Source organism: Nocardia grenadensis, assembly GCF_050942415.1.
GTDB classification, from domain to species: domain Bacteria; phylum Actinomycetota; class Actinomycetes; order Mycobacteriales; family Mycobacteriaceae; genus Nocardia; species Nocardia grenadensis.
Genome location: NZ_CP192054.1, coordinates 1,201,264 through 1,316,606 on the forward strand (window position 1 = coordinate 1,201,264; position 115,343 = coordinate 1,316,606).

Consider the following 115,343-nt stretch of genomic DNA (forward strand, 5'->3'; position numbering starts at 1 on the left):
TCGTCGATGTCAGACTGCCGTAGCGCACCCAGACAGCACGACAAACAGGTAAGAACCATGGACCGTGGCCACCACCGCGGCGAAAGCGAGGAGCTGTACGGCCAGCGTCGACGCCGGGAGCACCGCCGAACGGGCTCGGGTGGGTGATACCAGATGGCCGATCCGGTCAGGCCCTGCCGCGTGGAGCAGGAGACCCGTGAGCGGTTTGCCCGGAGCCGCAGTGAGGTGATTGTCGGGTGCACCGAGTTTGAGTAGTGCGCTCGCCAATGCCGGTGTGCCCGCATGGCTGCGGGCCGCGTTGTCTGCCGCGATCTCGAGATAGTGCGGGATCGCATCGGCGATCGCCGCCACCAACGGCACCCAGCGCAACGACCAAGTCAGTCCACCGACGAGCGTCAGCATCACGTGGTGGTGCTGACGTAGATGAGCGCGTTCATGTTCGAGGACCGCCGCGAGTTCGCTGGGCTCCAGCGAGACGCACAGTCCGTCGGATACGACGATCCCGCCGTACCGTCGCGGCAAGGAGAACGCCACCGGCCGTGGATCATCGATCACCAGGACGCGATGCCCGGCGACGCGCGCAGTCCGGGCTCGGACAGCCAGCGCCTGCGCGGCCCACCGCGTGGCGCGGTGACGGCGCACCCACCGGGGAACCCCGAGACCGACCAGGGTGGAGAGCGTGACCGCAGGTAGCAGCAGAAGCAATACGACGGGAATGTCGGTGCTCACTGTGGTCGGAGCGAACGGGCTGGCGTCGTCCAGGCATTGTCGGCAAGCCTCAGCGACCGGCGCGGGAAGCACCCTCGGACCGGTGACCATCCACGCCGCCATCAGGCTCAGCGAGGCCACCGCGAGGAGCCACAGCAGCAGACTGCCGGTGAGGACGAGTACGGCCGTACGGGGGATCCGCATCAGTGTGGGTGCGGCGGTACGGACGAGCGCCGGCCCGCCTATCGCGGATGCGGCCAGAACGAACGCCAGAACGGCCGGGATGACCAGTGCGCTCATTCGCTGCGCCCGCTCCTGTCGAGGTAGTCGCGGAGCAACTGCAGGTCACGCTGATTGATCTCGTCGATGAAATGCAGGATCGACGCCATAGGGTCGTTGCTGGTGGACAGCGCCTGTTTCATGAGCTGGGCAGCGTGTTTCTCCCGCGTGTGGCGCGGCGCGTAGCGCACGGACCGCCCGTTGCGTTCGGGGGCGACGAGTTCTTTGCGTTCGAGATTGGTCAGCACGGTGGCGATCGTGGTGTAGGCCAGGTCACCGCCCAGCCGGGTGATCACCTGTCGGATCGTGGAAGCTCCGTGGTCCCACAGCACGTCCATCACCTGTTGTTCGAGTGCCCCCAGCCGCACCGGCTCAGACTGCTGATCTCGTCTTTTTCCGGACATCATGACCTCCCTACCGTACTGCAGGCACCGGGCATACGACCTGGCCCTGGAGCCGCCGGACGACGGCGACCGCGGACAGTACGAGCGCGGTCGCGGCCAGCACCGGCTGTGCGGGTGCGAACCACGTGAGCGCACCGGAGTAGCCGAGGGCCAGCAGCGCGATCTTGTTGCAGACCGGGCAACCGACCGCGAACCAGGCCAGCACCGCGGCGAAACCGCCGAGCCGGGCACTGCGGCGGTCCGAACCGTCGCCGGATTCTGCCGATTCGCCAGGACGGGAAGTGACTGCGGTGTTCGGGCGAACATAGGTTGCGAACAAGATCCCGGTGAGAACGGATGCGACGATCCACACCGGGTAGTTCCACGGCTCCGGCGGTATCTCACGCCCGAAGACCGGGTTCGGAATCAAGACGGTGCCGAGGCCGACCAGCACAGCCACCACCACGGCTGCCGTGGCAGCGAGGCCCAGCTGCCGGGGACCCCACGCGTTCAACGCCTGCGCCGCGAGGCTCAGCGACGTTCTCCGGCGGCTCACCCGCTGTTCGATACGACTCACGGTTTTACTATGCCGGATAGTCGACTACCTTGCATAGTCGACTATCTGAGATAGTTGACGCGCCCACCGCCCCGACAACCCGCGTCGGTGCAGTGCCCTGGGCGGACGCGCGTCTCCCGGCCAGTAAGGAGCACGACGATTTCCTCGCAGGACACCCCCACCCGCTCGCTCCCATGGAAGGCCATTGCCTTCGGCGCGATAGTCGTCGCGCTCCTGTCCATTGGTGTCGCGATCAGCACGAACACCCAGAACGATCGATCTCACGCCGCGCCGTCGGCCGCCGAGGGGGGCAGCGGCCTGCCCGACCTGGCGCGCCGTGACGGCAACGACCCGTTCGCCATCGGCGCTGTCGACGCGCCGGTCGTCGTCATCGAGTACGCCGATTTCACCTGCCCGTACTGCAGCGCCTTCGCCGTCAACACCCTCCCGGCGCTGCTCGACGAGTATGTCGGGCCCGGGCACGTTCGTATCGAGTGGCGTGATACGCCCATCCTGACCGGCCACTCCGTAGAAACGGCGATCGCCGGCCGAGCGGCAGCGGAACTAGACCTGTTCTGGGAGTTCTCGCGAGAAATGTTCGCGCACACCTATTCCGGCTCCAAGGACTACCGGCGTGAAATCCTGGTCGAGATCGCGAGCAGGGTCGAAGGTCTCGATACCGCGGCGTTCACCGCCGCATTGGACGATCCGGAGCTGGCGGCAGCCGTGGACCGGGAGGGCAACGAGTCCCGGACACTCGGCGTGACCGGGACCCCCACCTTCATCGTGGGCGACCGAGTGCTGCAAGGCGCACAGCCCATCGATGCGTTCCGTCGGGTCATCGACGCGCAGCTCGAGGAGATCGGCTGATGGATATCGGCTACCTCGGCGCCTTACTCGGCGGCATACTCAGCCTTCTGTCTCCGTGTTCGGTCATGTTGCTTCCCGCATTCTTCGCCTACGCGTTCTCCGACCCTGCCACTCTCGTTGCCCGTACCGGCGTGTTCTACCTCGGACTGGTCACGACGCTCGTGCCGCTGGGCGTCTTCGCCGGCACTGTCGGGGCATTTCTCAACCAGAACCGCGGCTTGCTGCTCACTGTCGTCGCCGGCGTGGTGATCCTGTTCGGTGTCGTCCAGCTGGCGGGGATCCCGATTCCGGGTTTGTCTCGCACTTCCCAGCCGGGTGAGGCCGGCCGCGCCTGGACCGTCTACGTTCTCGGCACGGCATACGGAGTTGCGGGCGTCTGCACGGGCCCGATTCTCGGGTCCGTACTGATGATCGCCGCGGTCGGAGCGAACCCGGCCTACGGCGCCATCCTGCTCGCGGTCTACGCGGCCGGAATGGCCTTACCGCTACTGATCCTCGCCCTCGCATGGAAACGGTGGTCGGCCGGGATTCGCGCCGCCCTCGCACCACGGGAATTCACCATCGGGCGTTGGACGAACAGTTGGCATGCGATCATCTCCGGCGTGCTGTCCGGTGCCCTCGGCATCTTGCTCCTGTTCCTGGCACGCGACCCGGAAGTCGGCGGGATCCTCTCCATCGCAGACCAATACCGGATCGAAACAGGCGTGGCCGAACTCGGCGGGCAGGTGTCCAACATCCTTGTGCTGATCCTGTGCGTCGGGATCGGAGCAGTGGTGTGGTGGCTCCGGCGTCGCGCAAACCGCGCAGAGAGCCCACCCTGTTGACAGGGCGCTGACCAAAACGATCGCCCAAGCCACGAACGGTACGACACACAGAATAAGGAGTGTCGGTTACTTTTCTTTCGGGACCAGGATCTCCCCGCTCACTACCGCTGCGCGGGCGCAGACGATAGCTTGCGACCATCCGGGCTGCTTTCTGTGGCCGAGCCGGCTTTCCGGCGCGCATCCTTGCAATCAGCGCCGTCAGCTTCGGCCGGGCGTTTGCCGCTCCGGAGCGGATCCGCGGCTCGGTGATCGCCACCCTTCATGTCAGAAGTTCACCAAGCCCGGTTCGCTCGGCCGGCCGCATCACCGGCACCAACCCGGCCGGCGATACAAGACTCTGATCATCGAACGCCGCTGGCTCCGCGGCGAATCTATGCAAAACTCGCACCCGAAGTGCCCTTCTGAACCGGACCGATCACTGCCTGGACAACAGCGATCTTCTCAGTTCAAAGGGCGTCTCTATTCACTTCACCCAACCCGGCAGTAACTGATCGTGGATCGAGGCCGAGTGAGCAGCAGCCGGGCCGCGGCCAAGGTATCGGCTGGGGAGTTGTGGCCTGGCGGGTTGATGCCATCGGGTCACTGCCTACGAGTTCGATACGAGCGCCGATCAGGTTGTCCGGTGCCGCGGAGGATTCAGGAGTAGACGCCCGCTACCGCGGCGGCCGATCAGCCATACGGCACGCAAACCCAGCAGATTTGCTGGGTATTTGTGCGCGAGGGGGGACTTGAACCCCCACGTCCGTGGACACCAGAACCTAAATCTGGCGCGTCTGCCAATTTCGCCACTCGCGCTTGATGGTACGACCGTCCAAACTCTACCGGTCCGTCGGCGGATCGCGAAGACGCGGGCCGGTGTTTTGTACTCGCCGGTAACCCCACCTGGGATTATAACGATTCGATAACCGGCAATATGAGGAGTACTCACGTTTCGCGCCGGTAAGGACCGGTCCTCACCAGCGGGTTCAAACATGAGGGAGGTTCATGTTTCCGCCCATTCTGGTACATCGGTGCACGAATACTCATCGGTAGGCGACGCACGGGCAGGCAAACGTGAGGATTCCCTCATGATTTTGTGCCATTCTCGCTGAGAGCAGGCCGACGGGTGTGGACCACCCGTGCGTGGACTGGGAGCCGGGGAAGTCTCCGAAGACATGTCGCCACGAGAGAAAGTCGAAACGTCTTGACGATCAACGAGAGCACTGCGTCCGGGGCCGGACACCGGGTGGACGCCGCCGCAGGCAGGACCGTGACCGAGACGAATCGCACGCCGCTGCTGGACCGGTTGCGGGAAGGAACCCCGTACGCGCTCGCCTTCGGTGGGCAGGGCGCCAGCTGGCTGGGCGAACTGGCCGAGATCGGCCGTGACGCCGCCCTGGAACCCGAACTCACTGCTCTGGTCAACGAGGCGGCCGCGCTGCTGGGTCCCGTCGCGGACCAGCTGCTGGTGGTGCGCCCGGTGGGATTCGATCCCGTCGCCTGGATGCTGGAGGACGACCTCGCCGACGAGGACACCGACACCTCGGACGCGCCGCCGGAGCGGGTGCTGCGTTCGGCCGCGGTATCGATGCCGGGTGTACTGCTGACCCAGCTCGCCGCGCTGCGGGCACTGCGGCTGCAGGGACTGGACCCGGTCGAGATCGCGCCGGTCGCGGTGATCGGTCACTCGCAGGGGCTGCTGGCGGCCGCCGCGGTGCGGGCCGCCGGGGAGCGGGACGCGGAGATCCTCGCCATCGCCCAGTTGGTCGGCGCGGCGGCCGGACTGGTCGCGCGGCGGCGCGGTCTGATGCCGGTGGGTGAGCGGTCCTCGATGGTCGCGGTCTCCAATGTCGACCCCGACGAACTGCGGGCCGTGCTCGCCGAGGTCTCGGTGGGTGTGGACCCGATGGCCGCCGCGGTGCTGTCGATCCGCAACGGCCGGCGCCGGGTGGTGCTCTCCGGTACCCCCGATCAGCTGCGCCGGGTGCAGCAGCGCTGCGAGCAACTGCACGCCGAACAGGACCGTGAACGGTCGGCCAAACAGCGCGGCGGCGCGGTGTTCGCGCCGGTCTTCGAGGACCTCGACGTCGATGTCGCGTTCCACCATCCGGCCCTCGGCGACACCGTCGAACTGGTCGCAGGGTGGGCCGGGCAGTGCGGGCTCGATACCGAACTCGCCGGCGAACTGGCCCGCGACATCCTCGTCGAGCCGGTCGACTGGGTCGGGACCGTGGACGAAGTGGTCGGCACCGGCGCCGAATGGATTCTGGACCTCGGCCCCGGCGATCTGCTCTCTCGCGTCAGCGGTGGTTCGCTCAAGGGCAGCGGTGTCGGCATGATCGCCGCGGCCACCCGAGCCGGCCAGCGCAACCTGCTGACCCCGGGCGCCACGCCCGAGGTCGCGCAGCCCTGGACCGCGTTCGCGCCGCGCCCGGTGCGCCTGCCGAACGGGCGCATCGTGGTGGAGACCGCGTTCACCAAGCTCACCGGACGTTCGCCCATCCTGCTGGCGGGGATGACCCCGACCACGGTGGACGCGAAGATCGTCGCGGCCGCGGCCAATGCCGGGCACTGGGCCGAACTGGCCGGCGGCGGCCAGGTGACCGAGCAGATCTTCGCCGACCGAGTCACGGAGCTGCAGGAACTGCTGCATCCGGGCCGGCAGGTGCAGTTCAACTCGCTGTTCCTGGATCCGTACCTGTGGAAACTGCAGCTGGGCGGCAAGCGGCTCGTTCAGCGGTCCCGCGCGGCGGGCGCTCCGTTCGACGGTGTGATCGTCACCGCCGGTATTCCGGAGCTCGAGGAAGCCGTCGCGCTCATCGAAGAACTGACCGAGGCCGGGATCAGCCACGTGGCCTTCAAACCGGGCACGGTCGCGCAGATCCGCGCGGTGCTCCGCATCGCCGACGCGGTGCCGGACTACCCGGTGATCATGCACATCGAGGGCGGTAAGGCCGGTGGGCACCACTCCTGGGAAGACCTGGACGATCTCCTGCTGGAGACCTACGCCGAACTGCGCACCCACGGAAATGTCGTGGTCTGCGTCGGCGGCGGAATCGGGACCCCGGAGCGAGCCACCGAATACCTGACCGGTGCCTGGTCGGCGCCGCACGGTTACCCGGCCATGCCGCTGGACGGTGTGCTGGTGGGGACCGCGGCGATGGCGACGCTGGAGGCCACCACCGCGCCCGAGGTGAAGCAGCTGCTGGTCGACACCCCCGGCACCCCGGACTGGGTGGGCGCGGGCACCGCGAGTGGCGGCATGGCCTCGGGCCGCAGCCAGCTGGGCGCCGATATCCACGAGATCGACAATGCCGCCTCACGTACCGGTCGCCTGCTCGACGAGGTGGCCGGGGACGCCGAGGCGGTGGCCGCCCGCCGCGCCGAGATCATCGACGCGCTCAACGCGACCGCCAAGCCCTATTTCGGCGATATCGCGGCCATGACCTACCTCGCCTGGCTCGAACGTTACGTGGACCTGGCGATCGGGCAGGAGCGCCGCCAGAACTTCGACTGCGGCACCGACCTCGGTGACGCGATCACCGCGGCGACCCGGTCGGTGTGGCTGGACATCAGCTGGCGCGACCGGTTCGGCGAGATGCTGCGCCGCGCCGAGGCCCGGCTCGCCCCGGCCGACCGTGGCGAGATCGATTCCCTGTTCCGTGACGAGGACCTGGAAGACCCCGCCGCCGCGCTCGCGACACTGCGCGAGCACTACCCGGCGGCGGCGCAGAGCCTGCTGCATCCGGCGGATGTGCCGTTCTTCATCACCCTGTGCAAGACGCCGGGCAAACCGGTCAACTTCGTCCCGGTGGTCGACCAGGACGTGCGGCGCTGGTGGCGCTCGGATTCGCTGTGGCAGGCCCATGATCCGCGCTACTCCGCCGATCAGGTCTGCGTGATCCCGGGCACCGTCGCCGTCGCCGGGATCACCCGGGTCGACGAGCCTGTGGGTGAACTGCTGGACCGGTTCGAGCAGGACACCGCCTACAAGTTGGTCCGCGACGGTCTGACCCCGGCCGCGGTCGACGCCCGCCGGGTCGCCGCGGTGACCAGCGGACCGATCGATGTGGTGCTGGCCGCGCCGGACGTGAACTGGTCGGGCCGGGCCACCGTGAACCCGGTGCACCGGCTCGGTGACCTGCACGAGTGGACCGTGGACGAGAAGGGTGCGGTGCACCCGCCGACCGGAGCCATCCTGGTCGAGACCGAGGGTCCCGAGGCCGAACACGGCTACGTGGAGCTGACCGTCCCCCTGTACGCCGGACATGAGGTGCGTATCCGCATCACGGTGCCGGTGACCGTGTACAACGGCGGCGCGCCGGTGGTGACCGAAGCCGATGCCGACGCGGCCATGTCCGCGCTGCTCGGGGTGGCCGCCGGCCAGGCCCTGCCGGAGGTGAAGGGCAGTGTCGCGCACCTGAATCTGGCCTGGTCGCCGGATCTGGTCGCCGATCACGCCGGTGTCACCGGCGCCGGGCTGCCGGCGGAGCTGAGCACGCTGGGCCGCACCGTGCCGGACGTGCTGGTGGGTGCCTGCTGGCCGGCGGTGTTCGGGGTACTGGGCGCGGCGCGGACCGCGGCCGATGCCAGCGTCATCGAGGGCATGCTGGATCTGGTGCACCTGGATCACCGGATCGAGCTGCTGCGCGAACTGCCCGGCGAGACCAGCATTCTCGTGGTGCGGGCCGAATCCGGGACGGTCGTCGACACCGATCTCGGCCGGGTGGTCGAGGTGGACGTCACCGTCGGCGAGATGCGGGACCAGGGCCTGGACGTGGTACCGCTGGCCCGCCTGACCGAACGTTTCGCCATCCGCGGACGCACCGGCGCGGGCGAACTGACCGATCCGCCCCGGGCCGCGGGCACCGTGGGCGCCGATGCCACCGAGACCCCGCGTCGCCGGCGCCGGGACGTCACCATGGTGGCGCCCCGGAGCATGGCCGCGTTCGCCGCGGTCTCCGGTGACCACAACCCCATCCACACCAGCGATGCCGCCGCGAAACTCGCCGGCCTGGGCAGCCCGATCGTGCACGGTATGTGGCTGTCGGCCGCGGCGCAGCACGCGGTATCGGCGGTGGACCCGCAGGCCTCGGTGCCGGCGCGGACGCTGACCGCGTGGACCACCCGGTTCCTGGGCATGGTCCGGCCGGGCGCCGATATCGATGTGCGGGTGGAACGGGTCGCGGTCGACGGCGGCGACGAGATCGTCGAGGTCTCCTGCCGCGCCGCCGGCGATCTGGTGATGACCGCGACCGGTCGTACCGCCGCGCCGAAAACCGTCTACGCGTTCCCGGGCCAGGGCATCCAGCGCAAGGGGATGGGCCTGGACGCGCGGTCGCGCTCCAAGGCCGCCAAGGCCATCTGGGACCGGGCGGACAAGCACACCCGGGAAGCGCTGGGCTTCTCGATCCTGGCCGTGGTGCGGGACAACCCGACCTATCTGAAGGCCCGCGGGGTCGAGCACCGGCACCCGGACGGTGTCCTGCACCTGACCCAGTTCACTCAGGTCGCCATGGCCACCCTCGGTGTCGCCCAGGTCGCGGAACTCCGCGAGGCCGGTGCGTTCGTGGAGGGCGCGCTGCTGGCCGGGCATTCGGTCGGTGAGTACAACGCCCTGGCCGCCGTGGCCGGTGTACTGCCGCTCGAGGCCGTCCTCGAGGTGGTGTTCCAGCGTGGTTCGGCCATGCACGAGCTGGTGCCGCGGGATGCGCAGGGCCGCAGCGACTACCGGATGGCCGCCATCCGGCCCTCACAGATCGGACTGCCCGACGACGAGGTCATCGGCTTCGTCTCCGGTGTCGGCGAGCAGGTCGGGGAATTCCTCGAAGTGGTGAACCTGAACCTGCGCGGTTCGCAGTACGCCATCGCGGGTACCGTCGCCGGTCTCGACGCCCTGGAGGCCGAGATCGAGCGTCGCCGGGCGGAATTCGGCGGGAAGCGCGCCTTCATCCTGGTCCCCGGTATCGATGTGCCGTTCCACTCCACGGTGCTGCGCAAGGGGGTGCCGGAGTTCCGGGGCAAGCTCGAGCAGCTGCTGCCCGAGGAACTGCAGCCGGAGGTGCTGGTCGGGCGCTATATCCCGAACCTGGTGCCGAAGCCGTTCTCGCTGGAGCGGGAGTTCGTCGCCGAGATCGCCGATCTGGTGCCCTCGGAACCGCTCGCCGCCGTCCTCGCCGATTTCGACTCCTGGGCGCAACGCCCGAGCGAACTGTGCCGCGTGGTGCTCATCGAACTGCTGGCCTGGCAGTTCGCCAGCCCGGTGCGCTGGATCGAGACCCAGGACCTGCTGTTCGGCGAGCTGGGTGTGGAGCGCTTCGTGGAGGTCGGCCTGGGCGCCACCCCGACCGTGGCGAACCTGGCGAGCCAGACCCTGAAGCTGCCCGATTTCGCCACCACCACGGTGGAGGTGCTCAATATCGAGCGCGAGGCGGCGGTGGTGTACTCCACCGATACCGACCCGGCTCCGGTGGACGAGCCCGTGGAGGAGACCGCCGAGGCGCCCGCTGCCGCGGCCGCTCCGGCCGCCGCGCCCGCCGCACCCGCGGCCGCGACCGGTGGTCCGCGGCCCGACGACATCGCCTTCACTGCCGCCGACGCCACCCGCGTGCTGATCGCGCTGTGGACCAAGCTCCGGATCGACCAGATCGGCCCGGTCGACACCATCGAGGGCCTCTGCGACGGGGTGTCCTCGCGCCGTAACCAGCTGCTGGTCGACCTCGGGTCGGAACTGTCGCTGGGCGCGATCGACGGTGCCGCCGATGCCGATATGGGCGCGCTGTCGGCGACCGTGGAACGTCTCGCCCGCACCTACAAGCCGTTTGGCTCGGTCCTCAGCGACGCGATCAACGACCATCTGCGCAAGGTGTTCGGACCGTCCGGCAAGCGGCCGGCCGCGATCGCCGAACGCGTGAAGAAAGTCTGGGAACTGGGGGAGGGCTGGGCCAGCCACATCACCGCCGAGGTTTCGCTCGGTACCCGCGAGGGCACCAGCGTGCGCGGCGGCGACCTGGGCGGTCTCGTCTCCGGTGCGCTCTCCGACGGCGCGTCCGTGGATGCCGCGATCGACGCCGCCGTCCAGGCGGTGGCGGCGCGGCGCGGTGTGGCGGTCTCGCTGCCCGCGGCCGGTGGGTCCGGCGGCGGCACCGTGGACGCGGCGGCCCTGGGCGAGTTCACCGAGCAGATCACCGGCAAGGACGGTGTGCTGGCCTCGGCGGCCCGTCTGGTCCTCGAACAGCTCGGCCTGAGCGAGCGGACCTCCGCGGCCGAGGCCACCGACGACGGACTCGTCGACCTGGTGTCGGCGGAACTGGGTTCGGACTGGCCGCGGCTGGTCGCCCCGGCGTTCGACGCCCGCAAGGCGGTGCTCATCGACGACCGGTGGGCCACCGCGCGTGAAGATCTGGCCCGGCTGTGGCTGGGCGAGGATTCCGTCACCGCGCAGCTGCCGGTCGCCGGGTTCACCGGTGCCGGTGAAGCGGTTGCCGCGCAGGCCGATTGGTGGCGGCAGCGGGCCGTGGGCGAGGCACGTTCGGTGCTGGCGGGTCACTACGAGCGGATCGCCGAGGCGGCGCGGAACACCACCGAAATCGGTGTGTGGTCCGACGAGGTCGCGGTGGTCACCGGTGCGAGCAAGGGCTCCATCGCCGCCGCGCTCGCCGGGCGCCTGCTCGGTGGCGGGGCGACCGTGGTGGTCACCACCTCGCGTCTGGACGACAACCGGCTCGGCTTCTACCGTGACCTCTACCGCGCCAACGCCCGCCACGGTGCGGCGCTGTGGGTGGTCCCGGCGAATATGGCCTCCTATACCGATATCGACGCCCTCATCGAGTGGGTCGGTACCGAGCAGGTCGACAATGCCGGTGGCGCCAAGATCAAGACCAAGGACGCGCTGACCCCCACCCTGCTGCTGCCGTTCGCGGCGCCGCGGGTCTCCGGCTACCTCTCCGACGCGGGTGCCCGCGCCGAAATGGAGATGCGGGTGCTGCTGTGGTCGGTCGAGCGGCTCATCGGTGGTCTGTCCACGCTGGGCGCCGACCATGATGTCGACGCGAAACTGCATGTGGTGCTGCCGGGTTCGCCCAACCGTGGCCTGTTCGGCGGTGACGGCGCCTACGGCGAGGCCAAGGCCGCGCTCGACGCCGTGGTCGCCAGGTGGCGGGCCGAGAAGACGTGGGCGGCCCGGGTCACCCTGGTGCACGCGCTGATCGGCTGGGTCCGGGGTACCGGGCTCATGGGTCACAACGACCCGATGGTGGACGCCGTCGAACAGGCCGGGGTGCAGACCTGGTCGACCGACGAGATCGCCGACGAACTGCTGAAGTGGGCGACCGAGCAGGCCCGTGCGGCCGCCGCGGCCGACCCGCAGCAGATCGACCTGACCGGCGGGCTGGCCGGTGCCGATCTGGACCTGGCGGCGCTCGCCAAGCAGGCGCAGGAAGCCGCGGACGCGGAGGAGGCCGACGAGGTACCCGCCTCGGACGCGCCGCGAGTCTCAGCGCTGCCCGCGCCGCCGGCACTGACCTCCGCGCTGCCCGTCCCCGAATGGGGCGCGGTAACCGCTGATCTCACGGATATGGTCGTCATCGTCGGGGCCGGTGAGCTCGGCCCCTACGGTTCGGCACGGACCCGGTTCGAGATGGAGGTCTCCGACGAGCTGTCGGCCGGCGGTGTGCTGGAGCTGGCCTGGACCACCGGCATGGTGGCCTGGGAGAACGATCCCAAACCGGGCTGGTACGACACCGAATCCGGTGACTACGTGCCGGAACACGAACTGGCCGAGCGGTATCACGACGCCGTGGTGCAGCGGTGCGGTATCCGCCGCTACGCCGACGACGGTGCCATGGTCGACAACAGCAGCCCGCTGATGACCTCGGTGTTCCTGGATCAGGACCTGTCGTTCACGGTCGGCGGCGAAGCCGAGGCGCGTGCCTTCTACGCGGCCGATCCCGAGCACACGGTCATCACCCCGGTCGCCGATTCCGGCGACTGGACCGTGACCCGTAAGGCCGGCACCGAGATCCGGGTGCCGCGCCGGGCGAACCTGTCGCGGACCGTGGGCGGCCAGATCCCGACCGGCTGGGATCCCACCGTCTGGGGTATCTCCGCGGATATGGCGTCCTCGATCGACCGGGTGGCGCTGTGGAACATCGCCTGCACCGTCGACGCGTTCGTCGGGTCCGGGTTCAGCCCGTCGGAACTGATGAGCTGGGTGCACCCGAGCCTGGTGGCCAACACCCAGGGCACCGGTATGGGCGGTATGTCGTCGATGCGGTCGCTCTATGTCGACAACCTGCTCGGCGAGCCGCGCCCCAACGACATTCTGCAGGAGGCGCTGCCCAATGTGGCCCTGGCGCATGTCGTGCAGTCCTACGTCGGCAGCTACGGCGCCATGGTGCATCCGGTCGCGGCCTGCGCCACCGCCGCGGTGTCGGTGGAGGAAGGTGTCGACAAGATCAAGCTCGGTAAGGCCGAGGTGGTCGTGGCCGGTGGCTTCGACGATCTGGGTATCGAGGGCATTGTCGGCTTCGGCGATATGTCGGCCACCGCGGATTCGGCGGCCATGAGCGCCAAGGGCATCAGCGACCGCTACTTCTCCCGGGCCAACGACCGGCGTCGCGGCGGGTTCGTGGAATCGCAGGGCGGCGGCACCGTGCTGCTGGCCGGCGGTGACGTGGCGCTGGAACTGGGCCTGCCGGTCCTCGGTGTCGTCGCCTACGCCCAGTCCTACGCCGACGGTGTGCACACCTCGATCCCGGCGCCCGGCCTGGGCGCCCTCGGTGCGGGCCGGGGCGGCCGGGAATCCCGGTTCGCCGCCGAACTGCGCAAACTCGGTGTGGGCCCGGACGATATCGCGGTGGTGTCCAAGCACGACACCTCCACCGCGGCCAACGATCCGAACGAGTCCGAACTGCACGAGCGGCTGGCGGCGGCCATCGGCCGGTCCGCCGGGGCGCCGTTGTTCGTGGTCTCGCAGAAGAGCCTCACCGGGCACGCCAAGGGTGGCGCGGCCGCGTTCCAGCTGATCGGCCTGTGCCAGGTGCTGGAAAACGGTGTGGTGCCGCCGAACCGGAGCCTGGACTGCGTCGACGACAAGATGGCGGAGTACCCGCATCTGGTCTGGGTGCGCGAAGCGCTGCGCTTCGGTGACCGGTTCCCGCTCAAGGCGGGCCTGGTGACCTCGCTCGGATTCGGGCATGTGTCCGGTCTGCTGGCGGTCGTCCATCCGGAGGCGTTCGTCCAGGCGATCGAACCGGCTCGGCGGGCGGAGTACCAGCGCCGGGCGCAGGAACGCCTGCTGGCGGGCCGGCAGCGGATCGTCGAGGCGATGTGCGGTGGGGCGGCGCTCTACGAGCGTCCGGCCGATCGGCGTCTCGGCGGCGACGGCACCCCGGCGGCGAAGATCCGCGGTCTCGAGGCCGAGGTGCTGCTGTCCGAGGACGCGCGTCTCGGTACCGGCGGGGTCTACCAGGTCGATGGAGCCGGTTGCGAGACCGGGCGATTCGTCGGTGGCGGTTCCGATGCCGGCGTCGCCGGTACTGCGTAGGCTGCGCCACTGTGACCATCCTCGGAATCGGCTTGGACCTGGTGACCATCTCCGAGTTCGCCGAACAGTTGGACCGTGCCGGAACGACCATGCTCAGGGAGAGTTTCACCGCCGGTGAGCGGCGCTACTGCCAGAGCAAGGCCACCGATCCGGCCCGTAGTTACGCGGCGCGGTGGGCGGCGAAGGAGGCGGTGCTCAAGGCCTGGGCCGCGTCGCGCTTCGCCCGCCGCCCGCAGATCGGGGACAACCCGTACCCGTTGATCGAGGTCGTCAATGACGCCTGGGGCCGGCCGAGCATCAAACTGCACGGCCTGGCCGCGGAATTCCTGCCGCGGGTGCGGGTGCACCTGTCGCTCACCCACGACGGTGACACGGCGGCCGCGATGGTGGTACTGGAGGACCCGGGTGAACTGGCCGACCTGATCGAAGGCCGGTCAACGGAGAACTGAACGTATCGGCAACGGCCCGGAGCACTGGCGACTGCACGCGATCGCCGCAACACTCTCGATGAGAGGTTGCGGCGATCGTGTCATTTTCAGAGGCTGCTCTCCACCCTCCGCAGCGGAACAGCAGCGGCATGCTAGGTTCGATGCCAATTTCGCGTCGGACAGGGGAGTTATGGGCGTCACACGCGTACAGGTCGCACCGGTGAAACCGCGGACTGCGAGTGCCTTACGCGACGCCGGACCGGGTGAGGAGTTCGCCGACGAGTTGACGGTCAGCGGTATCCGGTACACGGGGACCGATGCAGGTCTCGACGGCGGAGAAGCTGTCGCGGTGAGCGCGTCGGAATTCTCCGGCGCGAGGATCATCGGCACGCTCGCTCGGGCCACGTTCGACAACTGCATGTTCGCCTCGTGTGACCTGTCGAACCTGCGCACGGACGAGACGTCGTTCCTGGAATCGGAGATTACCCAGTCCAGATTGACGGGGCTTTCACTGAGCGACGGTGTACTGCGAGATGTGTCCGTAGAGGACACCCGCGCGGATTTGGCATCGTTTCGCGGCAGCAAATTGCAGAAGGTTGTGTTCACCGGCTGCAACCTGGCGGGCGCGGACTTCCAAAGGGTCAGGTTCCGCAGCGTCCGGTTCGAGGGATGCGACCTCACCGGCGCGCAGTTCTCGCAGGCGAATATCGAGCACAACACCACATTCGTGGACTGCCGACTGATCGACGTGCGCGGAGTGCGCGGACTGAAGGGTGCTCAGGTTCGCGGTGACGACCTGCTCGGGCTGGCGGGAAGCCTGGCCCGAGAGGTCGGCATCGACGTGAACTGGTGACTCAGGCCGCGACCGCGTAGGTAGAGAATCTGTCGCCAGAAATCGACTCCTCGACGTAATCCCAATCGAGGGTGAACGCGAACTCGGCGAGCTGGTGCACGAGCAGCTGCCCGTAAGGCGTGAACAGATCCCGCTTATTGTTCAAACCGTCGCAGCACTCCCGCAGCGAGCCCGTGAACTTATCGACCAACTCCGTCTCGCCACGCTGATGCTGCATCCACATCAGCGGCACCGCGACAACAGCCGAATGGAAGGCACGATCGAGGGGCCGGAGCTGACCGAACTTCACCGCAGACAGAACGCGATACCGGTCGGCGGAGAGTTCGGCCACAGGCTTCGTGTAGAGCCCGTGCACCATATCGCCGACGAACAAGTTCAGATGAGTTGCCTCATGGACAAGAGATTCGGCGAAGTCGTACACGCTCCATTCCGGCCCCGGGCTCAGGGCCACCAGGCCGGGCATGTGCGCAGCCGATCCGCCACCGGTGCTGTCGGAGGGCAGCAGGATGATATCGGTGACCAGGAGGTCGACGAGACGCCCGAGATCTGTGTTCAAGTCGCGGACATATTCGGCGGCTTGCGAGACACGGCCGGGCCACATGTCGCGCTCCTCTGCCGTCGATGGCCGCAGGCCCTTGAAAATCCCGTCGAAGACGTCGGCTTCGTTCAGGTAATCACCCCAACCGCTGTCCTCGTTGTGGATTGCCGAACCGTGCAGCGGCGCGTCGATCGGCCGGTGCCGACTGACGGCCTCCCGGTAGGACGAGGGCAGCACCGCGAGGTCGGGAGCTTCCCCGATCACCGCTCGTGTGTACCTGGCAACGTTCTCGTAGGCGTGGCCGACATTCAGGAAATGCATTGCGAAAGTCCAATCAGAAAGTGTGTGAAACGAAACGGGCGGGCGACGGAGTACCCGCCGCCCGCCCTCAGACTTCGGTCAGCGGACCTATCAGGTCCAGCCGCCCATCATCGCCGCGTTGTCGTCGCCGCGGAACCGGGCGATGCGCTCTCGCACGGCCGCATCGGCCGCTTCAGAGTCCTCCGCCGCCCGCTGCACGGCGTCGCCGACGATCGAATCGTTCTTGAGATTGCTCATGGCATTCCCTCCGCTTTCGGTTTCTTGATCCCTGGCCAGGGCTTGACGACGGGCTATATGCCCGCCAGCTCTTCTCGCGCAATACGAGAGTTGTTTGTGGCGGAAAGTTCTCGCTGCCACAGATCTATCCGCGTCGCCGCTCACGGGTGAGTGACACCGGCGTCGCCGCCCAATATCACGCCATCGGCGCCGATGATGTCGACGAGCTCGGCCAGCGCGCGCCACTCCCGGTCAGCCCATGCGTCTTTGGCGGTGAGGTGCGGCACAACCACCACCTCTGCGCGATGGTCGAGCGCATGCTCGACCGCGATCATCACGGCCAGCCGCGGCACTGCCGTATCAGCGACGGCGGTGTACACAACATCGAGGCGGTACTGCCGAGTCAGTTCCTCGATATCCTGACGGTCGGCGTCGGCATGGCGTAGTACGATTGCGCGCTTCGGTTCAGCGGACATGCCGCACCTCCTCGATCGGCGCGGACCGCAGGGTCTCGATCGTGGTGGCGAATTCGTGCCGCAGCCGCGCTATCCGCTCGTTGTCTCTGTGCAGCTTCCCGGCGATGCGTCGGAGCATCGTAAGGTTAGTCGGCATGTTGTACCTCGCTGTGCACCAGGGTTTTTGGTTCGACAGTCAACGGCGCACAGAACGCACGTAACCCCTTCACAACTTCTTCGACAGTGGCACGGTCGTAGCATTCGCTCTCGCGCCACAGCCGTAGGGTGGCGGACATGGCCCGGTTGGTCGGAGCCCTGACCGGCAGCGTCGGGATCTCTGTCATGCAATTCAGATTGCTGGTTGCGGACCGGGGAATAACAGCCCTGTAATGGGTAAAAGCGGGTAATTTCGGTTCAAACCGTCTGGGGTGCAAGGAGCGGGGCTATGGTGGGGATCGAGTGGACAGCGCAGGACATACGCGCCCTCCGTGAGTCTTTGCGGCTGAGTCCGACAGAGTTCGCCCGCGTAGTGGGCGTAACGAAGCGAACTATCCTCCTTTGGGAGCAGGGACGAACGAAAACGCTTCACGCTTCCAGCCGCCGACTGTTGGACGAGGTACTGACATAAGCCGAGTCCCGCGCTATCGAGCGGTTCGAAGACGCGACAGGTAGAGGCCAGCATCTGGATTCAGCTGAGCCGGAGGTTGAGGAAAATATGAGGCGGCGGGATCTTCTCGCGTACATCGGGGTCGGGGTGGCCGGCCAGATGGCGGATTCGCTGACGCACGAGCCTGGCCGGATGACCGCAGCACTCGATGTGACCTCGGTCAGTGAACGGCGACTCGACTACTTCGACACCCTGACATCAGACCTCGGGAGACGGGTTGTGCAGGTTCCGCCGCGGACACTCCTTGCGTCGGCAGCAGACAATTTCCGCGCTGTACGGACGTGTCTGTCGGAGCGGCAAGCCACATACAACCAGATACGGCTGGTGCGTGTGGCAGGCCGGCTGTCCAACGTGGTGGGCGAGATCCTGTTCAACGAGGGTTATTTCGACGAGGCACGTCACTGGTACATGACAGCGATACATGCCTTCCAAGACATCGGCGACCGCTACTCGGAGGACATCGCCCTGGCTGGGCTGTCCTATCTGCCGACCTACAGCGCCGACCCGATTGGGGCTCTGGCTGTGCTATCGCCTCGGCTGGATCAGAAGCCGACGTCAGGCGCTGCTGTGGCGTGGTTGTGGGGTATGGCTGCCCGAGCACATGCAGTGATGGGTGACGAGGACGAGTTCCGGCGGTGCATTGCCACTGCTGCGACAGCTCTCGATAGCGCGAGTCCTGACGAGATCGAGTTCGGGATCTTCTCTTTCCGGCCGGAGAAGTTGGCGTTTTACGAGGCGATCGGCCATTCCCGTTTTGGACGCTCCGATCAGACGTCCGTTGCAGCGCACCGAGCGCTGTCCATGTACGACCCTACGGAGACCACCGAACCTTGCCTGGTCCGCCTGGAATACGCGTCCGCCCTGCTCACTGCAGGTGAAGTGGACGAGGCATGCGCGGTCGCGACGCAAGCTGTCGCCAGCGACCGAACCTATCTGGCGACCAGCGTCACCGGTCGAGCGCGACGGTTCGACGCGGACCTACGGGGGGTGAACAGTCGGGCTGTTGCCGCGTGGCGGGAGCAGGCGCGGCCAGCGTTGGAAGCGGTGAAGGCGTAGTGAACGAACGGGAGCTACTGGAGGAGTATGTTGCCGGTGGAAAGCTCATGCAGCTCTCCACTGTCGACGAAGACAGTACGCCTCGCATGTGCAGCGTCTGGTATCTCGCTGGATTCCGCCCGGACAGGTTGTGGTTTCTATCGCGCAGGGACCGCGAACACTCCCGGAATATCCGCCGCAACGCCCATGTGGCCGGTGCCATCGTCGATATTCCGCTGCACGAACTCGGGCAGACCGCGCGCGGTGTGTCGTTTTCGGGGCGTGCGCAGGAGCTACCCGGCGCAGGGATCGATGACCGGATGCGGGCATTCGGGGTTCGCTGGCCGAATGCAGCTCCCGTCCTCGAGGCTATGCCGGATGGCGCGTCGCGCTTGTACGAGATCGCTGTTACTGAATGGGTGTTGTTCGACGAGGAGAACTACCGGGGCGACCCGCGCCGGGTTATTCTCGGACGATGATCGGGTGGCGGTAGCCTCGTCGGCCGTCGGCCCGCCCCTGGCTCCGGACGGAATCGCGACAACGCCGGCCCCGGCGGTGCGGATGCTACGGGTCGGGACTCGGCTCAGCGCTGGCTGGCGGTACGGGATTCTTTCTCCGCGACCAGGAGATAGGCGACCATGAGCCGTTTGAGCTCGGCGACCGCGTCGGCGTGGCTCTGCTCGTCCTGCACCGAGAAGTTCATCATCGAATAGACCACATGCACCAGCACCTCGGCCATCATGGTGCGCCGGGCCCGCGGTGTGCGCGGAGTGAGCGGGCGCAGCATCTGCGAGACGACCTCGGCGAATTCCTTCTCGTGGATGGCGCCGGTAGCCCGGGTGGACGGCGTGGACTGCATGGCCAGCCACACTTCGCGCCGGGACGGGTCGGTCATCCACAGGTTGGCCAGATGATCGACGAACTGGTTCATATGCCGCAGCCAGTCCAGTGACGGGATCTCGCCGTGGAAATCGGCGAGCTCCTGCGATACCGCCACCAGGTCCTGCCGGTTCAATTCGCAGACGATCACATACTTGTTGGCGAAGAACTGGTAGAGCGTGCCGATGGGCACTTCGGCGCGGGCCGCGACTTCTTCGCAGGTGAACGATTCGAAACCGACTTCCACCAGCAGTTCGCGCGAGGCCTGCAGCAGTGCGTCGAATTTCCGCTTGCTGCGTTCCTGGGTCGGACGCCGGCGTGGCATCAGCTCTTGCGGGTCGTCCTGGAGCTCCAGCGCAGGGTCCGGACGCCGTTTGGCCCTGGCCTCCGTCCGTACGTTCACCTGTCCCAGGCTAGCGGTAGCGGGAACGCCGTGGTGCGGAGTATGGAACTGTCACGGCGAGTCTGTCATGTCTCACACTCGCGATACCGCCGATCCGGGCCGGGCAACACTCGCTCCGGCGGCCCGGATCGGCGGGACGCGGATCAATTCCGGGTGCGCCCGCGGTACAGGACCAGGGCCGCGAGGTAGGACATCGCCGCGATGGCACCCCACCAGGCGAGTGCGAGTACCGCGCTGTTGCCGATGGGGGCGCCGACGAGGAGCCCGCGCAGGGTTTCGATGACCGGTGTGACCGGCTGGTGTTCGGCGAAGCCGCGCAGCCAGCCCGGCATGGTCTCCGGCGGCACGAACGCACTGCTGATGTAGGGGATGAACATCGCGAAGATGGTGAACCCGTTGGCGGCCTCCGGGCTACTGGCGATCAATCCGAAGCAGGCCGACATCCAGGACAGCGCCAGTACCACGAGGGCGAGGAGCCCGGCCGCGGCGAGCCAGCGCAGCGGGTCGGCGGTGGGCCGGAAACCGATGGTCAGTGCGACGCCGACCACGACCGTGGTGGCGGCCATATTGCGCAGCAGGCTCTCGGCGATGTGCCCGGTGAGGAACGCGGACCGGCTGACGGCCATGGTGGAGAACCGGTCCACGATGCCCTCGGTGATATCGACCGAGACACCGACCGCGGTGGTGGAGGCGCCGAAACTGGCGCACAGCAGGATGATTCCGGGGACCACGTAGTCGACGAAGGTGCTGTCGCCGACGTTCATGGCACCACCGAAGACGTAGACGAACATCAGCAGGATCATGATCGGCAACGCGAGCGTGCTGATGAGCGAGTCCGGGCTGCGTAGTGTATGGCGCATATTGCGGGCGGTCATGGTCACCGCGTCCTGCGCGGAGTGGGCGAGAGTGGTCACGAGCGTGGCTTTCTGTGCGGGACGGCGGCGGTCAGGAGGCAGCCGGAAGCGGGGCGGCGGGCCGGCTGGTGAGTGCGAAGAACACATCGTCGAGGTCGGGCGTGTGCACGCTGAGTTCTTCGACGGTGAGGTCGAGTTCGGTGAACCGGTCGAGTAGATGTTTGAGATGGGCGACCGAGCCGTCGGAGGGGATCTGCAGGGTCAGCTCGGCGGGGTCGATCTCGGGGTGGCCGGAGGTCCGGGCGGCGGCCGTCAGATCCGTGAGGTCGGCGAAGCGGAAGCGGATATGGCCGCCGGGGGTGAGCCGCTTGAGTTCGGCCGGGGTGCCGTCCGCGACGATGCGGCCCTCGTGCAGGACCGCGATCCGGTCGGCCAGCCGGTCGGCTTCCTCGAGGTACTGGGTGGTGAGGAAAACGGTGACGCCGTCGTCCACCAGTTCCCGGATCACCGTCCACAGTTCACGGCGGCTGCGCGGGTCGAGTCCGGTGGTGGGCTCGTCCAGGAAGACCACCTCCGGACGTCCCATCAGGCTCATGGCCAGGTCGAGGCGGCGGCCCATACCGCCGGAGTAGGTGTTCGCCGGACGGTTCGCGGCGTCGGTGAGGTCGAAGCGCTCGAGTAGTTCGGCCGTGCGCTGCCGGGTGGCGGATCTGCCCAGGTGCAGCAGGTGCCCGACCATGTGCAGGTTCTCGGCCCCGGTGAGCACCTTGTCGAGCGCGGCGTACTGGCCGGTGACTCCGATGGTCGCGCGGACGCGGTCGGGTTCACGGACCACATCGTGGCCGGCCACCCGGATCGTTCCGCTGTCCGGGGCGGTCAGGGTGGCGAGGATGCGCACCATGGTGGTTTTCCCGGCGCCGTTGGGGCCGAGCAGGGAGAACACCGATCCGGTCGCGATATCGAGGTCGATACCGGCGAGGACGTGATGGTCGCCGAAGGTCTTGGTGAGGCCGGCCAGGGAGATGGCGGGTGGTGCGGTCATGTATCGGCTCCGTCCCGAAACTGCGTGTTAAGTAAACTGTATATGACATAAATTCTGTGTGAACAGTACACAGTTCGGGGTGGAGCGCAAGACGTGTACTCCGGGTGGTGTAGTAGGTGCTCGAGTACGACGCCACCGGCCGGACCGGCCGGAGCCGGCGCGTGGGTGACGGTGCCCGCCGCCGCGGACCGCAACGGGAAGGAAGTCGATGGCGAGAGCCGGCGCAGGTGCGGACGGGCCCGGCCCGGAAACGGATCCACCAGGCGAGAAGAACACCGGTCCGTGGGCCGCGGGCCCGGACAGCCCGCCGCTGTCCAAGGCCGTAGAACTGATGTGGGGGCTCGCGCCGACCGGCACCCGAGGTCCGCGGCGCGGACTGAGCCTGGAACAGATCGTCGACACCGCCATCGAACTCGCTGACGAAGAAGGGTTCGAAGCCCTCTCGATGAACAAGGTCGCCGAGCGGCTGGGCTTCACGGCGATGTCGCTGTACCGCTATGTGGACAGCAAGGCGACACTGCTCGAGGTCGCATTGGACCGAGTGGTCGGCATGCCCCCGGAGATTCCGCCGGGTACGCCGTGGCGCGAGGCGCTGGAACTGTGGGCACGGGCGGAATACCAGGTCATCAGCCGGCATACCGGCTGGCTGAATGTGCGGATGAGCGCGCCGCCGCTGGGACCCAACAATATGGCCTGGCTGGAGGCGGGCCTGGCCGCGCTGGGCGGAACCCGGATACCCGAGGCACTGAAACTACAGCTGGTGATGAACCTGTCGCTGTACATCATCGGCCGGGCCCGACTGGCCGCGGAGATCAAGGCGGAAGAAGAAGGATCGGAGGGAGATTGGGGCATCATCGACCGGCTGGACCCCGGCCGGTTCCCCGCCCTCACCGCGGCCGTGCGGGCCCAGGCCTTCGAACAGGACGACCAGCAGTGGGCGACCCTGTTCTTCGATACCGGACTGGGGCTGCTGCTCGACGGCTACGAGCGGCTGATCGCCTCCTATGAATGACCACCCGGGCCGCACCGGGTGGCCACGGATCAGATCGAGAGATCGCGGCGCAGCTTGGCGACGTGCCCGGTCGCGCGGACGTTGTACTGCGCCACCTCGATCTTCCCCGCCTCGTCGACAAGGAAGGTCGAGCGGATGACGCCCGTCACCTTCTTTCCGTACATGGTCTTCTCGCCGAAGGCCCCCCATTCGGTGAGCACCGTGCGGTCGGGGTTGGACAGCAGCGGGAAGTTCAGCTTCTCGGCGTCCCGGAACTTGGCGAGCTTGGCCGGTTTGTCGGGGGAGATACCGATCACCTCGAGGCCGGCGGAGTTCAGTTCGCCGAGATTGTCCCGGAAATCACAGGCCTGTTTCGTGCATCCGGGGGTGCTCGCTGCGGGGTAGAAGTACACCACGACCTTGCGGCCGCGGTAGTCGGCGAGCGATACCTCGTTGCCGTCGGCATCGGGGAGGGTGAAATCGGGTGCCGGGTCGCCGGGGGAGAGTCGCTGGTTGTCGGTCACCCTCGCTACCGTAATCGACCCGCCGTGTTCCCGGCCGCGTACTCGTCGCGGCGGTCCGACCGGGAAGGGGCTGCCCCTGCGGTGTGCCGCCCGGCCCGGTCTCCGGGACCACGCATCGTGCGGATCGCGGGCGGGGATGAACAACCGGCGGGCGCGGCGGGCGCGGATACACTCGAGCGCGGGCCCGGCCCCGGCCGATCCGCGGACGACAGTGGCCCAGGGGTGGAACATCGCCGCCTACGAGCGCGGCAGACCAGTTACAGGAGGCGTGAAGGTGGCAAAGGATACCGAGCGGATCGAGCAGGAGATCGAGGCCGCGCGGGAGCGGTTGGCCAGCACTCTCGACGAGATCGCCGTGCGGGCCGATCCGCAGCGGATCGCGGAGGGGACCAAGCAGCTGGCGCTGGCGAAGGTGAACGAGCCGAAGGTGAAGTACACCCTGATCGGTATCGGCGCGCTGGTGGCCGGTGCGCTGCTGTTCAAGATCCTGCGCTGATCCGGGTATCGGCCCGGAATGCAGAACACCCGGTGACAGAAGCTCTGTCACCGGGTGTTCGTGCGCAGTACCCGCGGATCAGACGGTGGGGCAAGCGAACCCGTCGCCGTCCGGATCCAGGTGGGGAGCGAAACCGGGCTCACCGCGGAAGATCGGCGCCCGGCCCGCGGCGCGTGCTTCGTCACAGTTCTTGAAGGCACCGCCGGCCGAACCGGTCTGCGTCAGCTGAGCCGAACCTGTCGCGCCCAGCACGGCGTCGGCCGCGGAGGAACCGGTGCCTGCCAGGGAGGGCAGTCCGATCGGGCCGGCGGCGCTCGCGGCGGGAGCGGCCAGAAGAGTCAGCCCCGCGGCGGCGGCGCTGACATAGAGCTGGCGTACGTTCATGAATTCCTCTATGTCTGCTGGGGAGTGGATCTGCGTTCGACGAGAACGCGCGGCTTCCACTGTTGTGAGGGGCGGGTCGATTGTCAACTCGTATGGCCTGGATAAGACAGGGGAAAATGGATGCGGAGTTGGGTACTCCCCGGATGCTGTGGCGCACCGCGCCGGAGTGGCGAAGTTCTCGCGCCGTCAGGGGAGGTTTCGCCGTGGACAAGACACTGTGATAGGGATTCTGCTATGTCCGAGGCTCGTACTCCGCTGCTGTTACTCGACTCGTCCCGGGTCGGCCGGAGAAAGAGATAGGTCGGAGAAAGCAGTTGTTGCGAATCAAGGACAGTGACGTCACCGGTGGCCCGTCCGCGCCGCCTCCCGCGGCCGCGGCCCGCCCGGCCGATTACCGGCTGGATCTGGACGGCCTGCGCGGGATAGCGATCGCCCTGGTCGTCGCGTTCCACGTGTGGTACGGCAAGGTCTCCGGCGGAGTCGATATCTTCCTGGTCCTGTCGGGCTTCTTCTACACCGGCATGCTGCTGCGTCAGGTGGAACGGACCGGCGCGGTGGGACTGCGGCAGACGGCGGTGCGGACCGCCCGCAGGCTGCTGCCGGCCCTGATGGTGGTGCTTGCTCTGGTGGCGGTCGTCACTGTGCTGTACCGGCCGTATTCGACCTGGGCCAATATGTCCGGTCAGACCATCGCCACCGCCTTCTACTACCAGAACTGGTACCTGGCGCAGGCCTCCGAAAGCTATCTGGCCGCCGACCCCTCGGTGAGCCCGCTGCAGCATATGTGGTCGATGGCGGTACAGGGCCAGTTCTACCTCGCCATCGCGATACTGCTGGCGGTGCTCGGCTGGGTGTGCGTCCGGCTGGGCCGCGTCTCGGCGGTGCGGCCGGCGATCGCGGTACTGGCGCTGGTCCTGGGCACCGGCTCCTTCGTCTATGCCGCCGTGTGGTCGACCGTGTCCCAGGAATGGACCTACTACGACAGCGCCGCCCGCGCCTGGGAGTTGCTGACCGGTGCGCTGCTGGCCGCCGTGCTGCCCTGGCTGCGGATCACCGCGGGCCGGGCCGCGCGCGTCCTGCTGACGCTGCTCGCCGCCGCCGGACTCACAGCGGTGCTCGTATGCGGAATGCTCTTCGACGGCGCCCGCCAGTTCCCGGGGCCGGCCGCGTTGTTCCCGGTGGGCGCGGCGGTGGCGCTGATCGTCGCCGGTGTCCGCACCGAGAACGGCTGGCGGTCGGTCGTCTCGCGACTGCTCGCGTCCCGCCCGATGGTCGAATTGGGGTCCATCGCCTATTCGCTGTACCTGTGGCACTGGCCGCTGCTCATCTACTACCTGGTGGAGACCGGGAAACCGCATGCCGGCCTCAGCGGCGGCCTGCTGGTCATCTCGGCGTCGCTGGTGCTGGCGGTGCTGACCAACAAGTTCGTCGAGGAGCCGCTGCGGTTGCGTTCCGGACGGGCCACGGTGACCCCGGTCTGGCAGCGTCGCATCCCGGCCGTGGCGGTGAGCCTGGTAGGGGCGCTCGTTCTCGGCTCCTGCATCTCATGGCAGGTGGTGATGGCCCGCACACCCTCCGAACCGGTGGAGGCGCTACCGGTGAACGATTACCCGGGTGCGGAGGCGCTGTTCGCCGGGGCGGCCGTCCCGGTGGCGAAACTGCGTCCGTCCATCCTGGAGGCGTCCAACGATCTGCCGGCCCCCACCCGCGACGGCTGTATCTCCGACTGGTTCAACAAAGAGGTCGTGACCTGCACCTACGGCGACCCCAACGGGTCGCGGACCATCGCCATGGTCGGTAACTCGCACGCCGAGCACTGGATGCCCGCCATGGACGCGTTGGCCCAGGTGCACGACATCAAGGTCGTCGTCTATCTGAAGATGGGTTGTTCACTGAACATCCGCGACGACGCCCAGTACCGCGGCCTGGATATCTCCGATTGCCGCGACTGGTCCCGGCAGGTGATCGACCTGCTCGCGTCCGACCCGCCGGATTGGGTGTTCACCACCGCCACCGCGCCCATCTGGCCCAGCGGCGGCGACGTGGTCCCGGCCGAGTACCTGGATGTGTGGGCGGCGCTGGCCGAACGCCATCTGAATGTGCTCGCCATCCGCGACACCCCGTGGCTGCGCAGCCCGACCGGTGTTCGCTACAGCGCCGTGGATTGCCTGGCCGCCGGTGGTGACAGCGCCACCTGCGGTATGCAGCGTGCGACCGCGCTGGCACCGGTGAACCCGGCGCTGGTGCATGCCGCGGCGTTCCCGAACATGCGGCTGCTGGATCTCACCGATTCGGTGTGCGGACCGGAGATCTGCCGGGTGGTGGAAGGCAATGTGCTCGTCTATCACGACGAGCACCATCTCAGCGCGAGCTACGCCCGGACCCTCGCTCCGGAGCTGGAGCGGCAGGTCGGGGCGGCCACCGGCTGGTGGTGAGACCCGGACGCCGGTGTACTGCTCCCACCAGCTCGTCCGGTATGCGGCCTACGTGACCTGCTCGGTCACATAGGCCGCGAGGTCGGTGGGGGAGTGGAGCGATTGTCACCACGGGGCGACCGGTGGTTTCACCCAGAGCAGCTTCTCGTCGGTATGGTGCCGCGCGGCCGCCGGATGGTCGGGATGCCGCGCCGCCCATGCCGCTTTTTCGTCCAGCAGACGTGCCACCGAACGCCAGGTCTCCTCGGTGCCCGGTGGGTTGGCGCCGGCCGCCCGGGCGAGTTTGCGCCGCACCGCGGCGGCGATGCCGAGCAGTTCGGATCCCGAGATGTCCCGGTCCCACAGATAGCCGGCCAGCTGCCGCGCCTTGGCGGCCCGGCCGGCCTCCGCGGCCGGGGAGTGCGCGTAATCGGCCATGAGCAAGTGTAAAAGGTTCGCGGAATCCGGAATCAGGAGAACGGTATCCGCCTCCGCCGCCCGACGCGTGGCGGTCCGAGACGAAAATGCGCGATGCCGCCCGGATCGGACGGCATCGCGCACCCACCTCATTGTGGTTTCCCGCCGGTTCGGCGGGCTGCCGCGATCGTGCGTCGTTGCACGGCGCGGACGATCTGCGGGGGTAGCGGCCGTGGCCTGGGACGACGTTGTCCCGGGCCGGGATGTCCGGGACCCTCACCACTGGTCCCGTCATCCGGGGTTCCGCCGCGGCCGGCGCACCGTTGCGCCACCCCGCCGATCATGAAATTTTCCCGGGGTCACGTACCGGACCCATCTCCGCCGGCCGCTTCTCCCGAGAGTCGGCCTTGTCGGCCGGGGCCCGCCCCCGGTTCTGGAGCGACTGAGCGGCGGCGTTGAAGAACCGGGGTCACAGGGCCCCGGCCCGCCCCGCCGAAGGCGGGGCAGACAACTCAGTACGCGCCGTTGACGTTGTCCATGGAGCCGTAACGGTGGGCGGCGTAGTTGCAGGCCGCCGCGATATTGGAGACCGGGTTCCACACATCGAACGGGGTGCCGGGCACGTGGTACGCGGCGAAGGTGGGGTCGATCACCTGGAGCAGGCCCTTGGAGGGGATGCCCATCATGGCGTTGGAGTCCCACAGGTTGATGGCGCCCGGGTCACCCGAGGATTCCCGCAGGATGTTGCGCTTGATGCCGTCGAAACTGCCGGGGATCCCGTTCGCGGCCATGATGTCCATGGCTTCTTGAATCCAGCCGTCCAGGTTGTTGGGGTACACCGGAGCGGGCGCCGGCACGGGTGCCGCTTCGGGGGCGGGGGCCGGAGCCGGAACAGCCAGCGCTTCGGGGACCGGCGCCGGAGCCGGGATGATCTCGGCCTGCGCGGCGGGCGCGGCGATAGCGGTCGCTTCGTTGGTCACGGGGGCGGGCGCCTGCTCGGCGACCATGGCAACCCGGTTGGCGGAGCTGTCGTCGGCCATGGAGGCCGCGGAGGATGCGGTGACGGCGACGATGCCGGCCGAGGCGAGGGCGAAGCCGAAGACTTCACGTTTGGTACGACGGCGCAGGCTGGTGAAACTGTGGGAAGGCATGATCGGATTCGGTTCCTTGTCGGTCTCGGGATCCGGCCCGGTTCGGGCAGCACGGATCTTCGGTGCGGACAGGTGGCCCGCGACCGGAAAACATGACTGTGCTGTTGTCGGGTTCTTTTGTGTGACACCGAACGCAGGCCGGTCCGGGTCCGGATGGCGCATATCGCGGCTACCGAGTGGTTTCCCGGTCCGTAGCGCCCGCAGGAACTCCACACTGTGGTGAAGTCGAGTGGACTCGAGTTCGACTATCGCGATACCGTTTGTGGTTGTCGCGCCGGCGAGTTTTCGCGGTTGTTTCCAACCCTGTGTCCACAACTTCGCGGACTAGCCGAACTTCAGGTCGTTTATGACCGGATCTCAGAATGGTCACAGCAGGTGAACAGCGGGTAAACGGAGCCTGAGAAAATAATAAGTGCGATCTTGAAGCGGGAAATGAACACGTTGTATCGTCGCGACGACCTGGGGAAATGGTTCTAAACGTCTTGTGGTGCAGACCACAAAATTTCTGGTCGGTAACGGTGGATTCAGGTGCTCGTGACGGGTCCGTGATAGAAAACGGGGTGGTCGCGCCGGTGTAGGCGGGGGCGCGCGGCCCCGGCGCCGACCGGCTTTCCGATGGCGGCGTGCTCCGGGGGTGGAACGGCGCCGCGGCGAAATGGTGTGATGAGGTCCTGCAGGCCCGGCGGCCGGGTCGCCGCCGAGCCGGACCGATATCGGAAAGAGGGCCCGCGATGTACTCGACGCCGAGTTATCCGCAGCTGTTCACCCCGCTCCAGGTCGGACACACCACACTGCGCAACAGGGTGGTCATGGGATCCATGCACACCGGCCTGGAGGACCGGGCCTGGGATACGAACCGGCTGGCCGCCTACTTCGCCGAACGCGCCCGAGGTGGCGTCGGCCTGATCATCACCGGTGGTTACGCCCCCGATCGCACCGGATGGTTGTTGCCGTTCGGGGCGAAACTGACCAACCGCACCGAGGCCTACCGTCATCGGACGATCACGCGCGCGGTGCACGAGGCCGGCGGCAAGATCGCGCTGCAGATCCTGCACGCCGGGCGCTATGCCTATGTTCCCGGCAGCGTGTCCGCCTCTTCGATCAAGGCGCCGATCAATCCGTTCCGGCCCCGCGCTCTTTCCGCCCGTGGAATTCGGCGGACGATCGACGATTACGTCCGGTGCGCAGAACTGGCCCGTTTCGCAGGATACGACGGGGTCGAAATAATGGGTGGGGAGGGTTATTTCATAAATCAATTCCTCGCCCCGCGTACGAATAAACGAACCGATCGCTGGGGCGGTTCCGCCGAGAATCGCCGGCGGCTCGCGGTGGAGATCGTCCGGCGCACTCGAGCGGCGGTCGGGACAGATTTTCTGATCGTGTTCCGTTTGTCGATGGCGGAATTGGTGGAGGACGGGCAGACATTCGACGAGATCCGCGCGCTCGCCCGGGAATTGGAGAGTGCGGGCGTCGATATTCTCAATACGGATATCGGCTGGCACGAAGCGCGAGTGCCCACGATCGTGACATCGGTGCCGCGCGCGGCCTTCGTCGACTTCACCGCGAAGATCACCGCGGCGGTGGGGATCCCGGTATGCGCGTCGAACCGCATCAATATGCCCGAGATCGCCGAGGAGATCCTGACCCGCGGCGACGCCCAGCTCATCTCCATGGCCAGGCCACTGCTGGCCGACCCGGAATGGGCCGACAAGGCCGCGACCGGCCGCACCGATGAGATCAATACCTGTATCGCCTGCAACCAGGCATGTCTCGATCACGCCTTCCGGCACCGTACGGTGTCATGCCTGCTGAACCCACGGGCCGGGCGGGAAACCGAGCTCATCCTGCTGCCCACCCGGCGCGCCAAGAGCATCGCGGTGGTCGGGGCCGGGCCGGCCGGACTCTCGGCGGCGGTGAACCTGGCCGAGCGTGGCCACCGGGTGGACCTGTTCGAGGCACTCGACCGGATCGGCGGCCAGTTCGATATCGCGCGCCGGATTCCGGGCAAGGAGGAGTTCGACGAGTCCATCCGCTATTTCACCCGGAAACTGAAACTCACCGGTGTGCAGGTGCATTTGAACACCCGGGTCACCGCGGCCGCACTGATCGACCGACGATACGACGAGATCGTGCTGGCGACGGGGGTCCGGCCCCGCATCCCCGATATCCCGGGGATCGACCATCCGATGGTGCTCTCCTACGCGGAACTGGTGCGGGACGGCAGACCGGTGGGCGAGCGGGTCGCGGTGATCGGGGCGGGCGGAATCGGTTTCGATGTGAGCGAATACCTGGTCGTGGACGGGCATCCCACGCTGAAACCGGACGAGTGGCGCGCGGAGTGGGGGGTCGATACCGACGACGAACAGCTACCCGGGCAGCTGCGTGCCGCGCGCCCGGCGACCGCGGCCCGCGAGGTCGTGCTGTTGCAGCGCAAGGACACGGCCTTCGGAAAAGGGCTCGGTAAGACGAGCGGCTGGGTCCATCGGGCGGCGCTGAGAGCCAAAGGGGTCGAGCAGATCGGCGGGGTGAACTACGAGCGTATCGACGACGAGGGGCTGCACATCAGTTTCGGTCCGAAGCGCGAGCGGCCCCGGGTGATCCCGGTCGACAATGTGATTGTCTGCGCCGGCCAGGAATCGGTGCGTGAGCTCGAATCGGAACTCACCGCCGCGGGGGTGCCGACACATCTGATCGGCGGTGCGGAACTGGCCGCCGAGCTCGACGCGAAGCGGGCGATCGAGCAGGGCACCCGGCTGGCCGCGCGGTTGTGAGGGCCACTCGATAATCGCTTCTCCGGCCCGGGGTGCGGCGGTAGGGTGGCGGCTTTGTGTCCGCGCCAAGCAGGGGGGTGACCGTGTCGGCCACTGTGGGCGATCTCCGGGGCACCGCCGGTGTCTACCGGCGGCTCCTGGTGGCGGGGTTCCGCCGACAGTGGCGGTACAAACTGGCCATGCTCGGTGGGCTGTTCACCAACTGTGTGTTCGGTTTCGTCCGCGCCTCGGTGATGATCGCCGCCATCGACGCCACCGGTGGGTTCGCCGGATACGACGCGGGCACGATCGGCGCCTACGTCTGGATCTCCCAGGGGCTGCTCGGCGCGCTGCAGTTCATGGCCGCCGAACTGGAACTGGCCGAACGGATCCGCAACGGTGATATCGCCATCGACTTCCTGCGGCCGGTCGATGTGCAGCTGGGTAATCTCGCCGCCGACCTCGGCCGGGCGCTGTGCACATTGCTTCCGCGGGGGATACCGAGCCTGCTGGTCGGCGCGCTCACCTTCGGGCTGGTGTTACCCCGCACCCCCGAGTCCTATCTTCTCGGGCTGCTCAGTGTCGTTCTCGCCGCGGCCATCTCGTTCCTGTCCCTGTTCGTGCTCACCACCGCCGGATTCTGGGTCGTGGAGACCCGGGGACTGCGGACGCTTTATCAGGTCGGCGGCCCGTTCCTCGCCGGACTGTTCGTCCCGGTGCATGTCTTCCCGGACTGGCTGCGCGGTATCGCCGAGTGCACGCCGTTCCCCTCGATGTTGCAGGTGCCGGTGGATGTGCTGTCCGGCCGGGTGGTGGGCTGGGACGCGGCGCAACTGGTGGGCACACAGGTCTGCTGGCTGCTGGTCGTCCTGGCGGCGGGCCGGATGCTGCTGGCCGCGGGCCGGCGGAAACTGGAGGTGCAGGGTGGTTGAGACCGCCGTCCACCCACCGGCGAATCGGCGCGTGCCCGCCGGCGACCGATTCGCCCCCTACGCGGCGGTGTTGCGGTCCCGGATCCGGGCACAGCGCACCTACCGTCTGTCCTTCGCCGGCGATATGGCCGGGGCGACCATGGTCGGGCTGGCCGAATTCGCCGAGGTATGGCTGATCTTCCATCAGGCCAAGGTGCTGGGCGGTCTGGACCTGGACGCCGCGCTGCTGCTGTTCGGGCTGAGCAATCTGGCCTTCGCGCTGGCCCAGCTGGTGTTCGGGCACCTGGACAAACTGCCGAATCTCATCCGCCTCGGCCAACTCGACATCTACCACCTGCGCCCTCAGCCGGTACTGCTGCAATTGATCACCAGCGATTTCTCCTTACGCCGTCTGGCCCGGGCCACGGTCGCGCTGGTGGTGCTGATCGTCGGACTGGTACGCAACGAGATCGATTGGTCGGCGGCCTCCGTGGCGCTGATCGCACTGACGGTGGTGAGCGGTACCGTCCTGTTCGGCGGGCTGTTCGTGGTGGCCGCGGGCTGTCAGTTCTTTCTCATCGACGGGGCGGAGATGACCAACAGCTTCACCTACGGTGGATCCTTCGCGGCGACGCAGCCCGCGTCGATCTTTCCCACACCGTTGAAACTGCTGTTCTGCGTCGCGATACCGGTGGCGTTCACCGCCTACTTCCCGACCCTGGCACTACTGGATCTCCCCGGCCCCGCCGGAATACCGGCCTGGCTCGCCTGGTGCGCGCCGCTCGCGGCGGCATGGGCGTGGGTGCTGGCGTGGGTGATGTGGCGGATCGGGACGAGGCACTATCAGAGCGGCGGTGGCTGAGATGGGATACGGCGGCACAAAGAGCGATACGATCATTGAGGTCGACCGGCTGACCCGGTGTTTCACTCGCCGGATCGGGAAGGGGCTGCGCGCACGGCGCGAGGTGGTCACCGCGGTCGATGCCATGACCTTCCGGGTCGAGCGGGGCGCGGCGGTCGGCTATATCGGCGCCAACGGCGCCGGCAAGTCGACCACGATCAAAATGCTCACCGGCATCCTGGTGCCGACCTCCGGTTCGGTGCGCACCTGCGGGCTGGAACCCATTCGGCAGCGCCGGGAACTGGCGAGCCGGATCGGCGTCGTATTCGGGCAGCGTTCCCAGTTGTGGTGGGATCTGCCGCTGCGAGAATCGTTCACGATCCTGGCCGCGATCCACCGGCTCGAGCCCGCGGCCGGGCAGGCGCGCACCGCGGAGCTGGTCGACCAGCTGGAAATGGCCGATACGCTCGATACGCCGGTCCGGCAGTTGTCGCTGGGACAGCGGATGCGTGCCGAGGTCGCCGCGGCACTGTTGCACAGTCCGGAATTGATCATTCTCGACGAGCCCACCATCGGGCTGGATGTGCTCTCCAAACAGCGCCTGCGTGAATTTCTGCGGGCCGAACGCGCCCAACGCGGCACCAGCCTCATGCTGACCACCCACGATATGGGCGATATCGAGCGGCTCTGCGACCGGGTGCTGGTGGTGGATCACGGGCGATTGGCCTACGACGGCTCGCTACCCGGACTCGGGGCGACGGTGGGCGCGCAACGGGTGCTGGTTGTCGACCTCGCCGTACCCGCACCGGCCCTCGACGGCCTCGCGGGCGCCGACCTGGTCTCGCTCGAGGCGGAGGGTATGCGGCAGCGGCTGGCCTTCGACGCCGAGACGACCACCGCCGCGCAGTTGCTGGCCGAGGTGTCGGCTCGGGCCGAGGTGCGCGACCTCTCGATCGAGGAACCCGATATCGAGGATATCGTGCGGCGGCTCTACGAAACTGCCCGCTGAAAAGCGAGGTGCCGGGCCCCGACGGGACCCGGCACCGGCATGTCACCTACGAGCGTCACATCGCGGCATTGCCCGTTTTCCATTCCGCCCACGGGATGTTCCAGTCACCCAACCCGTCCGTACCGGGCAGGACCGGGCCGACCGTATTCGTCACGATGGCGATATCACCACGTTTGGCGGTGTTGTAGACCCATCGGGCGTCCTCGGGGCTGAGGTTGAGGCACCCGTGGCTGGTGTTGGTATTGCCCTGTGCGCCCAACGACCACGGCGCCGAGTGGAAGAAGATCCCGCTGTAGGACATCCGGGTGGCCCAGTCGACATCGGTGCGGTACCCGTCGGGCGAGTTCACCGCGACGCCGTAGGTGGAGGAGTCCATGACGATATGCTCATGCCGGTCGGCCAGGATGTACACCCCGTTGTTGGTGGGCGTGTCGTCCTTACCCATCGAGGTCGGCATGGTGCGGATGACCTGGCCGTTCTTCTCGACGGTGACCATCTTCGTATTGTCGTCGGCCTTGAAGACCACCGCGTCGCCGATGACGAAGTTCGAGTGGATGTCGTCCTGGCCGTAGAGCCCGTTGCCCAGATCCTTGCCGTAGACGTTCACATCGATCGTCACCTTGGTGCCCGCATTCCAGAAATGCTCGGGCCGCCACCGGACCTCACGATTGTTCACCCAGTAGAAGGCGCCCTCGACCGGCGGATCGGTCTTGATGGTGATGGCGTCCTGCGCGGCCTTGCGGTCGGGGATGTTCTCGTCGAACTGGACCGCCACCGGCTGACCTATACCGACCACTTCGCCCTCGCCGGGCACCAGGTACGGCTTGGTGACATTGCCGGGCGCGGTTGTGGTGAAACTCATACCGGCGGTGGACGCGCCACCCAGGCCGTTGGCCCGGGCCTGCAGGCGGTATGTCTTGCTGTAGCCGAGGGGCTCGGTGGTGGACCAGCTGCGGCCGTCGGCGGCCAGCTGCCCGGCCACCGGCTGATCGTCGGGGTTGAGCAGGGCTACTTCGGTGAACAGGCCGTCGGTGATCTCGAACTTCATCCCCTCGGCCGGTGAGACGCCGATATCCCCGTCCTTGACCGGGGCCACGAGCTTGGGTTTGATGAGCTCTGTGAGGGGGTTGCGATCGATGGCGACGGTCCCGTCCGACGCCCCCGACGAGGAACAACCGGTCAGCGCCAGTACGACGAGCGCGACGAGCGCCAGCGGTCCGAAGAGCCAGCGGACCGGCCTGCGCCGATCACCAATATGCATATCAACCCCGTTTCAAGTCTCGGCGCACCCGCTACGCGCCGACGGCTTCGGATCCGACCGATCACCTGCTCACCTCGACCCACGGCAGCGGGATCGGTCGAGACCACGTTCATCATTCTGCCAGCCGCGCCGAGGTGATCCCAACCGCCACGATCACTTCCGGCGTCACGGCCCAACTACACATAGAGTTCCGGGCGCCGATCGTTACGGTGTCGGCCGGCTCACACCCGCCCGACGGGATATCGATTTCACTTCTGCGGCCCGAGCCTGTTAATGTCTGTCCCGCACCGCACAGCGGAGCACGCGCCATTAGCTCAATTGGCAGAGCAGCTGACTCTTAATCAGCGGGTTCGGGGTTCGAGTCCCTGATGGCGCACTTCGAGTCGAAAGACATTCTCCGACTATAGGGTTTGCGCTCCGTGTCCGTACATTCGACGGACCCAGACGTGATCAACCCGCTACCTCACCGTATTTCGACCGTGGCTGCGGCCCGGTCACCGGCCCGTCGGCGGTACCCCGGCCGGTGCGCCGCGGATCCATTAGGGTGCGCGGTATGAGCGAGGCGGACGCGCGGGTGGGGCGCGGGCAGGTGGTCGCATGGGGGCTGTGGGACTGGGGGTCGGCCGCGTTCAACGCCGTGATCACCACCTTCGTTTTCGCGGTGTACCTCACCGACAGTGTCGGGGAGGATCTGCCGGGTGATGTCTCCGCCAGCGCCTGGCTGGGGTGGGCGCTGGGACTCGCCGGACTGGTCGTCGCACTGACCGCACCGGTCACCGGTCAGCGTTTCGATGCGACCGCGAATCGTAAACGTTCGCTCGGCATCATGACCGCTGTCGTCGTGGTCCTGACAGCGGCGATGTTCTTCGTCCGGGATCAGTACTCCTACCTGTGGCTCGGCCTGGTGTTGCTCGCCCTGGGGTCGGTGTTCCTCGAACTCGCGACCGTGCCCTACAACGCGATGCTGCGTCAGGTCTCGACTCCGGCCATGCTGGGCCGGGTGTCCGGATTCGGCTGGGCCATGGGCTACTTCGGCGGCATCTTCCTGCTGTTGATCTGTTATTTCGGGTTCATCGTCGGCGACGGCCCGGAACGGGGGCTGCTGGGGGTGAGCACCGAGGGCGGGCTGAACATCCGGCTGGTCGTGCTCCTGGCCGCCGTCTGGTTCGGTGTGTTCGCGCTGCCGGTGCTGTTCGCGGTGCCGGAGGTGCCGCGCACCCGGGCCGATCCCGGGGCGGCGAGCGCGGGACTGCTCGGCTCCTACCGGGTGCTGTGGCGCGATCTGAAAGAACTGTGGGCGCTCGATCGCACCGTTATCTGGTTCCTGCTGGCCAGCGCGATCTTCCGGGACGGCCTGGCCGGTGTCTTCGCGTTCGGCGCGGTGCTGGCCGTGCAGGTGTACGGGATCAGCGAATCCGATGTGCTGCTCTTCGGTATCGCGGCCAATGTGGTCGCCGCGCTCGGGGCGGTCGTGGCCGGCCGGTTCGACGATAGGGTCGGGCCGAAGCGGGTGATCGCGGTATCGCTGCTGTCGGCTGTGGTGTGCGGCGCGGTGCTGCTGGTGGTGTCGGGCGTCGTGATGTTCTGGATCTTCGGCCTGGCGCTGACTTTGTTCGTCGGCCCGGCGCAGGCGTCGGCGCGGTCCTTCCTCACCCGGCTGACACCGCCCGGGCGGGAGGGTCAGTTGTTCGGTCTCTACACCACGACCGGGCGGGCCGCCTCGTTCCTCGCACCCACCCTGTTCGGCCTGTTCGTCTGGGGTTTCGGGACGGACCGGGCCGGTATCGGCGGGCTGCTGGTGGTGCTGGGAGCGGGGCTCGTGGCCCTGCTGTTCGTACCGTCACCGAACGCTTCGGGCAGTAAGGAGCCGGTGCAGGCACCGGCGGCCTGACGCGGGCCCGGCGGCGCGCGCTCAGGGTTTCCAGGCGCCCATACCGAGGGCGATGAGCCGGATCTGCTGGATGGTGCGGTCGATCACCGGTTGTTCCGCGCGCGCGGTGGCGCCCACATAGTCGGCGATCCCGTCGATCACGGTGGATACCAGCAGGTCGGCGGCGACCTCCAGATCGCCCGGTGACCAGTCGTCCAGGGCCGGGACGCGGGATAGATCCGCCACCAGCTCGCGCACGATCAGTTGTAGTTCGAGCGCGATGGCCGAACGCAGCGCCGGGCTCCCGCCGCGCTGCTCCCGGATCAGGAAGCCGTACAGCTCCCGCTTCTGGGCGACTTCACCGAAGACGAACCGCACCGTTTCCGAGAGCCGGGCATCGGGGGTGCGGCGCAGCTGCCGCAGAGCCAGCCGTAATGCCTGAACGCCCTCGTCCACCAGGGTGGCGCCCAGGTCGTCCAGGGAGTCGAAATGCCGGTAGAAGGCGGTGGGGACGATTCCGGCGGAGCGGGCGATCTCGCGCAGGCTCAGCGCACCGAAACCGCGTTCGGCGGCCAGTGCCAGCGTGCCGGCGAGCAGGGCCTGCCGGGTGCGCTCTTTGCGTTCGACGCGGCTTGCTCCCTGATCGGTCATTTCAGTGAGCATACAGCCGTTCACCATTCCCTCATCTCCCTCTTGTCGCCCGCGTCACACCTATTACTGGTTGACAGTTCCCGCGGGGTATCCGGCACACTGGTTGAGTGTACAGGCGTACACCGAAACAAGTTCGAACTCGTGACACGACCGACAGACAGGGATGGAGAACTCCCATGGTGGCCCTCCTCGATCTGGTGCAGACCCTGACCACGCCACATCCGGTGGACCGGTATCTGGAACTGGTACGCCCGATGCTGACCGTCCGCGATATGCGGGCCCGCGTCGTCGACGTGGACCGCTCGGTTCCCGGAACGATCTCGCTGGGTCTGCGCCCGACCCGGCAGTGGGACGGGCTGCGCGCGGGCCAGTTCCTGCAGCTGGGTGTGGTGATCGACGGAGTCCGCCACCTGCGCTGCTATTCGCCGGTGAACTCCCAGCACGATCGCCGCCGCCGCCTCGACCTGACCCTCCGGGTGCATCCACACGGTCTGGTGTCGCGGTACCTGCACGAACACGCGCGCCCCGGCATGATCGTGGATCTCGAACCGGCCTCCGGCGTCTTCCATCTGCCGGACCAGCGGCCCGAGCGGGTCCTGCTGATCAGCGGCGGGAGCGGGATCACGCCGGTGCTGTCCATGCTGCGCACCCTCGTCGACGAGAAATACCCCGGTGAGGTCGTCTTCCTGCACTACGCGCGCTCGCCGGAGCTGGTGCCCCACCGCGCGGAACTGGCCGAAATCGCTGCCGCTCACCCGAATATCGCGGTCGAGTTGCATTATCCGGAACGCGACGGCCGGGGTTTCGATCACGACGAACTCGCGCGGGTGGCACCGTGGTTCGCCGACGCGCAGACCTACCTGTGTGGTCCGCCGCCGCTGATGGACTCGGTGCGTGCGGTCTACACGGACGCGGACCTGAGTGAACGTCTGCACACCGAAGAGTTCGTCGCCACCGCCGCGCCCGTGGACGACGCGGACGTGGAAGGGGCCACGACCTTCTCCGCCAGCGGCGTCACCGCGGAGAACACCGGGTCGTCCCTGCTGGAGCAGGCCGAGGGCGCCGGCCTCAGCCCGGAATTCGGCTGCCGGATGGGCATCTGCTTCTCCTGCACCTCGGTCCGGCGCAGCGGCTGCACCCGCAACCTGCGCACCGGGGAGCTGGAATCCGACCCCGACCAGCCGATCCAACTCTGCGTCCAGGCCGCCGTCGGCGACGTGGACATCGAAATCTGACATCGAGAAGGGGAGAAACAGATGACCATCCTCACCGAGACCAAAGACGGACCGCTGGTCCTCTCGCCCGATCAGGTCGAGGAGATCGGCCGCACTCTCGACGAACTGCGCGACCGTATCGTCGCCGATCTGGGCGAGCGCGACCGCGGGTACATCTACGACATCATCAGGGCTCAGCGCGGATTCGAGATCGCCGGGCGCGGCCTGATGTACCTGGGGTTCCTGCCCCCGTTCTGGCTGGCCGCCGTGGCCGCGCTCAGTGTGTCGAAGATCCTCGACAATATGGAGATCGGCCACAACGTGATGCACGGCCAGTACGACTGGATGCGTGAGCCGGGCCTGAACTCGCGGGTCTTCGAATGGGATACCGTCTGCCCGGCGGACCAGTGGAAGCATTCGCACAACTACATGCACCACACCTATACGAACATCCACGGCCGGGACCGCGATATCGGCTACGGCGTGCTGCGGATCGACGAGGGGCAGGACTGGAACCCGTACTACCTGGGCAACCCGCTCTACGCGTTCCTGCTGATGGTCTTCTTCGAGTGGGGCGTGATGCTGCACGACCTCGAAGCGGACAACATCGTCAAGGGCAAGCGCAGCTGGTCCGACCTGAAACCGCTGATCAAAGGGCAGCTTCGTAAATCGGGCCGGCAGGTCCTCAAGGACTACGTGGCCTTCCCACTGCTGACCGGTCCGCTGTTCCTGTCCACGCTCGCCGGGAATGCGACGGCGAACCTGGTGCGCAACCTGTGGGCGTACTCGATCATCTTCTGCGGGCATTTCCCCTCCGGTGTGCAGACATTCACCGAAGAGGAGACCGCCGAGGAGACCCGCGGCGAATGGTACGTGCGGCAGATGCTCGGCTCGGCCAATATCTCCGGCAGTCCGCTCTTCCATATCATGTCCGGCAATCTGTCCCACCAGATCGAGCACCACCTTTTCCCGGATCTGCCGGCCAACCGGTATCCCGAGATCGCCCCGGAGGTGCGCGCGCTGTGCGAGAAATTCGGGCTCCCCTACAACACGGGGCCGCTGGGCAAGCAGATCGGTTCGGTGTGGGCCAAAATCTTCCAACTGGCGCTGCCGCCGCGGTTGACGGAGTCCCGGATCGCCCGCTTCCTGCCCGCTGCGCTGCGGAAACAGCCCACTTCCGGTGTTATCGTGATGCGTCAGCAGAGTCCTACCGAAGCGGGCGTGTGATGATCGGCAAATTCGAGTCCAACAAGGATCTCATCCAGGAACTCACCACGTCGGGGGCGCGCCGGGTCGGCAATATCGCGAGCATCATCACCGGCACCGTCTCGGAGGTGACCCGGGAGGTCGGGGAATGGATCACCGACGTCATCGAGATGAACGAGGCCGCCGCCGCGGCCAAACGCGACGCTGCCGCCGAGCATGCCGCCGCGGCCGAGGCGAGCAAGGACGCCGATGATACTCATGAGGCGGGGGTGGGCCGGGACTCGGCGGGCACCCCGCCGGTCCGGGAGACCGGCGTCGTCCTGGACGCCGATATCGTCGATGCCGAGACCGTCGATCCCGGCGCCTCCGGCAAACGACACTGATCCGATCCGGAAACCGCTCGGTGGGCCAGGTCACACCGAGCGGTTATCCATGGGCTAACCTCGGCTCGTGCCCGCCTATGTCTCCTCGCCGGAACTGACCTTCGGTTTCCTGTTCGCGCTGGAGGATCCCGAGCGGATCGCGGAGATGGTACGCGACCTGATGGAACGCAAAACCGTCTCGGTCTTCCGGCTGGCCAGGCTGTCCGACGACGACGGGCCGCCGGAACGATATGTCGTGAACTGGGCGGCCATTCCGCAGATCTCCATCACCACCACCGCGCCCGACCCGGCCGAATTGAGGGCAGACCAGGTGATGCTGGTCAACGCGTTCCTTGGTGACGCGGGCGAGATCCGGCTGTACTCGCAGGGGAGTGCGCCGCAGTAACCGTCCACCACTGCGTGAGATCCCCGTGACTGGTGGTGACCCGCCGTTATCGAACTGTAGCCTTGTCCGGGGGACCTGCACGAGCGATGGGTAACAAGGAGTGGGCGCGGTGGAGAACGTGATACGGCTGCTGATCGTATTCGGGGTCACACTGGCAGTGACGATCGTCCTCGGCTGGGCAATCGACCGCGGCCTTCGATACTGGTCGGCCCGGCATCCGAAGACCGCCATCCCGGGTCTGCTACGGCGGATCCAATTGCCGCTCCAGTTGTTCCTCGGCTTCGCCGCACTCCGGATCACCTACCCGCTGGCCGATCTGAATCTGCGCCAGGACACGGTGATCCTCAGTGTGCTGGCCTCCATGGTCACCATGTCGTCGGTCTGGCTGGTGGTGCGGATAGTCGACGCGGTGGCCGACGGGCTGTTGAACAGCTACTCCCGCCGGGCCCGTGATCCTCGCCGGGTACGGCAGCTGAACACCCAGTTCACGCTGATCCGCCGGATCACGACCGCGTTGCTCGCGGTGGCGACGGCGGCGATCGCCATGCTGGTCATGTTCCCCGGGCTGCGTGTGCTGGGCACCTCGCTGCTCGCCTCCGCCGGCATCATCGGCATCATCGCCGGTGTGGCAGCCCAATCCACGCTCAGCAACCTCATGGCGGGCCTGCAGATCGCCTTCGGTGATTCGGTGAAGATCGGCGATACGGTTGTCGTCGAGGGGGAGATGGGCACCGTCGAGGAGATCACCCTGTCCTTCCTCACCGTCCGGATCTGGGACGACCGCCGGCTCACCATGCCGGTCTCGTACTTCAACAGCAAGCCGTACGAGAACTGGTCGCGTGGCGGCCCGCAGATGACCGGCACCGTATTCCTCTACCTGGACCACAGCGCCCCCGTGGCCGAGCTGCGTGAGCATCTCTACGAATACCTGAGCGAGCACCCCGATTGGGACGGCCGCAGCTGGAACCTCCTGGTCACCGACAGCACCCCCACCGGTATCGAGGTCCGGGCATCGATGACCGGGCGTGATTCGGACGCGGTGTGGTCGTTGCGCTGTGCCGTCCGTGAGGAGCTGATCAGCTGGCTGAACGGTCAGCATCCGGGCGCACTGCCGCGCCTGGCCGCGCTGGACGGATTCGAGAAGACGCCGGTCAGGTAGGCCGCGTGGGGCCGACCGGGCCGAGTGGCCGATTGATCTCGATGCCATGTCGGTACGGCGGGGATTAAGACGAAAATGTGTGTGATAGCTCACAATCGAGAGACGGCCCGGCCGGTTGGGTCGGCCGGACCAGCACCCTCGAAGGAGCGTTGATCACAATGCCTGCTCCCGCCGGTTACCCGGTCCGAGTTCGCGGCGATCTGGACCCCGCGCTGTCGCGCTGGATGTGGATCGTGAAATGGCTTCTCGCCATTCCGCACTACATAGTTCTGTTCTTCCTGCACATCGGTTATGCCGTGGTCACGGTGATCGCGTTCTTCGCGATCCTGTTCACCGGTCGATACCCTCGGGCCCTGTTCGACTACAGCGTCGGGGTCATGCGGTGGTCGTGGCGGGTCAGCTTCTACGCCTGGACGCCTGCCGGTACCGACAGATATCCACCGTTCTCGCTGGCCCGTGACGACGACTACGCGGCGGATCTGGACATCGACTATCCGCCGACGCTGCATCGCGGGCTGGTACTGGTGAAATGGTGGCTGCTCGCCATTCCGCACTATCTGATCATCGGCGGTATGACCGGTGCCGCCTGGCTGGTCGATTTCGAGGACGCCGACACCACGGCCGGTGCCGCGGGTATTCCGCTGATCGGCGTACTGACCTTCGTCGCCCTGGTCGGGTTGCTGTTCGCGGCCCGCTACTCCCAGGGGCTGTTCGATTTTGTGATGGGAATCAACCGGTGGATGTTGCGGGTGCAGGCCTACGGCTCGCTGTTACGCGACGAGTACCCGCCCTTCCGCCTGGATCAGGGCGCCCGTGACGAGGCGGCGCCCCCACTGGTCGATACGAGCAAACCCGAGGCCTGAGACCATTACCGGCCGAACGAAAAAGCCCGAGGACCCAATGGGCCCTCGGGCTTTCCAGGGTGAGTGACGGGACTCGAACCCGCGACAGCCAGGATCACAACCTGGTGCTCTACCAACTGAACTACACTCACCATCACCGATTTGCACCGGCGGCCTAGATAGTAGCGCGTCTACCCCTCCGCAAGCCAATCGGTTATCGGTGCGCCGGTCGCCGGGCCTATACCGGGCCGGGCGTGCCGCCGCCGGTTCCACCCGGGGGACCGGCGCTGACCTCGGCGGCGATTGCGGAGATCTCCGCCGTTGAAGGGCCCGGCGCGGCGACAAAGGCCGTGCGCCGGTAGTACTCGAGCTCCCGGATGGATTCCTGGATATCGGCGAGCGCGCGGTGGGCCAGGCCCTTTTCGGGTTGGCCGAAATAGATCCGCGGGTACCAGCGACGGCATAGTTCCTTGATCGAGCTGACGTCGATCATCCGATAGTGCAGGTGCGCGTCGAGCTCCGGCATGTCCCGGGCGATGAAACCACGATCGGTGGCGATGGAGTTACCGGCCAGGGGTACCACCCGGGCGGCGGGCGCGTACTGCTTCACATAGTCGAGTACCTGCCGCTCGGCCTCGGCGAGGGTGACCGTGGAGCGCCGCACCTCTTCGGTGAGGCCGGACCGGGCGTGCATCTCGGCGACCACCTCGGGCATCGCCGCGAGCGCCTCGTCGTCGGCGTGGATGACGATATCCACCCCGTCACCGAGAACATTCAGATCGCTGTCGGTCACCAGGGCGGCCACCTCGATCAGTTTGTCGGTGACCAGGTCGAGCCCGGTCATCTCACAATCCATCCACACCACTAATTTGTCCGACACCCGCACCACCCTAATCAGCGCCGCCACCCGCCGAGCGCAATCAGTACCCGCTCCGTGTGGGAAGTCTCCGGGGAGGGCCCCGGTTCAGCCGCCGAGCTTCTTGTAGAACGCGCCCGCGATCGGGGCGGTGACCGCCCTGGGCCCATAGTTACCGGCGGCGCTCATACCCTTCCCGATCAGGCCGGGTACCACCCGCATCTTGTTCCGGGCCAGTGCGTCGATCGAGATCCGGGCCGTGTACTCCGAGGACACCCACAGAAAGTCCGGGACCATACGGTCGACCAGGGAGGCGTCGGCGGGATCGGGGGTCTCGGTACGCACCGGGCCGGGAGCGAGCAGGGTGATGTGCACCCCGGAACCCTTCAGCTCGCCCCGCAGGGATTCGGCGAAGGTATTGGCGAAGGCTTTGCTCGCCGCGTAGGTGGCGTTGTTCGGAATGGGCATGTTGCCGGCCGCCGAACCGCTCACCAGGATGCCACCGGCCCGCCGGGCCAGCATCGCCGGGAGCACGGCCAAGGTCAGGTCGTGCACGGCGACGGCGTTCAACTCCAGCTGATCGCGTTCGTAGGCGGGATCGAGGGCGGCGAGGGGGCCGAAGGTCGCGATGCCCGCGTTGTTGCACAGGATCGAGATGTCCCGGCCCGCGAGTTCCTCGGTGAGCGGAGCCCGCTGTGCCCGGTCGGCGAGATCGACGGCGCGGACTTCGGCGGTGACGCCGTGATCCCGGGTGAGCCGACCGGCCAGGTCGTCGAGGATGTCGCCGCGGCGCGCGACCAGGATGAGCGAATGACCCCGGCGGGCCAGTTCGGCGGCCAGTGCGGTTCCGATTCCGGACGAAGCGCCGGTCACCACGGCGCGGCTCTCGGCGGTAGGCGAAGGCAAACCCATTCCCGACACCCTAGAGGGCACCGCCGGTCACGGCCCGCCCGCAGCCCGCGCAGGACCGGAGTGGCGGGTCGGCCGTGGACGCGCACGGCCGGCGTGTAGGCGCAGGCTCGCCCACCGGGATTGTGTGTTTGACGCTCGCCGGGAGGGGTACACCCACTCCGACTGGCCCGAACAGCTCAGTCGGGTGGGTGGAGCGCCCCCGGCAGGAATCGAACCTGCGACCTAGGGATTAGAAGGCCCTTGCTCTATCCAACTGAGCTACGGAGGCAGTGGTTCCACCATGGCGGACAACGGCCGCGCTGTCCAGCTGAAAAGTGTAGCGATCGACCGGATCGTCTGATTTGGGCTGCCCCGAAACGGCCCCGGCGGGCCGAACTGTGCCCATCGAACTACTCTCGAACCTATGTCGTCAGCCCAGGCTCCCGCCGCCGAACCCGCTACAGAGGCCGGTCGGCCCAGTAGCCCGGCGGTCCTGCCGACGGTGCTGACCGTGTGTGCCGCGGCGCTGGCCGCACTGGTATCGATGCTGGTGGTGGGCCTGTCGGCCGCCCAGGCGCTGAGCCTGCTGGGGATTCCCGATCCGGGTCCGCTGACAACCTACGGCCTGCCCGCGCTCCGGGCACTGGCCGATCTCTTCGCGGCCTTCACAGTGGGGTCGCTGCTCTGCGCGGCCTTCCTGGTGCCGCCGCAGCGTGGCGGCCTGCTCGACACGGGGGGTTACCGCGCGGTGCGGCGGGCTTCGAATCTGGCGGTGGCCTGGGCGGTGAGCGCCGCGCTGCTGGTACCGCTGACCGTCTCCGACAGCACCGGCCGGCCGGTCACCGAAATCCTGGCACCCCGGGATCTGTGGCGGATCGCCGGTGGGATCGAGCTCGCCGGTACCTGGCGGTTGACCGCGATCGGTGCCCTGTTGCTGGCGATCGGCTGCCGGCTGGCTCTGCGCTGGGGCTGGACGCCGGTGTTGTTCGGCGCGTCGGTCGTGGTGATGATGCCGCTGGCGCTGACCGGACATTCGGCGTCCGGCGGCGCCCACGATGTGGCCACCAACAGTTTGATCCTGCACCTGATCGCCGCCGCGGTCTGGATCGGCGGCCTGGGCGCGCTGCTGGTCCATGCGCTGCGGGACGGCACCCATACGGCCCTGGCGGCCCGGCGCTTCTCCGCGGTGGCCCTGGTCTCCTTCGGGGTGCTGGCGGTCAGCGGCGTGGTCAACTCGTGGGTACGCGTGCCCTGGGACGAGCTCTTCAGCAGTACCTACGGCCGACTGGTACTGGCCAAGGCCGCGGCGCTGGTGATCCTCGGCGTCTTCGGCTGGTTCCAGCGGCGCGCGGCGCTGCCGGCGCTGGCCGCCGACCCGGACGACCGGCGCGCGCTCGCCCGTTTCGCGAGTGTGGAGCTGCTCGTCTTCGCCGCGACCATGGGCCTGGCGGTGGGACTGGGCCGGACCCCGCCACCGCCGCCGACGAGCGTGCCCACCCCGATGGAGGTCGAGCTCGGCTACAACCTCGACGGTCCGCCTACGGTGGCGCGGCTGCTCTTCGACTGGCGTTTCGACCTGATCTTCGGCACGCTCGCCATCGTGCTGGCGGTGCTCTATCTGCTGGGTGTCCGACGGTTACGGGCACGCGGTGACGCGTGGCCGGCCGGCCGGACCGTCGCGTGGCTGCTCGGTTGCGCGGTATTGCTGTTCACGACCTCGTCGGGAGTCGGCCGGTACGCGCCCGCCATGTTCAGCGTGCACATGGGCGCGCATATGGCGCTGTCGATGCTGACCCCGATCCTGCTGGCCTTGGGGGGCGTGGTGACGCTCGCGTTGCGTGCGCTGCCGCCGGCCGGCCGGGGCGGGGCCCCGGGCCCTCGAGAGTGGATCCTGGCCGCGGTACACAACCCGGTCTCCCGTTTCCTCACCCAGCCGATCGTGGCCTCGGTGCTGTTCGTGGCCGGTTTCTATGCGCTGTACCTGGGCGGGATCTTCGACACCTACGCCGATTCCCATACCGCGCACCTGCTGATGAACCTGCACTTCCTGCTCAGTGGTTATCTCTTCTACTGGGTGGTGATCGGGATCGACCCGAAACCGCGGCGGGTGGAGCCGCTGACCAGACTGGCCATGGTGTTCGGTTCGCTGCCCTTCCACGCTTTCTTCGGGGTGGTGTTGATGGGCACGAGCACGGTGCTGGCCGGCTGGTTCTATCGCAGCCTCGACCTCGGCTGGCCCATCGATCTGCTGGGCGATCAGCGCACCGGGGGCAGTCTGGCGTGGGCCACCGGTGAGGTCCCACTGGTAGTGGTCATGCTGGCGCTACTGGTCCAGTGGTCGCGCAGCGACGCGCGGCTGGCCCGGCGCACCGACCGCGCCGCGGAACGCGACGACGACGCGGAACTTGCCGCGCACAATGCCATGTTCGCCCAATTGGCCAAGCGAGATCGGGCAAGTAGGTAGATGACCGAGCAGAAAATCCCGCTGACACCGGTGCCACCCCTCCGGCGTATCTACCGGTCGGATGTGCGGGCGGCGCGTCGGCGACTGACCGGACGTATTCGCAAGACCCCGGTCTTCCACACCGCCGTACCGGGGCCCGGCGGTCCCGTCCCGGTCACCCTGAAGCTCGAGTATTTGCAGCACGGTGGCACCTTCAAGGTGCGGGGCAGCTACAACGCGCTGCTATCGGAGCGGGTGTGTCCCGAACATGTGGTGATCGCTTCGGGCGGCAACGCGGGGATCGCGGCGGCCCTGGCGGCCGCGGGGATGGGCAAGACCTGCACGGTGGTGGTCCCGGAATCCGCACCGCACACCAAGGTCGCCGCCATGTGGTCGCACGGCGCCGAGGTGCGCTGGCACGGAACCACCTATGCGGAAGCCTACGAGCACGCCTGCGAGCTCACCGCCGAACGCGGGGCGTTGCAGTTGCACGCCTACGATCTGCCCGCGGTGGTGGCCGGAGCCGGCGTGATCGAATTGGAGATCGAGGAGCAGGTCCGTGGCCGGCCGCCGATCCTGGTCGCGGTCGGCGGCGGCGGGTTGATCGGCGGGATCGCCGCCGCCGGCGGGCGCCGCCGCGAGATCGTCGGCGTGGAACCCGCGGGGATTCCGACACTGAACTCCGCGCTGGCCGCCGGGAAGCCGGTCGATGTGGAGGTGTCCAGTATCACCGCCGATGCCCTGGGCGCCTCGCGGATCGGCGAGATCGCGCTCGATGTGACCCGGCGCTACGGTGTACGGTCCGCGCTGGTGACCGATGACGCGATCACCGATGCGCGGGACTATCTGTGGCGGGAGTTCCGGATCGTCGTCGAACTCTCCGGCGCGGTGGCCCTGGCCGCCATTCTCAGCGGTGCCTATGTACCGCGTGCGGGTGAGCGGCCGGTGGTGGTGTTGTGCGGCGCGAACACCGAACTCCCGGTGCTCTGACACACTGATCGGCGTGTCGGTTCACCGCTCGACCCCCGGCGGGAGCAGTGTCGAGCCATCTTTCGGCCGCCGACCGTGACCATGGTCGCGTAAGCCGCGCCGGGCTTGTCGAATCCGACGGTGCCCGAACATTTTCGGTGCTCCGGACCCGCCGTCGTGGTGCGATACACGTGATTGTGAGGCGGGGGCCGTCGATCCCGGATTGTCTGTTTTCCGACGGAGTGGCGGTGGGAGATCACAGTTCCACCGGTGGTAGGTCCATGCGTGCGACGGTCCGGATGCTTAAACTGATGCGAGTGCAGCAATCTCTCGCGACAGTGTTCGTCGGTCGCGACGCCGAGGTCGCGGCCCTGGTCTCGGGTGGGCGTGCCGCGGTCGCGGGGCACGGCGCCGTGGTCGTGGTGGAAGGCGAAGCCGGTATCGGCAAGACCACGCTGCTCGGTGCAGCCGCCCGGCAGTTCGCCGAACTGGGGTTGCAGGTGCGGACGAGTCGCGCGAGAGAACTCCAGCAGGATGTCCCGTTCGCCGCGTTGGCCACCTGGCTTGTCACCGGAGACCCACACACCGATTCCGATCCGGTCCGGACCCTGCTCGATGGCGCGGACCAGGCCGGAGACGCCGCAGCCACCCACGAGTTCGCGCTCGCCGAGCTCCTGCTCGAACAGGTTCGCGCCTGGTGCGCCGAGCAACCCATCGCCTTGCTGCTCGACGATGTCCACTGGGCCGACCGCTCCAGTCTGGCCGTGCTGCACCGACTGTGCACCCTCGCCGATCGGCTGCCGCTGGTGCTGGTACTGGCGACCCGGCCTTTCACCACCGATCCGGCCTTCGCGGTACTGACCGCCACCTTGACCGCCTGCGCCGCCTCCACCATCCGGCTGGGCGCGCTGCCCGATGCGGCGACGACGACCATGGTCCGGGAGATGGTCGGTGCGGTGCCGCCGCCGTCGCTGCTGCGGCAGGTCGCCGGAGCGTACGGGCATCCGCTGCACATCACGGAGTTGGTGGCGGCCTCACTGCTGGAGGCCGAGGGCGCGAAACCCGCATCCGGTTCCGCTCCGCAACCGGTCGGCTCGCTGGCCGAGGCGATCTGGCGCCGAGCCGAATCGCTGTCGCGATCGACTCGCGACCTGTTGCCCATGGCCGCGGCACTGGGCCCGAAAGTCGATGTGGTGGAACTCGCCGCGGTGCTGGACGGCCACATCATGGAAGTGTGGAGCGCGGTCACCGAGGCAACGGATGCCGGACTGCTCACCATGGTCGATTCCGAGCTCGCCTTCCGGCACGATCTGATCCGTCACGTGCTGGTGGAGCGATTACCCGCCTCCCTGCGCTCGGATCTGCTGCGCCGGGCCGGGCGTGTGCTGCAGACCACCGGCGCACCGATCGAACGGGTCGCCTACTACCTCTCGATCGGCGGCCGGGAACTAGAGCCGGCGAGTCTGCAATGGCTGCTCTCCGTCTCGGACGCGCTGATCGTGCGCGCGCCGGAACTGGCCATGCGCCTGCTGACCCGCATAGTCGATACGGCCGGGCTCGATACGGCGACCCGCGCCGCCCTGATCCGGATGCGGACCCGCACGCTGCTGTGGAACGGCCGGACCGACCAGGCCGAGGCCACGTTGCGCGTGGCGTTACGGCACCGGCCCGAGCACGCCGACGACCCGGGTCTGCGCTGGTTGCTCGCCCATGTATGCCATGCCCAGGGCCGACTGGCCGAGGCCGTCGAAGTAGCCGAGACCGCACTGAACACGCTCGATCTCGACGACTCCGACGCGGCGCGTTTCCTGGGCCTGTGCGCGCTGGACAACTTCTTCCTCGAACGGTTCGTCGAGGCCGAAGCGGCCGGGCGGCGCGCGGTCGCGCTGGGACGGCAGTCGGGCAACTCCCTGGCCACCGGATACGGGCTGATGGCGTTCGGCGCCGTGCGCTACACCCAGGGATATGTCGACGAAGCCCTGGAGATCAGTACCGAGTCGCTCACGGTGTTACAGGACGGTGCCGGATCGGATCAGATCGATCCGTACGTGCTGTACGCGCACTGCCTGATCGAGCTCGATCGCCCGGTCGCGGCCCTGGAGGCCCTGCAGACCGCCATCGGCCACAATCGCCGGACGCGCGGGGTCTATCTGGCGGCCAACCTCCTGGCCAAGGCGCGCATGTTCCTGCTGAACGGGCGCTGGGACGAGGCGATCGCGGAGTGCCAGGCGGCTCTGGAGGCGTCCGATGTGTTCGGTTACGCGCCGGTCGCCCACAGTGTGATGGCGCTGATCGGGATGCACCGTGGGGCGCCGCCGTCCGGGGATGTGCTCGTTCCGGACGACCGGTTGGGCACCGCCGGGTACGGATATATGCAGCCGTGGGTCACCGCCCTGGTTCACGAGACCCGGGGGAACCCGGAACCGGCGCTGCGGTTGCTCGTCGAGACCCACGCGAAGCTCGACGGAGGTATGAGCGCCTCGACACTGCATTACATCCTGCCCGATATCGCCCGCCTGGCCTTCGATACCGGCGATACGGACGCGCTGCACAGCGCGCGTACGGCGGCCGACGATCTGGTGGCCAAGCAGTGGACCGCCGCCCGCGCGGGTATCGCGCAGCTGTGCGGCGGGCTGGCCGAGCGCGACCCCGAGGCGCTGTTCGCCGCCGCGCGGGAATTCTCGCGCTGTGAGTGGCCGCTCTACGAAGCCCAGGCCTACGAGGGCGCGGCGATCGTGCTGGCCGCGGGCGGCCGGGGGGCCGACGCGCGGGAGGCGCTCGAATCCGCCGTCCAGCTGTACACCCGGCTGGGCGCGTCGTGGGATACCGCCCGCGCGGTGGCCCGGATCCGGCGGTACGGAATCCGCCGGGGCGTACGGGGCCCGCGCAATCGCCCGAAAACGGGTTGGGCGTCGTTGACCGATACCGAACGATCCGTGGCGGTCCAGGTGGCCGACGGCTCCTCGAATGCCGATATCGCGGCGCAGATGTTTCTCTCGCGCCGCACCGTCCAATCGCATGTGTCGAGCATTCTGGCCAAACTCGGCGTGCGCTCCCGGCGGGATATCGCTGCCGCCATGGCGGCAGCCGGCCGCTGAATCGGGCGGTCCGTTCTTTCCACAAGTGCCCTGTCGCGGAGGAGTTGCCCACAGATCCGATTCGCGCCCGTCACCGGCCCGTCGTGCGGGCGACGATGAGTGCGTGCCCGGAAGCACGGGGCGAATGGAGGGGCGGACATGTACGAATCAGTGGCGACCGTGGTCGGTACGGTGGTGACCGAGCCGGTGCGACGAGAACTTCCCGGCGGCGAGCAGATGCTCAGCTTCCGGTTGGCGAGTACCGCGCGGCGGCTGGACCGCGAAACCGGTGAATGGGTGGACAACGGGACGCTCTTTCTCACGGTGAGCTGCTGGCGGCGGTTGGTGGCCGGGGTGGACGCGTCGATCCACCGGGGCGATCCGGTGATCGTGCAGGGGCAGCTACGGTCGAACGAGTACCGGACCCGGGAGGGTGCCCAGCGACGCGATCTCGAGATGCGAGCGCATACCCTGGGGCCGGACCTCACCCGCTGCACTGCCCGAGTGGAGCGCCGCCGGACCGGACAACCGGCCACGACCGGGAATATATCCGCCGGTCCCGGCGCTGCGTCTGCCGAAACCGGGGCGGCGGGGGAACTGAACGATCCAATGGTGGAGCAGGCGGCGCGCGCCGAGGAGGCCGTGAACGCCGACGTGTGAAACCGCACCGATGTTTGACGGATAGGGTGATCGCTATGGCTGAGTTCATCTACCAAATGAAGAAGGTTCGTAAGGCGCACGGCGATAAGGTCGTGCTCGACGATGTCACCTTGAACTTCCTTCCCGGCGCCAAGATCGGCGTTGTCGGTCCGAACGGCGCCGGTAAATCCAGCGTGCTGAAGATCATGGCCGGATTGGACCAGCCGAACAACGGCGAGGCCTTTCTCGCGCCCGGCGCCACGGTCGGGATCCTGCAGCAGGAACCGCCGTTGAACGAGGAGAAGACGGTCCGCGGCAATGTCGAGGAGGGGCTCGGCGAGATCAAGGTCAAACTCGACCGGTTCAACGAGATCGCCGAACTCATGGCCACCGATTACTCCGATGAGCTCATGGACGAGATGGGCAAACTGCAGGAGGAGCTCGACCACGCCGACGCCTGGGACCTGGACTCCCAGCTGGAGCAGGCGATGGACGCGCTGCGCTGCCCGCCGCCGGACGAGCCGGTGACCAACCTGTCCGGTGGTGAGCGCCGCCGGGTGGCCCTGTGCAAATTGCTGCTCAGCAAGCCCGACCTGCTGCTGCTCGACGAGCCCACCAACCATCTCGACGCCGAGAGTGTGCTCTGGCTCGAGCAGTTCCTCGCGCAGTATCCGGGCGCCGTCCTGGCGGTCACCCACGACCGGTACTTCCTGGACAATGTCGCCGGCTGGATTCTCGAGCTCGACCGTGGCCGGGCGATCGACTACGAGGGCAACTACTCCACCTATCTGGAGAAGAAGGCCGAGCGGCTCGCGGTTCAGGGCAAGAAGGATCAGAAACTGCAGAAGCGGCTCAAGGACGAGCTCGCCTGGGTCAGGTCGGGCGCCAAGGCACGTCAGGCGAAGAACAAGGCGCGTCTTGGCCGCTACGAGGAGATGGCCGCCGAAGCGGAGAAGATGCGGAAGCTGGACTTCGAGGAGATCCAGATCCCGGCCGGGCCGCGGCTGGGCAGCGTGGTGGTCGAGGTGGAGCACCTGGACAAGGGCTTCGGTGACCGCCAGCTGATCAAGGATCTGTCGTTCACCCTGCCCCGAAACGGCATCGTGGGTGTTATCGGGCCCAACGGTGTCGGTAAGACCACGCTCTTCAAGACCATCGTCGGCCTGGAACAGCCGGACAGCGGCACGGTGAAGGTCGGCGAGACCGTCAAGCTGAGCTATGTCGACCAGTCCCGCGCCGGTATCGATCCCAACAAAACCGTATGGCAGGTGGTTTCGGACGGGCTCGACTACATCGAGGTGGGCCAGCAGGAGATGCCCTCGCGCGCCTACGTGAGCGCCTTCGGCTTCAAGGGTCCGGATCAGCAGAAGCCGGCCGGGGTGCTCTCCGGTGGTGAACGCAACCGGTTGAACCTGGCGCTCACCCTGAAACAGGGCGGCAACCTGATCCTGCTCGACGAGCCCACCAACGACCTCGACGTCGAAACCCTGGGGTCGCTGGAGAACGCGTTGGAGCAGTTCCCGGGCTGTGCCGTGGTCATTTCCCACGACAGGTGGTTCCTGGACCGCACCTGTACGCATATCCTCGCTTGGGAAGGTGATGCCGACAACGAGGCCGAATGGTTCTGGTTCGAGGGCAACTTCGAAGCATACGAGGCCAACAAGATCGAACGCCTCGGCCCGGAAGCCGCACGGCCGCATCGAGTGACACATCGCAAGCTGACCCGCGGGTAACGCCGCGAGACTTTTCCCGCTGCCCGGCTTCGGGTCTACCCTCGGGGGCGGTGTCGGTGTGTCCGAGAAACAACCGGATTCAAGGGAGTGGGAAATGACGGTCTCGTCCGAATTGTCCAGTGAGGCATGGGCTGCCGAACTGCCGGACACGCTACGAGCCGACCTCGGCGCCTTGGAGGACGGCTATTTCCGGCACGTCGAGACCGACGACGCCGATTGTGAGATCACCGCACCCACCCTGACCTTCCGTGCCCATCTGACATTGGCCCTGACCCGGCAGCCGGGTCAGGGCCTGGTCCGGGTCCACCATCCCGACGACGGGTCCGGGCTGGGCGCCGCGGTGCAGATCGTCACCGACGATATGCCCATGCTGGTCGATTCGGTGACCGCGCTTTTCGGCCGGATGGGCGGCACCATCAGCGAGGTCATCCATCCCATCTTCACGGTGGAACGGGATTCCGGCGGCACCCTCACCGCAGCCCGCCTACACGAGGCCGACCTGCGGCGCAACGGCACCGGAGACGGTCGCGAATCCTGGATCCACCTGCAACTACACCCGGCGACGAGCGCCCAACTGCTCGACGAGATCGCCGCCGCCGTACCGGACGTCATCAAGGACGTTCGGCAGGTGAGCAGCGATACGCAGGCGATCCACGCCATTGTCGACGAACTGGCGACCCGGCTGGAACAGGCCGGCGATTCCGCGGCCGCGGTCGAAGCCGATATCGAACCCGCCGATTGCGCACGCCTGCTGCGATGGCTGGCCGACGACAACTTCACCATGCTCGGATACGCGTGCTACCGGCTCGAACCGGATGCGGAACTGCCGGTCCCGGTGGCCGATTCCGAACTGGGTGTGCTGCACCCGGGCACGGCGACCGGTTTCCAGGTCCCGATCACCGCGGGCGCCCGGCCGCTGCTGCGGATGACCCAGGGACTGATCCCGGTGACCATGCGGCGCGCGGTGTACCCGTACTACATCGGTGTCGCCGATCTGGACAGCGCGGGCGAGGTCCGAGGCGAGCACCTGTTCGTCGGTGTTTTCACGGTCACCGCGCTGCACGAGAACGTCCTGGACATACCGGTGGTGGGGCAGCGGGTCCGCGCCGCCATCACCGACAGCGGTTTCGACCTCGACTCGTTCTCCGGCCAGGCCATGCTCGAAGTGATGCAGGGCTTCCCGCGCACCGAACTGTTCTCCTCCGACGCCGCGACCCTGCGCCGAACGGCCACCGCGGTACTCAATGTCGGTTTGCGGCGGCAGGTGCGGTTGTTCCTCCGGGTCGACCCCTACGGCCGGTTCGTCGCCGCCATGGTGTACCTGCCCCGTGACCGCTACACCACCGCTGTCCGCCTGGAAATGCAGGACATCCTGGTCCGCGAGCTGGGCGGCGCTTCGATCGACTACTCCGCCCGGGTGAGCGAAAGCGAACTCGCCAGCGTCTACTTCACCATCCGGATGCCGGGCGCCGACACCACGGAGCCGGTGGGAGCGGCCGAGGAGATCTCCGAGGACGAGCGGCGCCGGATCCAGAACCTGCTCGCCGAGGCAAGCCGCACCTGGGACGACCACCTCAACGATGCCGTGAACGCGTCGACGGTGCTCGATCCGCGGATCGTGCGCCGCTACTGCGAAGCGTTCCCCGAGGGCTACAAACAGGATTTCAGCGCCCGGCGCGCGCTGGCCGATATCGATCGCCTGGAGCGGTTGCGTCCGGGACGCATCGATCAGCATCTGTACCGGGTGGCCGGCGCGCCCGCGGGCTCCTGGCGCTTCACCCTGTACATCGGCGGCTCCGGAATTTCGCTCAGCCAGGTGCTTCCCGTGCTGCAGAGCCTCGGGGTCGAGGTGCTCGACGAACGCCCGTACCGGATCAGGCGGGAACGCGACGGCCACGACGCCGAGGAACGCTGGATCTACGATTTCGGCCTGCTGGCGAGCCATGAACTGCTACACGGCGCGCTGGACCAGGATCTCGACGCCGAATTGCTGGAGGTGGCGCCCGATACGCTCGCGGCGCCCAAGGGCAAGGTCGCCGCCGCGGATCGGGTGCGCGACCGGTTCACCGCCGCCTTCGACGCGCTCTGGTACGGCCGGGCCGAAGCCGACGGCCTGAACGAGCTGGTGCTGCGGGCCGGACTGTCCTGGCGGGCGGTCGCCGTGCTGCGGACCTACGCGAAGTACCTGCAGCAGGCCGGATTCCCGTACAGCCAGGTCAATATCGCCCGGGTGCTGCACACCTATCCCGATGCGGCGAAACTGTTCGCGCAGTTGTTCACCGCCCGGTTCGATCCGGACAGCCACTCCACCGAACAGGCCGCCGAGCTCGAGGAGCGTCTGCACGAGCGGATCGATCAGGTCGTGAGCTTGGATGCGGACCGCATTCTGCGGGCCATTCTCGGTCTGATCCGCGCCACCCTGCGCACCAACTACTACGTCACCGATACCGATGGCGCTCCCCGGGATTTCATTTCGGTGAAAGTGGAACCGCAGGAGATCGCCGAACTGCCGCAGCCGCGGCCGAAGTACGAGATCTTCGTGTATTCGCCGCGGGTGGAGGGTGTGCATCTGCGGTTCGGTGCGGTGGCGCGTGGTGGTTTGCGGTGGTCGGATCGGTTGGAGGATTTCCGGACCGAGATCCTGGGTCTGGTGAAGGCGCAGGCGGTGAAGAACGCGGTGATCGTGCCGGTGGGGGCGAAGGGTGGTTTCGTGGTGAAACGCCCGCCGGCCACCACCGGCGACGCCGCGACCGACCGGCAGGCCCGGATGGCCGAGGGGATCGAGTGCTACCGCACCTTCATCTCGGGTCTGCTGGATATCACCGATAATGTCGATCTCGCCGGTGGACAGGTATTGCCGCCGGAGCGGGTGGTGCGTCGTGATGGTGATGACACGTATTTGGTGGTGGCGGCGGACAAGGGTACGGCGACGTTTTCCGATATCGCGAATGATGTTGCGGGTCGGTATGGGTTCTGGTTGGGGGATGCGTTCGCGTCGGGTGGTTCGGCGGGGTATGACCACAAGGCGATGGGGATTACCGCGCGGGGGGCGTGGGAGAGTGTGAAGCGGCATTTCGCGGAGATGGGGGTGGATACTCAGTCGCAGGATTTCACTGTGGTGGGTGTGGGGGATATGAGTGGGGATGTGTTCGGTAACGGGATGTTGTTGTCGGAGCATATTCGGTTGGTGGCGGCGTTCGATCATCGTCATATTTTTTTGGATCCGGATCCGGATGCGGGGTCGTCGTTCGGTGAGCGGTCGCGGTTGTTCGGGTTGGCTCGGTCGAGTTGGGCCGATTATGATCGTTCGTTGATCAGTGCCGGTGGTGGCGTCTACGACCGCACGGTGAAATCGGTGCCTATCAGCCCGCAGGCCCGGGCGGCGCTCGGTCTGCCCGACGACGTGGTGAAACTTTCCCCGCCGGAATTGATCCGCGCTATTCTGCTCGCCCCGGTGCAATTGCTCTGGAACGGCGGTATCGGTACCTATATCAAGTCGAGTACCGAAACCAATGCCGATGCCGGTGACAAATCCAATGACGCCGTCCGGGTGAACGCCGACCAACTCCGGGTGAAGGTTATCGGCGAAGGCGGTAATCTCGGCGTGACGGCGCTGGGGCGTATCGAGTTCTGCCGTAACGGCGGGAAGATGAACACCGACGCGCTGGACAATTCCGCGGGTGTGGATTGCTCCGATCACGAGGTGAACATCAAGGTTCTGCTCGATGGTGTGGTGTCGGCGGGTGAACTCGATATCGAGGACCGTAATCCACTGCTCGCGGAAATGACCGACGAAGTCGCGCAGATGGTGCTGCAGGACAATGTGTCCCAGAACTATGTGATGGGCATATCCCGGGCGGAGTCGACGCGGATGCTCAATGTGCACCGGCGTCTCATCGAAGAGCTCGAGACCGCGCGCGGACTCGACCGGGGCCTCGAAGCGCTGCCCACCGACGCCGTTCTCAAACGCCGGCTCGAGGAGGGCACCGGGCTCGCCTCGCCCGAACTCGCGAATCTGCTGGCCCACGTTAAATTGGCGCTCAAGGCGGATCTGCTGGCCGGCGATCTGCCCGACAGTGCCTTCTTCGCCACCAGGCTGCCGGAATACTTCCCGACTCCGCTGCGGGAACGGTTCGGTGCGGCGATCAAGAAACATCGCCTGCGCCGGGAGATCGTCACCACCATGATCGCCAACGAGGTGGTGGACTACGGCGGCGTCACCTACACGTTCCGGCTGGGCGAGGAGATCGGTGCCACCGCGACCGATACCGTCCGAGCCTTCGCCGCAGTGACCGATATCTTCGGCCTGCACGATATCTGGGACCGGATCCGGGCCGCCGATACGACGGTGGGTGTCCGCGACCAGCTCGAGCTGGAGACCAAACGGACCCTGGACCGGGCGTCGCGCTGGTTGCTCACCAACCGTCCACAGCCCATCGCCGTCGGCGCCGAGATCAACCGGTACCGGGTGGGGGTGCGCGAACTCGCGCCGAAGGTGCCGGGCTGGTTGCGTGGCCACCACGTCACCACGCTCACCGATCAGGCCGCCGACCTCGTCGCGCACGGGGCGCCGCTGGATCTCGCGACCGAGGTCTTCGCACTGCTGCATCTGTTCCCGCTGCTCGATGTCATCGATATCGCCGATATCACCGACCGCTCCGGTGAGGAGGTCGGTGCGCTGTACTACGCGCTGAACGAGCATCTGAAGATCGACTGGCTGCTGGAGGCGGTCAGCCATCTGGAACGCGGCGACCGCTGGCACGCGCTGGCCCGGCTCGCCCTGCGCGACGATATGTACAGTTCGCTGCGGTCGCTTACCCTCGATGTCCTCTCCGGCGGCGACCCCGAGGAGAGCGCGGACGAGAAGATTGCATACTGGGAGTCCAAGAATCAGTCCCGGCTCGGCCGTGCCCGCGCGGCGCTGGCGGAACTGTTCGAGTCCGGAACCCACGATCTCGCCACGCTGTCGGTCGCGGCGCGGCAGGTGCGCAGCATGGTGAGTGGGGTGGGCGCCCAATCGGAGGTACCACGGTGACGAACGCTGTTCCCCGCAACGGAGCGAGCCCGGATGTGGAGGTACCCGCTGCGGCATCGCCGCGGCGGTTCCATACCGCTGTGCACGTGCGCTGGTCCGATATGGACGTTTTCCAGCACGTCAACCACGCCCGGATGGTGACGTTGCTCGAGGAGGCGCGTATCCCCTGGCTGTTCGACGACGACCGGCCGACCGTCGGGTTGCGTAACGGTTGTGTGCTCGCGGATCTACGCGTGAAGTACCGGGGGCAGCTGCGGCACGAGGACACGCCGCTGGATATCGCCATGTGGATCGAACAGTTGCGGGCGGTCGATTTCACCGTTGCCTACGAGGTCCGGGCGGCGGGTGCCGCGCCCGACTCGCCCGCCGCGGTCACCGCGACCACCCAGCTGGCGGCGTTCGATATCCGGACCCAGCGGCTGCGCCGGCTCACCGGGCCCGAACGCGACTATCTCGCACAGTGGCTGGACGCATGAGCGGGTCGGGCCCGGAGGCGGTAGCGGAGCGTGACCACGCAGGGCCCTCGCATATGCCCGATGGACACGGCATGAGCGGGTCGGGCCCGGAGGCGGTAGCGGAGCGTGACCACGCAGGGCCCTCGCTTATGCCCGATGGACACGGCATGAGCGGGTCGGCGGTGTCGGTTCGATCGTGACGACCGATCAGCGGGTCCTGTCCGTAACGGACCCGGCAGAACGCGAGAACCTGGCCACATTCCTCACCCGGGCACAACGCCTGGATCCGGCGGTGGTGGTGCGGTTGCGGCGGCGCGGCACCGGGCTGGTGGCCGCCTGGGTCGCCACCGGCTTCGAGGTGTTGGCGACCCGGACGGTCGTCGCCGAGCTGGCCGCCGACGATGTGACGGTGGGGGCGGACACCGTGTTGACCGGGCTGTCCGCGCCGGGCCCGATCGATTTGGGCTACTCCCTCGATTCGGCGTGGCGGGGCGCCCTGCCACCGGACGCCGGCTTCGGGCATATCGACGATCTGCCCGCCCGCACCCTGGTCGAACTCTCCGAACGCGGGGCCGACCTGGCGAAGGAGCACGGTTCCGGTCACGGACCACCCGCATCCCTACTCGATCAGACGGTGCTGACCGTCTCGGCGGCGGAGGTACGCGTGCAGGTACCGATGCGGGTGGTCTTCGCCCTCACTGCCATGGACTTCATCCCACACTCGGGCGAGCGAGCGGATGCCGGGCGGATTCCGCCGGGTGAACTGGTCCGGGTGCGGGCGAGCAACACCTGGCTGCGCCTCGACGCCCGCTACGGTTCGGTCGCCCGCCGGAGAACCGGCGGGCTCTCGCTGACCCCGGCGCCGGGAGCCTGACGCCGCTTCGCCGGGCCGCGGTGCCGCCGCGGCGTCAGGCCGCGCCCTCGCCCAGGTATTGCAGCCAGATCGGGTCCAGTTCGTTGACCGTGGACAGCAGCCGCCAATGCGGCCCCTTCGGGGATATCAGGGGTGCGCGCAGCGTCCAGCCGAGTTCGCTGAGCAGTTTGTCGGCCTTGCGATGGTTACAGGGTGCGCAGCTGGCCACACAGTTCTCCCAGCTGTGTTGGCCGCCGCGGCTGCGCGGGATGACGTGGTCGATGGTTTCGGCCTTACCGCCGCAGTAGCCGCAGCGGTAGTGGTCCCGCTGCATGAGTGCCGCCCGGGTCATCGGGACGCGGGCGCGGTAGGGGACCCGGACGTAGGTGCGTAACCGGATGACCGACGGAATGGCGACGGCGGCGCCGGCCGAATGCAGGACGGGTCCGGTGGGATCGTGGTGGACCGCGTCGGCCTTGTCGCAGACCAGCAGCACGATCGCGCGGCGGGCGGTGAGCGCGGTGAGCGGTTCGTAGGTGGCGTTGAGGAGCAGGACGCGGCGCTTCGGCCAACTGATCGGTGGCGGCGTGGCGAGGTGTGGAGCGGAATCGCTCCCGGGAAGGGAATCGGAACGAGCGGTGGTATCGGCAGTGTGCCGGTCGACCGCGTGATCGGACAGCAGTTGCAGCGGAGGAGCCCCCGACCCACGAGCGTGGACGTCGGCGGGCTTCAGTTGTCGGTGGCGTATCGCCTCCGGTGATCGGGCGCCGGTCCGTTGCTTCATGTCGACCCCAAATTCTGCGTTTCAAGATCATGTGGTATCTCGGCGGAGACAGAACCCAGTTGACCATGGAAAGCCCCGTGACGCACGGTTATTTTGCACAATGGCCGGTTAACTGTCGCTGAAGCGACCCCCGGCGGCCACAGAGCCGGAAACACCAGGTGCGAGCGGTCACACCGGCCGGGTGCCCGGCGAATCTGCGAACCCGGGCCGGCGCGGGCACAATGGACGGCGCATCCGGCGAAACGAGAGGGTTCATGACTTCGGGTAATACGGCTTCGGGCACTCCGGCGGGCGATCAGGCCACACGCTCCTTCTACGAGGCCGTCGGCGGGGCGGACACCTTCCACCGGCTGGTCGCCGCCTTCTATCGCGAGGTCGCCGCCGACGAAGTACTACGCCCCATGTACCCGGAACAAGACCTGGGCCCGGCCGAACGCCGGCTGCGAATGTTCCTGGAGCAGTACTGGGGCGGCCCCCGCACGTATTCCGACGAACGCGGCCACCCGCGCCTGCGTATGCGGCATATGCCGTTCGAGATCGGGCCGGTGCAGCGGGATGCCTGGTTGCGCTGTATGCGCATCGCGGTCGCCGAGATCGAGCCGCAAGCCCTGGACGACGAGCATCGGCGCCAGCTGCTCGACTATTTGGAGATGGCGGCGAATTCGCTGGTGAACGCGGCCTGGTGAGACCGCCGCGGGGTCGAGGCCCCCTCGGTCTCGCCGTTTCGGCCTCGAGACTCGAGCTTCGCTCATGCACTGTGCGGTGGGCCGTCCATGGAGGGCGACCTTTGAGCACCTTCGGCCAAGGGTCGAGACGGGCCTCAACCCTTCGAGGTATCCCGCAAGCCTCGACGCGGGTGGTCGCGTTGGTGGACGGAGGCTTGATCCCGGGTGTGACCTCGGGGTATGGGTGGTGTTACCGGTGACACGGGCTATCCGTCGGTGAACTACTACAGAGGATCGTCTACCTTTAGGGCGTGAGCATTCTCGAGACGGTGGCGATTTTCGCCGGTATCCCATTGGGGATCTACCTCATAATCGCTGGTTTGTCGTACCTCGGTAAGCCGCTGCCCGGTGAGAAGCCGGTCCACTTCGATATGAGCAAGAAGTGGACGGCCGCCCCGGTGCTGTGGAGTGCCACCGACGAGGTGACCGTTTCCGGTCACTCCTATGACGCCGGTGAGTCGTCGCACGGCTCGCATGTGGCGTTCGATGCCCTCGAGGCACCCAAGGAAGCACTGATCGGAGGCCGGGCAAGTGGCAAGTACTAAGTGGCCGGCGGTGGTCGAGTCCGAACTGCCGCGTGGATACGCGCTCACCAGCAGCGGCCGGGTCTCCGGGGTGCACGAGGCCGGTGACGTGTTCAAGGAGGCGCCGTTCGACAACAACGAGCGGCTGGCCATGGACAATGTGCTCACCGAGGCCACTCGCGCGACCAAGGTCCGGTTCAACGTCTTCATCGGCGATCTCGGTGTGGATCCCGCGGCCGCGGTGGACGCGCTGTTCCCCGATACTCCGGAGGCGGCACGTTCGGTGCTCATCGCCGTCTCCCCGAACGATCACGCCGTGGAGGTCCGCTCCGGCAGGGATGTGGCCGAGCGCGCGAACGACCGGGTGTGCCAGCTCGGGGTCACCGCCGCGCTGAGCTCGCTGCGGCAGGGGGAACTGATCGACGGGCTGATCTCGGCGGTGCGGGTGATGGCCGCGGCCATCGGCCGCTGACAACCTCCGGCCCGATGGCCGGGAGCATTCGAGACAGACGACAACGGCGCGTCCACCACCGGTGGACGCGCCGTTCGCCGTTTCCGGATCAGGAGATATCGAACGCGCGGGCGCGCAGTGACCGTTCGACCCCCGCTTTACCCTCGCTCACCAGGCGCCGCAGGGCGGGCGGGTGATCGGCGGCGAGGAACTCGTCGGCGCGGGCGACGGCGTCGTCACTGATATCCCAGGCCGGATACAGGCCGACCACCACGGTCTGCGCGACCTCACTGGACCGACGTTCCCAGACCGCGGGGATCTCGTCGAAGTACCGCGCCACGAACGGCGCCAGCAGGCTGTCCTGTCCGGCCGGTGCGAAACCGCCGACGATGGAACGGGCGGTGATATTGGGCACCGAATCGTCGCCGAGTACCTTGTCCCACGCCGCTTCCTTCACCTGCGGCTGCGGGCGCGCGGTGGCCGCGGTGGCCGCCTGCCGCCGGCCGGCCGCCGTTTCGTCGTTGCGCAGCTCGGCGTCGATGGCCGGGGTGTCCGGGCCGTCGGCGTCGATCTCCCCGGCCGCCGCGAGAGCGGTGAGCAACCGCCAGCGCAGGTCGGTGTCGACGGTCAGGCCGGGCAGGCCGACGGCCGCCGGATTACCGTCGAGCAGTTCGCGCAGCACCTCGCTGTGCCAGGCGGCCAGTTTGGCGCCGGTGAGGGCGTTGACGAACGCGAGCTGATGATCGGAGCCGGGCGCCGCTTCGCGCGCCAGCTCCAGCAGCCGGTTCGCGTACTCCGGCCAGCCGGTGCTCTCGGCCCAGGCCGGATCGGCGTAGCTGCGCAGGGTGGTGTTGGTCTGCATGAGCAGCCGCTGCACCACACCGATCTCGGTTTCCGCGCCGATGCCGCGCTGGACCAGCGCGACGAAATCGCGGGCGCGGAATTCGGCCTGCCGGGTCATCTCCCAGGCCGCCGACCAGGCGAGGGTGCGGGGGAGCGGATCGGCGATATCGGCGATCCGGTTCACCAGCACATCGAGCGAATCGGCGTCGAGGCGCACCGAGCAATAGGTGAGGTCGTCATCGTTGACCAGTACGAACTTCCCGCGTTCGGTACCGATCAGGTCGGTGACCTCGGTGCGCTCGGCGGCGTCCAGATCGAGTTCCACCCGCCGGGTGCGGACCAGTTTGCCGTCGCGGTCGTCGTAGACGCCGATGGCCAGCCGGTGCACCCGTCGTTCTCCGGCGCCGGGTGCCGCGCCCTCCTGGATCACCGCGAAGGAGGTGAACTTGCCGTCCGCGTCGACCTCGAAGTCGGGCCGCAGGATATTGAGGCCGGTGGTCTTCAGCCACTGGGCGCCCCAGGTGGACAGGTCACGCCCCGAGGATTTCTCCAACGCCGCCAGCAGATCGTCGAAGGTGGCGTTGCCGTAGGCGTGGTCGGCGAAATAGGCGCGCAGACCGGCCAGGAACGGTTCCAGCCCGACATAGGCCACGAGTTGTTTGAGCACACTCGCGCCCTTGGCGTAGGTGATGCCGTCGAAGTTCACCTCCACCGCCGCCAGGTCGGGGATATCGGCGGCGATCGGGTGGGTGGAGGGCAGCTGATCCTGCCGGTACGCCCACGATTTCTCGACATTGGCGAAGGTGGTCCAGGCACTGGTGTACTCGGTGGCCTCGGCCTGGCACAGCACCGACGCGAAGGTCGCGAAGGATTCGTTGAGCCACAGGTCGTCCCACCACTTCATGGTGACCAGGTCGCCGAACCACATATGCGCCATCTCGTGCAGTACGGTTTCCGCGCGCCGCTCGTAGGAGGCCCGGGTGACCTTCGACCGGAAGACGTAGTCCTCGAGGAAGGTGACCGCGCCCGCGTTCTCCATGGCACCGGCATTGAACTCCGGGACGAACAACTGGTCGTACTTCCCGAACGCGTAGGGGACGCCGAAGTTCTTGTGGTAGAAGCCGAATCCCTGCTTGGTTTCGGTGAACAGCCGGTCGGCGTCCATATGTTCGGCCAGCGAGGCCCGGCAGTAGATGCCCAGCGGGATATCGCCGTGGTCGTCGGTGTAGGTGTCGGTCCATTCGGCGTAGGGACCGGCGATGAGCGCCACCAGGTAGGTGCTCATGAGCGGAGTGGTGGCGAATCGGTGCTTTCCGCCGTCCACGGTGGCGGCGCCGTTGGAGATGACCTTCCAGTCCGCCGGGGCGGTGACCTCGATATCGAAGGTGGCCTTGAGATCGGGCTGGTCGAAGCAGGCGAACATCCGCTTGGCGTCGGCGGTTTCGAATTGGGAATAGAGGTAGACCGCGTCGTCGGCCGGATCGACGAACCGGTGCAGGCCCTCACCGGTGTGGGAGTACTCGCAGTCGGCCTCCACCACGAGTTCGTTGCGCTCGGCGAGGTCGGGGAGGGTGAGGCCGGTGGATTCGTCGTAGTCGCCGATTTCGAGCGGGGTGCCGTTGAGCACCGCCGAACGCACTCCCCGGGCAACGATATCGATGAAGGTGGACGCACCGGGCTTCGCGGTGAAGGTGACCGTACTGCGGGACAAGAACGTCTGCTCGCCCGGTTTCCCCGCCCCGTGTTCATCGGGGATGGGCGAGGGCCCCGCGTGGTTACGCTCCGCTACCGCCTCCGGGCCTGACTCGCCCATCCCGCCGGTCAGGTCGAGTTCGATGCGGTAGTTCTCGACCGAGACGACCTCGGCGCGTTCGATCGCCTGTTCGCGGGTGAGGTTCGGTGCGGACATCGGGCTCCTTCGAGGACACGAGTGCAACGGGCACGGGCGTTGTCCACAATGCCACGCCGGTAAGGTTGCCCGCGCGGGAGTCGATCTCGCCGGCCACACGATCAAGATCGGAGCGACAACGTGAAGCATGTGCACGCCGGAAAGGTGCGCGACCTGTACACCGACGGCGACACGTTGCTCTTGGTCGCCTCGGACCGGGTTTCGGTGTACGACGTCTCGTTGCCCACCCCGATCCCGGACAAGGGCGCCCTGCTGACGCAGCTGTCCAACTGGTGGTTCGAGTATTTCGCCGATATCCCCAACCATGTGCTCTCCGGGACGGACGTGCCGCCGGAGTTCGCGGGCCGGGCCGTGCGGGTGAAGCCGTTGAAGATGGTGCTGGTGGAGTGCGTCGCCCGGGGGTACCTGGTGGGCTCGGGATGGAAGGACTACCGGCGCACCGGTTCGGTCTCCGGGATCCGGCTGCCCGCGGGATTGCGCGAAGGCGACAAACTTCCCGAACCGATCTTCACCCCGACCACCAAGGTGTCCGATACGGGCCACGACGAGCCCATGACCTTCGGCGAGGTGGTCGCGCAAGAGGGTGCCGAGGTCGCCGCGCGGCTGCGTGATCTCACGCTCGACCTGTACTCCCGGGGTGCGGCCTACGCGGCCGAACGCGGTGTGATCATCGCCGATACGAAGGTCGAATTCGGCTGGGACGGTGATGTCCTCACTCTGGGCGACGAACTTCTGACCTCCGATTCCTCCCGCTTCTGGCCGGCCGCGGAATGGGAGCCCGGCCGGCCGCAGCGGTCCTTCGACAAGCAGTTCGTCCGGGATTGGGCCACCTCCACCGGCTGGGACAAGGAACCGCCCGGCCCGGAGATCCCGGCCGATATCGTCGCGGCGACCCGGCGCAAGTACGTCGAAGCCTATGAGCTGATCACCGGCCGCAGCTGGGGTTCGCCGGAGTCGTGAGGCGGGTGCCGGAGCCGGGCCGCTCGTAGGGTCAGGTAGTCGTATTCGGCTCGGCTACCGGTCCGGCCGGCCGCGTCGGTGTAATGGGCGATCGCCCCGGCGGTGTCGCCGGACATCTCGTAGAGATGAGCACGTACCGCGGCCAGCCGATGGGTGCTCCGCAGGGCCGTGTCCAGGTCGGCGACGAGTGCCAGACCGGCGTGCGGCCCATCCACCATGGCGGTCGCCACCGCCAGGTTCAGGGTGACCAGCGGGCCCGGTGCCACCCGCCCGAGCAGCAGATAGAGGCGCCGGACCGAGTCCCAGTCGGTATCGGTGTACCGGACCGCCTGCGCGTGGACTCCGGCGATGGCCGCCTGGATCCGGTAGGCGCCGGTGAGGCCGCGGGCCGCGGCGGCGGAGGCCAGCCGCAGGCCCTCGGTGATCGCGGCGCGGTTCCACCGGCGCCGGTCCTGTTCGGCCAACGGGACCAGCTCACCGTGTGGACCGGTGCGGGCGTCGCGGCGGGCGTCGGTCAGCAGCATCAGGGCGAGCAGGCCGCCGACCTCCGGGTCGTCGGGCAGCTGCCGCCGCAGCTGCCTGGTGAGCCGGATGGCCTCCATGGACAAATCGGCGCGCGCGAGCCGCGGGCCGGAGGTGCTGGTGTGCCCCTCGGTGAAGATCAGGTACAGCACGTGCAGCACCGCGGCGAGTCGTTGTTCCCACTGACCGGCGGCCGGCGGTGCGAACGGTCTGTCCAGTGCCGCCAGCCGGCGCCGGGCCCGGGTCAGCCGTTGTGTCATGGTCGCTTCCGGGATGAGGAAGGCGCGGGCGATCTCGGCGGTCGTGAGTCCGCCCACCGTGCGCAATGTGAGGGCGACAGCGTGCGCGGGGGTCAGTACCGGGTGGCAGCACGAGAAGAACAGGGTGAGTGTGTCGTCGTGTTCTCGATCGGCACCGGGCGAGTCCGGTATCGGCGGGTCCGCAGGCGTTGCCGGACCGGCGGACCGGCTCTGTGCGGTGACGAGCCATTCGCGCTCGCGCCGCGCGATATCGGCCCGGACGGCATCGGTGGCCCGGCGCCGGGCCACCGTCAGCAACCACGCGCCCGGATTGTCGGGGAGCCCGTCGGCACGCCAGCTGTGCACCGCCGCCAGCATTGCTTCCTGGAGCGCGTCCTCGGCCGCGGTGAAATCGCCGGACCACCGGAGGAGCGTGCCGAGGACCCGCGGCGTGAGGTCACGCAGCAGGTCCTCGATCGGATCACCGCCGTGGCGACGGGTACCGGTCACAGCTCGAAGGCGGGCGCGGACATGATCTGGCGGACCTCGATGTACTCGCCGATCGGCCTACCGCCGGGTCCGGGGGCCGCGGAGGCCCGCGCGGCGATCTCGACGGCCCGATCAGGGCTGTCGACATCCACGATCCAGTAGCCGGCCAGGAATTCTTTCGTCTCCGCCCACGGCCCGTCGGTCACCACCGGCGCTGAACGGCCGTCGGAACTGACCAGCCGTGCCTCGTCCGGGCCGCTGAGCCCCTGCGCGTCCACCAGCTCACCCGCCGCGGCCAGTTGGGCGCCGAGTGTGCGCTGGAATTCGATATGGGCGGCGATGTCCTCGGGCGCCCACTCCGGCAGCGGGGTATCGCAGTGGGCGGCCGCGGCGTAGGTCTTGATCAGCATGTACTTCACGGGTTCTCCTGGTTCCGGTCGCGCCCCGGTGGCGCGTTCACGAAGAAGTCGGAGCCGGGTCGGTGATTCCGACACAACCGAGTCGGGCTCGAGGTGATGTGGGTCACGGATCACAACGGTGTCGAACGGTCGGCCAGCCGGGCCGGGTCGACCGGCTCACCGGAAAGGATCAGCTCCTTGATCCGATCACCGACATCCCACACGTTCACATTCATCCCCGCCAGGACCCGGTGCTGGGGATCGAGCCAGAACGCGACGAATTCCCGGCCCTCGCGGTCACCGCGGACAACCACCTGCTCGTAGTCGCCGGGTGCGGCGAAGCCGGTGTACTCCATGCCGAGGTCGTACTGGTCGGTGAAGAAGTAGGGGAGCCGGTCGTAGGACGCGGCGCGGCCGAGCATGGCCGCGGCCGCTACCGCGGGCTGATTCAACGCGTTCGCCCAATGCTCCACCCGGATACGGCGGCCCAGGACCGGGTGATCCTGCTCGGCGATATCGCCCACCGCGACGATATTCGGATCACTGCTGGTCAGACTCGCATCGACGAGAATGCCGCTATCGGTCAGGAGGCCGGAATTCTCGGCGAGTTCGATATTCGGCTTCGCCCCCACCGCGACCAGTACCGTGTCCGCGGCGAATTCGGTGCCGTCCGTGAGCGCGACACCGGTCGCGCGCCCGTCCGCGGTGGTGATCTGCTGGACCTGCGCGCCGAAACGCAGGTCGACCCCGTGGTCGCGGTGCAGATCCGCGAATACCTCGCCCATTTCCGGGCCGAGCGCGCCCAACAGCGGCGCGGAGCCGGTTTCGAGGACGGTGACCGCCACCTCCGCGGCGCGCGCCGCCGCGGTGACCTCGAGCCCGATCCAGCCGGCCCCGATCACCACCAGGCGCCGCGTGGTGCGGAACAGTTCGATCAGGGCATCCGATTCCTCCAGCGTGCGCAGGGTGTACACACCCTCGGCGTCCGCGCCGGGAATGGGCAACCTCCGGGACTCCGCGCCCGTGGCCAGCGCGAGTCTGTCGTATTCCAGTGCCGAGCCGTCGGCGAGAGTGACGGTCCGGGCGGCCCGGTCGATCGAGGTGGCCTCCGTGCCCAGCCGCAGATCCACCGCGTTGTCCCGATACCAGGCCGAGGTCTCCACCGTGAACTCCTCGACCGGCTTCGTTCCGGCCAGGTACTCCTTGGACAAGGGCGGCCGCTCGTACGGCAGCCGCTCTTCCCTGCCGACCAGGGTGATGTGCCCGTCGAAATCGTTGTCCCGCAGCGCCCGGGCGACTTTCGCCCCGGCCAGTCCGGCGCCGACAATGAGGAAATGCTGCGCAGAGGTCATGGCTGATACTCCCTTGTGGTGGGTGGTTCCAGCGACGATCCGAATCCTCTGCCAGCCTACAAAGGGCAGCACCGATCTCCGGGCCGGATCGGGAACGAAAATCCATCCGCCGGGGTTGCTCGTTACAGCGCCCGTGTCCGGCGACCGGCCGGCACTGCGGCGGTAGCCGTGGCGGTGGGTGGTATCCACCGCCGACCCGTGGAGAGGAACGCAACGTGCCCGACTCGGCCGAGAAGAAGGACCTTGCCGAATTCTGGTTCGACCCCCTGTGCCCGTGGTGCTGGATCACCTCCCGGTGGATCCTCGAGGTCGCGAAGGTCCGCGATATCGAGACGCGGTTCCATGTGATGAGTCTGGCGGTGCTCAACGAGGGCCGCGATCTGCCGCCGGAGTACCAGGAGCTCATGACCTACGCCTGGGGGCCGGTCCGGGTGGCTGTCGCCGCGGCCGAACAGCACGGCGAGGAGATCCTGTCGCCCCTGTACACCGCGCTGGGGACCCGGTTCCACAATCGCCGCGCCGAGTTCGAGCGCGAGGACGACCGCTTGGGCACTTTCGCCGCGATCGTGGCGGACGCGCTCGCGGAGGCCGGGTTGCCGGCCGAATTGTCGGCCGCCGCCGAGAGCAGCGAATACGACGAGGCGCTGCGCAAGAGCCATCACGCCGGGATGGACAAGGTCGGTCCGGATGTCGGCACGCCGACCATCCACGTCAACGGGGTCGCGTTCTTCGGCCCGGTGCTCTCCCATATTCCGCGCGGTGAGGAAGCGGGCAAACTGTGGGACGCCGTGGTGACGCTCGCGGCCTATCCGCATTTCTTCGAACTCAAGCGCACCCGGGACGAGAGCCCGGAATTCGACTGAGCCGCGAGGTCGCGGTGTCCGCTCGAGGGCCGCGACCTGTCCGGTTCAGTACGAACCTTTCGACAGCGTGAGGGCGTCACCGGGCCCGGTCGCCGGTGGCCGTCCGGGCATCGGGCCGAATCGCTGCGGGCCCGGGCCGGGCCGCCAGAACAGCCTCCCGTGCCGGCTGCGATCGCGCAGCGCCCACATACGCCAGGTCAGCACGGGATGCGAGGTCGTCGCGTTGACCATCCAGACGAAGAATCCGCGCTCCTGGGCCGCGCGGTCGGCCATCTCATCGAATCCCACCAGCGAGTTCAGATACTTCCCGGCAGCCAGGGTGCCCATCGCGGCCGGTGCCCCCTGCGGCCGGTGGCAGTAGCCGTGGTTGTCGGCGGTGTACTCCTGGGCACGGATCAGCGAGTTGCCCAGGATCGGTAGGAACGGCGCCAGGAACATGCCGAGCTGTCGCCAATAGGAGGTGTGACCGGCCGCGATATGGCCTACTTCGTGACCGATGATGAAGGCCAGGGCGTCCGGCTCCCGGGCGGCGCCGCTGATCTCGAACAGATCGCTGTATACGACCACGTAGCGGCGGAAACCGTGCCCGGAGGCGAAGGCGTTGATCCGACCGTTGCCCAGCACCACGTAGGCGTCCGGGGCACTGGCCATGCCGAAGCGGGCCGCGGCCTCCTGCACCATCCGATATCCCTCGGGGAACTGGGAGGGTGACATCTTCACCCCGTTCACCCGCTGCGACGACAGGTTGACGCCGCGACCGAACCAGAGCAGCAGCGGGGCCGCCACCAGGATCAGGATGAACTGGTTGACCAGCCCGAGGAACAGGAACAGAAAAGCCAGCACATACGAGACAGCGGTGAGCAGTATCACCACGACCAGCAGCGGGATCTCCCAGCTGTGCCGGGCGGGCATTCCGAACGGCGACAGCCCGCGGGGCTCGTGCCGCGGCACCGGCGGTGGGGGGTATCCGCCCGGGAGCGGAACGGACGAGCCGGGATGGTCGGTGAGCCACGGGTAGGGCCCGGGCTCCGGTGTACTCGCGGACCAGGCGGCGCCGGGGCCGGATCCGGACGGCTGCGGAGGGTCGTGCGGCTGCATACCCACGACTCTAGGCAGTGAGCTGGTGAACCCGCCCGCCGTCGGCGCCCGGCAGGAGGCCTGACAGAATCGCAGCCATGCGCGTATACCTGGGTGCCGATCACGCCGGTTTCGAATTGAAGAACGCCGTCAAGGACCACCTGGAAAAGGCCGGTCACGAGGTCGTCGACTGCGGCGCCCTCGTCTACGACGCGCTCGACGACTATCCCGCCTTCTGCATCGAGGCGGCCCGCCGCACCGTCGCCGACCCGGGCAGCCTGGGCCTGGTCTTCGGGGGCAGCGGTAACGGCGAGCAGATCGCCGCGAACAAGGTGCCGGGTGCGCGGTGCGCGCTGGCCTGGAGCGTCGAGACCGCCCGCCTGGCGCGGGAACACAACAACGCGCAGCTGATCGGTATCGGTGGCCGGATGCACTCGCGCGACGAGGCACTGGCGATCGTGGACGCCTTCATCGAGACCCCGTGGTCCGACGAGGAGCGGCATCAGCGTCGGATCGATATCCTCGCCGACTACGAGAAGACCGGCGAACCGCCGGCGCTACCCGCCCACTGATCCACCGGGCGAGCGAGTAGTCGGGTGCCGGAAGGTCACACTCTGCACCGCCTCGCCCGCCGGCACGAACAGCGGCTGGCCGGCGCGGTGGTGCGGGTGACGAGCCCGCAGGGGAAGTTCGCGACGGGAGCCGCACGGGTAGACGGCCGGGTTCTCGTCCGCTCCGGGGCGTGGGGCAAACATCTGCTCCACGAATACGAGGGCGAGCTGTACGTGCACATCCACCTGGGCTTGTACGGCACCTTCAGCGAATCGGAGCTGCCGATGCCCGAGCCGGTGGGGCAGGTCCGGATGCGGCTGACCGGGCCGGGTCGCGACGGCCGCGGGTTCGGCACCGATCTGCGCGGCCCCACCGCCTGTGAGATCCTCACCCTGCCGGAGACCGAGGCGCTCATCGCCCGGCTCGGACCCGACCCGCTGCGCCCGGACGCCGACCCGGACCGGGCGTGGGCGCGGATCCGCCGCTCGCGGCGCAGTATCGGATCCCTGCTCATGGATCAGCGGGTGATCGCCGGCGTGGGCAATGTATATCGCGCGGAAGTACTGTTCCGGCACGGCATCTCCCCGCAACGCCAGGGCGCGGAACTGACCGCCGCGCAATGGTCGGCGCTGTGGGCCGACCTGGTCGACCTGATGCGCGTGGGTGTGCGTCGCGGAAAAATGCATGTGGTGCGGCCGGAGCACGATCACGGCGCGCCCTCCTATGCCGCGGACCGGCCGCGCACCTATGTCTACCGCCGGGCGGGTGAACCCTGCCGATGCTGCAGCGAACCGGTGCGGCATACGGTGCTGGAGGGCCGGAACCTGTTCTGGTGCACGCAGTGCCAGCCCGCCTGAGCCGCGCGGATCAACCCGCGACGGCCGTATCGGTACCCAGCGTTTCCGCTCCGGCGTACCGGTGCCCGCCCGCGGTTTTCGCCGAGTACATCGCCTGATCGGCCCGGCGCAGCAATTCGGCCAGTTCGCTGCGGTCCTGCGGCGGGGCATAGGTGGTGCCGACGCTGGCCGAGACCGGTACCGGTCCCGCCGACGACCACACGGAATCGTTCAGCGCGTGCACGATGGCGTGGGCCAGTTCGGCGACACGGTTGTCGGCCATCCCGGCCGCCAATACGAACTCGTCCCCGCCGTAGCGGCACACCACCGCGCCCGGCGGCGCCACCTCCCGCAGCCGCTTGGCCAGTTCGACCAGTACCTCGTCGCCCACCGCGTGACCGTAGCCGTCGTTGATCTGCTTGAACCGGTCCAGATCCACCACCAGCAGACCTACTCCGCGGTCGGCCTGTTCGGCCATCATGCGTACCCGCTTGCGCAGCAGTGTGCGATTGGCCAGCCCGGTCAGTGCGTCGTGGGTGGCCTCGTGCTCGAGCCGCTGCTGCAGCGCGGCGAATTCGCGGACCCGTTGCGTGGCCTCGTCGGAGAGATTCTTCTTCTGCTGGGCCAGGGCCAGCTCCTGCAGCGCCTGGGCATAACTGTCGATGGCCTGGCTGGCCACCAGCGGCCACCGGGTGGCCACCAGGGATCCGCGTGGGCCGGCCGGAAAGCCGAGCAGGGTGCGGGTGACCAGCGCGAGCATCCGGACCCGGTGCAGCGGTTCGGCGCAGAGGCGGGCACCCAGTCGGCGGGCCGCGCGAATCGGGAAGGGGTCGGAAACGGTGAGGTGCAGCAGCTGCTCGAGGATTTCGACGAGCACGGGTTCGATCTCGGCGGCACTGATATCGGCGTCGGGTTGGGCGCCGGCGGCCAGCGCCCACTCCCGTGCCGTGGAACGGACGGGTGGCCGGGACTCAGCGGTCATCTCGACCACCGGTATCGGTGGAGCTCACGCCGCGGATCAGGGTCCGCCACGTCGGTACCGGGCTGGGCCGGCTCTGTCGCACTGCTATGCGGATGGTCCACCTTGTCGGGTGCACGCTACCGCCCCCTTTCCAGATACCCCGTCCGGCAAGAAGATCGTAGCAAGATGGTGGAACCCGCCGACCTGCGTTCTAGAACAGGTTCCGGGCCCCGGTACAACAGTGATCTCTGCTCCTATCGTCGCGGAAACTCTTGCGTTACACACTTTTGTAGAAGTATCGCGGCCGCACCCGGCCCGGCCCGGTGACCCGGAATGCGGTCTTCCCGTCACTGGCGGGTCGGCGCGGTCTGCCCGGGCCCGGTGCAACCGGTGCGATCCGCGCCGGTGCGGGGCTGATTGGCGAAATGAAACCGCGATTGGGTAGAGTCGCTGTGCACGCGATATCGTGGCGATCCCATGGATATCGTATGCACGCGGGTGTAGTTCAATGGTAGAACCTCAGCCTTCCAAGCTGATGGTGCGGGTTCGATTCCCGTCACCCGCTCCACCTGAAAAGACCCTGCCAGCAGGGTCTTTTTTCGTAGTTCCGCGGGCTGAGAGCCGGGCGTACCGGCGGGTGCGCCCCCGGTCTCCGGCTCGCTCCCCTTCTTCCATCGGCCGTCGGTGTGGCTCGGACGTCGACATGCGAGTCCGTCCGTCCGGCGTACGGCTGCCACCCGGGCCGCTCGCGGCCCGTAGTGGCCCGCCGGGGTAGTCGGGATTACTGAAGAAGGTGACGATCAGGGGGTGATCACCGCGGCGGCCCACCGGAGACCGGGCCGGTGCGTGCGGATCCGTGGGATAGTGGCCGAAGCCGGACCTGGTGAAGTTGTCGTCGGCCGAGCGGGGCCGACCGCCGCCTCCGGCCTTCCGTGCCCGGTCTGCTGCCTACCGTCGGCGTCGGGGCGGGGCTCCGGTGTGGTTTGCCTTCGCCGTGAATGCGTGGCATCTTGTTCTCGACGGGGTGTGGCGCAGCTTGGTAGCGCACCCGCTTTGGGAGCGGGTGGTCGCAGGTTCAAATCCTGTCACCCCGACAATTGTTCGTTCGCATCGCCGCGCCGCCTCGGTGCGGCACCTCAGATCCGCGACCGCGACGGCTGTTTCCCGTCGTTCACCGCGCTTTGCTGACCGGTACGGGGCAGCCCGATCTCCACTTCCGGCGCCGGGAGCTCCGCGCGGCGTCCGAAGGCCTGGTCGATCAATTCGGACGCGGCCCGGGTGACGATCAGCCGCGCGATGGCCAGGTCGGTCTCCAGTTTGGTGCGGTCCTTGGGGTTTCGTTCGGATTGCTCGTAGGCGCGGCTCGCCAGGACATAGAAGATTTCGGCGGCGTAGCGGTCGGCGATGCGGTCGCAATCGGCACGCATACGTTCGACCAGATGGAAAGTGGCGGCGGCGGGCAGGCCGGCGTCGGTGAGCCGGGTGGCCAGATCGCTGCAGCGTGGGTTGGTGACCCGGTACACGTCGAAGGGGTCGTCACTGGCGGCCAGTGCCTGCTGGACATATTCGGGAAGTTCGTGGGCCGGCTCTTCGGGCTCCGGCTTCGCCGCGACCGGGGCTTGCCGCCCGGGTGTGCTGACGGTCTGGTCGGTAACCCCCAGTACGTCCCCGAGGCCGTCGCCGCGGTCCCAGGCGGCCAGGAGTTCCCGGATGCCGTTCAGTTTCATACCCCGGCCGAGTAGACGGCTGATGGTCTGCAACCGGTTGAGGTGGTCCGAGCCGTAGTAGCCGATCCGGCCCCGGACGTCGGGCGAGGGCAGCAGCCCACGCTCGTGGTACACGCGGACGCTGCGCACGGTGGTTTCGGCAGCCCGCGCCAGCTCGTCGATCGTGTACTCGGATTCGCCAGCCATACGTATAGGAAACCATAATCGGGCCCGTAGATAAACGGTCCGTAACCAAACGAACCGCTGAGCAGCGGCTAAAAGATGTGAAAAACATGTCAACGTCCCGTTACCTAACGGCATGAGCCCTTGCCTCAATAGCCTTCCGTGCTCTAACGTGCGTGATGCAGCTGACATCAGCTGGTTTCCGGGGACTGTTGAGCAGCCCTGACGTTCCGCCCGACCAACGGGACACGTATCGGTTCAACCCGGCGTGCCCTCGGCAGTTCCGGAGACGGTTATGAGCACAATGCGAATTCGTTCCGTGAGTGTGGTTACACCCCGCGCCACCACTACTTCCCGGCTTCCCGCGACGCCGCTCCCGGCGACCGCGAAATCGGCGCAGCGGCCCCCGTGTGCGGAGGTGCCCGACAGCTGGGACCTCGACTCCGGCACTCCGGAAGCCTGGCATTCAGCAGTGCGCATCTGCTATGGCTGCCCGCTGTTCGCGCAGTGCAGCCGACTGGCGCAGACCCTCATCGAGCGAGGCGATGCGCCGCGAGCCATGATCTGGGCGGGCGTCGCCTACGACAACTCGGGCAATGTCATCGAGAACCTCGACCGGCACCGCACTGTGCCCATCGACCACAAGCGTCCGATGCGGATCATCCGCAACGGCCCGCGCCCCACTCACGGCACGACGGTCGCCGGGGCTCCGAAACGGCATATCGTGCTGGGTCGCCCACTTCGGCCGACGGAGCCGGCGGCTGTCTGACTATGCTCCGGGGCAAACATGGATCTAGCTCTGGTGGTGCGTAGATGACAATCCTGGCGTTGGAGATCGGTCCGACCCGGTTCGCCGCAATCGAGATCGCCGACGACGTCGGGGCCGACGGGGTCGAACGAATCCCTGTCCCGCAGGACGCGGCCTGGGATCGGGTGCGGGAGTTGCTGCTCGGTATCGCCGCGGGGCGCGATGTCACCGCGGTCGGTATCGCCTCCAGCGGCCCCATCGACATGGCGTCCGGGGTGGTCGCTCCGGAGCAGGTCCGCGAGTGGCAGGCCGGGTTTCCGCTCGTGGAATCGGTGCAGAAGCTGTTTCCGTCCGCGGTGGTGGCGATGGCGCTCGACGGCGTATGCCTGGCCCTGGCCGAACGTCATTTCGGCGCCACCCAGGAGATCATGGACTCGGTGTCGATCTACCTGTCGGACATGATCGTCGGCGGGGTCATGGTCGGCGGATTCGTCGTGGTCGGGCGCACCGGCAACGCGGGCCAGATCGGCCATATGCTGGTGCCCGGCTACGACGAACCCTGTGTATGCGGCGGCCGCGGCTGTCTGGAGTCGGTGGCCGGCGGTGCCGCACTGACCAAATGGGCGCGGAACGAGGGCTGGGTCGGCGACTCGATCGAGGCCCTCGCGCAGGACGCGCAGGCCGGCGACCGGATCGCGGTGGCCGCGCTGGAGCGGGCCGGGACAGCGCTGGGCCGGGCCATCGCCTCGATGGCACCCCTGCTCGATATCGATCGGGTAGTGATCGGCGGGCCGATCGCCGCGCCCGGGACGGCGCTGTGGAAGTCGCTGCACAATGCGATCGCGAGGCACGCGCGGCTGCCTTTTCTGACAGGCCTGCGGGCGGTGCCCTCCGAGCTGGAAGACCTCGGTCTGCTGGCCGGTGCGGGCGTTATCGCCCTGACGACACAGAACGACTGATCCGGGCGCTCGGTCCGCCTGTCGTGGGATGGCACCGGAATCCCCGGTAGGGCTGTTCGGCAGAGCGATCTCCGCCCCCGTTCCGGCATCCGCCACGGCGATGACCCGGGCCGTCGTTCCGGTGCCCCGTCGGCACGGCGGCCCGGCTCGCCTTCCGCGTCCCCGATCGAGATCGGGCGGTCGTAGTCTCCGTCGGGTGATTTGCCAATGATTAGCGCAGGTCGGTGCCAGTATTCAACGTCCGGTCCGGCGCGGACGGGGCGCCGCGCCGGTAGCCGATGCGAGACCTGAACTTTTCATGTCGCCAATGGTTTCCGTAGAATCGCTCGGCCGGCTATCGGCGCGCCCGGTCAACGGGGGTTGCTGGTTTGCCCGGTTGCCGGTTCCGTTCTTCGCGTTACGCCCAAGGTCCACTGTTGAACGTACCGCTGCGCAACGGTACATTATGTTCTGCGGCCGATGTCTCGTTTGAGGCACCCACCGCGCAACGGTAGGACGCACGCGATGAGAGGGCGCAGTGATCCCCTGGGTGACGGTCGAAACTTTGGCGCCGGAAGGATTCTCGGTCGCGTCGGTCGGGGATGCCGCACGTGAGTTCGCCGACTGGCGGCGGGTGCTGCAGCGGCAGCTCGCCCGCACGCCCGCGTTGTACGACGGGCTGAGTACCCGCGATATCACCGAGGTGCTGCGTGCCTCGATCGAGGGCGCGGCCGAGGTGGACAAAATCGTTGCGACCAGGGCCGGCCCACACAAACTGTTGGTGCGTCCGGTCTTCGGTCCCGGCGGCGAGGTGCACGCCGTGCGCTGGTGGGCCGGACCGGAGAAAGGGCCGGTGCCGCCGCTGCCGCGAGCGGTCGGGGTGATCTGGGATCTGGACAGTCAGACCCTCGCGCAACCCAGCGGTATCACCGCGCTGTCGGGAATCGCGCCCGAGGAATATGTGCCGCGGATGTCCATCGCGGAATTCTTCCACCGGATCTCGGCCTTCGATCGGCACGCCGAAGTGCTCGATCTCCTGTACCGGCCGGTGCCCGGGGACAAACTGCAGTTCGAGGTTTCGGTGCTGCGCAACGCGGGACGCGCCACCCGGTGGCGGATCACGGTCCGGGCGCGCGATGACGAGTATCTGCGCGGAGCCCGGTGGCTCATAGAGGACATCACCTCCGACAGTGACCCGGCCGTCTGGCCGACCTTGGAGAGTGTCGGACTGCGCGAGGCGCACCGGCGTGCGGGAAACCACCTGGCGGTGGTCCAGCTGGCGCATACGAGCATCTCGCATTGGCTGACCGATCCGGCGCCCTGGATCCGCTGGGATTACCTGTTCCGTCCGGTCGATGTATTCCATCCCGATGATCGGGTCCGGTTGGTGGAACTGGGTTCACAGGTGCGCAGCGGGGAAAGCGCCGGGGTGACACTGCGGACCCTCAACTATGCGGGGGGCTACACCCCGACCTCGCTACTGCTCTATCCCTATCCCGGGTTCTCCAATCGGGAGCTGGCGATCGCCCAATTGGTCCGGGTGGCCGACGATATACCCATGGTGGAACCGGAACCGACGGATCTGGCCGCGCCGGGTTCGCCGATCGGGTACGACGATCAGCTCCGCTATCGGCTGGCGGGCCGGTGGCGGCACAGCACCGTGTCCTAGCGCCGCGGTACCCGTGCCGGAACAGTCGAGTCCCCAGTTGTGGGAAGAAATCGCCGGTCGATCGCGGGGCTGCTCTTTACCATTTCGAGAGTGAGGACTGGGGTGGCCGGACGTGCGGATTCGGGCGAAGCGCTGCTTCGCCGGATGGCCGCGCGCAGGCGCCGCGACAATATTGTCGTGGTCGTTCTGGCCGTCCTCGCGGTCCTGGGCGGCGGCCACGCCGTCTACAGCTTCTTCGCCGCCGACCCGCAGCCCCCGGGTGACGACGCGATGGTGACCGTCGCCGGTCACGACCGGCTGGCCGGTTCCTTCGCCGAGGATTTCGTCGTCGCCTATCTGAGCGCCGGAACCGCGCAACAGGAATCACTGTCGCGATATGTGGGCGGATCCCAGCAAATCGCGCTACCCAAAACCGGCCAGCAGGTCCGTGACCCGATCGTCGTGTACACCACCCGGACGCTTTCCGTCGGGACCGTGGAGGTCTGGTCGGTGACGGTGTCGGTGCATGTGGGACGCGGCCAGACCGACGGCCCGCGGCAGTACTACCGGGTCCCGGTCTCGGTATCGGAGGGCAACCTGCGGGCGCTCACCCTGCCCGCCGCGGTGCAGCCGCCCGGTATCGGAGCCGATCTCGCGCAGGCCTATTCGGCACCGTGCGGGGAAGAGACCGCGTTCACGCAGGTCGCCACCGGATTCCTGACCGCCTACCTGACCGGAACGGGAGATGTCGCGCGGTATGTGACCGTCGAGTCCGGTATCGCCGCGTTACGTCCGGCACCGTTCACCGAACTGAGCACGGTGGCCGTCACCGCCGAGGACTCCGCCTGCGGTACCGCCGGTGAGACCGCCCGGATCTTGGCGACCGTGACCCCGAAGGGGCCGGCGGGTGCCGCTCCGGCGCTGGCCTATCCACTGACGATGGTGCGTGGGGACGGGCAATGGCAGGTGCGGATCATCGAAACGCTGCCCGCGCTGAAAGAACCACTCACCGCCGTCGCACCGCAGGGGGAGAAAGCCGGCCCGGCGCCCGGTAACACCACCGGAGCTCCGACCACGACCGTAGAGATTCCACCGGCCACCCAGAACTGACGTGAGGCGACCAACCCATGGGCAATATATCCAATATCCTGTACGGCATTCTCGTCTTCGTCCGCTGGGCGGGCCTGATCCTCATCACCATCGTGTCGATGGGTGTGATGATCTCGGAGGCGGCGAAATCCAAACTGTCCCCGGCGAAGATCCTGGGCGTCGCCGGTTCGGCGATCCTGGCCGCGGTGCTGTTCTGGATGTTGCCGACGCTGGTGAACTACGCCCGCGGCGACGCCAACATGATCGTGCCGGATCACCCCGTGGGCGGTTATAGGTGACCCAGGTGATCAAGGTCTTCACGCCGGTCAAACGTGTCCCCACCATGATCGGCAAGGCCCAGAACGGTCAGAAGCTGCCGTTCGGGCCCTACACCCTGCCGCAGGTGGCGGGTGTAGCCGTGGGGTTGATACTCACGGGCGTCGGCGCGATGACCCTGCCGGTGAATCCGGCGATCACCTTTCTGGTCGGTGTGGCACTGACCGTCGTCATCGGGTTCGGGCTCGGCCTGATCCCCTACACCGGGGTGCGGCTGTTGTCCCGGGTCGTGTGGTTCGGCCGGCTGATCCTGTATCCGAAACCGGCCCTCGCCTCGGGGATGCCGGTGACTCCGGAATCGGCCCGGATCACCATGTTCGTCGAGGAGACAGTGGTGGCGATCCTGCCCCACGAGCCGACTACCCCGGTGCCGGCCAGGGAACGCGGCAAACGAGCGGCCGCCCGGGGCGGTCAGATCCTGGAAATGCTGGGTACGAAACGCTTCCTGCGTCCGGTGGAAGTGGTCGAACCCGCCGTCGCGTCCGGCACGCCGTCGAACTGGCGGACGATGATCAACGGTAACGGGGGGCGGCCGAAGAGCGGAGAGGGACGCTGATGGGGTTCAACCGGGATCTACAACCCACGGCCGCGATTCGCGGACACCTGCAGTTCACCCACACCGGGTTGGTCACCGCGACCTATTTCATCACTCCGCTCGGTTACGGGTTGCGTAAGGCGAGCGATAAGTTCGATGTCAAACTCGCGCATCATTCGCTGGTCAACAATCTGCCGAACGGTTCGCTGCTACTCGGCATCCAGGCCCGGCAGAACACGATCGATGTGCTGAGCAAAATGGTCGAGGGCGTGGATCTGGACGAATGCGCCGACTACGCCGACGAGGTGTTCGCCTCCTACGAACGGGTCCGGGCCATTTCCCCGCAGACCCGGATCTTCCTGCTGTCGATCCCGGTCGGCACCGCGAACACGAGCGGAATCTCCGCGCTGTCGCGGATGTGGCGGGGCAGTACCACCACCATCGACGCCACCGCCATCTCGCGCGCCGAACTGGATGCCTACGAGGATGAGGCGAACGAGATCCTCTCCCGTGTCGGTAGCGAGTTCGATCCGGTGCCGGTGCCGGCCGCCATGTTCCAGTGGCTGTGGGAGCACTACCTGGCCCGCGGCGCGGTGGGCGATCCGATAGCGCCCACCCGGGCGGGTGCCCTGGACGACGCGACCGCGGCGGTATTCAAATCCGCGGCCCTGGACGAGGGCGCCCGAGCCGATTCGCAGCGTCGGTTGCGTCCCTCGTTCGTACCGGTGATCAAGGTGGTGCAACCGGATACCGGATACCGGCCGTCGTATCAGGCGATGCTCACTCCGCGTTCTTTCCCCTACGCGGGCATGATGTTTCCCGGTGGCAGCGAATTCCTGAGTGTGATCGACGGCCTCGGTGATGTGACCGTCGACTGGGGGATGCGAATCTCCACCAAACCCGCCGATCAGGTGCTCAAGGCGAACGAGGTGAACCTGCGCCGTCTCGGCGAGCAGATGGACCAGCGCGATCAGGAGATCTCCTTCGCGCAGAACACGCTGATGTCCAAGGCACAGATGCTGGGCGAATACAATCAGCACTTCGAGGTGAACGGCGGGGAATCGGAGGTCTCCTTCACCACGGTCATCGCGGTGGGCGGCCCGTCCCGCGACGAGACCATGGATGCGGTAAACACCCTGCGGCGCCGGTACAAGCGATTCCAGGTGGAGATGGTCGCGCCGGTCGGCGCGCAGGTCGATCTGTGGTCGCTCCTGATTCCGGGCAGTCCGCCGCGTCGTGCCTTCGATGATTTCGCCCATATCGTCCCCTCCGATATGTGGGCCGGTTTCGTACCGTTCACCACCAATCAGATCGGTGACGACAGCGGTCCGGTGATCGGTATCAATCTGCTGTCCGGCCATTTCGAACCCATCCATTTCGGGATCATGGAAGCGGCGCTGCACGACCTGTCGGCCTCCTTCGCGGTGACCGGCGAACTGGGTTCCGGTAAATCGTATTTCCTGAAGCTGATGGCCGTGCTCGTGCACGATATGGGCGGGCAGTTCCTCGCGATCGATCGCAGTCAGGTCGGGGAATGGGAGCATTTCGCGTCCGCCATCGACGATGCGGTGATCATCGACCTCGCCAACCCGACGGTATCGCTGGACCCGTTGCGCCTTTTCGATCCACGGGTGGCCGGTGAACGCGCACTGGATTCCGTACTGCCGCTGCTGGACCTGTCGCCCACCTCGGGTACCGGCGCGGTCATCAGCAATCTGCTCTCGCCCCGCGGCATCGCCGAACACGGGATCGCCAGTCTGCTGGACCTGTTCCGCGTGGTCTGCCGGTTGCGTGACCAACCGGGCTCACTCGAGGAGTACTCCGACCTGGCGGCCCGGCTGGGCACCATCGTGGAACGGGTACCGGTGCTGTTCGACCCGAACCTGGCGCCGATCCGACTCGACGCCGCGGCGACCGTGGTGCGCAGCCACCGGCTGGCGCTGCCGACCGCCGAGGAACTCACCACCCCGCACTTGTACAACCGGCTGCCGCTGACCAAACGGCTCGGCACCGCCCTGTACGAGTTGGTGGGTGTGACGGCGCGGGAGGCCTTCCTCTCCGACAACGGCCGCTTCGGCCTGCTGGTCGGCGACGAAGCGCACCACTTCACCCAGACCCAGGTGGGCGCCGCGGTGACCTCGGACTTCAGCCGAGACGGACGTAAGCACCTGGCCGCGATCGGCCTGGCCTCGCACGATCCGGCCACCGACTTCCAGGGCGCGGCGCACAATCTGATCCCGAACCGCTTCGTGTTCCGTCAGCGCGACGAAACATTGGCCCGTAACAGTTTGGAGTGGCTCGGAGTCGACCTGGAAGAAGCGCCGTTCCTGCTCCAGGCCCTCCGCGAGGAGACCTCACCGCCGGTGGGGGCGGGCCGGCAGGTACCCGAGGAACGGCGGGGCGAGATGTTCATGCGGGACGCGCTGAGCCGGATCGGCCGGGGAAAGGTGCTGGGGCCGGCCCGGGCGGACCGGGCCGAAGCCATCACCAGTACCCCGACCGTCGTCGCGAAAACCGACCGACGAGAGCCGGAGGCGGTGCGGTGACCGGGACGTGAACGAGGCGGCGGGCAAGAACGTACCCGACGGGCGGCAGTTCAGGACGATCGTGTTGATCGTTTTCCTGATCCTGGTCTGCGGCTGCGGCGGTACGGTGATAGCGGTGATCGCCCCGCTGGGCGAGATGGTCTCCCTGGGCCGGACCGATTACCAGCGGCAGTGCGATATCGCCCTGGGAACGACGACCGGTACCGCGATCCCCACCGCGCCGACTACGACGACCTCCGCCCCGGACTCGTACCCGGCCGCCACCTCGCCTCGTCCCACCGCTAATCCCTACGCCGCGATGCAGATCGAAGACGGCGATACCGACCTCACCGATCGCGACCGGGCCTGTTACACGGCGATGCAGTCGGCGCCGTATCAAGACCAGCCGTTGCGGCAGCCGAATACCGGCTTCTCGGCGGTCTGCGCCGCCGACCTTGCGCTGCGGTATCCCGAAGCCGGAGGAACGGCGGCCATGGCGGAGTACATACGTGATGTGGTCTACAGCGCCTCGATCGTCACCACGACCGGACAGTGTGCGCCTACCCGCGCCCCGGCACCCGTCGCCGAGGAGAGTTGTGGGGATCCCACGAAAAAAGTCCCCGCGGTGGTGCTGCCGGTGAGCGTGGGCACCCAAGGCTACTGCGGGCAGCTGGTCGACCCGGACGCGGCCTCACCGGGTGACGTGGTGTTCTGGGAGTACCGCGACAACGCCGCCACCAAGGCCGGTATCGCGCTCGGGCCACGCGAACTGGTGACCGTGGACAACGGCAGGTTCGTGCGGCTCGGCGTCCCCGACGGTGCCGAGGTGCAGATCAAACGGGTACTGGGGGAGGCGGCGTGACCAGCGCGGAAATCGGACCCTACCCGGTCGAGGCCGAGAGCGAGGCGGAGCCGGACAACGCTGTGCCGCAGTCCGGCTCGCCTTGGCAGCCGGGTGAGCGGCGGCAGTGGGGTAGGGGCACGGGCAACGGATCGCCGCCGGGAGCACCTTCGACACCGGCAGGTCCCGCGGGGCAGAACGGCGCCACCCCCGCCGGCAATTCCGTGTCGGCGCCGCCCGCCGCGCCCGCGCCGAACTCCGCGATCTCCGCGCCTCCCGTCACACCTGTCGCGGCCCCGATCGCCGCGCCTCCAGCGGTCGCCGCGCCGGTGTCCGCGCAACCGGCTCCGCCCGCTGCTGCTCCCGCCGCCCCTGCCACGCGGAAGGAGGAGCCGGAACCGGAACCGCTGGTGGACCCGGAGATGCTGGCGCAGATGGCGCCCATGGCATTGATGGCGGGCTCGGCACTGTTGCCGATGATCGGATCGGCGCTGTCCGGGCTGCTGGGCGGTGGGTCCGGTGCCGGCGCCGCGGCGCCCGCTGCCGAAACGGCCGGCACGCCGATCGACCCGCAATCCGACCGCGCCATGAAGGTGCTGAAACTGCTCGAGGCGATGTACGGCGAAGGGGAGCCTAAAGATCCCGAAGTGAAGAAACTACGGGAGAAGGTCGGCGGAAGCCAGACCGGCGGCAGCGGTGACGGCCCGGCGATGATCAAGGCCAAGCGGATGTTCCAGGCGACTCGGGCCACCGCCTTCAACAATCTGGACAAACAGCTGGCGAACTACTGTTCCACTCTCGCCGGGACCAACAAGGTCGACCAGAATGCCGTGCGGCAGCTGTTGAAACAGACGAACGCGGCGCTGGCCGAGCTGGGTCCGCTGGCGTACACCAAAGAGGGGCAGCAGAAGGTCCGCCGGATCCTCACCGCGGCACTGCAGACCGCGCACAAGATCGTTTCCGGGGGTACGGCGAATTCGGCCGATACCGCCTCGGCGATCAACCAGCTCACCAACCAGTACCTGTACAACATCCTGGGAAAGGAATTGCCCGGGGGCGTGAAGCTCACCCCCATCGCGGGGTCGACCGTCAATGGTGGATCGGAGCGGGCGCAGTTCGCGGTCAAGACCGCGCTGGCCCAGCGAGGCGACCCTTATGTGTGGGGCGCCGAGGGCCCGAACAGTTTCGACTGCTCCGGACTTACGCAGTACGCGGCCGCGAAGGCGGGGGTCAAGATACCTCGCGTCGCCAACGATCAGTATCGGCAACTCCCGGCGGTCAACCCGAGCAATATCCAGCCAGGTGACCTCATCTTCCCCTCGACCAGCTACAAGAACGGTCAGTACGGGCACGTGATGATGTATATAGGCAACGGCCAGGTGGTGCACGCACCGAGAACCGGTGACGTTGTTCGGGTCACAAGTCTGCCCAAGAGTTACGAGGCACGGCGCTTCGCCTGATCACCGGCCGTGCCGGGCCCGGCACGGCCGGTGATCGGTCTTACGGATCCCAGGGGTCCAGACCGGCTTCGGGGTCGAGATGGTCGAGGTTGGCGATACGGGTTGACCACATGGCCAGCCGGGCCCGATTGTGTTCGATGGGGCTGTTGTAGTAATTGAGTGCCGCTTGTTGGAACTCGGTGGCCGCCTCGGTGGCGATTGTCCATCGAGTGTCGCGGCCGACAGCGTTCCACTCCGCCCCCGAGATGGCATTGCGCAAACCGATATCGGAGTCCCAGTGCCGCCGCACACGACTCACGAACGCCTGGTCTACCAGCGCCCCGGGCGGTGGTGTGCTGGTGTGCCTCGCGAAGTTGTTCGCCGCCACGACCGCTTGAGCCGCGAAAGCCCGCTGGGTGGTTATCGTGTCCGTTGGAAGCAGATGGTTCTGAACCGCGCGCGATGCGGCGAGCGCCTTTTGCAGGGGCCCCCAGCCGTACGGGTTCGACGACATACTGGACTTCATCGCCGCTGCTGCCCGCAGTACCTGGTGCACTTGTTCGTCCGGTGTGCCGGCGGCACGCAGCACTGCCGCCATTTGCCCGTCCGGGACCCTGCTGTCGCCGAGACCGTCGAGCGCGTTGGCGATACCGAGTGCCTCGGTCATACCGCCGTGATCGTGGGAGCGAGCCTGCGCTTTGCGCAGCCAGTTCGCGCGGCCCAGGTGGCTCCACTGGTACATTTCCAGGCGCGATCCGGCGGTCTGGATATTGGCCAGTTCCGAACGCTTCTTGCCGCGGGCCAGCGGATTCAGCGGGTTCGGTGTGGCGGCCATGGCCCAGCCGGTGAGCGGCGAACTGTTGACGGTGTTCAACGCCGCGATCGCCGCCAGCCCGGGGAATCCACCGCCGCCACCGCCACCGCCACCGCCGCCACCCATACCCAGCGCGGTCCCGCCTCCGCCTCCGGAGCCGGAGGAATTGCCCTGGATGGCCATCGACATCCGGTTGGCGATCCAGTCGTTGCCCCGGGACAAACTGCTGTTCAGCCGCCGGATCTGCGAGACGGCCACGACCTCCACGACGCACAGGATGACGATGACCGACATGACCTGGCCGTCCGCCTGATCGAAGAGGTTGCTGATGAAGAGCACGTAGACACCGAGAAAGACAATGAACACCGTCATTCGAGCGGCCGCGATGAACGCGTCGACGATATTGCGGACGAGGAATGTCTGCGTGGGTCCGTACACGAAACCGCCGGCGGCGAACCCGAAGATCGTCATGAATCCGTGATAGATGGCGTTCATTGCCGCCTTCATCACCTTCAGGGCGAGATAGATGGCGAAGATCAGCAGCACGGTGGCACAGATCAGCAGAATGAGGCCGGTGCCCACCTGGCCCATCGTGGGTGTGGAGGCTTTCGCGTAGGCGGATTGATTACCGCAGTTCTGCATTCCCTCGCGCACATTGCTGTCTTTTCCGGACAGCACGCCGGAGGTCCATGCGGACTCGCAGGCGGCGTAGTTGTCGATGACCTGGCCGAAGTTCCAGACCTGCACGGGTTTACGAGCGAAGTTGTCGGCCAGATCGTGCTGGAGGGTCGTGACCAGCAGGGCGGGGTTCGGGTTGCCGTCCCCGGTGAGCCCCGCCGCGACCGACAGGCCGACATCACGACCCTGGGTGAGCAATCCGTCGGAGGAGAGCACATCGGCCAGTGGTTCGGCCAGGAAGAGCGGACCCAGAATCGCCACGCCGAGCATGGTGATGATCTGCATCACGGCTTTGCTGGGAAAACCGCGGACGATGAACCAGGCCACGAAGAACGCGCCGATGGTGGCCGCGGTGATCAGGAGCATCGGGGTGGCGATCTGGCGCGCGAGGGCGTCGGCGACACCGGTGAGCGCGTTGGCGAACATATCCAGCCAGGCGAAACTGAACGCGAATCCGATAATCCAGATGGCGGTAGTGACAATGGCCATGTAGCCGACGAATTCGAGGCTGATGAGGGTCCACAGGACGGTATTGCCCGGATTGAACAAACCACCCTTGTCTGTCGCGAAGGTGTAACTCGCGAGCGGTACCCCGTTGGAGTCGCGTACGTTCATCCAGCTCAGGCCATCGATCTGGGAGACACCGCTACTGGTCTGCGCCGTGGCCACCGCGCCGACGATTCCGGGGAAGACGACCATGACCAGGACAATCAGCAGTGACCACAGCAGGCGGCGCCGCCAGGGGTTGCCGTCGACCCACTCACGGGCCCGATGCACCAGGGTGTCCGGATACCAACGCAGCGCATCCCATTCCGCTGCGGGCACCGGCCGTCGCGCCGCGGGTGTCGATGTCGTCATGGGCAGGTCACCGCCGGACAGGCGCCGCCGCGGATCGCCCGCCCACCGGCGGATACGCGGGCCGGTCCGCCCGCGAGTCCGCTGCGCCGTGCCAGGGGATGTGCCGCCGCTTCGCCTCGTGGTTGACGCAGGTTCATCGACTGTTTCCTCCTGCGGCGCTATCCGGCCCTCGGGTGACCATGAGGGACAGTGGTGTTCGTGCACGTCAGTGTATGACCGGGGACTTCGATGATGGCCTGTTCGACCAGGTCAGCGCTTCCCGCCATTGGGAATCCAAGACAATGAGTGGGTTCAGGAAGGAGTCGCGCGCATGGTCGGCTGCCGATGCTCGGGTCCCGGTGCCGGCCCGATTGTGAACGCCCACCGTGCCGGCGGGCCGGTCGTCCGCGTCGCTGCCGATAGAGCATGCGAGGGGTGATCGCGTGGGCATAGGCGACTGGTTCGAGGACCACTGGGACGACGTCGTCGTCGGTGTGGCGGGCGCTGCCGGTTTCGCGCTGGGTGGGCCGGCGGGCGCCGCCCTGGTCGGCGGATTGGCAGGTGGCCTGACCGCGGCGGCTCAAGGCGAGGATTTCCTCGCGGGCATGGCGCTCGGCGCCGCCGGTGGTCTCCTGGGCGGGGCTGCCGGGCTCATCGGTCGTGGATTCTTCACCGCGGTAGGTCAAACGGCAGTGCAGGGCGGGCGTGGCCTTGTGACGAATGGGGCGGCGCGAGCCATCCCCGGCGCATTCAACGGAGTGCGCTCCGGGCTCAATAATTCCACGACGCGGCTGGTTTCCGGAATGCTCGGTTCCGGCATCGGCGCCACACCGTGGCAGACCGATATGAATCTGCGCGAAAACTACTACAAGAACATGGGCGGCTATCCCGAAGTGCCGGTTATCGATATCACCGATGACGAGATTCCGGAAGCGCCGGAGAAGATGGCGCGGATATACATGCCCGATCCGGGGAATCTGCCCTACGGTCTCGAATTCACCGCTCCCATGCAGCAGAACTACCGGACGCTGCCCGCCACCTACGCGGGCTTCATGAAGAGCCTCGGAAGCAAACCGTCGAAGGACGCGCTGCCGAAGAGCCTGGAAGTCAGCGATATCTCCGGGGAGGAAGCGTCGGGAATCCCCAACTACGTCGACCGGGTGGCGGCGCTGCGAGGGTATTACAGCGACCTACGGGATACGACGGAGGCGGTGGCGGTCGCGGTGCATCGCACGGGTGAGCTGTGCGCTGCGGCCCGCGACGATGTCAACGCATCCATCAGCGCCTTGAAAAAATTCGCCGGTACACATCCACGCGATGCCGAGCGGATAAAAGGCTACAACGAGGAGTACGCCGCGAAACCGAGCCAGCACACCGGGTTGCCGGCTTTCGTCGTCGACGACAGCCTCCTGGTCGCGACCGGTATGTTCAGTTTGGGGCCGAGTGAGGACGCTTATGTCATGGTGCTCGTCGAGTCCGCCCTGGGCAGTGGGGGGAATCTGATGGCGGCCTACGCCCAGAAATTCCAGGAACTGGCCGCGGAAACCGAGGCGAAGAAGCCGGAGGAGAAGGATCCGAAGGAGAAGGACTCGAAGCAGGGTGGTGAGGAGAAGAAGGGGAACGACAAGGGCTCCGACGTGAGAACCGACCAGGACCCGGTGTTCCGGCAGACCACTCCTGCGGACGCCACGACCGATACCACCACCGGCGCGACCGGGCAGACTTCGCAGCCGCCGCCGGCGCTGGACCTCTCCGACGACGGTTCGGGAACCGATTCGGGTACCACTGATGGAGCCGACAAGGGAACCGGCGGCTCGACCGGCGATGACAGCGCAGGCCGTACCCCCACTACCACCGCTGCGGGCCCGGACGCCGGGGCGGCGCCGACTACACCCGCAACCGTCACGCCCGCGGCCACCGCCGCAGCGGGGATGAGCTCGCCGCTCGCGGCGATGATGATGCCGCAGATGTTGCAGGCGTTGACCAATCGTAACGGCGGGACCTCCCGCCGCGAGCACGATGGTTCCCGCGACCGCGACCAGAACGCCGGGCGGCCGGGCGAGAGCATCGTCGCGGCGCCCGCGGTCGCACCCACACCCGGCCAGCCGACCGGGCAGCCCGCAACCCCGGCACAGTCCACTACCGGGGCTCCACCGGCGAAGACGGTTTCCGCCCCGGCGGCCGCGCCGGTGCCCAAGCCCGCCGTCGCCCGATCAGAGGACAATGTCGTCTACACCTTTCCGACGGGCGAGACCCAGGAGGTGTCGGCCGTGGTGGCGCGGGCACTGGACGCGGCCTTCGGGAACGCCGCCGGTACCGACGCGCGGGCTGCCTACACGGGGACCCCGGCCGAATGGACCGACGAGAAGCGGATCGGGCTCCGTATCGATCCGTACCAGCTGATGACCGGTGATGTCGGGCTGTGGGAGGGGCCGGCCGAAGGGGAAGGTCGCGGCAGCCGGACGGCATTGCTGGTGGTCCTGGATTCCGACGCGGACACCGGGGTGCTCCAGGCAGTGATCGAAGGGGAGCTCCGGGTGGTGACGTCGCTGTCGGAGATGAGTGATGGCGGTGGTGAATTCGGTCCCTTCGTCGGAATGTTCCACCCGCCGGGAATCGAGAAGAGTACGACCGGCGCCGGCTCCGATATCGCCGCGGCGGTGCCGGGCGCCCCCTTGGATCAGCCCGCCGCCGGCGCCGTGATCACCGCATAAGGAGCTGATATGGGTATCGGTGGTTTCATCGCGGATGTCGCCGTCAGCACGGTCGTCGGGAAGGTGATTCCCGGTGGGGCGATTACGAAGGGGATCGTGGGTGGTGCGGCCGGTGGTGTGGCCGGCGAGTTCTGGGAGAACGGCCCGAGTATGGACGGGTTCATGTCCGGCGCCGGTCTGGGAGCCGCGGGCGGTGTGATCGGCGTGGGGGCGAGTAAGTTCGGGATGGGTAAGTTCCTCGAAAAACGTAAGGGTGCATTGGATGAGGCCCTGACGAAAGCGGGCGAGCCGAAAGCGGCCGCTACCTCCGCGGCGGGCGCACACAGTTCGGCCGATGGTGCTCTCACCGTCGCACAGCGGGAACTGGACACCGCCAACCAGGCGCTCACCGACGCCAACGACAGGCTCGCCGACATCCGAAGGCTCATCCGGCGGAACGGGAGCAGCAAATCGCTGCGGCGGCAGGAAATGGATGCCAAGCAGGCCGTTCGTGACGCGACCCGGAAGCAGGCCGACGCACAGACGGCCCGCGACGATGCCGTACTCACTCGGGACAACGAACTCGACAACTGGATTCGCCGGCAGGGCGAAGCCGACTCCGCGGCGGCAGGCTTGAAAAAGGCCGAAGACGCGCTGAAGAATTTCGACAAGCGGGCGGAGTGGCTGGGCAAATGGGGACAGCCGGTCCTCATCGGCGTGGGCTCGGCAGCTGTCCGCGAGGCGTACAACCACTTCTTTTCCTCGGACAAGGGTGGCGGTGATACCGCCCCGGGCGGCGCGGCCGGGAACAACATCCCGCTGGTGTGGGACGGCATCAAGCCCGCGAACGCGGCGGGAGTCATGGGAACGGAGCCGTTCGTCCAGCAGACGGGAGTCGACGCCAAGAGCGTGCCCGGTGGGTTCCTGTTGCGGCCGGAGAAACTGGATCCGAACCTGATCGAGTGGTACGGCGGGCTGAAAGACTCCTTTGCCTCCACTTTTGTCGCCAACTACGAACTCTACGGCGATCTGAAGAAGAAGAAAGAGATCGAGTTGAAGCCCGTTCCGACGTTGGCGAAGCGGGCCGCCGTGCAGAGCACCGGCGGTGCGGCATACAAAACTGCCGCCGAGGCGCTCGATAAAACCGCGGATCAGCTGACGACCCAGCAGGAGACCGTGGTGAACGCGCTCCCGAAAGTAAAGGAAGTCACGGCAACCGGCCAGGAGAACATCGGGTTGATCATCGCCGGGGTCAACGAATGGATGCAGACAAGGCTTCAGCAGGGCTCCGATGTCGAGGTCATCAATATATTGGGCCAAGGGTTCAGCGAACTGGCCGGGCAGCTCAAAGGGGACGCCGAGAAGAACGCGGAAATTGCCGAGGAGATCGCGAAGAAAACCGCTGCCTCCGACAAGGCCGCGTCCGAGGACCTGGCCAACTCCGTCGGCAGCTACGCGAATCAACAGCAGAACCCGGCCCTGAACCCCGACAGTTCGCGGATCGGCGTGAACAACCCCTACGACCCGGGCAATCTCCCCGGCTATTCCAACCCGCCGACGACCGCGGACCTGGAGGATTCCACCGACAAGTTCAAGCAACAGGCCGAAGACCTGCAGAAGCAGGCCGACAACGCGCTGGGAATCGGCAAGAGCCCGTCGACCGTCGACCCGGCCTCGTACAACTCGAACACTCCTTCGTACAACCCGAACACCGCCGGGGTCGGAATGAACGATCCCATGAGTGGGCTGGGAGGTTTGTTCTCCCAATTGCCGATGATGATGGCCAGCCAGGCGGCCATGCGCGGTATGAACGACTCTGATATGGCCGGGCGTTTCCGCGATATCGACCCGTCGCGCTACGACCGCGCTGCCGCCCCGACCATGCCACAGGCCACCCCGCCGGCCGGCACCACGCCGTGGTCGAACCAGGCGGCCGCGGCCACCAATGCCAACAACGCCGCCGCCGCTGCCACCCCGGCCCAGCCCGCACACAACCAGGCCGGGCCCCCGAACGGCGTCAACTCGAGCCAGACCGGCGTCGGTGTGCCCAAACGGGTCGCCGGCGAAGACGGTCTGGTGCCCTACGTGCTGCCGGACGGGCGTACGCAGCGGATTCCTCTCTCGGCGGCGCAGGGGCTCGACAGCGCGTTCGCCAACAAGAACGGCACCGACGCCAAGGCCGCCTATCAGGGGACCGCGGCAGCGTGGGCGAGCAACCGGGACATCGGGCCGGCTACCGATCCGTCCCAGCTGACCACCGGTGATGTCGCCACCTGGCTTTGGAAGCCGAAGAGCGAGCCGGAGCAGCCCGCACTGGTCCCGGCGGCGACGTCCGGCCAGCCCGCGGCCGTCGTCACCGTCGGCGGTGATACCGGGGACAAGGCGAAGCCGCCGAAGGACAAGCCGGATACGGGATCGGGCGACGAGCCGGAATACCGGACGGCGATAGTGGTCGCCTTCGGAAACGGGGAGAGTGGCACTCTGGAAGTGGTCGTGGCCGGGGAACTCCGGGAGTATACGCCGGAAATGTCGGATACTGAGGGTGACTTCGGTGAGTTCGCGGGCTTCAAGCATCCGAAGGGCCTGGAAGCCGCGGGCGACAAGGGGCAGGAGACGATGCAGACGTCCACCGACCAGACCGCGGCCGATGTGCCGGCGTTGACGGCGCCGGTTTAGCGGGTGAGAGGAGATGAGACATGGCGCTGAATGTCGATCTCGGTGAACTGGTATCGGTCGCGGGGCGTTCCGCGGACCTGGCCCGGCTCACCGGCGCGGCCGTACCCCGTGAATGGGTGCTCCCAGCCGGCTCCGATCCGATCTCCGCGCAGGCCGTCCCGCAGTTGAACGCGCAGGCGGCGGCACTGTTCAACGCCACCGTGGGGGTGCTGAACAAGATCCAGCGCGATGCGCACCTCATCGGGCAGGCCGCGGTGGAATATGCCGCCGCGGACGACGAGGGTGCCCGGCTGATCAACGGATCGGCGGGGGAGCTGGTGGACAATCCTGTCCCCGCCGTGGAACAGGTGGGATATCGCCGGGTTCCGCCGGGTTTGAGCAATATGCCGGTCACCACGGGCGACCCGCTGACCTTCGCGCGTCAGCTGCAGAGCGGGCCCGGTCCCGAACCGGCGCATCGATTCGCCGATTCGGTGCGACTTTTCAACACCAGTTCCCGGACGCAGGCCGCCGGTGATATGGACCGGGCGGGCTCGATCCTGCAGAACTGGAGTCCGGTGGGCTCACAGGTCGCGCAGCGGTTCACCACCTATCGTGGCTGGATGGACCAGCTGGGGGACGCGATGGAGAAGCTGGCGCAGGGTGTCGAATCCTATGGCAACGCGTTCGCCCGGGCGAAGGCCAAACATCCGACCCCGGAGGAGATCCTGGCCGCCCGTAAGAAGATGCTGGCGGCGGCGCGGTCCAAGAATCAGGCGGCCCTCGCTGCCGCGACCGCGGAATACAACGAGTTGAACGTGCGGTCGGGCGAAGCAACGGGTTCGTATGCCACCGAGACGGGTACGAGTATCGCGAATTCGTCGCAGAGTACGGGGGAGGCGGCGGCGCAGACCGGCGCCGGTGCTTCCGGTGGTTCCGGTGACGCGCTCTCCCAGATGCTCCCGATGCTCATGAGCATGATGCAGCTAGGCAGCAACGGTCTGTCCGATACCGGGGATATCTCCGACGACGACTGGTACGACGACTATTACGACGACTACGGCCTCGGGGATTACGCGGTACCGTCGTACGGAAGTCCGTCCGGGGGGTCGCCGTCGCTGCCGACGATGCCCGGCGGCGGGATACCGAGCGCCGCCGATGTGCAGACCCTGTCGGCGACGACGGCCATGCCGCTGACCGCCGCCAATACCGGCGGCAATATGGGCGGCGCGCCACGGGTGCCGGTGGCCGAGACCGCCGCGGGCGGCGGAACCGCCTACGGTCGCGGCGCCGCCGGCTCGCCGATGATGCCGTACATGCCCATGTCGCCGGGTATGGGTGGCGCGGGCGGCGGCGGCGCCGGCGGCGAACGCAACCGGGTGGTCGCCTGGCATCCGGACCGGCTCATGTACGTCGACGACACCCCGCACACCGAACCCGTTATCGGGGAACGGCCCACCATCGCGCCGACGGTCACTCAACCGACACCGTCGCCGGCCAACCAGGCCCCGTCTCGCTCCGGAGGAAACGCATGAGCATCCACCCCGATGTACAGGCCGCGCTGGACGCGGCCCGCGAGTTACGGCACCGCATCGCCGATATGCGCGAGCGTATCGACGATGTGCGGGCGCGGCGGCCCTCACCCAGCGGCACGGTGATTCCGGAAGTGGACGCGATGGGCCGGCTCACCAGCCTCTATCTGTCGCCCGGCACCGTGGATCGTTTCAGCAGCGCGGAACTGGTCACCGAAATCATGGCCGCTATCCGGGAGAGCACTCAGGACGCGGCCCGGCAATACCAAGTGATCATGGAAACGGTGATCACCGATGGTGTGGCGGCCGACGCCGAGCCGGGGAAACCTGAACCCGCCGGGGTCGGCGAGGCGATGCGATGACCGGGGCCATGGGCACGGAGACGGCCGAAGATTCGGTCTCGGCAGCCGACGCGATCGGCTGGCTACACGAGGAAGGCCTGGCCCGGCTGGCGGCGCTCGGGTCCGGTTCACCCAACCCCGCTGTCGCCTTCGCCGTCGACGTGGCCACCGGGATCGTCACCAAGTATCCGGCCGCCAACGGCGGTATCGGCGCGGATTCGAGCACGGTCTCCGCCGACGATCTGCCGTTGCCGGTGGACGGTCCCAACCGGTTGGTGATCGTTGGGATAACCAACAGCGACCAGCTGCTGGTGGTGGATCTGGCCGGTTCGCTGGTGCTCGGAATCAACGGGGACCGGCCCGAACTGGCCGCGCGGTCCTGGGTGACCCAGCTGCTGCTGAATCCCGCGATCACCGTCACCACCAACAACGCGGATGTCGCGATCGGTAACAGTCCGCGCTGCCGCAAGAGCTTCATTCCGGGCGGCGGTGGGTCGATCGTCAGTGTGGACGACGGGAATCCCCCGGTGACCACGATCTCGATGAACGCCGATGTGGACGGCGCCGACTATCTGGACCTCATCGGTGACGGAAGTGGCGAGATGTATCTGGGCGCGCGGGTCTGGCCGCTGCGACTGGCGATGACCATCGGCGACGAACCGTGGTCGGCGCTGTCGGAAACTCTGGCCTAGGCTCGGCGAAACCCTGCAGGAGACGCAAATGAACGACGATTTCGATTACGACGACACCGACGAGGGGCTCGACGGCACCCCGAGCACCAAATCCGTGGGGCCGCCCCAGGTGCACGAGGTGTTCAACCCCGACCACACCGTAGGCGTGGCCTGCGACCGCGACGGGGAAATCGTGGGGTTGCACATCACCGACGACGCCCGGGAAAACGGCGACACCTGGTTGAGCGCGGAGATTCTCAAGGTCGCGGGGCTCGCGCACGCGAAGTCCCGGCTGGGGCTGCGACGCGAGATGGAGGCCAACGGCGCCCGGCCCTACACCATCGATTCGTTCGGCCTGCCGACCGAAGCCGCCTATCAGGCTCTGGAGGACCAGGCCTTCGGCCTCCGCCCGGCCTGACCTGGGCACAGGACAGACAGGACACGACCATGGTGGACATTGTTTCCCTCGACGCGGTGACGTCGAGCGTGGGTGAGGCAGCGGGAGCTCTCACGGTGATGACCGACAGCGTCGGCACCACCGTCGATTCGCTGGTACTGCAATCGAAAGCGGATTCGCCGCTGGACCGGAACATGACCGGAAAACTGGACTGGATCCGGGACACCTTCGCCGCCGCGGCCGCGGCGGTCGCCGGACAATCCGATACCACTGTGCAGGCCACCGATCACGGTAGAACGGTGCTCGGCAACGCCGATATCGACGGCCGCGGCGTCGTCCATTCCGCCGCGGTCTGACCGGACACGATGGCGCCGGAGCAGACCAGCCCACACTGGAACCGCATCGTCGGCGACGACTGGCCACAGATACCGCCGTCGGCGTGGCACGGCCTGGCGAGCTCTGCGCGCGAGGGCGCCGAGGCGCTGAATCTCTCCGATGTCGAACAGGCACGGCACGCGTTCGACGAGACGGTCCGGCGTTCGGCCGGGCTGGCGGAGATCCGGCGCGCCCTGGTCGCGCTGGAAGAGAACCCGCGTGCCTTCGCGGCGGCGCTGTCGGCCGCGGCAGACACTTTCGATACGTTCGGTGATGTGGTGCGGCGCACCAGGAATCAGATCCTCGACGTGGTCGACGATGCCACCGACCGGATCGAGCAGGCCACCCGCGGTGACAACAACGGCGACGACGAAGAGGGTGACGAAGCCGAAGCCGAGGCCGACCGGCAGGCGACCGAGCAGATCCTCGGCGAGGCCCGCGGAGAGGTGGTCGATATTGTCAACGCGGCACTGAATTCGCTGGGACCGCAGGGGCTGCCCCGGTTGGACGATATCGCCGAGGCGCTCGGTCAGCCGGGTCCGTGGCGTACCGGGGGGACGGTCCCGCACACCCCGCGCCGGCGCCCCGGCCCGCACGGTGGTCCCGACCACCACGACCACCCGGGGCGGCACACACCGGGTTACGACGGCGGGCCGTGGGTTCCCGGCTTCGAGCGGCCGATACTGCCGAATCCGGAGCTCGGCCGGATACTGATCGATCTGATCGACGATCTGCTGCGACCCGGACCGGATCAGGTCGGGCCGCAGCCGCTCTCGCCGACCGAGGTCCGATTGCCGGTGAACGCCGGTGAGATGCCCGGCGGCCCCGCGGTCACCGGGCCGGCCCCCGGCCCCGGCCCGGTGACCGCCGATCCCGGGCCAGGGCCCGGCGCCCCGGGGTATGTGCCCCCGGCACCGCGCGTCGAGGACGCTGCACCGCAGCCGGATGTCCACGGTGGAGCCGGCGGTGCCGCCGTGCCCGAGGTCGCGGCGGCCGATACCCCGAGCGACGAACAGGCCGCAGCGGATGTTCCCGCCCACACGGAGGTATCGGAACAGCTCGATCGTGAAGTGCAGATGCACCGCGACAACGGCTCCGCCGACGCGTTGGGTGTGCTCCGGGGAACCGGCGCACCGGCCGCGGAGTCCGAGGAGCATCCGGCCGCACCGGCCGCGGCACCGCCGATCTTCCCGGCCGCAGTGGCATCGGCGACGGGAGCCGCCCCGGCGGTCACGTCGGCGACCGCCGCGAATACCGGGGCGCAGACGCCCGCCACGTCGGCGGGTGGCTCGGCCCCGGCCGCGGGCACGGTGTCCTCCGCTCAGGCCGGCCGGGGAGCCGCGGTCCCCGTCGAAGCGCATCGCGGGCCGGGAGCGACCGGCAAAGCGCTCACGCCCGGAGCGTCCTCGGCCGTCAGCGCGGTGTCCCCGGGGAAGCAGCCCGTCCCCATACCGGACGGTGATGCGAGCGCGGGGAAGTCCGCCGGGCCGGGCGAACTGGTACACGACGCGGTCGGCGCCGCCATGCTCTCGGCGTCGGCGCCGTCGTTCGTGGTGGGGGAAAGGGTCGATGGTGACCTGGTACTGGCCCGCACCCTGCTGGGCGGTATCCGAGCGGTCACCGATTCGTGGGTGGTCGGCGTCGACTGGGCCGTCGGGGTGCTGCGCCACGCCACCGGGGTGAGCGCTTTCGTCACCTCGAACGAGGGACGGGGCTGGCTGCCCGCTCGGCTGTATCTGCCGAGCGAGGTGTCGCTGCCGTGGTTGTGGTCGGTGGCCGAGGGGTGCGGCTGGGAGGGCGTCGCGGATCCGGCCAGGGTACTGGTGGAGTTCGCGATCGCCTGGGGCGCGAGATCCGGTGCGAAGCTATCGGCGCTGGCGTCGTCGCAACCGATCGATCCACAGCTGGGCCGTCTGCTCGGTACGGTCGCGCTGGCAGGCTCGGTGCCGCCGTCGGACACTATGGACCTGCGCAACCCCGCCCCGGGAACCCTGGACCGGCTGGGAATCACCGCCGCGCCCGGATTGCTCGACCGGGCTGCCAAGGTGCCCGACAGCGGGATCGCGGTGCGTTGCCTGGAATTGGCGGTGGACGCGCACACACGCGTCGCGCGGGCCGAACTGCCGGCGGTGGACACCATGGACGCTCCGGCGATCAGGCTCCGCATTCTGCGTGCCCTGCGGGACGGCCGGGATTTCGCGGACAGCTGGTGGGAAGAGATCCAGGACGCCGACGATCTGATCGCCGCCACCGCGCTGGGACATCGGGCCGATACCGGTCGTATCGGGCTGGGCGAACTCCGTTCCGACACGGCCGCTCTGGATCCCGGATCGGAGTTGTCGCTGTTGCGCACCCTCACCTTTCAGCGTCGGTGCAACGAACTGGTCCTCCTACTGGCCGAGGAGCGGTCGCGGCAGACCTTGCGCGATGCGGTGTACGCGCACGCGCAGATCCTCGGACACCCCTTCTTCGCATCGCCGCCGGCGGCGCCACCCGCTCCGCGCCGCGCCACGGTGAGTACGGCCTCGGTGCGCTGAGGTCCCGGGTTCGGGCCGACCGTACGGTCTCCCCAGCATTGGGGAGAATCGACAATGAGGATGAGTCGCTGGTGGGAAAGGATTGATCGAGCATGCCGGAATGGCTGGATATCGACCCTGCGGTACTGCGCCAGCTGGCTAGCCAACATCGGCAGGTCGCGGCGGAAACCCGGGAATGGGCCCAGCCACCGGCCGAATGGCTCGCGAACTTCGAACCCACCTATGGAAAGATCGCGAACCCGGTCAAGGAAGCGCTGGAACGTTATTACGAGGCGCGGCAACGGGCGGGCGAGGCGCTGGCGCGGGAGCACGACCAGACCGCCGACTCGTTGATCGAATCGGCGGAAGCCTACGAGCGGACCGACCTTGAAGGTGCCGCGAATATCGGTAGAGCGCTGGAAGATTCCGATGGTCCGCGCGGGATCGGCGATCCGGGTATTGCGCCGGCGAGCATCCCCTCCGGGCCGCCGTCGGGCCCCCCGCCGGGCGGACCGGCCGGTGAATCCGCGACACCGGGTGCCCCGGGCACCCAGATGCCCGCTGCCGCGGCGTCCCCGGGATTGCCGGGCGCTGCGGGTGGTGGGGATACCGCCACCAACGGCGCGGCCGCGCCCGCACAGAGCGGCGAAGTACCCGGCGGCGCTGCCGCCCCGCCCGGCGCCGTGCCGGCGGCCGGCGACCGGGTCGCCGCGACGGGCGCGTCGCCGATCACCGCGGGCCCCGCGGGTGGTTCGGGCGTCACCGGCGACACGGTTCATCCGGGCAGCGTCGTCAGCGGCCCCGCCGGCGGCGGCCAGGAAGGCCGGGCCGCGGCGGCGACGCCGCCGACCGGCGCGGACGCGGGTACAGCGAGCGGACCTCCGGTCCCGATCATCGGAACTCCTTTCGATTCGGCGGTGGCCTCGGCGAAGGATAAGGCGTCCGAACCCGCCTACATCGTCGGCGACGTGGTGAACGACGACCTCGTGCTCGCCAAGACCCTGCTCGGGGCCGTCCTCGCCGCCACCGAATCAGCGGTCGGGATGACCTGGGCGGTGGCGGTCCTGCGCGGGCCCGGTGGCGCGGGCATGTTCATCACCTCCAACGAGGGCCGCGGCTGGATGCCCGCCGGTCTGTTCCTGCCCCGCCAGGTCTCCACACCGTGGTTGTGGGACGAACTGCTCGGTGCCGACGGCGAAGTCGCGGCTCCTTGGGAGGGTGTCTCCGACCCGGCACGGATCCTGGCCGAATTCGGGAAGGCATGGGGCGCCAAGGCCAATGCCGTGCTTTCCGCGCTCGCCTCGTCCGGGCCGATCGATCCCGGTCTGCAGAGCCGGCTGCCCGATGCCGCGATGCAGGGACTCGTCGGGCCGAGCTACGAGCTCGATCTTCGTGTCCTCACTCCCGATACCACTGACCGCCTGGGCCTCACCGGCTCCGCGCCGGCGCTGGAGTCCGTGGCCGCGGTACCCGATGCCGGAGTACGGGCGCGCTGTGTGGAACTCGCGCTCGACGCACACGCGCACCTGGGCCGCTCCGTGCCGGGGCACTATGACAGCGTGGGCGCCCGCGGTATCCGCGACCGCATCCTGGCCCGGGTCGAAGCCGGCGAAGACATCCCCCGGTCCTGGTGGGACGAGCTCCGCGACGCCGATGATCTGCTGGCTGCCGCGATGATCTCGCAGCGGGTGGATGTGGGCCGGGTCGATCTGGGTGCCATCCGGGTCGGCGAGGAGGTGAGCGCGTTGCGGGCCATGGTTTGGGAGCGACGTTGCAACGAACTCGTCGCGCTGCTGGATCAGGACCCGGATCGGCAGAGTCTGCGCGACGCGGTGTACGCGCACAGTCAGATCCTGGAGCACCCCACGTTCGTCGCCGCACCGGCGGCGGTATCCGCCGGGGTCGACGAGCAGGTGGTACGCCCGGCCGGTGGTTCTACGGGCGTATCGGCCCCCGTGGAACCTGGAGCCGTCGCCGGGACGGATGCGCCGCGGCCTGCGGTGGCCGCCCCGCCGACCGGAGCCGTCGCCGCGCCCGATACCGGTGCTCCACCGGCGGGGGCGGTGCCGCCCTCGGTGACTCCGCCACCGGAGTCCCGCGGAGCGGCTTCCTGATGCCGGTGCCCTCCCGCGGGGAGCGGGAGGGGACGGGGGCGAAACGGACGGTGGACCGAGCTTCCGGTGCCGGTCTCCGAACACAGGGTTCCAGTGGTGGGCGGCCCGGGTAGTGAACCGCTCGGAGCTGTTGTCCGGCCATGAGCCGTGGAGATGATCGAAGGGGCCGCGCGGCGGATTCCGATGATCCGCTGCGTATGAAGCCGGGGGCGAACCGCGCGGTGCGTGGTCCGGAGTGGTGCCGTTGCTCGCTCGCGGGGTGCGAGCAACGGCGTCACACCTGTTTGCTGGGAGGTGTCGGGCCGTAGGGAATTTCGCTCTGCGTCTGCGGCGGCTGGTTCTGTGGCGGGGTGTCGCCCTGCGGGGGCGCGGCGTTGTCCGGGGGGGCCGTGGTCGTAGGATCGCTCGGCGTGGGGCCGGGTGACGGAGCGGGCTGACCGGGCCGGGCTTCGTCGTCCTTGTCGTCCTCGTCGTCCTCGTCGTCTTTCTGACCGAGGAGTTCCGGGAGCTGGCCGAGCATGGGCATCAGCGCCATGGGCAGCATGGCGAGCATCGGCAACATGGAACCGAGACCGCCGGCAGCACCCGCCGCGCCCGCTCCGCCGCCGGCCGCTCCGCCGCCACCGGCGGAGCCTCCCGAGCCGCCGCCCGCCGCGCCGACGTTCACATTCTGCGCGTCCTGCACCTTGTCGTGGATCTTGGTCACCGCAGCGGCGACATGATCCATGATGGTGGCTTCCTCGGCCGGTTTGAGCTTTTTCGATCCCACCGAGCGCAGGGCGGTGTTCAGGTCGGCCACGACGTGCTGGATGGAGAACAGGGTCTGGGCCTGCTCGGCGGCGACCATCTGCGAGGTACCGTCCACCTGCGCGTCCATGCCGACCATGGTGTCCTGCCGCGCACCCGCCGAGAACACCTGCTGCTTGTACTGGTCCACACCTTTGCCCGCTTGGGGCAGGTCGAGAGTCCGCACCTTGTCCGGAGTCTTCCCGTTTTTCGGTGGAGGTGGTGGGTCGGACCGGCCGAAGCCGAGTACGTCGACCGACTGCTGGATGGTGCTCTGCGCCTGCCCGATAAATGTTTTCAGCTCGGCGGAACCGCCCGGCGGCACCACCAGTGTCACCTGGTATCGGGGTTTGTCCGGGCCGGAGTTGCCGACGATCTGCATCCCACTCTCGGACGTGGGTCCGCCGGTACGCGCCGCGACGGTCTCGCCGGTCGCGGTGTCCTTCTTGCTCATCAGGGTGGTCGGCTGGGCCCCGGCCGCGCCGGGCACCGGCGGACCGGGACGTGGCTCGCCCGGCCGCGCGCCGGGGGGCCGGTGGCCGCCTGTGGTTCCGGGGGTATCGAGATCCGCGTCTGCCGTCGCTGTGTCCATCCGCTGTCGTCGCCTCCCGTGATGTCCACTTTATTGTGTTGTCTTCCTAAGGATGGGAATACGGGAGGCGTCGTTCATCGGCGTGTTGTCGCATAGTCGAACGGACAACAGAGGCATGATTGCCGAGTAATTGCCCGGGGTGCTGGGGCAGAGAGGTAAGTCGGTGCGATGAGCGATGATGAGCTGATCGCATGCCGGCACTGACCGACGATGTGCACGGTGTGTTGCGCGAGCTGCTCGGGTTGTACGGGGCCGGGCAGCCGTCCGAGCGTGCCTCGGTCACGCTCGCGCAGGCCATGGCCGCGGATCTCACCCGGCTCTCCGGTGGGGGCGCCCGTGGCTACGGTGATGCGCTGGGCCAGCAACGTACGGTGCTCGACACCCAGTACGGCCGGGACGGGTTGGTAACCAAAACGGTCGGTGAATCGGGGGCCGGCACACTGAACGGACGCGGCGTCCTCAGCAGTCAGATCTCCGATCTGCAGGCTCGGATCCAGGCCATCACCTCCATCGGTGACACCCGGTTCAGCGGCCCGGCACTACTCGACTCGGCTCAGCAGACGATCACGAACGCGACCAGGCAGGTGAACGCCGATATCGACGCGGCACGCAAACAAGCGGCCCAGATCATGCCGCCGGTGGCCCTCGCCGAGCGCACCCGGAAAGCGTCGGCGCCGCAACGCAAGCGGCGGCGCCGCCGACCCCGCATGGTTTCCGGGCAACAGGTCAGCAGGGTGGCCCATCAGCCGTCTCGCCGGGGTATCCGCCGCAACTGGGACAAGACCCGCGGCGGCCGGGCGGCCCAGGTAGCGGATGGCGCGCTCGGCCTGCCCTACATCTGGGGTGGCGGTGGCGCCGGTGGGCCCAGTGGCGGCGGCTTCGACTGCTCCGGGCTGACCCAGTACGCCATCGCCCAGGCCACCGACGGTGAGGTGGTGCTCCCACGCACCACCTATGAGCAGATCTACTCGGGTGAGCGCATCGATCCGCGCGACGTGCGGGCCGGTGATCTGGTGTTCCCGGCGTCGTCGTTCAGTTCGCGCGGACCCGAACACGTTCAGCTCGCCGCGGGAAACGGTATGGTGATCGAGGCGCCGTATTCCGGCGCCACCGTGACCTATTCCCCGATGCCCCCCAGCGCCGTCGTCGTACGGGTCGTCTGAGCGGAACACCCGCCCTTGGCCATAGAGATACCCCACGAAGTAGCGCAGTTCCTGAACTTCATCGGTGTCCCGTACCCGGACATCAACGAGGATCAGGTTCGTGAGCTGGCCACTCAGGTCCGTACGTTCGCCGACGATGTCTCGGGGACGCACCAGGCGGCCACCGGGACGATCACCGATATGGGGTCGGTTTATCAGGGGCAGTCGTACCGGGCGCTGGTGGCATCCTGGGCGAGTTTGAGTGCCTCGCATATGGAGCGACTCGACGAACTGTGCCGGGCGGTGGCGAGAGCGCTCGAGATCGCCGCCGAGGTGATCACCGTGGTGAAGGTCGCCGTGCTGACCGAACTCGCGCTCCTCGCGGCCGCCTACACCGCGACCATGGCCGCGACGATCGCCACCTCCGGTGCCTCCGCGGCGGTAGGACAGACGATCTCACTGGCGGCGAAACGTCTGATCAAGGCCATGGAGGAGATGCTCGTGGCCTATATCGTCGCCGAGGTACTCGGCAAGGCCATCGAACCGCTCGAGGCGGCGGTCTCGGACATGATCAGCGGGGTCGTCTACAACGCCGCCGCCGATCTGCTGGGAGTGGATGGCGGCGGGAACGACTCCCTGTATATCGATCCCGACGAGGTCCGCCGCTACGCGCAGGTTCTCGACGATCACGCCGACGATATCGTGAAGCACGCGGAGAAATTCGCGAAAAGCGTGGCCGACCTCGACTTCACCACACCGGTCGCGCAGCCCGGACCGGCGGGGGCACCCGGTGGCACCCAGCCCACGCCGGTCGACGGGACCCGCGGCCCGGCCGCCGTCCAGCACGGTGGCGCGCGCGTGCCGTCGGAAGTGCCTGTCGCACCAAGGAATTGGATCCCGACGCCGATGGCGGCGGCAGAGTCCTCCCTGTCCGCGCCGCCTGCGGATCCCGGGCACTCGACCACGCCGGTCGAGCCCGCGAAGGGTGGCGCGGTATCGGCGGCCGGCGAACCGGGTACGGCCGGATCGCGCGGTGGTTCCGCGAACAGTGCCGGCGCCGGGTCGAGCCCCGCCGGGATGCCGGCGGCCGATCCTGCCACTGCCGGGATGCCGGCGGCCGATTCGGCCACCGGCGGGATGCCGGTGACCGAATCGCTCGCGGCTGGAACGCCGCCGGCCGAGGTGCGCGGGGAGCGGCCACCGATCGTCGAGGCGCCGGCCGCTGCCGCGGGGCCGGCGCCGGTGGACCGGGAAGCCGGGCAGTACGAAGACGTACCGGTCGCGGCGCGCGAACACCCGGCCGGCCATATCGACGTTCCCGGCCAGGCCGCCGCTTCCATGGCGGAAGCGGCTTCCGACGCGCGAGCGGAAGAGAGCGCAGAGGGGGCAGGCGCGGCGCCGGGGAGCGCACCGCCGGCCGGCCAAGGAACCCAGTCGAGCCCGTGGAATCGGCAGGCGCCGGGCTCCGGCGCCGGTGGCCCGGACGATTCGGCGCGCGGCGGTCGGACGCGCCGGCGGGGTGCCGACGGCGGGCGGGCGGGCCGGACGGCGGGCGGCCGGCGCCGGCGCGCGGTACGGCCGAACCCGTGGGCCGCGCGACCGGCCGGCGGCCCCCAGCCGGCGACGACGCCGTGGGCTCGCCCCGCCGAGAAGAGCACTCCGCCGCCTCCCGCTGTGGCCGCGGCCGGGGATACTCCGCCGCCCACCACCTCGGAGGCCCGGAGCCGGAGTGCGACGCGGGAGAGCGCTGGAGTTGAAACGAATGCGCGGGATCAAGTGGTTTCGGCGCCGTCGGCCGCTGTCGATGCTCCGGCCGTGTCGGCTCCGGCTCGCGCGGACGAGGGTCCGCCGCCGCGCGGTTGAGATCGGATGAGGTGCGGCGGCCGGTGGCTCGCTGTTTCCACCGGCCGCCGCGGATGAGGTCATCAGGGATGAGGGAACTGGTGACCTGCCGCCCGACTATAGCTCCTGATAACGTGCCGTTCAATAACGGCACTATTGCCAGTGGGGGGAATTTGTCCGATTTGGGTTGCGCATAGTTTGCCGCAGGAAGGCTTCGTCTGTGCGCGGAATGCGGTCAGGATCTTGAGGGTTCGTGCGTCGACCGGCCCTGGATCGCAGATTGCCGGTCGGCCGCACGGCTGATCCCGCACCTCGGTCCGGTATGGGATCGAAAGGTATTTTAACGCTGGATTACGGTACATTCACTGGTGGGATGACCGGCGATGTGTCGCGGCTTTTGTCTGAATTTTTGCGGATGTGCGCGAGTTCCTGCAAATCCGCACCGATTTACCTCACTGACGGCTTTCTTGCGGAAGACCCGTCTTCCCGGTGCTGGGAAATGGTCTGCCCCGCTGCAGGGCCGGGTGGCTTACCCTGCGAGCAGACGAGGGTCGGCGGAAGGGATGTCCGAGGTGTCAGCGGCCGAAGACGCGTTCTACACGGGCGTGCAGAGTTTGGGATTGGTCGCCGGAGGGGTGCGCAACGAAGAGCATGCTCGCGCGGCGTTCACAGCGGCAACGGATCTCGATCCGGATATGTGCGATGCGTGGCTGGGCCGGGCTATGGCGGGGGAGGTCACTTCCGAGGTCATCTACGGTGCCTACCGCTCCTCGCACAATCTCTATCGGGACCAGCAGCGTGCCGGTCTGGTGGACCGTGCCCTCTGGTGTCAGGTGGAGATCGGTGTCTTCGGACTGCGTGTCGCCATGGCCGACCGCGACCAGATCGCCATCGCGCAGGCCTGTGCCTACGCCGACGGCGGGGAGTGGCAGGAGGCCGCCGCGATCCTGGACGAGGTGCGCGGTGACGACGTGGCCGAATTCGCCCGTATCTCGCTGTTCTACCGGACCGGCCGCTGGCCCGATGTGCTCAGCGCCCGCTCCGCGAAACCCGTGCTCGAGGACGGGTTGCTCGATATCGCCGCCGAGCTCATGGCCGCCAGCGCACTGGCCCACCTCGGACGATTCGGCGAAGCGCTGCCGCGGGCCCAGCGGATCGTGGAGGATAGCCAGTCCGGCAATCTGTCCTACATCTGGGCCGACGCCCACTACCTGCTCGGAATGATCCTGCGGCACAACGGGGACCACGACGCTGCCGACAAGATCCTCAAGGGCCTGCAGGGTTCCGGGCTGTGGCCCAACCGGCCGGACTGGCAGCAGGCGGTACGCGACAAGAACTTCCGGCTCGAGGTCACCACCCCCGCGGTGGTCGCTTCGCGGACCGATATCTGGGATGCCAAATCCGGCGACGACCCGGCCGAGGTGGCGGCCAGTGCGGCTAAGGCCGAACGCGACGAACTGCTCGAGGAGGCCTCCAAGCTCCTGCAGTCGCAGATCGGTATGGATTCGGTCAAGGAGCAGGTGGACCGGCTGAAATCCGGTGTGCTGATGGACCAGGTCCGCGCCAAACGCGGGCTCGCGGTCGATTCGCGGTCCAACCACCTCATCTTCTCGGGGCCGCCCGGAACGGGTAAGACCACCATCGCCCGGGTGATCGCCAAGATCTTCGCGGGGCTCGGGGTCGTAGAGAACGCGGAGGTCATCGAGGCGTCACGTAACGATATGGTCGGCACCCATCTGGGGCATACCGCCCCGAAGACCAATGCTCTGATCGACTCGGCACTCGGTGGCGTGCTCTTCATCGACGAGGCCTACACTTTGATCCAGGAGGGGCTGTCCGGGGGCGACGCGTTCGGTAAAGAAGCGGTCGACACACTGCTGGCCCGGATGGAGAACGACCGCGATAAGCTGGTGGTGATCATCGCCGGGTACGAGGCCGAGATAGACCGGTTCCTGCAGTCGAACGAGGGCCTCTCCTCACGGTTCACCAAGCGGGTCCGTTTCCCCAGCTACGATCCGGCCGAGCTCGTCCAGATCGCCGATCACATCGCGTCGAAGAAGGACTCGATCCTGTCGGATCAGGCGCGCGAGGTACTGCGCGACCGATGCACGATGATGTCGGAGCAGAGCAAGAACGGGCGGCGTCTCATCGATCTCGCCGGCAACGGCCGTTTCGTGCGCAACGTTGTCGAAGCCGCCGAGGCCGAGCGCGATTTCCGGTTCACCCGGGACAATGTGGATATCGCGGCGCTCACCGACGAGGAACTCATGACAGTTGACGCCTTCGATATCACCGCCGCGCTCCAAGGATTGGCACCCGTCGGCAAGTAGCGTCCGCGACTCGTCCCGACCGGCTGTTCCCATCCTTGGGGAGTGGCCGGTTTCGCGGTGCGCGTTAGGTTGTGGCCGAGGTCGGCGGAAGGGAACGTATACCGGTGGCACGCTTCCGGGTGGTGACCAAGCACCAGGTTTCGGGTTGGCGGTTTCTGCTACACCGGATCGAGCATGCCCTGGTCCGCCGCGACGCATCGATGATCGATGATCCGTCGCGAGGCCGGTCGACGGCACTTTCGATCGGGGTGGCGTTGGCCTGCATCGGTATCGCGGGCGCGGCTGTGCTGGCCTTCTTCAAACCGGCCAAGCCGGTAGGCGATTCGCCGATCATCGCCGAGAAGGACAGCGGTGCCCTGTACGTGAAGCTCGGCGAGCGGCTGCATCCCGCACTCAACCTGACCTCCGCGCGGCTGATCGTGGGTCAGGCCGCCAACCCGGTGAAGGTGTCACCCGACGAACTGGCGAAGTATCCGCGCGGCCCGTGGGTCGGGATCCCGGGCGCTCCGGGGCAGATCAGCGACGAAGCGGAGAAGGATTCGGAGTGGACGGTCTGTGATACCGCCCGCACCGGCGCGGCCGCTCCGGTGGACCCGAAGACCGGCCTACCGACACTGTTGCGTTCGGCGGTGCTGACAACCGCCATCGCCGGACCACTCACCGTCGACGACGACGCCGTACACGAACTGAGCGGACGGCAGGCCCGGCTGCTGCGTGGCGACGACGCCACCTGGCTCGTGTACTCCGATCCGGTGCAGGGTGTGGTCCGGGCCGAGATCAACCTCTCGGATTCGCCGGTGATGCTGGCGCTCGGGATCGACAGCCGCGTTCAGGTGGCCGCGGCCTCACCGGGTCTGCTGGGGGCGATACCCGAGGTCGCGCCGATCCGGGTCCCGGATGTGCCCGGTGCCGGATCGCCCGCGACGCTGAAACCGTCCTTGGACGCGGTGGTCGGATCGATCGTCACGGTGTCCCTCCCGAATCAGCCCGCTGCCTACTACCTGGTGTCCAATGCCGGATTGGTACGGGTCAGCGCGGTGTTGGCCTCGATCGTGCGCAATTCGAATTCGCACGGGGCGGTCGCGACCAGTACCGTCGGGCCCGATGTCGCGGCGGCGAATCTGCGCCCGGGCGATTGGCCCGGTACCGCCACCTATCCGGCCGAGCCGGTCGAGATCCTCGATCCCATCCGGGACCTGGTCACCTGCTATCACTGGGAGCGCACGGGTACCGACCCGGACGCGCACACCCGTCTGCTCTATGGCCGGCAGCTGCCGCTCACCAAACAGGAACAGGGGCGCACAGTCGGGCTGGTGACCGCGCCCTATTCCGGTGGCGCGACCGCCGACTACGCGTATCTGCCCCGGACCTCGGGGAAGTTCGTGCAGGTGACCGGCGCCGAACCCGGATCGCCCCTGCGCGAATCGCTGTTCTGGATCTCCGACAGCGGGGTTCGATACGGTATCGGCGCGGATATGAAGGGCGGCGGCAAGAACGATCCGACGCTGTCCGCACTGGGATTGCGCGAACCGATAACGGCCCCCTGGAGCATTGTCTCGTTGTTCGCGGTCGGCCCCACCCTCTCGGTCGGTGACGCCATGATCCAGCACGACGGGATACCGACGAATATGACGGGTGTGCAGATGACGGGCAGGAAATGACCGCGACACGCCGCTTCGTCCGTCCGGCCCGGATGGTGCGCGGCCCGAAGGCACCGGCGGTGACCGAACTGCGCCTGCAACCACCGACCGAATTGCCGCGGCCGGTGCCGATGTCCAAGCTCAAGATGATCATGCCCGTGATCATGCTGGCGGCCATGGTCGGCATGATGGCCATGATGTTCTCCGGCGGCCGCGCCATGTCGCCGATGATGCTGATGTTCCCCATGATGATGGTCGTATCCATGTTCGGCATGCTCGGTGGGCAGCTGGGTGGTGGCGGGGGTGCCAACAGCACCGCGGCGGGACTGAACGAGGAACGCAAGGACTACCTGCGGTCGATCACCGACAACCGGAAGACCGTGCACGAGGCCGAGACCGAACTCTACGAGTACCTCTCCTACACCCACCCCGGCCCGGCCGGACTCGGCCGCCTGGTCGGTGGCAAACGGATGTGGGAGGTGCAGGTCGCCAATCCGCAGTTCCTGCGGGTGCGCATGGGGCGCGGGCGGATCGCCAACCAGGTCCGGGTGATCGTCCCGGAAGCGGCCCCCACCTCGGATCTGGATCCGGTCGGTGTCGTCGAGTTGACTCGGTTCGCGAAGGCGTACTCGACGGTCGGGGGTATGCCGGTCGCGATCAATCTGCTGTCGGCGCCGCTGGTCGGCCTCGACGGTGATCCGGCCGCGATCGCGGGGTTGGCCCGGGCCATGATCGCCGAGATCGCGGTCCTGCACGGGCCGGACCAGGTCGCGGTCGCGGCGGTTCTCCACGATCCGGACGATCCGCAGTGGTCGTGGCTGAAATGGCTGCCGCATACCCAACATCCGGCGGATAACGACGCGATCGGGCCGAGCCGTATGGTGTATCGCACCGTGGCCGAACTGCGGGCCAAGGTGCTCGCCGGGCTGAACCGTGGCCCGTTCTCCGCGAACAATGAACCGGCGTTGGACAAATCGCATTTCGTCCTGCTCGTGGAATCCGGAGGTGCGAACACCGATCGCGATATCTCCGGTATCGACGGCTGCACCTGGTTGCGTCTGGGGGAGTCGGAGCAATCACTGCCGCGCTCGCTGAAATTCACCGTGACCGCGGAACGCGCCCTGGAGGAACAGACACCACGCGGGAGCCGCCTGGTCGGAACCGCGGATACGATGTCGGTGTCGCAGGCCACCGCGGTGGCGCGCAGGCTGTCACCGTACCGGCTCTCCACAGTGGTGGAGGCCGTGGCCGCCGAGCAGGCCAGTGGCAGTACTTCCTGGGAGGACATGCTCGGAATCACCGATCCCGGCAATATCCGGGTGGACCGCCAGTGGCCCACCCGCCGCGATGCCGATCGCAACCGGCTGAACATTCCGTTCGGTCACGACCCCACCGGCCAGCTGGTACATCTGGATATCAAGGAGTCCGCCGAAGAGGGTATGGGCCCGCACGGGATGTGTATCGGCGCCACCGGATCCGGCAAATCGGAATTCCTCCGAACCCTGGTGCTCTCCGCCATCGCGTCGCATTCACCCGATGTGCTGAACCTGCTGCTCGTCGACTTCAAGGGTGGCGCGACCTTCCTCGGTTTCGACCGGCTCTCCCATGTGACCGCGGTGGTGACCAACATGGAGGAGGAAGCCGATCTCGTCACCCGTATGGAGGACGTGATCAACGGCGAGATGGGCCGCCGCCAGCGCATCCTGCGTGACGCGGGAAACTTCGCGAACGTCGCCGACTACGAGCGGGCGCGGGAACAGGGTGCGCGGCTGGAACCGCTGCCCACCCTGCTGATCATTCTCGACGAATTCGCCGAACTGCTGGAACAGCATCCGAGCTTCTCGAAGCTGTTCGTCGCCATCGGCCGCCTGGGCCGTTCGCTGCGGATCCATCTGCTGCTTTCCTCGCAGAAGGTCCCCGCCAACCGGATGGGCGAGCTCGAGGCGCACCTGTCCTACCGGATCGCGCTGCGCACCAACCAGACCAGCGATTCGCGCGATGCCATCGGCACCGCGGATGCCTACCACCTGCCGAAGAAACCCGGCTCGGGGTATCTCCGGGTCGGAGCCGGCGATCTGCAGCGCTTCCAGGCAGCCTATGTCGGCGCCCCTTATACCGCGCCCGCCCAGACGACCGCCTCCGGCGCGCAACGTGCCCGCCGCCCCGGTGGAGGCTACAAACCGCCGCAGCGATTCACGGCCTCCTACATCGCCGAGACACGTCCGGTGCAGGTGGTGGAGCCGGTACGGGCCGCCGAACCCGAAAACACCGACGGCGAACCGGTCAGCGTGATGGAGACCGTGCTGCAGCAGTTCAGCAGGCACGGCCGCCCGGCGCACAAGATGTGGCTTCCCCCGCTCGGTGTCCCGCCCACTCTGGATCGGCTGATCGCCTCGGCGGAACCGGGTGGACTGGTCCTGCCCTGGGCGATCGTGGACAAACCGCGTCAGCAGCGCCAGGATGTCTGGTCGGTGGATCTTTCCGGTGCCGGCGGTCACGTAGCGGTCGTGGGCGGACCGCAGTCGGGCAAATCCACGGCCCTGCAGACATTGATCCTGTCTGCCGCGCTCACGCATACCCCGGAGCAGGCGCAGTTCTACTGCTTCGATTTCTCCGGCGGTCTGTCCGCCCTGCGCACGCTGCCGCATGTGGGTGCGGTGGCATCGGCCCGGGACCTTGATCGGATCCGCCGGACCTTCGCGCTCATCCGCAATCTGATCGCCTCCCGGCAGGCGCTTTTCGATCACCTCGGCATCGACTCCATGCGCGACTTCCGCCGGCGCCGTAGTGTCCCGGAGTCCGCGGCCGAATTGTCCTCCTACGGCGACGAACACGGTGACGTGTTCGTCGTGGTGGACGGCTGGGATATCGGGTTCGCGGTCAACGGACCGTACTACGACGAATACATGCCGACCATGGAGTCCATCGCTCTACAAGGTCTCAATTACGGTGTGCACTTGGTGATCAGCAGCTCGCGCTGGGCGGCGATCCGGCCCGCGATCAAGGATCTGATCCAGACCCGGCTGGAGATGCGGCTCGGCGATCTCACCGACACCGTGTTCAATACGCACCGCACCGTGGTGGCCGCCGTGCCGCCGAACAGGCCGGGCCGGTGTGTCTCGAACGAGGCACTCCATATGCTCACCGCGCTGCCACGGACCGACGGCAACGGTGACGCCGAGACCGCCGCGGCCGGCTTGAACGCGGCGATCAGCCAGTTGACCCAGACCTTCTCGGGCCGTCGCGCACCCGAGGTTCGCCTGCTGCCCGGCGAGGTAACCATGCCCGAGATACTGGCGCGCGTCCCGCAACCGACGAACCTGGCCGAGCGCCTGGTGGTGCCGTTCGGTATTCGCGAATCCGACCTCGCGCCCGCCACCATCGATTTTGGCGTGTCCACCCATTTCGTGATCCTCGGTTCGTCAGGCTGCGGCAAATCGACTGCCTTGGCCGCGCTGCTGGAATCTATACGCACCCGATTCACCGCGGAGGAGGCCCGGGTGCTGCTGGTCGACTACCGGCGCCAGCACATGGACGCACTGCCGCCGGAACAACTGGTCGGATACCTCACCAGTGCCCGCGATCTGGTGGAGAACCTGCCGCCGTTCGTGCAGAAGATGCGCACCCGTCGCCCGCCGGACGGGGTCACCTCGCAGCAGTTGAAAGACCGGTCCTGGTGGAGTGGCCCGGAGATCTTCGTGGTCGTCGACGACTATCACATGGTGGCCCAGCGTGGTCAGATGAATCCGCTCGATCCGTTGAAGGACATCATCGTCGACGGGCGCGATACCGGTTTCCATCTGGTCGCCGCGCGCAATATCGCCCAGGCGGATTCGGCCATGTACGACAGTGTGCTGGGGCAGGTGAAGAACCTGAACTCCTCTGGATTCATCATGGACGGGTCGAAATTGGACGGCATGCTCATCGGCGATGTGAAACCGACGAAACAGCCGGTGGGCCGGGGTATTCTGGTTGAGCCGCTGCTTTCGCGGAAGGACCTGGTCCAGGCGGCCTGGCTACCCGACGCGTAGCCGATCGAGAGTGCCGTGGTCCGGCCGATGAGCGAGACTCCCCAAGATTGGGAATGGCTTAGCGTTCTTGGTGTACCGCTCCGGACGCGGTAGCAGCAACAATCGATCGGAGTCATCGATGGTCCCCTTCTCAGCATTCACCGATCAGTTCGCCGGGATCAGCGCTCAGGTGAGCGCCGAGCAGTCCACCTTTTCGGGCTTCCTGCATTCCGCCGCTCCCTGGGCACAGCCCGAGCCCACCGGCCCGCATTTCCCCGGTCTCCTGCTCAGCGCGGGCTTCAATCTCATGCAGGCCGCGTACTTCCAAATGCTCGTTGTCGGTGTCGTCGAGAAACTGCGTGGCGGTGAGACCTTGGTGCCGGCGAGCATGACCTTCGAACTCACCGATAACACGGGTGGTGCCAGTGTCGGCGCGGCCGGCGCGTCGATCGCCGGCGCGGTTTTCGGCAACTGATCCACCAGCCGCTGCGGAACGGAGCTGCGAATGCCGTTCTTCGAGTACTTCGCGCTGGACCCCCTGGTGATCCGAAACATGATGGACAACGGGCCCGGAGCGTTGCCACTCATCAATACGTCGACGGCCTATGACGGCGTGGAGACCGCGCTGGACTCGGCGGCGTCCGGAACGGACGGCCTGTTGACCACCATGGCCGAGGCTTGGCCGGGCGGGTTGAGCACACAGCGCGCCCAGTCGGCCTTCCGGAAACACAATGAGTGGGTCCGTCAGCAGGCGGCCGTCGCCAGCTTCCTGTCCAAGGCGGCGAGCGCCTCCGCCGAGCTGCACCGGGCGGTCGATGCGGCGATCCCCTCGCGGGTGGAGATTGTGGCCGCCATCGCCAAACGGGCCGCGGCCACCACCGCGGCGGCCGCGACCGCCGGCACTCCGGCGGGCACTGTGGCGACCGCGGCCGTCGCCGCGGCGGAAGCAGAGTACATGGTGCTTCGCTTGCGAGCCGGGGCCGGAATGATGGCCTACGAGGCCGGTGCGATGGAAGTCGTGTCGACCCTGCTCTCCATCCCGATCGAACCGCCGCCGCCGATCGTGGTAGCACCCGATGGATCCGGCCCGGTGAACCCGCCGGATACGAGCGGTCCACTGCAGGATCTGCTGACCAACGGCCCAAACAGCGATGTGCTGACCGGCGACCACCATCCGACCCAGACCACAGGCGACCCCACCCAATCCACGGGCGACCCCGGCCAGTCCACCGGTGGCAGCGACGGGGGCAGTGGGGATCCGGGCACGGACCCGACACAGCCGCCGACCCAGGCCACACCGGATCAGCCGGTGTCCGATATCCAGCAGCCGATCGGCAGTGAATCCGCGATGGGACCGGGTACGGAGACCTACGGGCTCGACTCCGCGAATCCGGACAGCCTGTACGGCACTTCGCCGACTTCGCCGACCCTCGCGGGTCTCGGCGGCGGGGCCGGAAGCCTGGTCGCACTGGGTATGGCCCGCGGTGGTATCGGGATGATGCCCGGCGCCGCGACGGGCTTCCGGCTACCCGGCGGCTGGACACCGGGTTCCGGCACCCCGTTCGGTGCCTCCTCCGGAGCCCCCACCGGCGCGCCGGTGCGTAACGCTCCCAAACGGGTTTCCGCGCCGACGGCGCGGATGCGGCGGCGCAGGAAGGAGGAGGAAGAGCGGACCGGCAAGGTGTTCACCCCGGGTGAGCAACTCGAGGTGCCGGTTCTCGAGCGGCCCCCCGCGATCGGTGTCATCGAATACCAGGACGAGGAACCCGAAGCGGAACTGCTGATCGATTCTTCACTAGTGGGAGTACTCGATCGCCTCGATGACGAGGTGGAACAAGACAATAGAGAGAGCTCCCGGTGAGTTGTCCGGGATTCGCTGAGGATTTATCGAAAAGGAGAACACCATGGCTGGCACTCTGTCCGGTGATATGAGTGGTATCACACAGGCCAGTGAGGACACCCTCAAGGCGGTGGCCACCAAAATGGCCGGCCCGCTGGGCACGCTCGAGGGACACCTGCAGGCACTCGCCGGTTCGCAGTCGGATCTGCAGACGTCCCTGAAGGGGCAGACCGGCACCGCGGTCCAGAACGCGTTCGGTAACGCCTACGAAACAGGCAAGAAGGTCGCCGAGTTCCTCCAGACCATCATGGACACGATCCAGGCCAGCGGTGTGAACTTCGGTGACCTCGACCTCCAGGGAGCCGCGCGTTTCGGTGCCGACGGTTCGCTGGATGTCGGCAGCGCCAGCGGCGCCTGGG

The 115,343-nt window shown here is 67.6% G+C and carries 92 protein-coding genes, 6 tRNA genes and 1 pseudogene (1 of these 99 running past the window's edge); 66 read left to right on the plus strand and 33 right to left on the minus strand.

What is annotated here, in order from left to right; all coding sequences use genetic code 11:
* Positions 1 to 9: 9 nt before the first annotated feature.
* Genes ACQPYS_RS05355 through ACQPYS_RS05365 form a run of 3 tightly spaced genes read right to left on the minus strand, consistent with a single transcriptional unit; the run spans position 10 to position 1,947 of the window.
* Positions 10 to 1,008 (minus strand): M56 family metallopeptidase, encoded by a 999-nt coding sequence (locus ACQPYS_RS05355; protein WP_063041277.1) that lies wholly within the window; start codon positions 1,006 to 1,008, stop codon positions 10 to 12.
* Positions 1,005 to 1,355, minus strand: a complete 351-nt coding sequence (locus ACQPYS_RS05360) for a BlaI/MecI/CopY family transcriptional regulator (RefSeq protein ID WP_433491849.1) — start codon at positions 1,353 to 1,355, stop codon at positions 1,005 to 1,007. Before ACQPYS_RS05360 ends, ACQPYS_RS05355 begins: the two co-directional genes overlap by 4 nt.
* A gap of 46 nt (positions 1,356 to 1,401) precedes the next feature.
* Positions 1,402 to 1,947, minus strand: a complete 546-nt coding sequence (locus ACQPYS_RS05365; protein WP_433491850.1) for a hypothetical protein — start codon at positions 1,945 to 1,947, stop codon at positions 1,402 to 1,404.
* Positions 1,948 to 2,034: 87 nt separating this feature from the next.
* Here ACQPYS_RS05365 and ACQPYS_RS05370 point away from each other — a divergent pair, with 87 nt between their 5' ends.
* Complete coding sequence (locus ACQPYS_RS05370; RefSeq protein ID WP_433491851.1) at positions 2,035 to 2,796, plus strand: DsbA family protein; 762 nt, start codon at positions 2,035 to 2,037, stop codon at positions 2,794 to 2,796.
* Positions 2,796 to 3,620, plus strand: a complete 825-nt coding sequence (locus ACQPYS_RS05375; RefSeq protein ID WP_433491852.1) for a cytochrome c biogenesis CcdA family protein — start codon at positions 2,796 to 2,798, stop codon at positions 3,618 to 3,620. Before ACQPYS_RS05370 ends, ACQPYS_RS05375 begins: the two co-directional genes overlap by 1 nt.
* A gap of 169 nt (positions 3,621 to 3,789) precedes the next feature.
* On the opposite strand, the pseudogene ACQPYS_RS05380 reads toward ACQPYS_RS05375, so the two are convergent.
* Both ACQPYS_RS05380 and ACQPYS_RS05385 read right to left on the minus strand, forming a co-directional pair.
* Positions 3,790 to 4,008 (minus strand): annotated as a pseudogene (locus ACQPYS_RS05380) (IS1380 family transposase); the annotation flags it as partial.
* A 325-nt stretch (positions 4,009 to 4,333) separates the two neighbouring features.
* A tRNA-Leu gene (locus ACQPYS_RS05385) sits at positions 4,334 to 4,415 on the minus strand.
* A 388-nt stretch (positions 4,416 to 4,803) separates the two neighbouring features.
* Here ACQPYS_RS05385 and ACQPYS_RS05390 point away from each other — a divergent pair.
* The 3 genes from ACQPYS_RS05390 to ACQPYS_RS05400 all read left to right on the plus strand — a co-directional run bounded on the left by ACQPYS_RS05390 (position 4,804) and on the right by ACQPYS_RS05400 (position 15,426).
* Complete coding sequence (locus ACQPYS_RS05390; RefSeq protein ID WP_433491853.1) at positions 4,804 to 14,145, plus strand: fatty acid synthase subunit beta domain-containing protein; 9,342 nt, start codon at positions 4,804 to 4,806, stop codon at positions 14,143 to 14,145.
* A gap of 11 nt (positions 14,146 to 14,156) precedes the next feature.
* Positions 14,157 to 14,594, plus strand: coding sequence for a holo-ACP synthase AcpS (gene acpS, locus ACQPYS_RS05395; protein ID WP_433491854.1), 438 nt, complete (start codon positions 14,157 to 14,159; stop codon positions 14,592 to 14,594).
* Positions 14,595 to 14,922: 328 nt separating this feature from the next.
* A complete protein-coding gene (locus ACQPYS_RS05400) occupies positions 14,923 to 15,426 on the plus strand; it encodes a pentapeptide repeat-containing protein (protein ID WP_433491855.1) in 504 nt (167 codons plus the stop codon).
* A gap of 1 nt (position 15,427) precedes the next feature.
* Here ACQPYS_RS05400 and ACQPYS_RS05405 read toward each other — a convergent pair whose 3' ends face one another.
* The 5 genes from ACQPYS_RS05405 to ACQPYS_RS05425 all read right to left on the minus strand — a co-directional run bounded on the left by ACQPYS_RS05405 (position 15,428) and on the right by ACQPYS_RS05425 (position 17,300).
* Positions 15,428 to 16,201 carry an aKG-HExxH-type peptide beta-hydroxylase gene (locus ACQPYS_RS05405; RefSeq protein ID WP_433491856.1) on the minus strand — a complete coding sequence of 258 codons (774 nt, stop codon included), beginning with the start codon at positions 16,199 to 16,201 and terminating at the stop codon, positions 15,428 to 15,430.
* A gap of 174 nt (positions 16,202 to 16,375) precedes the next feature.
* Positions 16,376 to 16,522, minus strand: coding sequence for a hypothetical protein (locus tag ACQPYS_RS05410; protein WP_433491857.1), 147 nt, complete (start codon positions 16,520 to 16,522; stop codon positions 16,376 to 16,378).
* Positions 16,523 to 16,662: 140 nt separating this feature from the next.
* A complete protein-coding gene (locus ACQPYS_RS05415) occupies positions 16,663 to 16,977 on the minus strand; it encodes a hypothetical protein (protein WP_433491858.1) in 315 nt (104 codons plus the stop codon).
* Complete coding sequence (locus ACQPYS_RS05420; RefSeq protein ID WP_433491859.1) at positions 16,967 to 17,095, minus strand: hypothetical protein; 129 nt, start codon at positions 17,093 to 17,095, stop codon at positions 16,967 to 16,969. The genes ACQPYS_RS05415 and ACQPYS_RS05420 overlap by 11 nt, the downstream gene beginning before the upstream one ends.
* Positions 17,096 to 17,102: 7 nt before the next feature.
* The gene (locus ACQPYS_RS05425) at positions 17,103 to 17,300 is read right to left on the minus strand and encodes a hypothetical protein (RefSeq protein ID WP_433491860.1); all 198 of its coding nucleotides are present in this window, start codon (positions 17,298 to 17,300) and stop codon (positions 17,103 to 17,105) included.
* Positions 17,301 to 17,401: 101 nt separating this feature from the next.
* On the opposite strand from ACQPYS_RS05425, the gene ACQPYS_RS05430 reads away from it, so the two are divergent.
* The 3 genes from ACQPYS_RS05430 (at position 17,402) to ACQPYS_RS05440 (ending at position 19,137) form a co-directional block, all read left to right on the plus strand.
* On the plus strand, positions 17,402 to 17,584 hold the full coding sequence (locus ACQPYS_RS05430; RefSeq protein WP_433491861.1) for a helix-turn-helix domain-containing protein: 183 nt from the start codon (positions 17,402 to 17,404) through the stop codon (positions 17,582 to 17,584).
* A 171-nt stretch (positions 17,585 to 17,755) separates the two neighbouring features.
* Positions 17,756 to 18,679 (plus strand): hypothetical protein, encoded by a 924-nt coding sequence (locus ACQPYS_RS05435; RefSeq protein WP_433491862.1) that lies wholly within the window; start codon positions 17,756 to 17,758, stop codon positions 18,677 to 18,679.
* Entirely contained in the window at positions 18,679 to 19,137 is a 459-nt protein-coding gene (locus ACQPYS_RS05440) for a pyridoxamine 5'-phosphate oxidase family protein (protein ID WP_433491863.1), read from the plus strand. Before ACQPYS_RS05435 ends, ACQPYS_RS05440 begins: the two co-directional genes overlap by 1 nt.
* Positions 19,138 to 19,241: 104 nt before the next feature.
* On the opposite strand, the gene ACQPYS_RS05445 is transcribed toward ACQPYS_RS05440, so the two are convergent.
* The 3 genes from ACQPYS_RS05445 to ACQPYS_RS05455 all read right to left on the minus strand — a co-directional run bounded on the left by ACQPYS_RS05445 (position 19,242) and on the right by ACQPYS_RS05455 (position 21,836).
* Positions 19,242 to 19,862, minus strand: a complete 621-nt coding sequence (locus ACQPYS_RS05445) for a TetR/AcrR family transcriptional regulator (RefSeq protein WP_051715520.1) — start codon at positions 19,860 to 19,862, stop codon at positions 19,242 to 19,244.
* 221 nt (positions 19,863 to 20,083) lie between these two features.
* Positions 20,084 to 20,815 carry an ABC transporter permease gene (locus ACQPYS_RS05450; RefSeq protein WP_433492973.1) on the minus strand — a complete coding sequence of 244 codons (732 nt, stop codon included), beginning with the start codon at positions 20,813 to 20,815 and terminating at the stop codon, positions 20,084 to 20,086.
* Between the two features lie 70 nt (positions 20,816 to 20,885).
* Positions 20,886 to 21,836, minus strand: a complete 951-nt coding sequence (locus tag ACQPYS_RS05455) for an ATP-binding cassette domain-containing protein (RefSeq protein ID WP_433491864.1) — start codon at positions 21,834 to 21,836, stop codon at positions 20,886 to 20,888.
* A gap of 208 nt (positions 21,837 to 22,044) precedes the next feature.
* Between ACQPYS_RS05455 and ACQPYS_RS05460 the strand changes: the two genes are divergently transcribed.
* Positions 22,045 to 22,848 carry a TetR/AcrR family transcriptional regulator gene (locus tag ACQPYS_RS05460; protein WP_431940528.1) on the plus strand — a complete coding sequence of 268 codons (804 nt, stop codon included), beginning with the start codon at positions 22,045 to 22,047 and terminating at the stop codon, positions 22,846 to 22,848.
* 29 nt (positions 22,849 to 22,877) lie between these two features.
* On the opposite strand, the gene bcp is transcribed toward ACQPYS_RS05460, so the two are convergent.
* Complete coding sequence (bcp, locus tag ACQPYS_RS05465) at positions 22,878 to 23,351, minus strand: thioredoxin-dependent thiol peroxidase (RefSeq protein WP_433491865.1); 474 nt, start codon at positions 23,349 to 23,351, stop codon at positions 22,878 to 22,880.
* 274 nt (positions 23,352 to 23,625) lie between these two features.
* Between bcp and ACQPYS_RS05470 the strand changes: the two genes are divergently transcribed.
* The gene (locus tag ACQPYS_RS05470) at positions 23,626 to 23,847 is read left to right on the plus strand and encodes a DUF3618 domain-containing protein (protein WP_039823189.1); all 222 of its coding nucleotides are present in this window, start codon (positions 23,626 to 23,628) and stop codon (positions 23,845 to 23,847) included.
* A gap of 78 nt (positions 23,848 to 23,925) precedes the next feature.
* On the opposite strand, the gene ACQPYS_RS05475 is transcribed toward ACQPYS_RS05470, so the two are convergent.
* Positions 23,926 to 24,231, minus strand: a complete 306-nt coding sequence (locus ACQPYS_RS05475) for an excalibur calcium-binding domain-containing protein (protein ID WP_039823171.1) — start codon at positions 24,229 to 24,231, stop codon at positions 23,926 to 23,928.
* Positions 24,232 to 24,548: 317 nt separating this feature from the next.
* Here ACQPYS_RS05475 and ACQPYS_RS05480 point away from each other — a divergent pair, with 317 nt between their 5' ends.
* A complete protein-coding gene (locus tag ACQPYS_RS05480; protein ID WP_433491866.1) occupies positions 24,549 to 26,666 on the plus strand; it encodes an acyltransferase family protein in 2,118 nt (705 codons plus the stop codon).
* Positions 26,667 to 26,771: 105 nt separating this feature from the next.
* Here the strand turns inward: ACQPYS_RS05480 and ACQPYS_RS05485 are convergent, their stop codons facing one another.
* Together ACQPYS_RS05485 and ACQPYS_RS05490 are read right to left on the minus strand one after the other, a co-directional pair.
* Positions 26,772 to 27,083 (minus strand): hypothetical protein, encoded by a 312-nt coding sequence (locus ACQPYS_RS05485; protein WP_063041294.1) that lies wholly within the window; start codon positions 27,081 to 27,083, stop codon positions 26,772 to 26,774.
* Positions 27,084 to 27,574: 491 nt separating this feature from the next.
* Entirely contained in the window at positions 27,575 to 28,213 is a 639-nt protein-coding gene (locus tag ACQPYS_RS05490) for a transglycosylase SLT domain-containing protein (protein ID WP_063041338.1), read from the minus strand.
* A 731-nt stretch (positions 28,214 to 28,944) separates the two neighbouring features.
* Between ACQPYS_RS05490 and ACQPYS_RS05495 the strand changes: the two genes are divergently transcribed.
* The 4 genes from ACQPYS_RS05495 to ACQPYS_RS05510 all read left to right on the plus strand — a co-directional run bounded on the left by ACQPYS_RS05495 (position 28,945) and on the right by ACQPYS_RS05510 (position 33,724).
* The gene (locus ACQPYS_RS05495) at positions 28,945 to 30,984 is read left to right on the plus strand and encodes an FAD-dependent oxidoreductase (protein WP_433491867.1); all 2,040 of its coding nucleotides are present in this window, start codon (positions 28,945 to 28,947) and stop codon (positions 30,982 to 30,984) included.
* Between the two features lie 77 nt (positions 30,985 to 31,061).
* Positions 31,062 to 31,895 (plus strand): ABC transporter permease, encoded by an 834-nt coding sequence (locus ACQPYS_RS05500; protein ID WP_433491868.1) that lies wholly within the window; start codon positions 31,062 to 31,064, stop codon positions 31,893 to 31,895.
* On the plus strand, positions 31,888 to 32,736 hold the full coding sequence (locus ACQPYS_RS05505; protein WP_433491869.1) for an ABC transporter permease: 849 nt from the start codon (positions 31,888 to 31,890) through the stop codon (positions 32,734 to 32,736). Before ACQPYS_RS05500 ends, ACQPYS_RS05505 begins: the two co-directional genes overlap by 8 nt.
* 1 nt (position 32,737) lies before the next feature.
* On the plus strand, positions 32,738 to 33,724 hold the full coding sequence (locus tag ACQPYS_RS05510; protein ID WP_433492974.1) for an ABC transporter ATP-binding protein: 987 nt from the start codon (positions 32,738 to 32,740) through the stop codon (positions 33,722 to 33,724).
* A 55-nt stretch (positions 33,725 to 33,779) separates the two neighbouring features.
* Here the strand turns inward: ACQPYS_RS05510 and ACQPYS_RS05515 are convergent, their stop codons facing one another.
* Positions 33,780 to 34,985 carry a L,D-transpeptidase gene (locus tag ACQPYS_RS05515; RefSeq protein ID WP_063041304.1) on the minus strand — a complete coding sequence of 402 codons (1,206 nt, stop codon included), beginning with the start codon at positions 34,983 to 34,985 and terminating at the stop codon, positions 33,780 to 33,782.
* A gap of 303 nt (positions 34,986 to 35,288) precedes the next feature.
* Between ACQPYS_RS05515 and ACQPYS_RS05520 the strand changes: the two genes are divergently transcribed.
* A tRNA-Lys gene (locus ACQPYS_RS05520) sits at positions 35,289 to 35,361 on the plus strand.
* A 177-nt stretch (positions 35,362 to 35,538) separates the two neighbouring features.
* Positions 35,539 to 36,876 carry an MFS transporter gene (locus ACQPYS_RS05525; protein ID WP_433491870.1) on the plus strand — a complete coding sequence of 446 codons (1,338 nt, stop codon included), beginning with the start codon at positions 35,539 to 35,541 and terminating at the stop codon, positions 36,874 to 36,876.
* 21 nt (positions 36,877 to 36,897) lie between these two features.
* On the opposite strand, the gene ACQPYS_RS05530 is transcribed toward ACQPYS_RS05525, so the two are convergent.
* A complete protein-coding gene (locus ACQPYS_RS05530; RefSeq protein WP_245664782.1) occupies positions 36,898 to 37,506 on the minus strand; it encodes a TetR family transcriptional regulator in 609 nt (202 codons plus the stop codon).
* Between the two features lie 176 nt (positions 37,507 to 37,682).
* Between ACQPYS_RS05530 and ACQPYS_RS05535 the strand changes: the two genes are divergently transcribed.
* From ACQPYS_RS05535 to ACQPYS_RS05560, 6 genes are all read left to right on the plus strand, one after another.
* A complete protein-coding gene (locus tag ACQPYS_RS05535; RefSeq protein ID WP_433491871.1) occupies positions 37,683 to 38,741 on the plus strand; it encodes a ferredoxin reductase in 1,059 nt (352 codons plus the stop codon).
* 21 nt (positions 38,742 to 38,762) lie between these two features.
* Entirely contained in the window at positions 38,763 to 39,947 is a 1,185-nt protein-coding gene (locus ACQPYS_RS05540) for a fatty acid desaturase family protein (RefSeq protein ID WP_433491872.1), read from the plus strand.
* The gene (locus ACQPYS_RS05545; RefSeq protein ID WP_433491873.1) at positions 39,947 to 40,309 is read left to right on the plus strand and encodes a hypothetical protein; all 363 of its coding nucleotides are present in this window, start codon (positions 39,947 to 39,949) and stop codon (positions 40,307 to 40,309) included. Before ACQPYS_RS05540 ends, ACQPYS_RS05545 begins: the two co-directional genes overlap by 1 nt.
* Before the next feature lie 67 nt (positions 40,310 to 40,376).
* A complete protein-coding gene (locus ACQPYS_RS05550; protein WP_063041316.1) occupies positions 40,377 to 40,694 on the plus strand; it encodes a hypothetical protein in 318 nt (105 codons plus the stop codon).
* Positions 40,695 to 40,803: 109 nt separating this feature from the next.
* On the plus strand, positions 40,804 to 41,853 hold the full coding sequence (locus tag ACQPYS_RS05555) for a mechanosensitive ion channel family protein (protein WP_063041340.1): 1,050 nt from the start codon (positions 40,804 to 40,806) through the stop codon (positions 41,851 to 41,853).
* Between the two features lie 158 nt (positions 41,854 to 42,011).
* Positions 42,012 to 42,716 (plus strand): DUF4389 domain-containing protein, encoded by a 705-nt coding sequence (locus ACQPYS_RS05560; protein ID WP_063041318.1) that lies wholly within the window; start codon positions 42,012 to 42,014, stop codon positions 42,714 to 42,716.
* A 58-nt stretch (positions 42,717 to 42,774) separates the two neighbouring features.
* Here ACQPYS_RS05560 and ACQPYS_RS05565 read toward each other — a convergent pair.
* The 4 genes from ACQPYS_RS05565 to ACQPYS_RS05580 form a co-directional block, all read right to left on the minus strand.
* Positions 42,775 to 42,847 (minus strand) — tRNA-His (locus ACQPYS_RS05565).
* Between the two features lie 86 nt (positions 42,848 to 42,933).
* Positions 42,934 to 43,575 (minus strand): oligoribonuclease, encoded by a 642-nt coding sequence (orn, locus tag ACQPYS_RS05570; protein ID WP_063041342.1) that lies wholly within the window; start codon positions 43,573 to 43,575, stop codon positions 42,934 to 42,936.
* 84 nt (positions 43,576 to 43,659) lie between these two features.
* Complete coding sequence (gene cmrA, locus ACQPYS_RS05575) at positions 43,660 to 44,463, minus strand: mycolate reductase (RefSeq protein ID WP_063041320.1); 804 nt, start codon at positions 44,461 to 44,463, stop codon at positions 43,660 to 43,662.
* 194 nt (positions 44,464 to 44,657) lie between these two features.
* Positions 44,658 to 44,731, minus strand: a tRNA-Arg gene (locus ACQPYS_RS05580).
* 135 nt (positions 44,732 to 44,866) lie between these two features.
* On the opposite strand from ACQPYS_RS05580, the gene ACQPYS_RS05585 reads away from it, so the two are divergent.
* The 8 genes from ACQPYS_RS05585 (at position 44,867) to ACQPYS_RS05620 (ending at position 59,667) form a co-directional block, all read left to right on the plus strand.
* Positions 44,867 to 46,906 (plus strand): cytochrome c oxidase assembly protein, encoded by a 2,040-nt coding sequence (locus tag ACQPYS_RS05585; protein ID WP_433491874.1) that lies wholly within the window; start codon positions 44,867 to 44,869, stop codon positions 46,904 to 46,906.
* Complete coding sequence (locus ACQPYS_RS05590) at positions 46,907 to 47,875, plus strand: threonine/serine dehydratase (protein WP_063041324.1); 969 nt, start codon at positions 46,907 to 46,909, stop codon at positions 47,873 to 47,875.
* 296 nt (positions 47,876 to 48,171) lie between these two features.
* Complete coding sequence (locus tag ACQPYS_RS05595) at positions 48,172 to 50,952, plus strand: helix-turn-helix transcriptional regulator (RefSeq protein WP_433491875.1); 2,781 nt, start codon at positions 48,172 to 48,174, stop codon at positions 50,950 to 50,952.
* Between the two features lie 138 nt (positions 50,953 to 51,090).
* Positions 51,091 to 51,591 (plus strand): single-stranded DNA-binding protein, encoded by a 501-nt coding sequence (locus ACQPYS_RS05600; RefSeq protein WP_431940513.1) that lies wholly within the window; start codon positions 51,091 to 51,093, stop codon positions 51,589 to 51,591.
* 35 nt (positions 51,592 to 51,626) lie between these two features.
* On the plus strand, positions 51,627 to 53,303 hold the full coding sequence (ettA, locus tag ACQPYS_RS05605) for an energy-dependent translational throttle protein EttA (RefSeq protein ID WP_433491876.1): 1,677 nt from the start codon (positions 51,627 to 51,629) through the stop codon (positions 53,301 to 53,303).
* Positions 53,304 to 53,397: 94 nt separating this feature from the next.
* Positions 53,398 to 58,338 (plus strand): NAD-glutamate dehydrogenase, encoded by a 4,941-nt coding sequence (locus ACQPYS_RS05610; RefSeq protein ID WP_433491877.1) that lies wholly within the window; start codon positions 53,398 to 53,400, stop codon positions 58,336 to 58,338.
* Between the two features lie 35 nt (positions 58,339 to 58,373).
* Positions 58,374 to 58,814 carry an acyl-CoA thioesterase gene (locus tag ACQPYS_RS05615; RefSeq protein ID WP_433492975.1) on the plus strand — a complete coding sequence of 147 codons (441 nt, stop codon included), beginning with the start codon at positions 58,374 to 58,376 and terminating at the stop codon, positions 58,812 to 58,814.
* A gap of 175 nt (positions 58,815 to 58,989) precedes the next feature.
* On the plus strand, positions 58,990 to 59,667 hold the full coding sequence (locus tag ACQPYS_RS05620) for a hypothetical protein (protein WP_433491878.1): 678 nt from the start codon (positions 58,990 to 58,992) through the stop codon (positions 59,665 to 59,667).
* A gap of 34 nt (positions 59,668 to 59,701) precedes the next feature.
* On the opposite strand, the gene ACQPYS_RS05625 is transcribed toward ACQPYS_RS05620, so the two are convergent.
* Positions 59,702 to 60,430, minus strand: a complete 729-nt coding sequence (locus tag ACQPYS_RS05625; protein WP_433491879.1) for an HNH endonuclease — start codon at positions 60,428 to 60,430, stop codon at positions 59,702 to 59,704.
* Positions 60,431 to 60,684: 254 nt separating this feature from the next.
* Between ACQPYS_RS05625 and ACQPYS_RS05630 the strand changes: the two genes are divergently transcribed.
* From ACQPYS_RS05630 to ACQPYS_RS05640, 3 genes are all read left to right on the plus strand, one after another.
* Positions 60,685 to 61,116 (plus strand): globin, encoded by a 432-nt coding sequence (locus tag ACQPYS_RS05630; RefSeq protein WP_063042400.1) that lies wholly within the window; start codon positions 60,685 to 60,687, stop codon positions 61,114 to 61,116.
* A gap of 290 nt (positions 61,117 to 61,406) precedes the next feature.
* Positions 61,407 to 61,700: an aa3-type cytochrome oxidase subunit CtaJ gene (gene ctaJ / locus ACQPYS_RS05635; protein WP_431941530.1), complete on the plus strand. Its 294-nt coding sequence runs from the start codon at positions 61,407 to 61,409 to the stop codon at positions 61,698 to 61,700.
* On the plus strand, positions 61,687 to 62,151 hold the full coding sequence (locus ACQPYS_RS05640; protein WP_063042404.1) for a DUF5130 domain-containing protein: 465 nt from the start codon (positions 61,687 to 61,689) through the stop codon (positions 62,149 to 62,151). The genes ctaJ and ACQPYS_RS05640 overlap by 14 nt, the downstream gene beginning before the upstream one ends.
* A gap of 88 nt (positions 62,152 to 62,239) precedes the next feature.
* On the opposite strand, the gene pepN is transcribed toward ACQPYS_RS05640, so the two are convergent.
* Positions 62,240 to 64,882, minus strand: a complete 2,643-nt coding sequence (pepN, locus tag ACQPYS_RS05645) for an aminopeptidase N (protein WP_433491880.1) — start codon at positions 64,880 to 64,882, stop codon at positions 62,240 to 62,242.
* Between the two features lie 120 nt (positions 64,883 to 65,002).
* Here pepN and ACQPYS_RS05650 point away from each other — a divergent pair, with 120 nt between their 5' ends.
* Positions 65,003 to 65,842 (plus strand): phosphoribosylaminoimidazolesuccinocarboxamide synthase, encoded by an 840-nt coding sequence (locus tag ACQPYS_RS05650; protein ID WP_433491881.1) that lies wholly within the window; start codon positions 65,003 to 65,005, stop codon positions 65,840 to 65,842.
* Here ACQPYS_RS05650 and ACQPYS_RS05655 read toward each other — a convergent pair.
* The 3 genes from ACQPYS_RS05655 to ACQPYS_RS05665 all read right to left on the minus strand — a co-directional run bounded on the left by ACQPYS_RS05655 (position 65,797) and on the right by ACQPYS_RS05665 (position 68,842).
* Positions 65,797 to 67,113 (minus strand): RNA polymerase sigma factor, encoded by a 1,317-nt coding sequence (locus tag ACQPYS_RS05655; RefSeq protein ID WP_433491882.1) that lies wholly within the window; start codon positions 67,111 to 67,113, stop codon positions 65,797 to 65,799. The two genes, ACQPYS_RS05650 and ACQPYS_RS05655, sit on opposite strands and share 46 nt — an antisense overlap.
* The gene (locus tag ACQPYS_RS05660) at positions 67,110 to 67,511 is read right to left on the minus strand and encodes a YciI family protein (RefSeq protein WP_433491883.1); all 402 of its coding nucleotides are present in this window, start codon (positions 67,509 to 67,511) and stop codon (positions 67,110 to 67,112) included. The genes ACQPYS_RS05655 and ACQPYS_RS05660 overlap by 4 nt, the downstream gene beginning before the upstream one ends.
* 110 nt (positions 67,512 to 67,621) lie before the next feature.
* Positions 67,622 to 68,842: an NAD(P)/FAD-dependent oxidoreductase gene (locus ACQPYS_RS05665; protein WP_433491884.1), complete on the minus strand. Its 1,221-nt coding sequence runs from the start codon at positions 68,840 to 68,842 to the stop codon at positions 67,622 to 67,624.
* A 215-nt stretch (positions 68,843 to 69,057) separates the two neighbouring features.
* Here ACQPYS_RS05665 and ACQPYS_RS05670 point away from each other — a divergent pair, with 215 nt between their 5' ends.
* Entirely contained in the window at positions 69,058 to 69,705 is a 648-nt protein-coding gene (locus tag ACQPYS_RS05670; protein WP_433491885.1) for a mycothiol-dependent nitroreductase Rv2466c family protein, read from the plus strand.
* Positions 69,706 to 69,750: 45 nt separating this feature from the next.
* Here the strand turns inward: ACQPYS_RS05670 and ACQPYS_RS05675 are convergent, their stop codons facing one another.
* On the minus strand, positions 69,751 to 70,803 hold the full coding sequence (locus ACQPYS_RS05675; RefSeq protein WP_063042459.1) for a M48 family metallopeptidase: 1,053 nt from the start codon (positions 70,801 to 70,803) through the stop codon (positions 69,751 to 69,753).
* Positions 70,804 to 70,880: 77 nt separating this feature from the next.
* Between ACQPYS_RS05675 and ACQPYS_RS05680 the strand changes: the two genes are divergently transcribed.
* Positions 70,881 to 71,354: a ribose-5-phosphate isomerase gene (locus tag ACQPYS_RS05680; protein WP_431941522.1), complete on the plus strand. Its 474-nt coding sequence runs from the start codon at positions 70,881 to 70,883 to the stop codon at positions 71,352 to 71,354.
* 24 nt (positions 71,355 to 71,378) lie between these two features.
* On the plus strand, positions 71,379 to 72,191 hold the full coding sequence (locus tag ACQPYS_RS05685; protein ID WP_433491886.1) for an Fpg/Nei family DNA glycosylase: 813 nt from the start codon (positions 71,379 to 71,381) through the stop codon (positions 72,189 to 72,191).
* 10 nt (positions 72,192 to 72,201) lie between these two features.
* On the opposite strand, the gene ACQPYS_RS05690 is transcribed toward ACQPYS_RS05685, so the two are convergent.
* Positions 72,202 to 73,152: a diguanylate cyclase domain-containing protein gene (locus ACQPYS_RS05690; RefSeq protein ID WP_431941520.1), complete on the minus strand. Its 951-nt coding sequence runs from the start codon at positions 73,150 to 73,152 to the stop codon at positions 72,202 to 72,204.
* A 473-nt stretch (positions 73,153 to 73,625) separates the two neighbouring features.
* Here ACQPYS_RS05690 and ACQPYS_RS05695 point away from each other — a divergent pair.
* Positions 73,626 to 73,699 (plus strand) — tRNA-Gly (locus tag ACQPYS_RS05695).
* A gap of 452 nt (positions 73,700 to 74,151) precedes the next feature.
* Positions 74,152 to 74,225 (plus strand) — tRNA-Pro (locus ACQPYS_RS05700).
* Positions 74,226 to 74,267: 42 nt separating this feature from the next.
* Here ACQPYS_RS05700 and ACQPYS_RS05705 read toward each other — a convergent pair.
* Positions 74,268 to 75,044 carry a MerR family transcriptional regulator gene (locus ACQPYS_RS05705; RefSeq protein ID WP_433491887.1) on the minus strand — a complete coding sequence of 259 codons (777 nt, stop codon included), beginning with the start codon at positions 75,042 to 75,044 and terminating at the stop codon, positions 74,268 to 74,270.
* Positions 75,045 to 75,339: 295 nt separating this feature from the next.
* On the opposite strand from ACQPYS_RS05705, the gene ACQPYS_RS05710 reads away from it, so the two are divergent.
* From ACQPYS_RS05710 to ACQPYS_RS05750, 9 genes are all read left to right on the plus strand, one after another.
* On the plus strand, positions 75,340 to 75,789 hold the full coding sequence (locus ACQPYS_RS05710; protein ID WP_157107489.1) for a hypothetical protein: 450 nt from the start codon (positions 75,340 to 75,342) through the stop codon (positions 75,787 to 75,789).
* A gap of 44 nt (positions 75,790 to 75,833) precedes the next feature.
* Positions 75,834 to 76,727, plus strand: a complete 894-nt coding sequence (locus ACQPYS_RS05715) for an ROK family protein (RefSeq protein WP_433491888.1) — start codon at positions 75,834 to 75,836, stop codon at positions 76,725 to 76,727.
* 529 nt (positions 76,728 to 77,256) lie between these two features.
* Positions 77,257 to 78,375, plus strand: a complete 1,119-nt coding sequence (locus tag ACQPYS_RS05720; protein WP_433491889.1) for a GAF domain-containing protein — start codon at positions 77,257 to 77,259, stop codon at positions 78,373 to 78,375.
* 90 nt (positions 78,376 to 78,465) lie between these two features.
* Positions 78,466 to 79,464: a conjugal transfer protein gene (locus tag ACQPYS_RS05725; RefSeq protein ID WP_433491890.1), complete on the plus strand. Its 999-nt coding sequence runs from the start codon at positions 78,466 to 78,468 to the stop codon at positions 79,462 to 79,464.
* Positions 79,465 to 79,481: 17 nt separating this feature from the next.
* On the plus strand, positions 79,482 to 79,742 hold the full coding sequence (locus tag ACQPYS_RS05730) for a hypothetical protein (RefSeq protein WP_030525365.1): 261 nt from the start codon (positions 79,482 to 79,484) through the stop codon (positions 79,740 to 79,742).
* On the plus strand, positions 79,739 to 80,335 hold the full coding sequence (locus tag ACQPYS_RS05735) for a hypothetical protein (protein ID WP_433491891.1): 597 nt from the start codon (positions 79,739 to 79,741) through the stop codon (positions 80,333 to 80,335). The genes ACQPYS_RS05730 and ACQPYS_RS05735 overlap by 4 nt, the downstream gene beginning before the upstream one ends.
* Positions 80,335 to 82,860: an ATP-binding protein gene (locus tag ACQPYS_RS05740; RefSeq protein WP_431941513.1), complete on the plus strand. Its 2,526-nt coding sequence runs from the start codon at positions 80,335 to 80,337 to the stop codon at positions 82,858 to 82,860. The genes ACQPYS_RS05735 and ACQPYS_RS05740 overlap by 1 nt, the downstream gene beginning before the upstream one ends.
* Positions 82,861 to 82,867: 7 nt before the next feature.
* Positions 82,868 to 83,701, plus strand: a complete 834-nt coding sequence (locus ACQPYS_RS05745) for a hypothetical protein (RefSeq protein WP_433491892.1) — start codon at positions 82,868 to 82,870, stop codon at positions 83,699 to 83,701.
* A complete protein-coding gene (locus ACQPYS_RS05750) occupies positions 83,698 to 85,140 on the plus strand; it encodes a C40 family peptidase (protein ID WP_433491893.1) in 1,443 nt (480 codons plus the stop codon). The genes ACQPYS_RS05745 and ACQPYS_RS05750 overlap by 4 nt, the downstream gene beginning before the upstream one ends.
* Before the next feature lie 40 nt (positions 85,141 to 85,180).
* Here ACQPYS_RS05750 and ACQPYS_RS05755 read toward each other — a convergent pair whose 3' ends face one another.
* Positions 85,181 to 87,469, minus strand: a complete 2,289-nt coding sequence (locus tag ACQPYS_RS05755; protein WP_433491894.1) for a hypothetical protein — start codon at positions 87,467 to 87,469, stop codon at positions 85,181 to 85,183.
* A gap of 422 nt (positions 87,470 to 87,891) precedes the next feature.
* Here ACQPYS_RS05755 and ACQPYS_RS05760 point away from each other — a divergent pair, with 422 nt between their 5' ends.
* The 9 genes from ACQPYS_RS05760 to ACQPYS_RS05800 all read left to right on the plus strand — a co-directional run bounded on the left by ACQPYS_RS05760 (position 87,892) and on the right by ACQPYS_RS05800 (position 100,742).
* Positions 87,892 to 90,162 (plus strand): hypothetical protein, encoded by a 2,271-nt coding sequence (locus ACQPYS_RS05760; RefSeq protein ID WP_433491895.1) that lies wholly within the window; start codon positions 87,892 to 87,894, stop codon positions 90,160 to 90,162.
* A gap of 9 nt (positions 90,163 to 90,171) precedes the next feature.
* On the plus strand, positions 90,172 to 92,817 hold the full coding sequence (locus ACQPYS_RS05765; protein WP_431941508.1) for a hypothetical protein: 2,646 nt from the start codon (positions 90,172 to 90,174) through the stop codon (positions 92,815 to 92,817).
* A 20-nt stretch (positions 92,818 to 92,837) separates the two neighbouring features.
* Complete coding sequence (locus ACQPYS_RS05770; protein WP_433491896.1) at positions 92,838 to 94,331, plus strand: PPE domain-containing protein; 1,494 nt, start codon at positions 92,838 to 92,840, stop codon at positions 94,329 to 94,331.
* Positions 94,328 to 94,690, plus strand: coding sequence for a YbaB/EbfC family nucleoid-associated protein (locus tag ACQPYS_RS05775; protein ID WP_431941506.1), 363 nt, complete (start codon positions 94,328 to 94,330; stop codon positions 94,688 to 94,690). Before ACQPYS_RS05770 ends, ACQPYS_RS05775 begins: the two co-directional genes overlap by 4 nt.
* Positions 94,687 to 95,361: a hypothetical protein gene (locus tag ACQPYS_RS05780; RefSeq protein WP_431941505.1), complete on the plus strand. Its 675-nt coding sequence runs from the start codon at positions 94,687 to 94,689 to the stop codon at positions 95,359 to 95,361. The genes ACQPYS_RS05775 and ACQPYS_RS05780 overlap by 4 nt, the downstream gene beginning before the upstream one ends.
* A gap of 28 nt (positions 95,362 to 95,389) precedes the next feature.
* Entirely contained in the window at positions 95,390 to 95,758 is a 369-nt protein-coding gene (locus ACQPYS_RS05785; protein WP_063042436.1) for a hypothetical protein, read from the plus strand.
* 29 nt (positions 95,759 to 95,787) lie between these two features.
* Positions 95,788 to 96,093 (plus strand): hypothetical protein, encoded by a 306-nt coding sequence (locus tag ACQPYS_RS05790; protein ID WP_063042438.1) that lies wholly within the window; start codon positions 95,788 to 95,790, stop codon positions 96,091 to 96,093.
* 9 nt (positions 96,094 to 96,102) lie between these two features.
* Positions 96,103 to 98,649, plus strand: a complete 2,547-nt coding sequence (locus tag ACQPYS_RS05795; RefSeq protein ID WP_433491897.1) for a hypothetical protein — start codon at positions 96,103 to 96,105, stop codon at positions 98,647 to 98,649.
* 92 nt (positions 98,650 to 98,741) lie between these two features.
* Positions 98,742 to 100,742 (plus strand): type VII secretion target, encoded by a 2,001-nt coding sequence (locus ACQPYS_RS05800; protein ID WP_433491898.1) that lies wholly within the window; start codon positions 98,742 to 98,744, stop codon positions 100,740 to 100,742.
* Between the two features lie 274 nt (positions 100,743 to 101,016).
* Here ACQPYS_RS05800 and ACQPYS_RS05805 read toward each other — a convergent pair whose 3' ends face one another.
* Positions 101,017 to 102,120 (minus strand): hypothetical protein, encoded by a 1,104-nt coding sequence (locus tag ACQPYS_RS05805; protein WP_433491899.1) that lies wholly within the window; start codon positions 102,118 to 102,120, stop codon positions 101,017 to 101,019.
* A gap of 191 nt (positions 102,121 to 102,311) precedes the next feature.
* Here ACQPYS_RS05805 and ACQPYS_RS05810 point away from each other — a divergent pair, with 191 nt between their 5' ends.
* From ACQPYS_RS05810 to ACQPYS_RS05845, 8 genes are all read left to right on the plus strand, one after another.
* Positions 102,312 to 103,283, plus strand: a complete 972-nt coding sequence (locus ACQPYS_RS05810; RefSeq protein ID WP_431941501.1) for a C40 family peptidase — start codon at positions 102,312 to 102,314, stop codon at positions 103,281 to 103,283.
* A gap of 15 nt (positions 103,284 to 103,298) precedes the next feature.
* A complete protein-coding gene (locus tag ACQPYS_RS05815) occupies positions 103,299 to 105,125 on the plus strand; it encodes a hypothetical protein (RefSeq protein WP_433491900.1) in 1,827 nt (608 codons plus the stop codon).
* A gap of 542 nt (positions 105,126 to 105,667) precedes the next feature.
* Positions 105,668 to 107,434, plus strand: coding sequence for a type VII secretion AAA-ATPase EccA (eccA, locus tag ACQPYS_RS05820; protein ID WP_433491901.1), 1,767 nt, complete (start codon positions 105,668 to 105,670; stop codon positions 107,432 to 107,434).
* A 104-nt stretch (positions 107,435 to 107,538) separates the two neighbouring features.
* Positions 107,539 to 109,095 (plus strand): type VII secretion protein EccB, encoded by a 1,557-nt coding sequence (eccB, locus tag ACQPYS_RS05825; RefSeq protein WP_063042702.1) that lies wholly within the window; start codon positions 107,539 to 107,541, stop codon positions 109,093 to 109,095.
* Positions 109,092 to 113,105, plus strand: coding sequence for a type VII secretion protein EccCa (eccCa, locus tag ACQPYS_RS05830; protein ID WP_433491902.1), 4,014 nt, complete (start codon positions 109,092 to 109,094; stop codon positions 113,103 to 113,105). Before eccB ends, eccCa begins: the two co-directional genes overlap by 4 nt.
* A gap of 118 nt (positions 113,106 to 113,223) precedes the next feature.
* Positions 113,224 to 113,559 (plus strand): hypothetical protein, encoded by a 336-nt coding sequence (locus ACQPYS_RS05835; protein ID WP_431941496.1) that lies wholly within the window; start codon positions 113,224 to 113,226, stop codon positions 113,557 to 113,559.
* Between the two features lie 30 nt (positions 113,560 to 113,589).
* Complete coding sequence (locus ACQPYS_RS05840; protein WP_433491903.1) at positions 113,590 to 114,945, plus strand: PPE domain-containing protein; 1,356 nt, start codon at positions 113,590 to 113,592, stop codon at positions 114,943 to 114,945.
* Between the two features lie 43 nt (positions 114,946 to 114,988).
* Positions 114,989 to 115,343, plus strand: partial view of a WXG100 family type VII secretion target gene (locus tag ACQPYS_RS05845; protein WP_433491904.1) — the 5' portion only. It continues 62 nt past the right edge of the window; 355 of the gene's 417 nt are visible here — the first part of the coding sequence; its start codon is at positions 114,989 to 114,991; its stop codon lies beyond the right edge, outside the window.

Excerpts from the sequence above, each read along its gene's own strand:
- ACQPYS_RS05355 (WP_063041277.1), bottom strand. The coding sequence starts at position 1,008 with ATGAGCGCACTGGTCATCCCGGCCGTTCTGGCGTTCGTTCTGGCCGCA.
- ACQPYS_RS05375 (WP_433491852.1), top strand. The coding sequence starts at position 2,796 with ATGGATATCGGCTACCTCGGCGCCTTACTCGGCGGCATACTCAGCCTT.
- ACQPYS_RS05410 (WP_433491857.1), bottom strand. The coding sequence starts at position 16,522 with ATGAGCAATCTCAAGAACGATTCGATCGTCGGCGACGCCGTGCAGCGG.
- ACQPYS_RS05415 (WP_433491858.1), bottom strand. The coding sequence starts at position 16,977 with ATGTCCGCTGAACCGAAGCGCGCAATCGTACTACGCCATGCCGACGCC.
- ACQPYS_RS05420 (WP_433491859.1), bottom strand. The coding sequence starts at position 17,095 with ATGCTCCGACGCATCGCCGGGAAGCTGCACAGAGACAACGAGCGGATA.
- ACQPYS_RS05425 (WP_433491860.1), bottom strand. The coding sequence starts at position 17,300 with ATGACAGAGATCCCGACGCTGCCGGTCAGGGCTCCGACCAACCGGGCC.
- ACQPYS_RS05430 (WP_433491861.1), top strand. The coding sequence starts at position 17,402 with ATGGTGGGGATCGAGTGGACAGCGCAGGACATACGCGCCCTCCGTGAG.
- ACQPYS_RS05435 (WP_433491862.1), top strand. The coding sequence starts at position 17,756 with ATGACCGCAGCACTCGATGTGACCTCGGTCAGTGAACGGCGACTCGAC.
- ACQPYS_RS05445 (WP_051715520.1), bottom strand. The coding sequence starts at position 19,862 with ATGCCACGCCGGCGTCCGACCCAGGAACGCAGCAAGCGGAAATTCGAC.
- ACQPYS_RS05450 (WP_433492973.1), bottom strand. The coding sequence starts at position 20,815 with ATGACCGCCCGCAATATGCGCCATACACTACGCAGCCCGGACTCGCTC.
- ACQPYS_RS05455 (WP_433491864.1), bottom strand. The coding sequence starts at position 21,836 with ATGACCGCACCACCCGCCATCTCCCTGGCCGGCCTCACCAAGACCTTC.
- ACQPYS_RS05460 (WP_431940528.1), top strand. The coding sequence starts at position 22,045 with ATGGCGAGAGCCGGCGCAGGTGCGGACGGGCCCGGCCCGGAAACGGAT.
- ACQPYS_RS05475 (WP_039823171.1), bottom strand. The coding sequence starts at position 24,231 with ATGAACGTACGCCAGCTCTATGTCAGCGCCGCCGCCGCGGGGCTGACT.
- ACQPYS_RS05485 (WP_063041294.1), bottom strand. The coding sequence starts at position 27,083 with ATGGCCGATTACGCGCACTCCCCGGCCGCGGAGGCCGGCCGGGCCGCC.
- ACQPYS_RS05490 (WP_063041338.1), bottom strand. The coding sequence starts at position 28,213 with ATGCCTTCCCACAGTTTCACCAGCCTGCGCCGTCGTACCAAACGTGAA.
- ACQPYS_RS05495 (WP_433491867.1), top strand. The coding sequence starts at position 28,945 with ATGTACTCGACGCCGAGTTATCCGCAGCTGTTCACCCCGCTCCAGGTC.
- ACQPYS_RS05510 (WP_433492974.1), top strand. The coding sequence starts at position 32,738 with ATGGGATACGGCGGCACAAAGAGCGATACGATCATTGAGGTCGACCGG.
- ACQPYS_RS05515 (WP_063041304.1), bottom strand. The coding sequence starts at position 34,985 with ATGCATATTGGTGATCGGCGCAGGCCGGTCCGCTGGCTCTTCGGACCG.
- ACQPYS_RS05525 (WP_433491870.1), top strand. The coding sequence starts at position 35,539 with ATGAGCGAGGCGGACGCGCGGGTGGGGCGCGGGCAGGTGGTCGCATGG.
- ACQPYS_RS05530 (WP_245664782.1), bottom strand. The coding sequence starts at position 37,506 with ATGACCGATCAGGGAGCAAGCCGCGTCGAACGCAAAGAGCGCACCCGG.
- ACQPYS_RS05535 (WP_433491871.1), top strand. The coding sequence starts at position 37,683 with ATGGTGGCCCTCCTCGATCTGGTGCAGACCCTGACCACGCCACATCCG.
- ACQPYS_RS05540 (WP_433491872.1), top strand. The coding sequence starts at position 38,763 with ATGACCATCCTCACCGAGACCAAAGACGGACCGCTGGTCCTCTCGCCC.
- ACQPYS_RS05545 (WP_433491873.1), top strand. The coding sequence starts at position 39,947 with ATGATCGGCAAATTCGAGTCCAACAAGGATCTCATCCAGGAACTCACC.
- ACQPYS_RS05560 (WP_063041318.1), top strand. The coding sequence starts at position 42,012 with ATGCCTGCTCCCGCCGGTTACCCGGTCCGAGTTCGCGGCGATCTGGAC.
- cmrA (WP_063041320.1), bottom strand. The coding sequence starts at position 44,463 with ATGGGTTTGCCTTCGCCTACCGCCGAGAGCCGCGCCGTGGTGACCGGC.
- ACQPYS_RS05585 (WP_433491874.1), top strand. The coding sequence starts at position 44,867 with ATGTCGTCAGCCCAGGCTCCCGCCGCCGAACCCGCTACAGAGGCCGGT.
- ACQPYS_RS05590 (WP_063041324.1), top strand. The coding sequence starts at position 46,907 with ATGACCGAGCAGAAAATCCCGCTGACACCGGTGCCACCCCTCCGGCGT.
- ACQPYS_RS05600 (WP_431940513.1), top strand. The coding sequence starts at position 51,091 with ATGTACGAATCAGTGGCGACCGTGGTCGGTACGGTGGTGACCGAGCCG.
- ettA (WP_433491876.1), top strand. The coding sequence starts at position 51,627 with ATGGCTGAGTTCATCTACCAAATGAAGAAGGTTCGTAAGGCGCACGGC.
- ACQPYS_RS05610 (WP_433491877.1), top strand. The coding sequence starts at position 53,398 with ATGACGGTCTCGTCCGAATTGTCCAGTGAGGCATGGGCTGCCGAACTG.
- ACQPYS_RS05625 (WP_433491879.1), bottom strand. The coding sequence starts at position 60,430 with ATGAAGCAACGGACCGGCGCCCGATCACCGGAGGCGATACGCCACCGA.
- ACQPYS_RS05630 (WP_063042400.1), top strand. The coding sequence starts at position 60,685 with ATGACTTCGGGTAATACGGCTTCGGGCACTCCGGCGGGCGATCAGGCC.
- pepN (WP_433491880.1), bottom strand. The coding sequence starts at position 64,882 with ATGTCCGCACCGAACCTCACCCGCGAACAGGCGATCGAACGCGCCGAG.
- ACQPYS_RS05665 (WP_433491884.1), bottom strand. The coding sequence starts at position 68,842 with ATGACCTCTGCGCAGCATTTCCTCATTGTCGGCGCCGGACTGGCCGGG.
- ACQPYS_RS05675 (WP_063042459.1), bottom strand. The coding sequence starts at position 70,803 with ATGCAGCCGCACGACCCTCCGCAGCCGTCCGGATCCGGCCCCGGCGCC.
- ACQPYS_RS05680 (WP_431941522.1), top strand. The coding sequence starts at position 70,881 with ATGCGCGTATACCTGGGTGCCGATCACGCCGGTTTCGAATTGAAGAAC.
- ACQPYS_RS05690 (WP_431941520.1), bottom strand. The coding sequence starts at position 73,152 with ATGACCGCTGAGTCCCGGCCACCCGTCCGTTCCACGGCACGGGAGTGG.
- ACQPYS_RS05705 (WP_433491887.1), bottom strand. The coding sequence starts at position 75,044 with ATGGCTGGCGAATCCGAGTACACGATCGACGAGCTGGCGCGGGCTGCC.
- ACQPYS_RS05715 (WP_433491888.1), top strand. The coding sequence starts at position 75,834 with ATGACAATCCTGGCGTTGGAGATCGGTCCGACCCGGTTCGCCGCAATC.
- ACQPYS_RS05730 (WP_030525365.1), top strand. The coding sequence starts at position 79,482 with ATGGGCAATATATCCAATATCCTGTACGGCATTCTCGTCTTCGTCCGC.
- ACQPYS_RS05740 (WP_431941513.1), top strand. The coding sequence starts at position 80,335 with ATGGGGTTCAACCGGGATCTACAACCCACGGCCGCGATTCGCGGACAC.
- ACQPYS_RS05755 (WP_433491894.1), bottom strand. The coding sequence starts at position 87,469 with ATGACGACATCGACACCCGCGGCGCGACGGCCGGTGCCCGCAGCGGAA.
- ACQPYS_RS05765 (WP_431941508.1), top strand. The coding sequence starts at position 90,172 with ATGGGTATCGGTGGTTTCATCGCGGATGTCGCCGTCAGCACGGTCGTC.
- ACQPYS_RS05770 (WP_433491896.1), top strand. The coding sequence starts at position 92,838 with ATGGCGCTGAATGTCGATCTCGGTGAACTGGTATCGGTCGCGGGGCGT.
- ACQPYS_RS05775 (WP_431941506.1), top strand. The coding sequence starts at position 94,328 with ATGAGCATCCACCCCGATGTACAGGCCGCGCTGGACGCGGCCCGCGAG.
- ACQPYS_RS05780 (WP_431941505.1), top strand. The coding sequence starts at position 94,687 with ATGACCGGGGCCATGGGCACGGAGACGGCCGAAGATTCGGTCTCGGCA.
- ACQPYS_RS05785 (WP_063042436.1), top strand. The coding sequence starts at position 95,390 with ATGAACGACGATTTCGATTACGACGACACCGACGAGGGGCTCGACGGC.
- ACQPYS_RS05790 (WP_063042438.1), top strand. The coding sequence starts at position 95,788 with ATGGTGGACATTGTTTCCCTCGACGCGGTGACGTCGAGCGTGGGTGAG.
- ACQPYS_RS05795 (WP_433491897.1), top strand. The coding sequence starts at position 96,103 with ATGGCGCCGGAGCAGACCAGCCCACACTGGAACCGCATCGTCGGCGAC.
- ACQPYS_RS05800 (WP_433491898.1), top strand. The coding sequence starts at position 98,742 with ATGCCGGAATGGCTGGATATCGACCCTGCGGTACTGCGCCAGCTGGCT.
- ACQPYS_RS05805 (WP_433491899.1), bottom strand. The coding sequence starts at position 102,120 with ATGGACACAGCGACGGCAGACGCGGATCTCGATACCCCCGGAACCACA.
- ACQPYS_RS05810 (WP_431941501.1), top strand. The coding sequence starts at position 102,312 with ATGCCGGCACTGACCGACGATGTGCACGGTGTGTTGCGCGAGCTGCTC.
- eccA (WP_433491901.1), top strand. The coding sequence starts at position 105,668 with ATGTCCGAGGTGTCAGCGGCCGAAGACGCGTTCTACACGGGCGTGCAG.
- eccCa (WP_433491902.1), top strand. The coding sequence starts at position 109,092 with ATGACCGCGACACGCCGCTTCGTCCGTCCGGCCCGGATGGTGCGCGGC.
- ACQPYS_RS05835 (WP_431941496.1), top strand. The coding sequence starts at position 113,224 with ATGGTCCCCTTCTCAGCATTCACCGATCAGTTCGCCGGGATCAGCGCT.
- ACQPYS_RS05840 (WP_433491903.1), top strand. The coding sequence starts at position 113,590 with ATGCCGTTCTTCGAGTACTTCGCGCTGGACCCCCTGGTGATCCGAAAC.